The sequence below is a fragment of the Sphingopyxis sp. CCNWLW2 genome, assembly GCF_037095755.1.
GTDB lineage: Bacteria > Pseudomonadota > Alphaproteobacteria > Sphingomonadales > Sphingomonadaceae > Sphingopyxis.
This window is the reverse complement of the sequence record NZ_JBAWKJ010000001.1, coordinates 511,019-620,822: the sequence shown is the minus strand read 5'-3', so window position 1 is coordinate 620,822 and position 109,804 is coordinate 511,019. Positions and strand designations below refer to the sequence as shown.

The following is a 109,804-nucleotide window of genomic DNA, read 5'->3' as shown; positions in this document are numbered from 1 at the left end:
CGGTCCGACGGTGATCGTGGGGTTGCGCGAAAAGCCGAAGCCTTCCTTGGGCAAGAAGATCGCTGTATCCATCTTGTTGTTGTTATTCTCGTCGTGGACGACCGCGATCGCATAGGTGCCGGTCGCGGGGGCGCGGATGGCGAAATCGCCGGCATCGGCCGTCTTCACCGCCAGGCGCACCGACTCCTTGTCCTTGCTGCAATCGGGAAAGGCTTTGGGATTGGTGGTCAGGCAGACGAGGACCTGCCCCTTCGTGCTACGCAATCCGTTGACGCTGACATCAACTGTCGGCGACGGCGCGGCTGCGCCGGTCAGCAGCGCGGCTGAAATGGCCAAGGCCAAGATCCGTGCCGCATGCCTTGTCCCAGAAGCGGAAATAGAGCCCATAATTTCCCCGGTAAGCGGCGTGATGCTGCTGGTGATGCGTCGCGGTTATCAGCCATCGGCCCGCGGGTCCATGCACCAGCGCGCGCGGAAACATCTCCCACCCCATATGATTGCCCACGCCCATCACGGTCATAATCGCCAAGACCAATCCCAGAATTGCGACGTGGATCGGGATCAGGAAGACGAGCGCAGGGATGACGATCGCGCCGGTGATCGCCTCCAAGGGATGGAAACTCATCGCTGCCCACGCGGTCGGCGGGCGGCTGTCGTGATGGACCGAATGGGCGATTCTGAATAGCGCGGGACGGTGCATCCAACGATGCGTCCAGTAAAACCATGTGTCATGGATCAACAGGTAAGCGAGCAGGCTAAGCGGCAGATACCACAGCGGAAAGGCGGTGACGTCGGTGTAGATGCGCGTCCAGCCATGCGCCTGCCACCCCCATGCGACGACGCCCGCCGGAACCCCGTAAATCGCGGCGCTCAAAAGGCTCCATCCGACCTCGCGCCGCATCTGCGGTTCGAGCCCGCGATAGAGGCCCGGGTGCTTCCACCGCGTCGCGAGCGCAAAGCCGCCGCTGGTGATCAGATAGCGCACGCCGACGATCGCGGTCATCGCGAACGCGGACAAAAGGATCGGCCAGCCGGTCATCGCGCAAGGCTAGCCGCTCATCGCCGCGTTGCAATGGCTTTGCGCCCGCGCGTTCGCGTGGCTAAGGCAGGGTTATGGTGGGGCAGAGCAACGATAGATGCGACATCGCGATCGTCGGCGGCGGGCTCGCCGGCGGGCTCGCGGCGCTTGCGCTCGCGGCGAAGCGCCCCGACCTCGACATACGGCTGGTCGAGCCGGGGCCGATTGGCGGCAATCATATCTGGTCCTTTTTCGACAGCGACATCGCAAAGAAGGACCGCTGGCTCGTCGCGCCGCTCGTCCGTCATCACTGGCCGCGCTACGATGTACGCTTCCCGTCGCACGAGCGCCGGCTGCGCATGGGGTATAAGAGCATCACCGGCGAAGCGCTCGCCGATGCCGTCATGGCGGCGCTTCCTGCGGGGCATGTCATCGCCGACAAGGCCAAGCATGTCGCGCCCGACCATCTGCTTCTGGCGCGCGGCGGACGGCTGTCCGCAAAGCATGTCATCGACGCGCGCGGCGCGACCAAATTCGCGGGCCTCGAGTGCGGCTGGCAAAAGTTCGTCGGGCAGGCGCTGACGATGAAGGGCGGGCACGGCGTCGAGCACCCCGTCGTGATGGACGCGACCGCCCCGCAACTGGACGGCTATCGCTTCGTCTATCTGCTGCCCTTCGATGCCGAGACATTGTTCATCGAGGACACCTATTACAGCGACGACGCCGATCTCGATACCCCGGTGATACGCGAACGGATCGCGGCCTATGCGGCGGCGCGGGGCTGGGACGTCGCCGCGACGACGCGTGAGGAAAGCGGCGTGCTGCCCGTGGTGATCGCGGGCGATTTCGACCGGTTGTGGCCCGCCTCCGACCGCACCGCGCGGATCGGAGTGCGCGCGGGGATGTTCCATGCGACCACCGGCTATTCGCTTCCCGATGCCGTGCGCATCGCATCATCGCTGCCCGGAATCGTCGACCGCACCGACCTTCCCGCCATCCTCCGCGACCGCGCGGCGGCGTCATGGCGGCGTCAACGCTTTTACCGCATGCTCGGCGCGATGCTCTTTCGCGCGGCCGAGCCCGGCGCGCGCTACCGCATCTTCGAGCGTTTCTATCGCCTGTCGCCGGGGCTGATCGCGCGTTTCTATGCCGGGCGGTCGACGACGACGGACAAGCTGCGCATCCTGTCGGGCAAGCCCCCCGTGCCGATCGGCCGCGCGATTGCGGCGTTGTGGAAACGCGACTGGCGATGACGCGCCGCGCGATCGTCGTCGGCGCAGGGTTTGGCGGCCTCGCATTGGCGATCCGGCTGCAATCGGCGGGCGTCGAAACGACCGTCGTTGAGGCACGCGACAAGCCCGGCGGGCGGGCGTACCACTGGGTCCGCGATGGCTTCACCTTCGACGCGGGGCCGACTGTCATCACGGATCCGCCGTGTCTGGAGGAACTCTGGGCGCTGAGCGGGCAGAAGATGGCCGCCGACGTTGACCTTCTCCCTGTCATGCCCTTCTACCGCCTGAACTGGCCCGACGGGACCAACTTCGACTATTCGAACGACGAGGCCGCGCTCCGCGCCGAAATCGCCAAGCTCCACCCCGCCGATGTCGCCGGCTACGATCGCTTCCTCGAATATTCGAAGGGCGTGTACGAGCAGGGCTATGTCAAGCTCGGCGCGGTCGCCTTTCTCGACTTTGCCTCGATGATCAAGGCGGCGCCCGCGCTGATGAAATATCAGGCGTGGCGCAGCGTCTATTCGATCGTGTCGTCATACGTTCAGGACGAAAGGCTGCGGCAGGCGCTGTCGTTCCACACCCTGCTTGTCGGCGGTAACCCGATGACGACGAGTGCGATCTATGCGCTGATCCACACGATCGAGAAAGAAGGCGGCGTCTGGTTCGCGCGCGGCGGCACCAATGCGCTGGTGCGCGGCATGGTGCGGCTGTTCGAACGGCTCGGCGGGACGCTGCGGCTCGGCGATCCGGTAGCGAAGATCAAAACCGCGGGCGACCGCGTAACGGGCGTGACGACACAATGCGGGTGGCATGGCGACGCCGATATGGTCGCCTGCAACGGCGACCTGATGCACAGCTACAAGGCCCTGCTCGCGGGGCATCCGCGCGGGGCAAAGGTCGCAAGGAGCCTCGCGCGCAAACGCTGGTCGCCCTCGCTCTTCGTCGTCCATTTCGGCGTGAAGGGCGAATATCCCGATATCGCGCACCACAGCATCCTGTTCGGCCCGCGCTACCAGGGGTTGCTCGACGACATTTACGGCGGCGTGATTCCTCAGGATTTCTCGCTCTACCTCCACCACTCCAGCGTCACCGACCCCGGCATGGCGCCGCCGGGGCATTCGACCTTTTATGCGCTCGCCCCCGTCGCGCATCTGGGGAAGGCGAAGGCCGACTGGGACGGCGCATTCGGCGAGCGCTTCGCTGACGCGATCCTCGAAGAGGTCGAACGCCGCGTCGCCCCCGGCCTTCGCGCCAATCTCGTTACCCGCTTCCACTACACCCCCGCCGATTTCCATCGCGACCTGTCGGCGCATCTCGGCAGCGCGTTCAGTCTTGAGCCCCTACTGTGGCAAAGCGCCTGGTTCCGCGCCCACAACCGCGACGATGTCATTTCCAACCTTTACTTCGTCGGCGCGGGAACGCATCCGGGCGCAGGAATTCCCGGCGTCGTCGGCAGTGCCAAAGCGACCGCCAATCTGATGTTGGAAGATTTATGAAACGCCTTGCCGTCTATTGCGGGTCCGCGACCCCCGAAGATCCGATCTATATCGAAACCGCGCGCCACGTCGGGCGCACCTTGGCCGAGCGCGGCATCGGCGTCGTCTATGGCGGCGGGCGATTGGGACTAATGGGCGCGGTCGCCGATAGCGCGCTCGAGGCGGGCGGCGAAGTGATCGGGATCATCCCCGACGCGCTCGTCGGCGCCGAGGTCGCGCACCGCGGCTGCACCGAGCTCCACGTCGTTTCGGGCATGCACGAACGCAAGAAGATGTTCACCGACCTCTCCGACGGCTTCCTCACCATCCCCGGCGGGGTCGGCACGATGGACGAATTGTGGGAAGCGATCAGCTGGGCGCAGCTCGGCTATCATACTAAGCCCGTCGGGCTGCTCAACGCCGCGGGTTTCTACAACGACCTCATCGCGTTCAACCGCAACATGATCGAGGTCGGTTTCATCCGCCCCGCACACGCCGGGATTATGATCGTCGACGCGGGGCTCGACGATCTGCTCGAAAAAATGGCGGCCTATGTGCCGCACAAGACGATCTTCGCGATGAAGGCCGAAAATCTGTAATGAGCGAGGCGGGGGCCTATGATGCACATGCCCTCCACGGTTTCGCGCACGACAGCATCGCGCGCGGATCGAAAAGCTTCGCGCTGGCGAGCCAGCTCTTCGACCGCGAAACGCGCGAGCGCGTCTGGCTGCTCTATGCCTGGTGCCGCGCCGCCGACGATCTGACCGACGGCCAGGATCATGGCGGCGCGATGAAGCCCGATTATGACCCGGTGGCTGCGGTCGCGCATATCCGCGCGCAGACCGACAAGGCTTTTGCAGGCGAGCCCACGGGCGAGATGGCGTTCGACGCGCTCGGCTTCCTGCTGACCGAAGTCGCGATCCCGCGCTGGGTGATCGACGATATCATCGCGGGTTTCGAACTCGATGCAAAGGACTGGCGCCCGCGCAGCGAGGCCGACCTGCTGCGCTATTCCTATCATGTCGCGGGCGCGGTGGGGGTCGCGATGGCGCTGGTGATGGGTATCGACCCCGCCGACGAGACGACGCTCGACCGTGCCTCGGACCTCGGCATCGCATTCCAGCTCGCCAATATCGCGCGCGACGTCGCCGAGGATGCCGCAGCCGACCGCTGCTACCTGCCCGTCGAATGGATGGTCGAACTCGACATCCCGCCCGGCCAGCACATGCACCCCGCCTTTCGCGGGCGCCTGTCGGTGATGGCGAAATGGCTGTCCGAAATGGCCGAGGAATATGAGGCCTCGGCGCGCTGGGGGGCGCGCAAATTGCCCCCGCGCAGCCGCTGGGCAGTGCTCGCCGCCGCGGGCATCTATGGCGACATCGCGCGCGAGGTGCGGGCGCGCGGCGACCACGCGTGGGATCACCGCGCTGGAACCTCGCTCTTCGCGAAACTGGGCTGGGTCGCACGCGCGGGCTGGTCGGTGCTGCGCCGTCCACCGCAGCGGCGGATCAGCCGCGAGGGGCTGTGGACACGCGCGCGGCATGAGGCCAGCGAATGAGCTATCTCGAGTGGATCGCCGCGGCGTTCGTGCTGACCAATGTCGCGCTCGTCGCGTTGCGCAGCGTATGGAACTATCCCTTCGCGCTCGTCGCGGTGACGCTCTACGCCTTCGTCTTTTTCGAAGCGAAACTTTACAGCGACATGCTGCTGCAGGGCTTTTTCTTCGCGCTCAACCTCTATGGCTGGGCGGCCTGGATGCGCGCGCGCGACGATAGCGGGGTGCCGGTGCGCTGGATGACCGAGCGGGCGCGGCGGGGCTGGGCGCTCACGACGATCGCCGCGTGGGCCGGGTGGAGCTTTGCGATGGACCGCTACACCGACGCGGTCGCGCCGTGGATCGACGGTGCGATCGCGATCCTCAGCATCACCGCGCAATGGCTGCTCGCGCGGCGCCGGGTCGAAAGCTGGTTCCTCTGGATCCTCGTCGACCTGATCGCGGTGCCGCTCTTCGCGTCGCGCGGGCTCTATGCGACCAGCGCGGTCTATGTCGTGCTGCTCGGCCTGTCGATCGACGGCCTGCTCCAGTGGCGGCGCGCGGCGGCGGCGGGCAGGGCGGCGCCATGACGCGGCATATCTGCCTCCACGGCGCCGAAAGCACCGGCAAATCGACGCTCGCGCCGCGCCTCGCGCTCCAGCTCGGCGGGCTCGTCGTCCCCGAATATGGCCGCACCTATGCCGAGGCAAACGGCACCAATCTCGACGAGGTCGACCTGCTCGCGATCTTCGACGGGCATCGCGCGGCGACGCGCGCAGCGCTCGCGCAGCGGCCCATATGGCTGATTTCGGACACCGATCCGCTGATGACGCAGGCGTGGGCGATCATGCTGCTCGGCCGCCGCCTGCCCGAGATCGACCTTTGGGACGAGGTCGCCGACCTCTATCTCGTCCCCGCGATGGACCTTTCGTGGGAAGAGGACGGCACGCGCCTGTTCGGCAGCGAACTCGCGCGCGATCAGTTCATGGAGGTCGCGATCGGCGAACTCGACCGGCGGCGGCTCAAATGGGCGTGGGTCGATGGCGAAGGCGACGCGCGGTTGCAGAATGCGCTGGCGGCGATAGCGGCTGCGGGTTTGGCCTGATCGAAACGGTGTATGGCGGTTTTGGGGTGGGAAGCGGACGCCGCCCTTTTCCTTACGTCGTCATCCCCGCGAAAGCGGGGACCCAGCGCGTCCGTCGGCTGGCCCATCCCTGGGTTCCCGCTTTCGCGGGAATGACGAAGTAGAGAGAGTGCGGCAACATTCGGTCGAAAGCTGACGGCCCGACGCTACTGCGCATACGCATCCCGAAGTTCGCGTTTCAGCACCTTGCCGATCGGGCTGCGTGGCAACTCTTCCACGACCGTAATCGCGCTCAGCCGTTGCGTCTTGCCGACCTTGGCGTTGCAGTCGGCGCGCACGGCCTCGGCATCGGCGCCGGGTTTCAGCACGACGAACGCCACCGGCGTCTCGCCCCATTCCTCGCTTGGCATGCCGACCACCGCGGCCTCGACGACGCGCTCGTCGGCGATCAATATCGCCTCCAGATCGCTCGGGAAGATGTTGAAGCCGCCCGAGATGATCATGTCCTTGGCGCGGTCCATCAAGGTCAGGAAGCCGTCCTCGTCGATGCGGCCAATGTCGCCGTGGCGATAGAAGAGATTCCCCTCGGCATCGTACCAGTGCATCGCCTTGGTCGCGTCGGGACGGTTGTTATATCCCGTCATCATCGCGGGTGAACGGCCGACGACCTCGCCGACCGATCCTTGCGGCAGCTCGTTGCCGTCCTCGTCGATCACCTTTGCGATATGGCCCGGCGCGGGCTTGCCGACGGTGTGCAATTTGTCGGGGAATTGATGCGCCTCGAGGATGAACGCCGCGCCGCCCTCGGTCATGCCATAAATCTCGACGAGCCCGCCGGGCCAGCGCCGGAGCACATCGGCCTTCAGCGCCGCGGGGAAGGGCGCCGAAGTGCAATATTTGACGACGAAGCTGGAGAGGTCGAAGTCGCCGAAATCCTCGAGCGCCATGATCCGGCGGTACTGTACGGGGACCAGCATCGTGTTCGTCGCGCGCTCGCGCGCCGCGAGTTCGAGGAATCCGCGCGCGTCGAATTTCTTCATCATCACGACTTGTCCGCCCGATCCGACGGTCGGCATGAAGCTCGCCATCGTCGTGTTGGAATAGAGCGGGGTCGACAGGATCGTCACGGCATTGGGGCCGTAAGCGGGCGCACCGCGGATGATATGCTGCCAGCGCATCGCGTGGCTATGGATAATGCCCTTGGGCGTGCCCGTTGTCCCCGACGAATAGATGATGTTGAAGCCGTCCTCGGGCAGAATCTCGACCGGCGCGGGCCTGGCGCCCGCGAGCGACAGCCAGGCATCGAGCGGCGTTCCCGCGTCGCTGCCGTCCATCGCGATCAGGTCGCTCGCGGCGATGACATGCCCTTCCAGGCTCGTCTTCGCAGCATTATCGAGGAACAGGTGGCGCGCGCCGGTGTCGGCGATCATCGCCGCCATCTGCTCGCCCGTCGCGCTGTTGGTGACGAGCCCCGCGACCCCGCCGGCGCGCAGCGTGCCGAGGATCACCGCCATCTGCTCGACGCTGTTGAGGCCGGCGATCGCGGTGCGATCCCCTTTTTTGAATCCGTCCTGCTGTAACCGCGCGGCGATTCGGTCGGTCAATTGATCCAGTTCGGACCAGCTCAGCCGCCGCAGCGCGTCGGCAGCCGCTACGGCATCGGGACGCTCCGCGGCATGGGCACGGACAAGGTCGGGCAGGGTGGCGAAGTCGCCGTCAAGCATTTCGATACAGGTCATGGCCCATGGGTTAGCACAGCCGAAAGGCGGTGCAATGCCGGTGGGGCGGCGGGGCGACAAGATGTTGCGTCGACGACGGGGGATGCGGATGGCATCATCGGATATTGCCGGGCAAGGCGACCGGAAGTTGCTGGTCGCTATCTATCATCCCGTAGGTGCACGGGCCGATGTCCTCGGTGCGGCGATCGAGGCCGCGGGTTTGGCGGTGCAATTCCTGCCGCCGCATGTGAACGGGCTTCGCCCCTGGGTCGACAGCTGTTTCAGCCTGTTACTTATCAACCCCTTTCTCGACTGGCAGGAGCCGTCCGAGTTCGTCCGATTGGCTACGTCGATCGCCGGGCGCCGGCCGCTGATCGCCCTATCAGACCGCGACACCCTCGACGACCGGATGGTCGCGCTCGGCGCGGGGGCCGACGATGCCGTTGGCTGGACCGATAATCTCCCCGAAGTGCTCGCGCGGGTCGCCAGCCTGTTGCGCCGCAGCAGCATCGCCACCGGGCAGCTCGGCGAGGGCGAACTCAGCATCGACCTGATCGACCGGCGTGTCGAGCGTGCGGGCCGGCTCATCCGCCTGCCGCTCCGCGAATTCGACCTGCTCGCGAATCTTGCGCGCGTGCCAGACCGGCCGCTTTCGCGCGGCGCGCTGCTTCGCGCGGTGTGGCGGCTCGATTTCGATCCCGGCACCAACCGCGTCGAGGTGCATATGTCGCGGCTGCGCGCCAAGGTCGATCGGGGGTTCGACTGGCCGATGCTGCGCACGGTGAAGGGCATGGGCTACGCCTTGCGGTCGCGTCCGGATTAGGTCCGGCATCTCCCAATCTTGCGTCGCAATTTGCCGCTTCTGGATCGGGGTCCTGTCACCGGTCCCAGCTTGCTTGACCGAAAGTTTCAGGTTGCTACTGATCTTCGACATAAAGAAAGCAACGATTCCCGGAGATGATGCCCGATGCACCCCTCAGTCCACGCCAGCGCCAATCCCGACAAAGCCGCGATCATCGTCGCCGAGACGGGGGAAGCGATCAGCTATGGCGAACTCGACGCGGCCTCGAACCGCGCTGCGCAGCTCTTCCGCTCGCACGGGCTGGGGCATGAGGATGTCGTCGCTTTCATGCTCGACAACACGCCGCATTATTATGGGCTGACGTGGGGCGCGCAGCGCGCGGGGCTCCGCTATGTCTGCATCTCGTCGCGGCTGACGCAGGATGAGACCGACTATATCCTCGAAAATTCGGGCGCGCAGATTCTGATCGTGTCGGCTAGCCTTGCGAGCGCCGCGCAGCAGCTGACGACCGGCATCAAGCGCTTCGCGATGGGCGGAACGATCCCCGGCTATGAAAGCTGGGAGGATGCCGTCGCCGCGATGCCCGCGACGCCGGTGGCCGACGAGCGCGCCGGGGTCGACATGCTTTATTCGTCGGGCACCACCGGACGGCCCAAGGGGGTGCGCGTGCCGCTGCCCGAAGACCCCGCGATCGACGCGGCGAACAGCCTCGTCATGCTCGCCTCGGCGATATTCCAGATCAACGCCGACAGCATCTATCTCTCGCCCGCACCGCTTTATCACGCCGCGCCGCTGCGCTGGTCGATGACGATCCACCGCCTCGGCGGCACCGTCGTGCTGATGAAGAAATTCGATCCCGAGACGGCGCTGGCGCACATCGAAAAATATCGCGTGAACGCCAGCCAGTGGGTTCCGACACATTTCGTGCGCATGCTCAAGCTGCCGGACGACGTCCGCACGCGCTACGACACCTCGTCGCTCAAGGTCGCGATCCACGCCGCGGCGCCGTGCCCGGTGCCGGTGAAGCAGGCGATGATCGACTGGTGGGGGCCGGTCTTGTTCGAATATTATGCCGGGTCCGAAGGCAATGGCATGACCTTCATCTCCAGCGCCGACTGGCTGGCGCACAAGGGCAGCGTCGGCCGCCCGATCCTCGGCGCAATCCACATCATGGGCGAGGATAACGAAACCGAGCTTGGCGCAAACGAAGAAGGCGCGGTTTTCTTCGAAAGCGAAAATGTCTTCGAATATCATGGGGATAATGAAAAAACGGCGTCGAGCCGCAATTCGAAGGGCTGGTCGACCCTCGGCGATGTGGGCAAAGTTGATGAAGGTGGCTTCCTCTACCTCACCGATCGCAAGAGCTTTATGATCATCTCGGGCGGGGTGAACATCTATCCGCAGGAAATCGAGAACCATCTGGTCACCCACCCCAAGGTCGCCGACGTCGCGGTCGTCGGCGGCCCGCACGACGAAATGGGCGAGGAGGTGATCGCGGTCATCCAGCCCGCCGACATGGCCGACGCGACCGACGCCTTCCGGGCCGAGTTGCTGACCTATGCGCGCGAGAAATTGTCGGGCGTGAAAATCCCGCGCCGCATCGATTTCATGGAAGCGCTGCCGCGTCACGATACGGGCAAGCTCTACAAACGCCTGCTCCGCGACCAGTATTGGGAGAAAACGAAGGCGGAGGCTTGATTCGATGGCCGCGCGCGTCGAATTCTTCTTTGACCTGTCCTCGCCCTGGACCTGCCTTGCGTTCCATAATCTGCCGGGCGTGCTCGAACGCGCGGGGACCACGGCGGTCTATCGGCCGATCCTGGTCGGCGGGGTGTTAATGCGGTGAACCCCGCCGTCTATGCCGCGCGCGAGCAGGCCGACAACCGGCGGTTGCAGCATAGCTGGAAGGTGCTGCAGGACTGGGCGCGACTTGCGGGCGTCCCGATGAATTTCCCGTCGCAGTGGCACCCGGCGAAGAGCATCACCGCGATGCGGTTTTGCTGCGCCCTTGAGGAAGATCAGGCCGCGCTCGTCCGCTTCGCACGCGGCGCCTTCACGAGCTATTTCGACCGGCAGGAAAATCTCGACGACCCCGCCGTGCTCGCCGCGGTCGCCGATGCCGAAGGGCTGGATGGCGCCGCGCTGGCGGTCGCGGCGGGCAGCGATGCCGTCAAGGCCCGGCTGCGCGCGAATACCGATGAAGTCATCGCGCGCGGCGGCTATGGTTCGCCGACGATCTTCGTCGACGGCGACGACATGTATTTTGGAAACGACCAACTGCCGCTCGTCGAGGCAGCGCTTGCAAGGACTCTCCCATGAAGGACCGTATTTCGATCACCATGCTCGAAGGCGGGATCGCCGACGTCCGGCTGATCCGCGCCGACAAGATGAACGCACTCGACCCCGCGATGTGGGAGGCGCTCGCCGAAGCGATCGATCAGCTCAAGGCGACGACGGGCCTCCGCGTCGTCGTGCTGTCGGGCGAGGGACGGGCTTTCTGCGCCGGGCTCGACTTGTCGAGCCTCAGCAATGATCGCGATCCGGGCGCGAGCAGCGCTGGCGGCACCCTGTCCGACCGGACGAAGGGCATCGCGAACAACGCGCAATATGCCGCGTGGGGCTGGCGCGAGATTCCGGTGCCCGTGATTGCCGCGGTGCACGGTGTTGCCTTTGGCGCGGGCAGCCAGATCATGGCGGCGGCCGACATCCGCATCGTCCACCCCGACACGCGCGTCGCCATCATGGAAATGCGCTGGGGGCTTGTGCCCGATGTCGCCGGCATGGCGCTGTGGCGCACGCAGGTCGCCGACGATGTGCTGCGCGAGATGATCTACACCAACCGTGAATTCAACGGATCGGAGGCGAAGCTGCTCGGCTTTGCGACGCATGTGTCGGACGATCCGCTGGCGAAAGCGATGGAACTCGCCGAAGTGATCGCCGACAAGAATCCGCATGCGATCCGCGGCGCGAAGCGGCTCTGCAACATGCTCGCCGATGCGAGCGACGCTCAAATCCTGCAGGCCGAAAGCGACGAGCAGGTGAAGGTGATCCGCACGCCTAACCAGATGGAAGCGGTGATGGCGGGGATGCAGAAGCGGAAACCGAACTTCGCCGATTAAGCTGATGCCCGTTCTCCGTTCGTGTCGAGCGAAGTCGAGACACCAATCGGTGTCGCGCAAGGTCGATGGGCATCTCGACTTCGCTCGATGCGAACGGGTTCTCGGGGTTAGAGCAACGTCAGAAACCGTGCCGCATTGTCCCAGTCGCGTTTGTGGGTGGCGCGTGCTTTTTGCGCTTCGCTGTCCGCGCCCCAGCGGCGTTCCTGATAGAGTTCGTCGAGGCTGACCGCTTCCCACAAGGCGTCGGCGTCGAACGCATCTTCGAGCAAGGCGAGGCCCGCGACGAGCGATCCGCCGATCGTCACCAACGGCGTCAGCGCGGTGATCCGCCATGCGTCCTGCGCCAGCACTGCGTCCTGCAGCGTCGCAACCGTTGCTGCGGGTTGGTCGACCGGCAGCACGCCCTGCGTCAGGGTAAATTCAATGCCATAGCGTGCCTCGGCCCAGGCGAGCAGCGGGTTCCACGCCGCCGCCTGCTCGGCCTGCAGCGCGGCGTCGCGCGCGTCGCGATAGCAGAAGACGTCGCTCTGGGCATAAGCGGCGATCGGCGCGGCGAAGGCGGCGCGGTCGGGTGTCGCCAGGTCGATCGCGGCGTTGGTCAGGCCCGTCATCGGCATGGCGGCGGGATCGATCGTCTCGCCCACATCGCGCCATTCGGCGGCGATCGCTTCGGCGAGTGCGGCGCTTGCGACAGCCAGCGGCGCGCGCTGCGGCGTACGTACCGGCCGGCCATCGAGCGCGATGCCCCAGCCGCCGTCCTCGAGGGCGACGGCGACCTCTTTCCAGAAACGCTTCACGGGTTTTTGGGCGACCGCCAGCGGCGCGCGAGCAGCAGCGGCATAACGGCGAAATCGAATGCGCCGATCAGCACGATCGCGGCGCCGATCCAGCGGTCGGTCGGCTGGCCCGCCAGCGTGAAACCGCCGCTGATCAGGATGAAACCGATCATCGCAAAGGCGACGCCCATCAGGCGCATGATCGAGAGGGCAAAGAAACGTTTCTTGGCGAGGGCGTCGTCGGCTTGGGTCATGCGTCCGCCTTATCGCCGCCAAGGTGACGCATCAACTGCGCGAGCGCGCCATGACCGGTCGCCTCGACGCCTTCGATCACGCGCCCGCGCTCCTCGGCGGACTTGTTCTGCGACAGCTTGATCGTCGGGCGCCACGCGGCGATGCGCATTTCGAAACCGGTGATGGCGCCGGTCATCTTGCTGAACAGCGCCGGGTTCATCTTGCCCCGTGTCCAGGGCGGGTTGGCGCCAACACGCGCTTCATGCGCCGCAGACAGCGTGTCGAGCTGTGCGACCAGTTCGGCATCGTCGAGTTTGCGCGCCACGCCTTCCATCTCGATCGCGACATAATTCCACGTCGGCACCTGGTCGGCGTCGGCGTACCAGCTCGCGCTGACATAGGCGTCGGGGCCCTGCACGACGGCGAGCGCGTTCGCGCCGGCCAGGTGGCGGGTGAGCGCGTTGCCGCGCGCGAGGTGGAATTGCAGCGTCGCCCGATCGTCGCTCAGCACCACCGGCGCATGCGCGACGCGCGGCCCGTCGGGGGTGCTCGCAAAGATCGCGGCAAAGCCGATCTCGCGCACGAGCAATTCGGCGAGATCGTCCTGCCGCGGGCGGAAGGCGGAGTTCGGGTGCATCAGCTCGCTTTGGGCGGGCGCGCCGGATGCTTCCTGGCGCTCGGCTTCTTGCCCGCGGGTTTCCCGGGCGCCAGCTTGCCGGGCTTGCCCGGTTTCGCTTTCGTCTTGGGCTTCGGCTTGCCGACGAAATCGGTCGGCTTGCTCTCGGCCGTGCGGCCGCGCCGCTCGCCGCGCCGCGCCTTGCGGATCTGCTTGCTGTGCGCCTTGGCGGCCGCTTTCTCTGCTGCTTTCGTCGGCGGACCCTTGGCGACATCGTCGATCCCGACCTCGCCGAGCAGCAGGTCGAAGCCGAGCGCGTCTAGGCTCGCCGCGAAATGCTCGGGCACCTCGGCGCTGATGTCGATCGCGCCGCCGTCGGGGTGGTCGATGCGCAGGCGGCGGCTGTGGAGGTGCATCTTGCGGCTGATCGTCCCGGTCAGGAAGGCGCCCTTGCCGCCATATTTGCCGTCGCCGACGATCGGATGACCGATCGCCGCCATATGGACGCGCAGCTGGTGCGTGCGCCCGGTCAGCGGTTGCAGCTCGACCCACGCCGCGCTGTTGCCCGCGCGCTCGATGACACGATAGCGCGTCTTCGACGCGAGGCCGCTGTCGTGGACGTGCATCTTCTCGCCGCCCGATCCCGGCTGCTTGGCGAGCGGCAGGTCGATTTCGCCCTGCTGGATATCGGGCACGCCGACGACGATCGCCCAATAGGTCTTCTTCGCGCTGCGGTTCGAAAAGCTTTTGGCGAAATAGGCCGCGGCCTTCGGCGTCCGCGCGATGAGCAGCGCGCCCGACGTGTCCTTGTCGAGCCGGTGGACGAGCTTGGGCCGCGTCGGCCCATCGAATTTCAGCGCGTCGAGCAGCCCGTCGACATGCTGTTCGGTCTTGGTGCCGCCCTGCGTCGCGAGCCCCGGCAGCTTGTTGAGCACGATCGCGCTGGCATCGCGGTGGATGAGCATTCCCGTCGCGAGTTCGATATCGGCGTCGGTCAGCGGACGGCCCTTGCGTGCCGGGCGCGCGGCGGTTTCGACGGGCGGGGTCGGCATGACGAGTTTCTGCCCGGTCGCGATGCGGTCCGACACATCGGCCTTTTTGCCGTCGAGCGTCAGCTGTCCCGAGCGCGCCCAGCGCGCGAGCAGCGCGTGCGGCGTGCCCTCGCGGTGGCGCTTGAACCAGCGGTCGAGGCGGATGCCGTCGTCTTCCTCGGCGATGGTGGCGCCGTCGAGATTTGCCTTGGGCTCGCTCATGCCGGCACCTGCCGCACGATGAACAGGCCGAGCCCGCAGGCGGCGATCGCGCCGATTACCGACGCGAGGACATAGGCGGCTGCCTGCGCATTTTGGCCGCGTTCGAAAAGCATCCAATATTCCATGCTGAAAGAGGAAAAGGTGGTGAAGCCGCCGAGAATCCCGACGCCGACGAACAGCCGCGCGGTGTCGCCGCCGCCGCTGCGTACGAGCCAGCCGACGAGCAGGCCCATCAAGAGGCTGCCGACGATATTGATCGACAACGTCCCCCACGGGAAGGCCGGGCCGAACCGCGCGAGCATCGCCTGACCGACCAGATGGCGGGCGCCGGCGCCGATCGCGCCGCCGATCATAACGGGAAACAGGCTGTTCATGCGCTCGCCCTAGCCCGAAACGGGCGCGAGGCATAGCGGGCCATTTCTAGGCGTCGGGCTGGGCCGCCGGGGTGGTGGAGCGTTCGTGCGTCGCGCGCCAGCTTTCGGGGCGGACGAAGTCGCCTTGCCAGATTCCGCGCCGTTTGGCCTGCGCCTCAGCTTCTTCGACCATATAGGCGTCGCTGGTCGCCACCGCCCAGCCGAGCCGCGTCATTTCGGCACCGAGGTCGATGCCATCGGGGAAGGCGGCGGTGCGGCACGCGGCGAGGGTGCGGTCGTAACGATCCTTTGCCGCGACCTCGCAATGGAGCGGGCCGCGGCCCGCGAGCTTTTCGAGCGCGGCGCGTGCTTCGCGCCCGCACGGCCACCGCGTTGTGCCGCGCGCGCAGTCCTGCCGATATTCGACCGCGTCGATGCCGGTCAGGCGTATCGTCAGCGGCGCATCATCCTGGCGTACCGTCAGGCTGTCGCCGTCGATCACATGGACGAGCGGCACGGTCAGCGCGGGTGCCGGCAACCACACCCACGCCACAAAGGCGAGCCCGGCGAGCAGCAGCAACGCGAGCAGCGACCGGAAGCGCCGCCGCCAGCGCAGCCGCGCGAGCGAGGAGGAGCCTGAAACCATCGGATCCCGCCTGACTCGATGGCGGCGGCTTGGCAAGGGTGAATTAAGGATTGACGATGAGAACAAATCATGTCCAAAATGGACCAATTCCTCAACGGTCGACGCGCGCCGACTCTTGCCGATATCAAGCTTGGGTCCGGATTGGCGGCAAACGGGAGCGAACAAAAGGTGAATGCCGCCGAAATGACGGCATGCTTACGCCAGGATGGAGCGATGGGGGACAGGTAGCATGATGGGCCAAGTGACGCAGACGCTGGATACATCGGCAATCGCGCCAGGCGCTTTCGCTGCAGGACACGCCGGACCGCCCGAGACGATTGGCGGACCAATCCCCGACGGTGTTGCGTCGCCGCTGTTGTTCGTGGGGTCAGAAGCCGATTGGCCCGACACGGCTTCGCTCGCCGCAGTGCGCCTCGTCAGAACGCTCCCGCCGCCTCAGGCGGCGGATTACATCCAGGAAACAGCGACGCTGGACATTGTCTGGCTCGCCGCGGCGGAGACGATCGAAGCCGAAACGCTGGGCGACATATGCGCGGCGGCCGGCGAGCGGGGCTGCAGCATCATATGCGAAACTACACTGGTCGCGCTCGACCGGGTCGTGGCCGCCATTCCGGCGCCGCTCGACGTTCAGTTTCTGGTCGAACCCGATCCGACCGACCGGCTCATGGCCTTGGCGGCAGCACGGCGGATACGGCACGGCATCCTCCACGACATCGCGCGCGACGATGCGATGGAGCGGATCGACCGGCTGCAGGAAGAGGTCGCGCGCATTTCGCGCCTGCTCGGCGATCTTGCCGGGCAGCGGGGCGGTCTTCCCGGCACACCCATGGGCTTTGCATCGCGGGCCGAGGATCTGGCCGACTATGCGGGACAGGTCCGTGCGCCCGCGCGCGACTTTGCCGCGATGCCGCGCAGCTTTATTCCCGAAGATCGCACGCTCGACCGGCAGCGTGCCAAGGCCGTGCGGCGGATCCTGCGTCAGCGGCGGATGCGCGAGCAATATTTCCCCGCCGACCTGTTCGCCGATCCGGCATGGGACATGCTGCTCGACCTCTATGCCGCGCGGCTCGAACGCCAACCGGTGTCGGTGTCGAGCCTGTGCATTGCCGCCGCGGTCCCCGCGACGACCGCGCTGCGCTGGATCAAGACGATGACGGACGCCGGCCTGTTCCTGCGCGAAGACGACCCGCACGATGGCCGCCGCATCTTCATCGCGCTCGCCGAGGGCGCCTCTGACGCGCTCGGCCGTTATTTCGAGGCGCTCGACGAATAGGCGTGGCCCGCGCCGATCGGCCCGGGTAGGTTTCGGCCATGAAGGAAGCCGTCGAAGTGGTCGTGAACGACCGGATGCAGCAGGGTTATCGCTATTTGCGTACGGCCCCGGTCGGCAAGGCGTTCGATCCCAGGTTCGAACCCGAACTCACACCGGCCGAGATGCTGGAGCTCGGGGTGTTCTGCGGCAAATATATGACCGACTGCACCGCCGAATTCCCGGCGAGCTGGTTCAGGAAGGCGAAGCTTTCGCCCGAACATGCCGACTGCTCGCTCAACTATTTCGGCATAAGGGCGAGCGTTCCCCTGCGCGTATGGCTCCAGAAAGGGTGGATCCATCCCGACGACCCGCGCGGCTGGTTCCAATGGTATTGCCGCTATTATTCGGGGCGGCGGATGCCGGGCGAGGATCATCGCCAGATCGCGCGGTGGCGCGCGTTCCGGCGTCACGCCGCGCAAATACGCAAGCATTGCGAACCGGGCGATCCCTTTTGCCGGCCGAAACAGCGGCAGGCGCTGCTGCAATGGGCATATGACAGCCGGGATATCTAGCCCCAAAGCCGGGACCATTTCCCTTCATTGCGGGGCGCACTATGTAAGCGCCCACTTCAACGGAGTTTTCTGCCGATGCCGATTATGGCCGCCCGCGTTTATCATGACGGCAAGCTTGTCCGCGACATCGGCACGGATGAGGCGATTCCCGAAGATTGCGACAATGGCGATTTCTTTTGGCTTGGCCTGTACGAGCCGACGCCGGGCGAGCTCGAAGGGATTGCGAAACGCTTCGGCCTCCATCCGCTCGCGGTCGAGGATGCGCTGAAGGCGAACCAGCTGCCGAAGGTCGAGGCCTATGGCGACCAGCTGTTCGTCATCGCCCGCACAGCCAATCTCGACGCCGATACGATTCATCCGGGCGAAACCGCCTTTTTCCTTGGCCCCCATTTTTTCGTCAGCGTCCGTCATGGGTCGGCGCGCACGCATACCGACATCCGGGCGCGGCTCGAAACCTTGCCCGCCAAGCTGGCTCACGGTCCCGATTATGTTCTCTATGCCGTCCTCGATTTCATCGTCGATGGCTATTTTCCCGTCATCGACGCGATCGAGGACCGGATGCTGACGGTCGAGGAAAGCGTGATGGACACGCCGCTCGACGCCGCCGAGATCCGGCATCTCTATTCGCAGCGGCACGAGATCATCCGTTTCCAGCGCCTCGTCGGGATGATGAAGGAAGTCGCCGGCCGGCTCGCGACCGACGATGATCTTCCCAATATCGATCCTGCGGTGCGTCCATTCTACCGCGACATCTGGGACCATGTGCAGCGCGCCGAGTTCCGCCTGACCGGGCTGCGCGATATTGCCGCGTCGGTGATCGAAACCAACGGCATGCTCGAACAGCAGCGTCAGGGCGTCATCACGCGCCAGCTCGCCGCATGGGCCGCGATCCTGGCGGTGCCGACCGCGATTGCCGGCATCTATGGCATGAATTTCGAACATATGCCCGAACTCGGCTGGACCTTTGGTTATCCGATGGTCGTCGGCACGATCGCCGTGATCTGCGCGCTCCTGTTTTGGCGTTTCAAGAATATCGGCTGGCTCTGACGATCGCGAGGCATGGCTTGCCAGCGGTCGCCGCTTATGGCAGGGGCGCGCTTCCCGCTTATGGCGACATCTGGGGGCGCTTAGCTCAGTTGGTAGAGCATCTCGTTTACACCGAGAGGGTCGGCGGTTCGAGCCCGTCAGCGCCCACCAGTTTTGTGACAGTCCTCAACGAAATCGGTCTGGCGAAAGTCGGGCGGGGCGGGCCTTTCAATCCTTGCAGAATAGCACGTCGGGAAGCTTGAGCAGCTCGGCCAATGCGCGCTGGGCATGGTCGGCGGCTTCGCGCGCCGCAGTGTCGCCGTCGCCCAGGCGAAGGGCGCCATAAAGTCTTTGATGGTCATCCTGGCTGGCGAAAACGCCGGCGCGTTCGACGAGCAGCCGGAATTGCATATGATAAACCGACTGGTCGAGTTGTTCGAGGATGGCGACGAGGGTTCGGTTATCGGCGCGTTCGCGGATCAGATGATGAAAGCGTGCGTTGAGCTGTGTGAAGGCGGCCATGTCGCCCGCCGCCCGCGCCGCGTTCATCGCCGCGACTAGCGTATCAAGCGCATCGAGCGCGGCGGGATCGCGCGCAATCGCCGGTGCGGCGTGCTGCGCCGCCATCGCATCGAGCGCGGCACGAACATCATATATCTCGCGCAGCCGTGCCCGTGACAGCGGGCGGACGATAAAGCCGCGGTGCCGTTCCTGCGACAGAAATCCTTTCGCTTCGAGCCGTTGCAACGCTTCGCGGACGGTTGTTCGCGCGACATCGAAACGCGCGGCGATGTCTGCCTCGACCAGCCGCTGGCCGGGCGCGATCTGACCTTGGCGCATCAGGTCGAGGATGTCGTCGGCGACGGTTTCAACCGCCGACTTCGCTGCGAATCGCGAGATTTCCGTTGCTCCCATGCGCTCGCCATAAACCGTCGCGATCGTCCTGAGAATATCAGATTGACAGACAATTTAAACTGATAATATTCGGCAAGTGAAAGGATGCCGAAATGCCCTACACCGCGATTCCGCTGCCTGACCGCATGAGTTTCACCGATACGGATATGCGCGCACGCGCCGAAGAATTTTACGCCGAGATCAGCCGTCGGCACACGGTGCGCGATTTTGCGACAACCCCGGTGCCGCGCGACATCATCGAAACCTGTATTCGCGCTGCCGGGACGGCGCCCAGCGGCGCGAACCATCAGCCCTGGCATTTCGCGGTCGTTGGCGATCCTGAGCTCAAGACGCGGATTCGTGCAGCTGCCGAAGAGGAGGAGCGCGAATTTTACGCCGGACGCGCCAGCGCCGAATGGCTCGCGGCATTGGAGCCGATCGGCACCGATCCGAACAAGCCCTTTTTGGAAGATGCGCCGTGGCTGATCGCGATCTTTGGTCAGCGCAAGGGGCCGCACGAGGGCGCGCTGCGCAAAAATTATTATGTTCCCGAATCGGTGAACATCGCGGCGGGTTTCCTGATCGCGGCGCTTCATCATGCGGGGCTCGCGACGCTGACCCACACGCCCAATCCAATGGCGTTTCTCAACGATGCGCTCGGCCGCCCCGACTATGAAAAGCCCTATATCCTGCTCGTCGTCGGCCATCCTGCGGCCAATGCGACGGTGCCGCTTCACGCCAAGGAGAAGAAGGCGCTCGAGGATATTGCGAGCTTTCGATAGCGGCAGCGCGTGTCGCTGATTTCGACGCCCGCCGTCATCCGGCCTGTTCGATGGGCCGTGTCGGCGCTAAGCTTCTTCCCAGATCGGAAAGGCCATCCCATGAAAAATTTGCTCGTCGCGCTCGCATCGTTGCTCTTCGCATCGGCCACCCCTGCGGCTGCCGCGCAGAAGCATGGCGATGTCGTCATCCGCCATGTGACGATCGTCGATGTCGAGGCGGCGAAGGCGATCGCCGGGCAGGCGGTGGTGCTGAAGGGCGGCGATATCGTCGCGGTCGGCGCCGATGCGGTCATCGCGAAGGACTGGCACGCGGCGCGAACGGTCGAGGGCAAGGGGCGCTATCTGATCCCGGGCCTCTGGGACATGCACGTCCATTTCGGCGGCGGGCCTGAGTTGATCGAAGAGAATAAGGCGCTGCTGCCGCTCTATGTCGCGAACGGCATCACGACGATCCGCGACTGTTCGGGGGATTTGCCCGAGCAAGTGCTCGCCTGGCGCGGCGAGATTGCGGCGGGCAGCCTGTTCGGCCCGCGCCTCTTGACATCGGGCGCAAAGATCGAAGGAATCGCGCCGGTCTGGAAAGGGACGATCGAGGTCGGCAGCGAAGCCGATGTCGACGCCGCGCTCGATCGCCTCAAGACGCGCGACAAGGTCGATTTCGTCAAGATCACCGACAGCACGCTGAAACCCGAACTGTTCCTCTATGCGCTGACCAAGGCCAAGGCGCTTGGCTTGCGCACGTCGGGGCATATCCCGATGGCGTTGACGGTCGATCAGGCGGTCGACGCCGGGATCAGCTCGATCGAGCATCTCGACTATGCCTATAACGCCGGCGCGAAGGACGAGGCTGCGATCGCCGCCGATTTCGCCGCGAAGCGTATCGACCGTGCCGAAGCGAACCGCCGGCTCCGCGCGAGCTTCGACCGCGCCACCGCGATGGCCGCCTATCGCCGCTTCGCCGCGAAGGGCGTGTTCGTCACCCCGACGCTGAACGGCAGCCGTATCATCACCTATCTCGACCGCGACGATCACTCGAAGGACGAGGGCCTCGCCTATATCGGGCCGAAGCTGCGCAAGACCTATGACTGGCGGATTGAGCGCGCCGCAAAGGCCGATGCTGCGGCGATCGCGGCGCGCCATGCGCATATCGAAGCGGTGGGATCGATCCTGCCGATGCTCGCCGAAGCCGGCGTGCCGATCATCGCAGGGACCGACGCGGGTTTCCTCAACAGCTTCAACTATCCGGGTTTCGGGCTGCACGACGAGATCGAACTGTTCCAGCAGAAGGGATTGACCCCGGCGCAGGCGCTCGCGTCGGCGACGCGCGCAGGCCCGGCGTGGTTTGGGCAGCTCGATCGCTACGGCGCGGTCAAGCCCGGCATGGCCGCCGATCTGGTGTTGCTGACGAAGAATCCGCTCGAGGATATCGTCGCGACGCGCGCCATCGACACGGTGGTGATGCGTGGGACGGTTCAGGATCGGGCGGCGCTCGACAAGATGCTGGCCGATACGCGCGCGAAGGTTGCGGCGTGGAATGCCGGGGCGCCCAAGCCCTAAGGGGCGATGGCGCGTGCCGCTTGCCGCACGCGCCACACGCTCCAAAGGGTGAACAATCCCATCGCGGCCCAGATGACGTTGAGCACCGCCGACGGAATCGCGCCATTATAGCCCGAATTGACGATGAAGCCGCCCGCGCCGACGACGTTCATCCACTGATAGAGATAGCTGCGCCCCTCGAGTCTGCCGAGCGACAGCAGGATATAGGCGGCGAGGATGATTGCGGCGGCCGCCCAGCCGATGGCTTCGATAACGATGACTTCGGCGCTCATGTGCATCCTCTCCAAATGAAAACGCCCGCCCCGGTGAGGGGGCGGGCGCTTTTAGCATCAGGCGTCGGCCGCGTCAGGCGGCAAGCTTGCGCAGCACATAATGCAGGATGCCGCCGTTCATATAATATTCGACCTCGTTCGCCGTATCGATGCGGCAGAGCGTGTCGAAGCTGAAGGTCGAACCGTCGGCGCGCGTGACATTCACCGTGACCGTCTGGCGCGGCTTGAGGTCGGCGACGCCGGTGATGGTGAAGGTGTCGTCGCCGGTCAGGCCGAGCGTCTCGCGCGTGTCGCCGTCCTGGAACTGCAGCGGCAGCACGCCCATGCCGACGAGGTTCGAACGGTGGATGCGCTCGAAGCTTTCGACGATCACCGCGCGGACACCGAGCAGGTTGGTGCCCTTCGCCGCCCAGTCGCGCGACGAGCCGGTGCCATATTCCTTACCGGCGATGACGACGAGCGGCGTGCCGTCGGCCTTGTGGCGCATCGCGGCGTCATAGATCGGCATGACCTCCGCGCCGTAACGCGACATGCCGCCTTCGATGCCGGGGACCATTTCATTCTTGATGCGGATGTTGGCGAAGGTGCCGCGCATCATCACGTCGTGGTGGCCGCGGCGGGCGCCGTAGCTGTTGAAGTCGGCCTTGGCGACCTGATGTTCCATCAGCCACTTGCCGGCCGGGCTGTCCGCCTTGATCGAACCCGCGGGCGAGATGTGGTCGGTGGTGATCGAGTCGCCGAGGATCGCGAGCGGCTTGGCGTCGATGATATCCGACACGGGCGCCGGGGTCATCGTCATGCCCTCGAAGTACGGCGGGTTCGCGACATAGGTCGATCCGGCGCGCCACTGGTACGTATCCGAGCCTTCGACCTCGATCTTCTGCCAATGCTCGTCGCCCTTGTAGACATGGGCGTAGCGCGCCTCGAACATGTCGCGGTCCACCGCACCCGCCACCGCATCGGCGACTTCGAGATTGGTCGGCCAGATGTCGGCGAGGAACACGTCCTTGCCCTGCTGGTCCTGTCCGATCGGGGTGGTGGTGAAATCCTCGATCACCGTGCCCTTCAGCGCGTAAGCGACGACGAGCGGCGGCGAAGCGAGGAAGTTCGCGCGCACGTCGGGCGACACGCGGCCTTCGAAGTTGCGGTTGCCCGAAATCACGGCCGCGGCGACGAGGCCGTTCTCGTTGATCGCCTTCGAAATCGGTTCGGCGAGCGGGCCCGAGTTGCCGATGCAGGTGGTGCAGCCATAGCCGACGAGGTTGAAGCCGATATTGTCGAGATGCTTCTGCAGCCCGGCCTTTTCGAGATAGTCGGTGACGACCTGCGACCCCGGGGCGAGCGAGGTCTTGACCCACGGCTTGGGCTTCAGCCCCAGTGCGTCGGCTTTCTTCGCGACCAGACCCGCGGCGACGAGCACGCCGGGGTTCGAGGTGTTGGTGCAGCTGGTGATCGCGGCGATGGTGACGTCGCCGTCGCCGATGTCGAAATCCCTGCCCTCGACCGGCACGCGCGTCTGCGCCTTTTTATAGGTGTTGACCATGTCGGCGTTGAACACATCGTCGACGTCGGGGAGCGAGACGCGGTCCTGCGGACGCTTCGGCCCGGCGAGCGACGGGACGACGCTGCCAAGGTCGAGTTCGAGCGTGTCGGTGAAGATCGGGTCGGCGGCGCCCTCGACGATCCACAACCCCTGCGCCTTGGCATAGGCTTCGACCAGCGCGATATTCTCGTCGCTGCGGCCGGTCAGGCGCATGTAATCGAGCGTCTTGTCGTCGACGCCGAAGAAGCCGCACGTTGCGCCATATTCGGGCGCCATGTTCGCGAGCGTCGCGCGGTCGGCAAGGCTCAGCGACGCGAGGCCGGGGCCGAAATATTCGACGAAGCGGCCGACGACGCCCTTGGCGCGCAGCATCTGCGTCGCGGTGAGCACGAGGTCGGTCGCGGTGACGCCTTCCTTCAGCTTGCCGGTGAATTTGAAGCCGACGACTTCGGGGATGAGCATCGACACGGGCTGGCCGAGCATCGCGGCCTCGGCCTCGATCCCGCCGACGCCCCAGCCGAGCACGCCGAGCCCGTTGATCATCGTCGTGTGGCTGTCGGTGCCGACGCAGGTGTCGGGATAGGCGACGGTTTCACCCGCGCTATCCTCGCTCGACCACACCGCCTGCGCGATATGCTCGAGATTGACCTGGTGACAGATGCCGGTGCCCGGGGGCACCGCCTTGAAGTTCGACAGGCTCTTCGACCCCCATTTCAGGAAGTCGTAACGTTCGCCGTTGCGATAATATTCGATCTCGACATTCTGCTCGAACGCCTTCGGATGACCGAATTCGTCGACCATCACCGAATGGTCGATGACGAGGTGGACGGGGACGAGCGGGTTGATCTTCGTCGTGTCGCCGCCGAGCGTCGCGATCGCATCGCGCATCGCGGCGAGGTCGACGACGCAGGGAACACCGGTGAAATCCTGCAGCAGCACGCGCGCCGGGCGATACTGGATCTCGCGGTTCGAGTGCGGGTCCTTCTGCCAGTCGACCAGCGCCTGCACATCGTCCTTCGACACGGTGAAGCCGCCATCCTCGAAGCGCAGCAGGTTTTCGAGCAGCACCTTCATCGAGAAGGGCAGGCGCGAGACGTCGCCGAGCTGTGCCGCGGCCTTGTCGAGCGAATAATAGGCGTAATTCTTGCCGCCGACGCTCAGCGTCGAGCGGGTTCCAAGCGTGTCGTTGCCCGTGGTCGTCATAGGATTGCAGTCCCCATGTTGGCGCGGCGGGGGATGACTGTCCGGTGGCAAAGCGGGAGAGCGGGGCCAACGGGAGTCGCACGCGCGGGTTTATGTTGGCGCCGCCTTACGCCGAGGGTGGGGAAATGCAAGGGGGTGGGGGAGACCCCTATCGCGGCAGGACCACCTCGACGCGGCGATTCCGGGCGCGGCCGGCGGCGTCATCCTTTCCGTCGGCGGTTTGATTCGGCGCGATCGGCTCGGTTTCGCCCTTGCCCGACACACGGAACGTGCGCTGGCGCACCCCGACCTGGCCGGCGAACCAGTCGGCGACGGTCCGCGCCCGCTTTTCGGACAGACGCAGGTTATAGGCGTCGTCGCCCTTAGCGTCGCTATGGCCGATCACTTCGATGGCGCCCGTCGGCGCCTTGCGGATCAGTTCGGCCGCCTTGCGCAACTCGGCCTCGGCGCCGGGGGTCAGATCGGCCCTGTCGAATTCGAACAGCGCGTCGGCGGGCAGGTCGACGATTGTGGCGGTAGCGGTGACGCGAATGTTCAGCCCGCTGACGTCGCCTTTCAGGTCGCTGACCGTTCCCGCCATCGCGCTTCCCGGTCCGCCCCCGGTGGTGGGTTGTGCGTCGGCTGCGGCTGCGACGGGGGCGGATGTCGTCCCCGCTCCCATGGCCGCATCGTCGGCAGGGGCATTGCCGCCGCCGTCCGGTGAACAGGCGGCGAGGAGCGCGGCGCCGATCGACAGCGAGGCAAGCCGCATCATCGCGTGACCGGTATCCCATCGAACGGGCCGACTTTGGGCAGGTTGATCGACACGGTCGTGCTGGTTGCGGGCGGCGCGGGGAATTTGGCCCAGATCACGCCGGGCTTGATCTCGCAGTCGGTGTTCAGGCTGTTTCCGCTGACGTTCGACGCCATCCACTCGCCGGCATTGTCCTTGAGCACGCCCAGCCGCTGCGACGTCGCATCGTCGATCACGCTGATCTTTTGCACGTCGAACGATTCGCTGTTGATCTTTTCGTCGCTCGAGCAGCGCAGCGTCACGGTCAATATATCGCCGGTGACCGCAACTTTCATCAGGTCGACCTGTGATCCGTCGGGGCCCGGCTGGCTCTGGATCGCGACCTGTGCGGGCATGCGCGCGACGGGGGCTTCGTCCTGCGGCGCGGTGACCGCTTCGCGCGTGACGCCCGATTCGGGCGCGGTGGCCGTGTCCGGTGTCGACGGCGTCTCGCTGACGTCGCAGCCCGCGAGCGCGATTCCGGTTGCAGCGAGGAAAGTAACATGCAGAATATTCACCGATAAATCTCCGTCCCTATCTGGATAGGGGACCTACGTTTTACCAAGGCGAGGGTTCCCAGCGAGTGATACGTGCCCGGCGTTAGGGGCTAGCCATCGCGGCTGCCCGCTGTCAGGCTCGCGGTGCCACGGGCTGGAAATGGGGGTGCGGTGCATGCGAAGGATGATGATGGCGGCGATGGCGGCGATGGCGGCGGGGCTGGTCGCCGCGCCAGCGACGGCGCGCGAGACGGACAAGGTGCTCATGTCCGAGCACCCCCAGGGACGCGCATTTCAGGAAGCGGTAGGCTATGCCGATGCGGTGATCGCGGGCGATACCATTTATCTGTCGGGCGTAGTCGCGGGAATGGCAAAGGGCGAGACCGACCTCGCGGCCGGATATGATCGCGCCTTCAAGGGGATCGCCGCGACGCTGGCGCGCGCGGGGGCGAGTTGGGACGATGTCGTCGACATCACGACCTTTCACACCGACCTCGCCGCGCATATCGATGGATTTGCGGCGGTGAAGAACAATTATGTGAAGGCGCCCTTTCCGACGTGGACCGCGATCGGCGTGTCGCGGCTGTACGAGCCGACCGCGGTGGTCGAGATCAAGGTGGTGGCGGTGAAGCCCCGGAAATAGCGCGGCGGCTCAGCTTCCGCCCGCGGCGAGGCGTACCGGCTTGGGGGTGAAGGTGCGGACGCGGTTGCGCCCCGTGCGCTTCGCTTCGTAGAGCGCCTGGTCGGCTTCCTGCATCAGCGCCGAGAGCGTCGTGCCGGGGGCGCCGATCGCGAGGCCGATGCTGGCGGTCGGGCAGAGTTTTTCCGGGATGCGGTCGGCGCACGCGGCCTGCAGCCCGGTGCGGACCGCCTCGGCGAGCTGGCGCGCCGTCTCGATGCTCGCGCCGGGGACGAGCAGCGCGAATTCCTCGCCGCCGATGCGGCCCGCGATCATGTCGGCGGGGCCGATGGCGCGGACATGCGCGCCGAACGCGGCGATGATCGCGTCGCCGACCGCGTGGCCGTGATTGTCGTTGACGCGTTTGAAATGGTCGAGGTCGGCGATCATCAGCGCGACGGGGGCATGCTCGTCGATGCAGCGGCGGAGCGCCGCGCCCGCCTGCGCCTCGAATCCGCGACGGTTGAGCAGGCCCGACAGATTGTCGTCGTCGGCCTGGCGGCGGAGCTCGGCGATCTGGTCGATCGCGACCGCGACCATCAGGCTGATCGCCGCGACGATCGACACCATCGCCTGGCTGAACTGGACGGTGGTCCAGTAAACCGACTGCTGGAACCCGACATAATTGTCGAAGCCGCCGACGAGTGAGAGCAGCACGATGGGGCGGATGATGAGGTTGAGCGCCGAGATCGCCGCGACCCAGAACAGCACGCGTTCGATGAGATAGGGTTTTTCGATCGGCCAGAGCGACTTGACGATCATCGCGGCGATGAGGCCCGCGCCGATGCTGATCGACAGGATGCGCGCGGCGATGCTTGGCTGGACGAGCAGGAACCAGGTGAAGACGGAGATCGAGATCGCGGTCGTTACCGCCATTGCGCGCCAGGGGATCGGCAGGCCGTAGCGCTTGATGATCGCCGCGGCGAACAGGACACCGGTGGCGAGGAAGCCGAGGTTGGCGGGCAGACGCTGCAATTCCATCGGCAGCACCGGGCCGACGTCCTGGATTAGGAAGGCGATGGCGGAGGCGGTATAGGCGCCCGCGGCATAGGCGACATAGCGTTCGCGACGGTTCAGCCAGAGCAGGAAAAAGGCGATGGCGAACAGCAGGCCGATGCCCGGATTGAGCAGCGAAATGAAAAATTGTCCGTTCACACTACCGCTTTCTGCCCCCGCCCCCTGGGGTAGCAGTACATAGATAACGAGCCGTTACTTTTCGGGGAGTTAAGTCACGGTAACGCGCTTAGGCCCGGACGTTCAAGCCGTTCCGCGCACCACGAGATGGACGGGGATGCGAGTGCCGCTGCGCGTGCGTTCGTCATCCTCGAGCGCCATCGCGACGAGCGCCTCGCCCGCGGCGTCGAGGTCGGGTTCGAGCGTCGTGAGAGCCGGGTCGGCGAGGGTGCCGGCGCGGATGCCGTCGAAGCCGATCAGCGCGACATCCTCGGGTACGCGGCGGCCCGCGTCCTTGAGGCCCTGCAGCACGCCGAGCGCGAGCATGTCCGAGGCGGCGAAGATCGCATCGGTGTCGGGGTGCGCTTCGAGCAGCGCTTGCACCGCGGCGACACCCTGCGCGTGGCGGTCCGCGGCGGCGGGTGGTTCGGCCACGACCGCGGTCAGGCCGTGCGCGGCGAGCGCGGCCGAAAAGCCGTCGCGGCGCTCGTCGAACTGGCGCTGCGGCGACTGCTGCGGCCCGACGAAGGCGATGTGGCGGCGGCCGGTGGCGACGAAATGTTCGGCGGCGAGTTGCCCGCCGATGTCATTTTCGCTGCGCATCCAGTGGAAGGGGCTGCCCGGGCTGCCCCAGCAGACGAAGTCGAGCCCCGACGCCTGCGCATCAGCGAAATATTTCCACGCGTCGCGGTTGCTGGTCGTGCCGATGACGATCATCGCGTCGGCGAGCCCCGAGGCGACGAAGTCGGCGCGGAAATTGTCGGGATTTTCCTGGAACGAGACAAGCAGGTTGAAGCCGCGCGCCGAGGTCGCGGCGGCGATGCTGCCGAGTAGCGCGAAATAGAAGGGGTTGATCGCGCTGCGATCCTCGCCAGGGCGGCAAATGGTGACGAGCGCGATCGTTTCGCTGCTTTTCAGCCGTAGCGACGAGGCGTGGCGGTCGACGACATAGCCGAGTTCGCGCGCCGCGGCAGAGACGCGCGCGCGCGTTTCGGCGTTGACGCCGGGGCTGTTGCGGAGCGCACGCGAAACGGTCGATTGCGACACGCCGGCGCGCTCGGCGACGTCGAACGATGTGGGACGCAGCATCTTTCCGTTCACCTTGGCCTCTCTCTCCCCTTGCGCCGTCTCTCGCCGCGAGGGCGGGGCTTGTCAATCGGCGAGGCCGCTCAATGCAAGGAGAGCGAAGCTCGCGAGCCAATGTTCGCCCATATAGTCGCCGGTGACGTGCGGTAGCGCGGCGGAGAGATGGCGCTCGGCCGCGGCTTCGGCAACGGGCGTGACGGGGTGGGCCGGGCCGAGCGTGGCGGCGATCGCGCGCCAGCTCCACGCGCGGCTGAGATTGAGACCGTCAAGGTGCGCGATCTTGCCGTCGCTGCGGTCGGAGACGGTGGCGGGGGTGAACAGGGTGACGGGCTGTTGGTGCGCCGCGTGCGGCAGGAAGGCGTCGAACCAGCCGGGGAAATCGCCGCCGAGGACGGCAGCTATCAGATGCGCTTCGGTGAGCGCTGAGGAGAGGAATTCGTCGCCGCCGGGCTCCCATGCCTGACAGTCGCGGTCGCCGATGAACCAGTCGCGGGCGCGAATGTCGATGAGAGTGACGAGAGCTGGGTCGCGGGTTTCGGCCCAGTGGCGCGCGAGGAGGAGGGCGAAGGCGATGTTGAAATGGGTGCCGACGCGCAAGGGATAGGTGAGCTTGGGCAGAAAGGCGTGGAAGCGCGCCGCGAAGGCGGCGGCGAGTGGTTCGAGCGCGGCCGCCCACGGGGCGTCGTGGCACTCGGACTCGGCGTGGAGCGCGAGTAGCCAGCCCCAGCCATAGGGGCGCTCAAAGCCAGCCGACATCGGGCGGCCCAGGAAAGCGAGCTCGCCCGCGACCTTGTCCGGGACGAGCATCGCATCGGCGCGGGCGCGGATATCGGCGGCGATGGGCAGATCGGGGAAGCGGCGCGCGAGGCGGAGAATCTGCCACCAGCCGTGGACGCAGCTGTGCCAGTCGAAACTGCCGTGGAAGATCGGATGATGCTCGCGCGGGGGTTTTGCGTCCTCGGGGCCGTTCAGCACGAGGTCCATCTTGTACGGATATTCGCGGCCGAGGTGCGACAGGGTCGCGGTCGCGAAGCGGGTGGCGTGGTCGGGGGTGAGGTGCATGAACTTACCTTATCCGTTCGCATCGAGCGAAGTCGAGATGCCCATCGGTCACGCGCTCCCCGGGGGTGTCTAGACTTCGCTCGACACGAATGGAATTCGGGGTGGGCGCTAGAATGCGAAAAGCCAGATGAAGACGATGTTCACCGCGAGCAGGGGCAGCGCGGTGCCGATTTGCGCCTTGATCACGCCATAGGGGTTTTTGAGTTCGAGCAAGGCGGCGGGGACGAGGTTGAAGTTCGCCGCCATCGGGGTCATCAGCGTGCCGCAGAAGCCCGCGAGCATGCCGATCGCCGCCACGACTGCGGGGTCGCCTTCATATTGCATGATGAGCAAGGGCATGCCGATCGCGGCGAGCATCACCGGAAAGGCGGCGAAGGCGTTGCCCATCACCATCGTGAAAAACGCCATGCCGAGCCCGTAGGCGAGCACGGCGCCGAACAGGCTGCCATGCGGGATCGCGGCGCCGATGAGGTCGCCGACGATTTCGCCGACGCCCGCGAGCGCGAAGACTGCGCCGAGGCTGGCGAGCATCTGCGGCAGGATCGCGGCCCAGCCGACCGCGTCGAGCAAGCGGCGCCCCTGCTGTGCGGGCAGCAGAATCGGGGGCTTGAGGCGGGCCATGCCGACGGCGAGCGCGATCAGGACGCCGAGCGCGAGCGAGATGAGCGTCGCTTGCTTTGGGTCGGCGAGGCCGGGCACCCATTTGAAGAGGAAGGTGCCCGCGAGCGCGACTGCGGGGATGATCAGCGCGACGAGGAGCAGGAAAGGCCCGTAGCGCGCGGCGCGTGCGGCTTGCTCGTCAGCGGGCACCTCGCCGCCGGGGGCACGGCCGATCTGGCCGGTGCCCGCGATCGCGACGAGCGCGAGTACGAGCAGGCCATTGGCGAAGTCGCCGAGCCAGTCCCCGCCGAGCATCGAGAGCGCGAGCAGCCCCCAGAAGGCGGCATTGCCGAAACGCTTTGGGTTGCTGTGGTCGGCGACGCCGAGCGCGGCGAAGAGCGCGAAGGTGAGCCCCGCGAGGACATAGACGAAGCCGAGCGTGATCATGCGCTCGCCTCCGGTTTCATCATGCGTTTTGCGAGGCGGCGGAGGCGGAAGCCATGGATGATGAACGCCGCGATCGCGGTCGGGATCGCCCAGAGCGAGAAGTGCAGCGGTTCGATGACATAGCCATAGCCCTCGAGCAGCCCCTTCATCAGCAGGATCGAGCCGATCGCGAGGAAGATATCCTCGCCGAAGAAGAGGCCGACATTGTCGGTCGCGGCGGAGAAGGCCTTGATCTCCTCACGCTGGTCGTCGCTGAGCGCTGCATTCTGTGCCTCGGCGGCCGCCTCGGCCATCGGGGCGACGAGCGGGCGCACCGTCTGCGGGTGCCCCGCGACCGAGGTAAGGCCGACCGCCGCCATCGCCTGGCGGAGGAGCAGGTAGGAGGCGAGCAGGCGGCCGAGCGTTGCGCCCTTCATGCGGCCGATCAGGCTGCGCGCATGCTGTTGCAACCCATAGGCTTCGAGCAGGCCGATCACTGGAAGCACGATCCAGACGATCGAGACATAGCGCGTGTCGTTGAACGCCTTTCCGAAGGCCGCGATGATCGCGGCGATGTCGAGCCCCGCGGCGAGGCCGGTCGCGAGCGCCGAGGCCATGATGACGAGCAGCGGATTGAAGCGGAGCAGGAAGCCCGCGATGATGATCAGGATGCCGATCAGCACGAGCATGATTGATACCCCTTCATCCCGTCATCCCCGCGTGGGGTAGACCGCGCTGTCGCCAAATTATCTCTCCCCTGATTTCCCGTAGCCGCCGCCGCCGGGCGTTTCGATCACGAAGGCGTCGCCGGCGGCGAGGTCGGCGCTGCCGGTCGCGACGAGGGTTTCGGTGCGGCCATCGGCGCGTTCGACCCAGTTGCGGCCCGGTGCGGCGTCGGCGCCCCCCGCGAGACCCTTTGGCGCGATCTGGCGACGATTGGCGAGAATGTTCGCCGCCATCGGCTCGCGGAAACGGATGCGGCGGGTGGCGCCATCGCCGCCGTGCCAGCGGCCCGCACCGCCCGAGCCTTTGCGGATCGAAAATTCCTCGACGATGACGGGGAAGCGCGTTTCCATCACTTCGGGATCGGTCATGCGGCTGTTGGTCATATGCGTCTGAATGACGCTGGTGCCGTCGAAGCCCGGGCCCGCGCCCGAGCCGCCGGCGATCGTCTCATAATATTGGTGTGTTTCGTTTCCGAAGGTGAAATTGTTCATCGTGCCCTGTGCGGGCGCCATCGCGCCGAAGGCGGCGAACAGCGCGTCGGTGATGACCTGGCTCGTCTCGACATTGCCCGCGACGACCGCGGCGGGATAGGTCGGGGACAGCATCGAATTGTCGGGCACGATCAGCGTGACGGGGGCGAGGCAGCCCTCGTTCATCGGGATCGGGTCGTCGAGCATCGTTCGCAGGACATAGAGGACTGCGGCGCGGACGACGGGCATCGGCGCGTTGAAATTGTCGGGGAGGGTGGCGGACGAGCCGGTGAAGTCGATCGTGACGTGGCGCGCCGTCCGGTCGACTTTGACCGCGACGGCAACCTTGGCGCCATTGTCCATTGCGTAACGGAAGGCGCCGTCGTCGAGGCGCGCGATCAGCTGGCGGACGGCGGCCTCGGCCTGTCGCTGGCCGTGCGCCATATAGGCGGCGACGGTGGCGGTGCCGTGCGCGGCCGAGAGGTCGACGAGCGCGCTGGCGCCGCGCTGGCAGGCGGCGACCTGGGCTTTCAGGTCGGCGATGTTAAGTGCAGGGTTGCGCGCGGGCCAGGCGCTATCGACGAGGTGCGACGCGACGGCAGCGTCGAGGAAATGGCCGTCGTCGACGATGAGCATATTGTCGAAGAGAATGCCCTCGTCCTCGATGCTGCGGCTGTCGGGCGGCATCGAGCCGGGGGCGATGCCGCCGAGGTCGGCGTGGTGGCCGCGCGCGGCGACGAAGAAGCTTGGTTCGTTACCCTCCACGAACACCGGCATGATGACGGTGATGTCGGGCAGGTGCGTGCCGCCGTCATAGGGGGCGTTGAGGGCATAGGCGTCGCCGCGCCGGATGCCGCGGCCGTCGTGGGTACGCTGGCGCAGGATGGTGCGGACGCTCTCGCCCATCGAGCCGAGATGTACCGGCATGTGCGGGGCGTTCGCGACGAGTCGTCCCTCGCCGTCGAAGATCGCGCACGAGAAGTCGAGCCGCTCGCGGATGTTGATCGACGAGGCGCTGTGCTGGAGCGCGCCGCCCATTTCCTCGGCGATCGCCATGAACAGGCTGTTGAAGATTTCGAGGCGGATGGGGTCGGGGGTGGTCAGGTCGTCGCGCGAGACGATTTGCATTCCGGTCGCTCGCGTACGGGCGAGGAGCAATGTGCCTTCGCTTTGGACCTCGGCGCCCCAGCCGGGCTCGACGATCGTCGTCGAAAGCGCGTCGATGATGATCGCGGGACCAGCGATGGTGCGGCCGGGGGCGAGGGCGCTGCGTTGATGGAGCGGGACCCGATGCTCGCCGCCCGCGAGCCATGCGGTGACGATTTCGGGTTGGGGGCCGGTGATCGGCGCGGGCAAGGACAGTGCTGTAGAAGCATCGCCCGCCTCGGTCAGTTCGACGCGGATGCGGTCGACGACGAGGTTGGCGTGCGGGGCGTAACCGAAGCGCTGGCGGAAGGCGGCGGCGAAGGCCTCAGCGACCTCGGCAGGCGGGGCGAGCGGGAGTTCGATCGCGTTGTCGCTGTCGGCGAGGCGGACGAAGAGCAGGGTTTCGCGCGTTGTCGCGGCATCGGGGGCGAGATCGGTGCGGGCTTGATCCGACAGCTCGGTTTCGGTTGCTGTGAGGGCAGCGGCGCAATGCGCGTCGAGTTTGAGCGCCAGCGTGCGCTCGCGGATCGCCGATAGCCTGGCGAGGCCCATGCCAAAGGCCGAGAGCACCCCCGCGAGCGGGTGGAGCAATATCTCGTCGACCCCGAGCGCGTCGGCGACGAGGCAGACATGCTGGCCCGCGGCGCCGCCGAAGCCGACAAGGCTGTAGCCTTGCGTCACGTCGTGGCCGCGCGCGATGGTGATACGCTTGATCGCGTTTGCCATTTGCTGGACCGCGATCGCGAGCAGGCCCTCGGCGAGTGCTTTCGGGGCGATGTTGCCGACCTCGGCGGCCATGGCGGCGAACTTCTCCACCACAATATCGCGGTCGAGCGGCTGGTCGCCGTTCGGGCCGAAGAGCTTGGGGAAATGGTCGGGCTGGATTTTGCCGAGCAGGATGTTGCAGTCGGTCACCGTCAGCGGCCCGCCGCGACCATAGGCAGCGGGGCCGGGATTGGCGCCCGCGCTTTCGGGGCCGACGAGCAGGCGCGCGCCGTCCCAGTGGCAGATCGAGCCGCCACCGGCCGCGACGGTGTGGATACGCAGCATCGGCGCGCGGATGCGCGTGCCCGCGACGATCGTCTCATTATCGCGCTCGAGCCGGCCGGCATAATGGCTGACGTCGGTCGAGGTGCCGCCCATGTCGAAGCCGATGAGGCGGGTTTTGCCCAAGGGCGCGGCGCTGCCGACCATGCCGACGATCCCGCCCGCGGGGCCCGAGAGGATCGCATCGCGGCCATGAAAGGCGGATGCCGAGGCGAGGCCGCCCGAGCTTTTCATAAACTGCGGGTCGACGCCTTCGCCAAGCTGCGCGACGAATTGCCGGACATAATGGTGGAGCACGGGCGAGAGATAGGCGTCGGCGAGCGTCGTGTCGCCGCGCCCGATCAGCTTGATCAGCGCGCTGACGTCGTGGCTGGTTGAGATCTGGGTGAAGCCGAGCTCGCGGGCGATATCGGCGAGCCGCTGTTCGTGTGCCGGATAGCGGTAACCGTGCATCAGTACGATCGCGATGCTGGTCAGGCCATCGTCGCGCGCGGCTTGCAGCGCGGCGCGTGCCTGCTCCTCGTCGAGCGGGGTCAGCACATCGCCCTCGGGGCCGACGCGTTCGATGACTTCGGCGACCGCGGCATGGGGTGGCGGGATGCGGTCGAGCCGCCGCGCGAAAAGCTCGGGGCGGTCCTGATAGCCGATCGTCAGCGCGTCGCCGAAGCCCCGCGTGATCGCGAGCAGGGTCGGTTCGCCCTTGCGTTCGAGGAGCGCGTTGGTCGCGACCGTGCTGCCCATGCGGATCGCGAGCGGCGGGAGCGCGCCCGCGCCCGTCAGATCGCGGATCGCATTGACCGCGGCGTCGCCGGGGCGCGCGGGGTCTTCGCTGAGATATTTGGTGGTGACGACGGCGCCGTCGGGGCTGCGCGCGACGACGTCGGTGAAGGTGCCGCCGCGGTCGATCCAGATCTGCCAGGGGTCGTCAGTCGTTCGGGGCATTGTCCGGCCAGCGAATGACGATGGAGAGGCGGTTGTCAACCGCGGTGCGCTGCCAACTGCCCTTGAGCTGGCGTTCGATCAGGGTGCGGATGAACTGAGTGCCGAAGCTCTCGCAGTCGATGTGCGGGGTTTCGGCAAGGTTGCTTTCAACCCAGTCGAGCTGGATGTCGCCCCCGTCGCGGTGCCAGCTGACCGCGAGGTTGCCCATGCCCGCCAGCGCACCATATTTGATGCTGTTGGTGACGAATTCGTGGACCGCGAGCGAAAGCGCCTGTGCGCCCTCGTCGTCGAGGCGGACGTTGGGGCCCGTGATCGCGGCGAGCTGTTCGGGCGAGCGACCGGCAAGCTCAAGCTCGCGGTGGACGATTCGTCCCAGATCGACGCTGTCGACCGCACCGGTGACGAGCATCTGCTTGGCGTCCGAGAGCGCGCGCATGCGCCCATCGAACTTCGCTTCGAAGTCCTCGAGGCTTTCGGATTCGCGCAGCGTGATGCGCGCGAGCGCACCGATGCGCGCGAAGGCGTTTTTCATCCGGTGCGCCATCTCGCCGATCATCAATTCCCGGTCTTCGGCGTGGCGCGCCCTTTGCGCGGCGAGTGCCTGAAACGCGTTGATGCGGCGTCGCTGGACGCGGTGAAGCTGGGTCGCGAGCAGCGCAAGCGCGACGCCGAAGATGAAGATGCCGAGCGGGCGCCCCAACCGCTCGAGGATGCGGCCGTAGGAGATGTGCATCGTCCATTGCCGATCGGCGATACGCAGCACCTGTTCCTGCGCGTCCCAGCCCATCTTGCCGTGGCGGAAAACGACCGGTGCCGAGGGACCGGCGCCGGCGCGGATTTCGAGCCCGTCGATCTTGTCGAGCTGCGATCCGAGCACGGCCTTCATCATGTCGTTGATGCGAAAAGGAGCGTAGACGAACGCCTCGACCGGCCGGGTGCCGGGCGCCGTCGCCGCATTGCCCATCACCCCCGGGTCCGACCCGCGGGTGTAGACGGGGAGGTAGATGAGAAAGCCTCGCTGCTTGACCTTTGCCGCCCGTTCCTGCGCGAGATGGACGATGCCGCTCGCGGCAGGGCGCCCGGTCTGCCAGGCACGTCGCATCGCCGCGCGCCGCACCGGCTCGCTGTACATGTCGAAGCCCAGCGCGACATTGCGGCGCGGCGTATAGGGCTCGAGGAGGATGACGGGAAAGCCGACGGGCTGGTCGGTCTCGCCCCACACCTTGATATTCTCGCCGTAATTTTCGCGCAGCCGCGTCTCGATCGCGGCCGGCGTACCCGCGCGCATCGCGGCGGCGATGCCGATGCCCTCCATCCCCGGGGCATGGACCTGTGGCTGGAGCGCGCCCAGATAGGCGCGGATGCCGGGGCCGCTTGCGGCGGCGTCGGACTGGTAGAGCGCGCGCACGCCTTCGAGGATCGCGACATGGTCGCGCAGCCGCATGTTGAACTGCGCCGCGACGCGTTCGGCCTGATCGGCTTCTTCGGCCTGATTATAGAGGAAGCTGGCGCTGGCCGCGACGATGGTCGCAAGCAGGATAACCAGCCCGACGAAGCGGACCAGCAGCGCCAACAGCCGATCTGCCCAGGTTGAAGGGCGCATTATCTTGTCCTGCCTGATGGCTGCCGTAGCAGCGCCCCCCTCCATACTCAGATGTTTCATGCGGAAGGGCTGATAGCAAGTAAATTTCGTGCCGGTTCGGCCCCATCGCTGGCCGGTTGCAAGCGAAAACCCATTGCCTATGATGCCGCATATAGAATGGGAGAAGTGCGATGATCATTTACGGGTCGGTGGTGTCGCCGTTCGTGCGCAAATTGCTGGCATATCTTGGCGAAAAGGGGATAGATTTCGAGCTGCAGGGCGTCGGGATCGGCGATCCCGACCCGGGGTTTCGCGCCGCCTCGCCGCTCGGCAAGATGCCCGCGATGGACGATGACGGCTTCCTGCTCGCCGATTCGAGCGCGATCATCCAATATGTCGAGGCGAAATATCCCGAACCCGCACTGATCCCCGCCGATCCGCAGACGCGCGGCCGGGTGATCTGGTGGGAGGAGTTCGGCGATACGGTGTTTGCCGCATGCAGCGGCAAGATGTTTTTCAACCGGATCGTCGCGCCGAAATTCCTCGGACGCGAAGGCGATCTGGCCGCGGCGGTGCAGGCGGAAGGCGAGGAATTGCCCAAGCTGCTCGCCTATCTTGAAAGCGCGATCCCGGCGTCGGGGTTTCTCGTCGGCGACCGGCTGACGCTCGCCGACCTCGCGGTGGCATCACCGCTGATGAACCTGCGTCATTGCGGCGCATGCATCGATCCGGCGACGCATCCGAAGATCGCGGCGTGGAGCGAGGCGATCCTGTCGCGGCCGAGCATTGCGACGTGGATTGCGAAGGAGGAAAGGCTGATGGCGCGGGTGCTGGCAGCCTAAATTTCCCTGCTAGAATTCGACGATGATCCGGACCTTTTCGGCGCTGATGCCGGCGGCGAGCGCGATCTGTTCGCGGCTGCGGTCGATCAGATCCAGCAACGTCTCGGGTTCCCCGGGTGCTTCGTCGATCACCGGTGCCGCCTGATCTTCTTCGACCTCGGGCGCCGGGTCGATGGCGTCCGTCAGTTCGGGGGCCGGGCCGATGGCGCTCTTGAGTTCGACGGCGCTCAGCGTTGCGGGCGATACCGGACCTTCGAACTGGCATCCGAACAGCCGTCCGCTCGCCCAGATGACGACCGCGGTTATGTCGCCGGCGTGCGGAAGCTCGATCTCGATCCGGTCGCCGGCCGTCAGTTTGATGTCGCTTTCGAGCAGCAGACCCGTTCCGGAGATATTGTGGATCTGGACTTCGAGGCCCGTGCCGTCATGCCGCAAGCCCGAGGCGAGAAGGCTGAGTTTTCGGCGCGCGTCGAAACGTTTTTCGGCGCCGGGCGCCGATGGAAGAAAATGTCCGAAAATAGGCATAGGCGGTTGTTGGGGGGCGCTGGTTAAAAGAAGGTTAGCGAGTGCGCCGAAAGATGGCGCGCCGGCATGAAAATGCGCCGGCGCCTGGCCGCCTCGGCTTCGCCGCTCAGGCTATGGTCAATTCGACCGTTCGCGTGATCCCGATCGCGCCCAGAAACGCCGCATCATGGCTGACGACGAGCAGCGCGCCGTCATAGGCGGCGAGACCGGTTTCGACGGCGGTAAGCGAGTCGATGTCGAGATGGTTGCCGGGCTCGTCGAGGATCAGGAGCTGCGGCGGCTCTGGCGCGCCGAGGACGCAGGCGAGCCCCGCGCGGAGCATCTGCCCGCCGCTTAAGGTCCCGACGATACGGTCGGCGGCGTCGGCGCGGAAGCGGAAGCGGGCAAGCGCGGCGCGGCACTGGTTGTTCGTCGTCCCCGGATTGAGCGCGAGAAAATTGCCGGCGATCGACAGCGCAGGGTCGAGCAGGCTGACGCGCTGGTCGAAGAGCGCAAAGGGCACGCCGACGCGGACCTGTCCCGACCAGGGGGCAAGCGTGCCGGCGACGAGCGCGAGGAGCGTCGACTTGCCCGAGCCGTTGGGGCCGGTGATCGCGACGCGTTCGGGGCCGGTGAGGGTGAGCGACAGATTTTCGATGACCGGTAGATCGGGGGAGTAGCCCGCGCTCACCCCTTCGAGTTCGAGGACCGTGCGCGATGCTGGCAGACCGGTCGAAGGCAGCGCGACGGCGAGCGGATCGACAACCTCGATCTTGCCGCGCGCGGCTTCGCGTGCCTGTTCGGCTTCGGTGCGCTGGCGCTCGGCGAGGCGCCGGTTCGCGCCGCCGCTTTCCTCTGCGCGCCGTTTCAGCGTCCCGAGCAGGATGGCGGGCTCGTCGCCACGTGCGGCCTTGCGTCTGCCGCCCGCGTCGCGGCGTGCCTGCCGTTCGGCGGTGACTTGTGCCTGACGCCTCACGCGGCCGAGTTCCTTTTCGGCGCCCGCGAGTTCGGCCTCGACCGCCGCCTGCTCGATGTCCTTGCGCGCGCGATAGGCGCTCCAGCCGCCGCCATAGCGCGTGCCGCCGAGGCTGGTCAGTTCGACGATCGCGTCCATTTCCTCGAGCAATTCGCGGTCGTGGCTGACCACGATCGCGCCGCCGCGCCAGCCGGCTAGCAGGTCACGCACGGCTTCGCGACCCGCGCGGTCGAGATTGTTGGTGGGTTCGTCGAGGAGGAGGAAATCGGGCGCGGCGAACATTGCCCCGGCGAGCGCGGCGCGCGTGCGCTGGCCGCCCGATAGCTGTGCGAGCGGCGTGTCGGCGGGAAGCGGCAGGCCGACGCCCGCGAGCGCCTCGTCGATCCGCGCCTCGAGCGTCCAGTCGGCGTCGCCGATCTCCTCGACGCTGGCTTCGCCCACTTCGGCCTTGCGCAGCAGGGCGAGGCCGTCCCGTGCGCCGAACAGGTCGGCGATGCTTTCGTGCGATGCGACCTGCACCGTCTGGCGCAGCATCGCGATGCTGCCGTCGACCGCGATGCTGCCCGACGCGGGCGTGAGTTCGCCGGTCAGCAGGCGCAGGAGCGTCGATTTTCCGACGCCGTTGCGCCCGACGATGCCGGTGCGTTCGGGCTGGAAATTGAGGTTGAGGTCCGAAAGGACGGCGCGGCCGTCAGGCGTGGACCAGCTGAGATGGGAGATCGTAATCGAAGGCATGAACATGAACTTTCCTGGCGGCAAGGCGGGGCTGCGTTGCGGTCAGGTTGTGGTCCATGGCGGGAATCTCCGGTTGGTTGAGCCTCGAATGTAGGGGCTGTGGTTGCGGCATGCAACCGGGGTGGGCCAGGGGCTGGGCCAACGATGTTCTGAAAACGGCCGGTTGTAGCCGTTTCTTCTCCCCTCCCGCTTGCGGGAGGGGGCGTTCAGAGGCACGCGACTCTGAACGCTGGTGGGCCAGCAATTTTGCGATCAGCCTACCCCGCTGCGGCTAGCCAGCAAGCTGGCAAGCCTCGCTGCCCCTCCCGCAGGCGGGAGGGGAAATCAGCTCGCTACGTTAATGGCGGCACCCCACCCTGAAGCGGCCCCTTTTTCGCCCCCGTGTATTATCCGAATAAAACCCCTTGCCAAGCATGCGCTACAAATGTAGCACGCTACAAATGTAGCGCATGAGGTGAGTCGTATGTTGTCCAGCCTGCCCCCGCGAGAACGCGAAATCGTCGATATCCTCTATGAGCGCGGCGCGTCGACCGTGATCGAGATCGGCGAGGCGCTGGCCGACGAATTGTCGGGTTCGGCGATCCGCGCGATGCTGAAGCGGCTCGAGACGAAGGGCTTTGTCGCCCGCGAACAGTCCGAGCGCGGCTTCGTCTATGCGCCGAGCGTGTCGGACAAGACCGCGCGCAAGTCGGCGTTGTCGCAAGTCGTGCGTGTCTTTTTCAATGGATCGGCGACCAGCGCCGCCGCCGCCCTGCTCGGCATGCAAGACGAGATGAGCAATAGCGAACTCGACGAACTCGAACAGATGATCGCCAAAGCGCGCGAAGGGAGAGGGTGATGCTGACCACCGCCATGTTGCTGGGTCTGGCCTGGAAGTCCGTTGTCGTCGTGGCGCTGACGCTGGGGCTGTTGCGGCTGGCGCGGTCGCGCTCGGCCGGTGAGCGGTCGATGATCGCGCACGCCGGGCTGATGGCGCTGCTCGCGCTGCCTGCGGCGATCCTGTTGCTGCCCCAATGGGCGCCGCTTCCCGCGAGTTGGTCCTTCGAACCCGCCGCGCCGATCGTGCAAACGGCAACAACCGGGGGATCGGCGATCGATCCGGCACCCGCCGCGACGTCAGTTCCTGTCGTGGTCGAAGGTGCCGGATCGACACCGATCGTCTTTTCGTGGAGCGACCTTGCCCCCTTTCTCTATCTTGTCCCGCTCGCGCTGCTGTCTGGAGTGATGGCGCTTGCTGTCGTGCGGCTGTTCGCGATGCGCGGGCGCGCCGAAATATTGGTCGAGCGGTCGTGGCTGTCGGCGCTTGCCGAGGCGCAGCGGCGCATGGGGTTCAAGCATGGCACCGCGCTGCTGGTGAGCAACGAATTGCGCTCGCCGATCAGCTGGGGCGTGCTGCGCCCGACGATCGTGCTGAGCCCGAAAGCCGTCGCGGCATCGGGTGAGGCCGAGGCGATCATTGCGCACGAACTGGCGCATGTCGCACGGCTCGATTGGGCGAAGCTGCTTGGCGCGCGCGTTGCGTGCGCGGTCTTCTGGTTCAACCCGCTGGTGTGGGTATTGGCGCGCGAAAGCCACCAATTGCGCGAGGAAGCCGCCGACGATGCGGTGCTCATGGCCGATATTAACGGACCCGATTATGCGACTTTGCTGGTCGGCGCCGCACGACACGACAATCAGGGCGCGCTGCTCGCCGCCCATGGCGTCGCGCCGGGCAAGGACAGCCTGAAGCGCCGCATCACGCGCGTGCTCGACGGCAGCCTGAAGCGCGGCCCGGCGAGCGCGAGCTGGATCCTGATGAGCCTGGTGGTGCTGGCGGGCGTGACCGCGCCGCTGGCGGCTTTTTCGGCGACCGCGAAGCCCGCGGCGACGGCGGACGTCCACTCCGTCGTCGCCTCGACGACCAAGCAGACGACGAGCGTGACATCCGCGTCGGCTGTGGCCGCGCAGGCTGCCGCCGTCGAGGTGGCCGCCACGGCGACGTCGAAGCCGCTCTCCGCCGAACAGCTTGTCGGCATGCGCGCGGTCGGCGTGACCCCAGAATATGTCGAAAAGATGCGCGAGAGCGGTGGGTCGATGGACGCCGACGAGATCATCTCGGCAAAGGCGAGCGGGATCGATCCGGCCTATATCCGCCAGATGCGCGATGTCATTCCCGGCGCCGATTTCGACGAACTGGTCGGCGCGCGGCATGTCGGCGTCAACGCGGCCTTTGCCCGCGACATGAAATCGCATTTCCCAGACATCGGGGTCGACGATCTGATCGCGCTGAAGGCGATGGGGGTCGACTGCGACTTCGTCACCGACATGCAGAAGTCGGGCGTGAGGATGCGCGACGCCAACGACGCGATCGAACTGCGTGCGACGCGCGGGTTCCGGCCCATGGCGAAGCATCGTCCCGCGGCGATGCCGCGTCCGGTCGCGAAAGCGGTGCGCGGCGACAATGTTGCGGTCGTCGATATGGAACGCGGCGTGATCGAGGCGCGGCGCGGGGATGGCCGGAGCGCACGGATCGAATTCCCCGCAACCCCGGAACCGCCCGAGCCGCCCGTCCGCGACTGACGCCCGGACATTCGTCCGCAGCGACCGACGATTAATCGAAACCTGATTCAAAATTGCCGCTGCGGCGGCGAGCGATGACGCTCGCCCGGCGCACGGAGGGAGGAGTGCACCAAGTGAAAGCCCTGTTATTTGCCGGCGGCGCCGCGCTGCTGTCGATCCTCGCCTGTTCGGCGCCGACCGCCGCCGCCGATCCGCTCATCCTGAGCGACGTCAGTTGGGTCGCCGAGCCCGCGGGCGGAAAGAAGGGCGCGCCGCGGGTGCGCATCCGGCACAAACAGTCGAGCAGCGATCAGAGCTTCGACGGCTCGCGCCCCTATTTCGCCGCTGCGGAGGCTGCGCTGGGTCGGGAGACGCCGGGGCCGGTCCGCTTTACCGTGACGCACGACGCGGGGACGCTGGCATGCGCCGGCACGCTGACCCGCGCGTTCGAGGGGAAGGGCGAATGCCGCTTCACCTCCGACCCCGCGTTCGAGCGCGCGCTCGGCGAACGCGGGCTGGTGCCCGACCGGCGTTCGACCTTGCTTGCGATGCTGCTGGTCGATGCGACGATCGCACTGGCCGACGGGCTGACGCGCGAGGGCGTGCGGCCGAAGGATGCCGACGACCTGATCGCGGCGGCGGCGCTCGAGGTGCGGCCCGAATATATCCGCGACCTGAAGTCCGAGGCGCTGGTGCTGACCGATGTGGAGGATGCGATCGCGTGCAAGGCGCTCGGCGTCGACGGCGCCTATGTGCGCGGGCTCGCTGCGGCGGGATACCGGAAACTGAGCGCCGACGAGGTTGTCAGCATGAAGGCGATGGGCGTCACCGGCGAATATGCTCAGGCGATGAATCGCGCGGCGGGGGGAATTTCCAAGTGAACCGATGGACCAGCCTGCTGGCGGTTGCGGCCGCGCTCTCCACGCCCGTGCTGGCGCAGGAGACGGCGGCGCCGACCGGCGACACCCCGCCGCCCGCGCCGGCCGAGATCGCGCCGACCGCGACGAGCTCGGCGCGGCAGGTCTATACCCCCGCCGACTTCGCGCGCTACGCGCCGAAGAACGCCTATGACATGCTGATCCAGGTGCCCAGTTTCCAGATTCGCGACAATGAGAATTTGCGCGGGCTGGGGCAGGCGACGGGCAATGTGCTGTTCAACGGCGAGCGGCCGTCGAACAAGGCCGACGACATGTATACGCAGTTGTCGCGCATCCCCGCGGGTAATGTCGAGCGGATCGAGATCGTCGACGGCGCGACGCTCGATATTCCGGGCCTTTCGGGACAGGTCGCCAATATCGTCTACCGCGCCGACGCCTTTTCGGGTCAGTTTTCGTGGAAGCCCGAGTTTCGCGCGCATTATGCCGACCCGCTGTTCACCCGCGCCGACGTGTCGGTGCGCGGCCGCGCCGGCGCGGTCGAATATGAGGTCGCGCTGAACAACGACGATTCGGCGCGCAGCGCTGCGGGCGGGCCGACTTTGATCTATGACGGCGCGCGCAATATCACCGAACGGCGCAAGGATATCTGGAACACGCATTACGACACGCCGAAGCTGTCGGGGCGCGTCACCTGGGATCCCGCCGGCGACACGGTGGCCAATCTGGGCGGGCATTATCAGCGCAAATATGACCGCTATTATGAGGATGGTTTGCGTACCGGACCCGGCCTGCGCGACCGGGTGCGCACGGTGTACGAGAATGAAGACAGCTGGAATTACGAAGTCAGCGGCGATTACCAGTTCGGGCTGGGGCCGGGGAAGCTCAAGCTGATCGGACTCCGCCGGTTCAGTCACGAGCCGTACCGCCAGGAAATCGTCACGGCCCCTGTCGGAGGCACCGCGACCGGCGACCGCTTCATGCAGACGGGCGACATCGGCGAGACGATCGGGCGCGGCGAATATCAGTGGAAGATGTTCGGCGGCGACTGGCAGCTGTCCGGCGAAGCCGCGTTCAACAAGCTCGACAATGTCGCGTCGATCGCGGTGCTCGATCCCGTGGGGACGTGGGTCGACCAACCCTTTGAAGGCGGCACCGGCGGGGTTAGCGAGGATCGATATGAGGGATTGCTCAGCTTTGGCCGCAAGCTGACTGACAAGCTGAATTTCCAGGTCATCGCGGGCGCCGAACATTCGACGATTACCCAGACCGGCATGAACGGCCTCACGCGCAGCTTCTTTCGTCCCAAGGGCTCGATTTCGCTCGCGTGGACCCCGTCGCCCGATTTCGATATTTCGGTGAAGCTGCGGCGACGCGTGCTGCAGCTGAGTTTCTATGATTTCCTCGCGCGTGCCTTCCTGAACGACGGCAACCAGAATGAGAGCAACAACGACCTGCGGCCGCAGCAGGACTGGACCTATGAGGCCGAGATCAACAAGAAGTTCGGGGCGTGGGGTTCGACCAAGATCATCTTGATCTATCGCGATGTCGAGGATCGCGTCGACGTGATCCCGATCGGGACCAATGGCGAGGCGGTCGGCAATATCGCGAAGGCGAAAGCGGGCGCGATCGACTGGACGGCGACGATCAACCTCGATCCTGCAGGGATCAAGGGGATGAAGCTCGAACCTCGGATGTTGCTGCAGAAAAGTTCGCTGCGCGATCCCTTCACCGGCGAGAAAAGGCAGTGGAATGGCTTTACCGACACGGTGATCAGCCTGGGCCTGCGCCACGACATAGCCGGCAGCGACTGGGCGTGGGGCGGCGACGCCGAATATACGCATTCTCAGCCCAATTATCGCCGCACGCAAGTCGACAAGGTTTGGGAAGGGCCGGTTTGGGCGTCGGTTTTCGTCGAGCACAAGGATGTGCTGGGGCTGACCGTCCGGGCGTCGATCCGCAACATCGCCAATGCGCGGTCGAAGCGCGACCGGACGGCTTATACCGGGGTTCGCGGCGAAAGCCCGGTCAGCTTTATCGAGGAACGCGACCGGCTGATCGGTCCGATCTTCTCCTTTTCGGTGCGCGGAAAGTTCTGACCGGCTAAGGGAGTCCGATGGTGGCGCGCCGCATCAAAATCTATTTCGACGGCGGGTGTCGGCCCAATCCGGGGAAGATGGAAACCGCCGTCGTGACCGGAGGCGCCGCGATGGTCGTGCGCGACGCGGGGATCGGCAGCAGCATGGATGCCGAGTGGCTGGCGCTGATCGCGGCGCTGCGGCTGGCACAGGATCTGGGGCTGACCAATTTTGTCCTGCTCGGCGATGCGGTGGCGGTGGTGGAACAGGCGAATGATGTGGTGCGCGCGCGCGGCGACGCCGCCGCGCATCAAGCCACTTTCCGCGCGCTCATCGGTGACGGTCCGGCGCCGAACATACGCCATATCAAGCGGACGCAGAATCTGGCGGGGATCGCGCTGGCACGCGGGCGATAACGCACCGAAGGACTGTCCATCGGGATCACCAGTTGTTAAGCGGCGGGTGCCTATCCTTTGGTGGCCCAATGGAAGACCCGCGTGTTGAAGCCGACCCACCCCTTGCCTGTTCATCACAGTTGGCCGCTTTACGAGCGTGATCGCTTTTTCGAACTTGGGCAGCTTCATCACGGCGATACGCTCGATCCGATTCCCGACGTCGTCGATGTCGCGGCGCGGCTGTTGCCGGTGCGCGCGCCGATCGGTCAATGGGAATGCGACCTTTCCGACAACAACCGGCTGAGCTGGTCGGACGAGGTTTATGACATTTTCGGCATTCCGCGGGGGGCTGCCGTCACGCGCGACGAGGCAGTTGCGTTTTATGCCGAGGAGTCGCGGGCGGCGATGGAGAAGCTCCGCGCCTATGCGATTCTGCACCGGCGCGGCTTCACGCTCGATGTCGAAATCAGGCCCGCACAGGCGCCGCGGCGATGGATGCGGCTGATCGCGGCGCCGGTCTGTGTGGGCGACAGCATCGTCCGGCTGCAGGGCCTGAAATTCATCGTTCCGGGCTCGGGTGGTCCCGAATTTTGAACCGATCGTTCAATCGGGCCTGAGAAACCACCGTTCTGGCAGGATTGATCGCGGCTTTCGTTGACGCGGGTGCGCCTTCGCCGCAGTCGATATGGGACAGACGTTGCGGGCGCCGAAGGGCCGGCCGCGCCTGATTCTTCCACCCATTCCCGAAGGCATTTGCCCCGTCTTATGAAGTTTTTTAATCGGTTTGCGTCGGCCGCGCACGACATGGCCATTGACCTGGGTACAGTGAACACGGTGGTGTATGTGCGCGACAAAGGCATTGTCCTCAACGAGCCGTCGGTCGTTGCGCTGGAGACGCGCGACGGCATCCGGCGCGTCAAGGTCGTCGGAAATGAAGCCAAGCCGATGATGGGCAAAACCCCCGACAATATCCAGGCGATCCGGCCCTTGAGAGACGGTGTGATCGCCGACATCGACGTCGCCGAACAGATGCTGAAGCATTTCATGGACAAGGCGCAGGGCGGCGCCAGCCGGTTCATGCAGCGCAGCAACGTCGTGATCTGCGTGCCTTCCGGATCGACGATGGTCGAGCGCCGCGCGATCCGCGATGCCGCCACCAATGCCGGTGCGGTGTCGGTGCAGCTGATCGAGGAATCGCTTGCCGCGGCGATCGGCGCCGGGCTGCACGTTACCGAGCCACGCGGCGCTATGGTCGTCGATATCGGTGGCGGCACGACCGAAGTCGCGGTGCTGTCGCTGAGCGGCGTGGCGTATAGCACGTCGGTGCGCGTCGGCGGCGACAAGATGGACGAGATGATTTCGTCGTCGATCCGTCGTCGGCATAATCTGATGGTCGGCGAAATGACCGCCGAGCGCGTGAAGCTGACGATCGGCTGTGCGACGCCGCCGGTCGGCGACGGCATGATCATGGGCGTCAAGGGCCGCGACCTGGTGACCGGCCGCCCCGCCGAGGTGCAGGTGACTGAGGCCGAGATCGCCGAGGCGCTGACCGAGCCGGTCGGGCAGATCGTCAGCGCGGTGCGCGCGGCGCTGGAACAGACGCCGCCCGAACTTTCGGCCGACATCATCGACGAGGGTATCACGCTCACCGGCGGCGGCGCGCTGCTGCGCCGGATGGACGAGGCGATTGCGCGCGCGACGGGGCTGCCGGTGGTGGTTGCCGACGATGCGCTGATCTGCGTCGCGATGGGTGCCGGCCGTGCGTTCGAGGACCGTGCCTATCATGGCGTGCTGATCGCGGCCTGAGGCCGATCAGGCGTAGGCGTCGATCGCGGCAAGATGGCGCGCCTTGTCGGCGTCGCCGAGGAACGAGCCGGTGAAGCTGTTGCGCGCGAGCGTGATGAGGTCGTCCTTTGACAGGTCGAGCGCGTCGGCGACGGCCAAATAATTGGCGTTTACATAGCCGCCGAAATAGCTGGGGTCGTCGCTGTTCACCGTCGCGCGAAGCCCGGCGCCGAGCATCGCCCCTAGCGGATGGTCGGCGATGTCGCCCACGACGCAGAGCTTGAGGTTCGAGAGCGGGCAGACGGTGAGCGTCATGCCCTCGGCCGCGAGGCGCGCGACGAGCGCGGGGTCTTCGAGGCTGCGGTTGCCATGGTCGATGCGGTCGACTTTCAAAAGGTCGAGCGCCTCGTGGACATAGGCGGGCGGGCCTTCCTCGCCGGCGTGCGCGACGATCCTGAGGCCGAGGCCGCGGGCGCGCGCGAAGACGCGTTCGAACTTGGCGGGGGGATGGCCGACCTCGGAGGAATCGAGGCCGACACCGTCGATGCGATCGAGGTAAGACAGTGCCTCGTCGAGCGTCTTTTCGGCCTCGGCTTCGCTGAGGTGGCGGAGGAAGCACATGATGAGTTTTGAGGTCATGCCGTAGCTTGCGGCCGCATCTTCGAGTGCGCGGGTGATGCCCGCGATGACGGTTTCGAACGCGATACCGCGTGTCGTGTGGCCCTGCGGGTCGAAGAAAATTTCGACGTGGCGGACCGCGTCGGCGTGGGCGCGGGCAAGATAGGCGGCGGTCAGGTCATAAAAGTCCTGCTCGCTGTGGAGGACGCCCATCCCTTTATAATAGATGTCGAGGAAATCCTGGAGGTTCGAGAAGGCGTAGGCGGCGCGCACTTCGTCGACCGATGCGAAGGGGATCGCGATATGGTTGCGCTGCGCGAGGGTGAACATCAGTTCGGGTTCGAGCGAGCCTTCGATATGGAGATGGAGTTCGGCCTTGGGCAGGCCGGCGATGAAGGCGGCGCGCTCTTCCGCAGATGCGAAACCACTAGCCATCGGCCTTGTCCTCCTCGCGCAGGATGATTGCCGCCTCGGGCTTATGCTGGCGGATTTCGTCGACCGTCAACCCGTCAACCTCGTGCGGAAAGATCAGCCACTGGTCGGTTTCGTGGACGAAGAAGTCGGGGCGCAGGTCGGTGACGTTGCGCCCCGGCTTGTACCACACGGTCGCGATGCGGATGTCGCGCGGCATATTGTGGCGGCAACGCGCCTTCAGCTCAGCGATGAAGGCGCGGATGCTGCGCCCGCTGTCGAAGACATCGTCGATGATGAGCAGCCGGTCCTCGGGGTTCAGCGTGTCGATCAGGTAGCCGAGCGCGAAGACTTTGACGTGCGCATCCTGCTTGTCGATGCCGTGGTAGGAGGAGGTGCGGATCGCGATATGGTCGCAATGCTGGCCGTGATAGTCGAGCAGTTCCTGCACCGCGATCCCGACCGGCGCGCCCCCGCGCCAGATGCCGACGAGATGCGTCGGCTCGAAGCCGCTGTCGAGCACCTGCATGCCGAGCCGGAAGGAGTCGGCGAGCAGGTCGTTCGCGCTGATGAAGATTTTCTCGGCGGTCATGCGTGTGGATTAATCGCGCGCGAGGAGCGGGGCAAGGCGGGTATCGACCGATTGATGCCGAACTACTCCCTTCGTCATCCCCGCTTTCGCGGGGATGACGAAGTAAGGAACGGGCAGCTTTCGCTTTCCACCCCAAAACCGACGTTAGCGTCGCCGCATCACTTCTTCTTCGCCGCGATATAGCGCGTCACCTGTTCTTCGAGAATATCGAGCGGAAGGGCGCCTTCGCTCAGCACCGCTTCGTGGAAATCGCGGATGTTGAAGCGCGGGCCGAGTTCGCTTTCGGCGCGTTTGCGGAGTTCGGCGATCTTGAGCTGGCCGACCATGTAGCTCGTCGCCTGACCCGGCCAGTTGAAATAGCGGTCGACTTCGCGCGCGATGTCGGTGTCGGATACCGAACTGTTCGCCTTGAAGTAAGCGATCGCCTGTTCGCGCGTCCAGCGCTTTGAATGGATGCCGGTGTCGAGCACGAGGCGGATCGCGCGCCACACCTGGAGCGACAACATGCCGAAGCGGTCATAGGGGGTCTTGTACACGCCCATCTCGTTCGCGAGCCGCTCCGAATAGAGCCCCCAACCCTCCATATAGGCGCCATAGCCGCCGAATTTGCGGAATTTGGGAATGCCCGTGAGCTCCTGCTGCCGCGCGATCTGGAAATGGTGACCCGGCGCGCCTTCGTGCGCGGCGATGCCGGCGACCTGCACCTTCTGCGTCTGGTTCATGTCGACGAGGTTGACGTAATAGATGCCGGGGCGTTTCCCGTCGGCCGAGGGCGGGTTGTAGAAGGCGGTCGACGCAGTCCCCTCGCGCCATTTCTCGACCGCGCGCACTTCGAGCGCCGCCTTCGGAAGCACGCGAAAATAGCGCGGTGCGGCGGTCATCACCGATGCGATCACCGCGCGCGCGTCGGCGAGATAGGTTTCGCGGCCGGCCTCGGTGTTCGGATATTTGAACTGCGGATCGGTGCGGATGTGGTCGAAGAACTGTTCGAGCGTGCCGGTGAAGCCGACCTCGCGCTTGATCGCCTCCATCTCGCTGCGGATCGCCGCGACCTGGGCGAGCCCGAGGTCGTGGATCTGGTCGGCGGTGAGGCTGGTGGTGGTCGAGCTCTTCAGCCGGTCGGCGTAGTAGGCCGCGCCGTCGGGGAGGTTCCATGCGCCGAAATTGCCCTTCGATTTGGGCTCGATTTCGTCAATCGCGGCGATCAGCGTGGTGTAGCCCTGCTTGAATGGCCCGGTCAGCGCGGTGCTCGCGTCGGCGATCAGCTTTGCCTTGGTTGCCGCGGGGGCATCGAGTGCCTCAATCTTCTTGCGGAAATCGGCCATCAGCGTCGAATCGGCGCCGCCGTCGAAGGGCGCGCCCGCGATGACTTTCAGCGCGTCGGCGCGCGCGGGGGCGAAATTGACCTTGTTGGGGACGATTCCTGCGGCTGCCTGTTCGCGCATCGTCACCGCGACTTCGCGCATCACGCGGTCGGTGTCGCGGAGGCGAGCGATATAGGCTTCGGCGTCAGCGACGCTGTCGATCTTGTGATTGTTGATGAGCAGCACGGGGATTGCGCCGGCGGGGCTGCCGTTGGTCGAGACGGGGAAGCGCAGCTTGCGGAAGCGGAGCGATTCGCGGCCGCGTTCGACTTCATATTCGAACAATCGGTAGCTGACGCGCGCGCTTTCGCCGAGCTGGTCGGGCTTGAAGCGGGCGCGCATGTCCTTGAGCTGGCGCTCGGCGAGCTCCTGATCGCGGAGCGATGCGGCGTCGGTGTAATCGTCGAGCTTGCCGTAGTTCGTCTTGAGGCCGAGCTGGGTCTGCGATTCGGGGCTGAGGCCCAGCCGCTCTTCGAACGCCTGGTCGAGGAACTGGAGCAAGGCCTGGTCTTGCGCGCCGGCTTGCGGTGCCGCCTGTGCGAAGGCGGGCGCGGTCATCGGCGCGAGGGGCAGGACGGGGAGCAGCATCAGGGCAACGGCAAAGCGCATCGGGATCTCCTATGGAATGAGGGGCTTGTTGCGCAGCGCCGGGCCGGGCGCAATAATATTTCAGCGGCTGATTGTCGTTGTACTAGTGGGAGGCTGCTTAGGAGTACGAAGCGGTCATTTGCTGAGTGAAGATTTCTCCTGCCACTCACCATTCGGGAGGCGCACCCATTCAGCGTCTTGGCCTTCAAGGGCAATCACCGTCCCGGGGGCATGATCGATCATCTCAACAAGGTCGTCCGCGAACCAGAATCCCTCATCCAATTCATCGAAGTGAACGTTGACGGCGTAATCTTCAGATAGCGTGCCCACGACTGCGACGTCGGTAACGGATGGCGTAGTATGGCCAAATACTTGCCCTTCACGACCTGCCAAGCCAAGCCGTTCGGTTTCCTCGGTGCGTCTGATGCGAACGCGATCTGCAAAGCCCGTCATGCTCTCAAGCATAGCGCTATCATTGATGTCCGCAATCGGCCGATCACCACCGCCCGCCTATTTCCGCGACGCGGCGCTCCGGTCGCGAATCGCCTTGAATTCACTGCCGTCCTTCCAGCCCGGCCATTTGGCCGAGCGGGCGAGTTCGTCGCCGATCGTGTAAAAGACCGCGATATCCTGCACCGCGCCGTCCAAGTTCCAGCTTTCGTCCCACGCGTCGCAGGCCTGATGATAGCATTTGCCGGTATAGGCATCGACCCATGCCTGCCCCGCGGGCTTGCCGCCCTCCGCGAGGTCGGAGGCGCCCGCGATCCCCATCATCAGTAGGACGGGGACGCCGCGCTTGGCGAGGCTGAAATGGTCGGCGCGGTAGAAGAGACCCCGTTCGGGGAGGCTTTCGACGCTGACGGTGCGGCCCTGCGTCGCGGCGACGCGCGCGAGATCGTCTTCGAGCGTGCCCTGTCCCTTGCCGACGAGGACGACGTCCTTTGCTTTTCCGGCGGTCTGGAGGATGTCGAGGCCGAAGTTGGCGACGGTCTTTTCGGCGGGGAAGATCGGGTTTTGGGCATAGGCTTCGGAGCCGAGCAGCCCGCGCTCCTCGGCGGTCCAGAAGGCGAAGGCGATCGTGCGGTCGGGGGCGGGCGCCGCCTTGAACAGCCGCGCGATCTCGAACAGCCCCGCGACGCCAAGCGCGTCGTCGTTGGCGCCGGCGCGGTAGATGCGGCCCTGTTCGTCGGGCGGGCCCTCGCCATAGGCGTCCCAGTGCGCGCCGTACATGATCACCTCGTCGGGGCGCTTGGCGCCGGGGATTTTCGCGAGGACATTCTGGCTCTGCACGACTTCCTGCGTCACGGGGATCGCGGCGTTGAAGCTGGTGCCGAGGTCGATGGGTTTGAAATCCTTGCGGCGTGCTGCGGTGCGTAGCTTTGCCAGATCCTGTCCGGCGTTGGTGAACAGGGTCGACGCGGTTTCGCCCGAGATCCATCCCTGGAGCGCGAGGCTCGTCACCTTTTCGGGCGGCATGACGAGCCCGTAATTTTCACCGCCCGGTGCTTTGACGACGTTCCAGCCGTAGCCGACGCCGTCGGTGTCGTGGACGATCAGCGCGCCGATCGCGCCGCGGCGTGCGGCTTCCTCGAACTTGTAGGTCCAGCGGCCATAATAGGTCATCGTTCGGCCGCCGAACTTGCCGAAGCTGTCCTCGCCCTTCGCCGCGACGAAATCGGGGTCGTTGATCAGGAAGACAGCGACCTTGCCCTTGAGGTCCTGTCCCTTGAAGTCGTCCCAGCCGCGTTCGGGGGCGGTGACGCCATAACCGACGAAGACGAGCGGGGCGTTTTCGATGACCGCGCGGTCCTTGGGCTGGAGCGTCGAGACATAGATGTCGGTACCGAAAGTCAGCGGCATCGCGGTGCCCTTGCGGTCGAAGCCGAGCGTCGTTGGGGTGCCGAGCCGCGTGTGGAGCAAGGGCACGGGCTGGGTCCAGCCGCCGTCGGTGCCCGCGGGTTCGAGGCCGAGTGCCTGCAGCCGGCCGATCAGGTAACCGATCGTGCGCTCCTCGCCGATCGTGCCGGGCGCGCGGCCTTGAAACTGATCGGACGCGAGCGTGCGGACGGTCTGGGTGAGATTGGCGGCGTCGATCGCGGGGGCGTTTTGCGCCGCGGCGGGAATGGCGAGCAGGGGGAGGAACAGGGCGGCGGCGTGGCGCAGGGGCATGATGAATCGGTTCCGCTTTGGGGGAGGAGGTCGAACCCTAGCATGGTCATGCGCTTTGTGAACCGGTGCGGCGGTGATTGAGGCTGGCTAGAGTGCCACCAGCAGCGCGGCGAGCGTTGCGCCTGCGATCGCGAGCAGCACCGCGGCGCGGAGGCCATAGAGCCGCAGAAGGCGCGCCGTTCGCGGCTCCACGGGTGGCCAGTCGGCGATGCCGGCAGGCTCGGCTTCGGGCCACACATCGCCGATGCGGTTCGGAAAGCCGGGCCGCGACGACAGATCCGGCCCGCTGATCCCGCTGGCGAGCGCGAGCTTCTCGAAAGCGACCGCCATTCTGCCTTCCTTGACAATGCGGGCGGCGTGTCCCTGCCGCGGATCATCGGGCGAGACGGGGAGTGCGCCGACGAGGCGTTCGACCTCGGTATCGAGTGCGTGCAGGTCGTCGATCGCCTCCATCGCGCGCGACCGGTCGCCGCGTTCGAGCGCGAGTTGCAGCCGCGTCAGCGACAGAAAGCCGACGCGGCAGAACTGGAGCCCCAGCGCGTAGTCGTCCGCTGTTGCGGGCCGGCCCGTCGGATCGGGCTCGTGCCGGGTCGAAAGGGCGCTCATCATTCTTGCTCCTGTCCTCACTCGCCCCTGCAAGATCGACTAGCGAGAAGAAGCGCGGGCGCGTAAGCCCCGATCAGGCCCGCTGTGCCCCGGATGCGCCGGACGGTGGCTCGGCATGGGGCTTTCAGTTTGAAAACAAGAAACGGGGCGCGGGTTGGCGCGCGCGGTGGCATGGCCGGGTGCATGACGGACACCATGGAAACACACATCGATGCGCGTATCGAAACGCTGGACTGGGGCGCGATCGCGGCAGCGCTCGACCGCGATGGTTGGGCGGTGCTGCCTGGGTTGCTGAGCGATGCCGAGTGCGATGAGGTTGCGGCGCTCTATGCGCGGGAAGCGGGGTTCCGCAGCCATGTCCATATGGCGCGGCACGGGTTCGGGCGCGGCGAATATCGCTATTTCGCCTATCCGTTGCCGCCGCTGGTCGCGGCGCTGCGGAGTGGGCTGTATCCTTCGCTCGCGCCGATCGCCAACCGCTGGCACGAGCGGATGGGAATGGCGGTGCGCTTTCCCGCCGAGCACGCGGAATTTCTGGCGCGGTGCCATGATGCCGGGCAGCGGCGGCCGACGCCGTTGCTACTGCAATATGGCGCCGGTGACTATAATTGCCTGCACCAGGATTTGTACGGCGAGCATGTCTTTCCGTTGCAGGTCGCGGTGCTGCTGTCAGTGCCCGCCGACGACTTCAGCGGCGGCGAGTTCGTCTTGACCGAGCAAAGGCCGCGGATGCAGTCACGCGCCGCTGTCGTGTCGCTCACAAAGGGCGATGCGGTGGTGTTCGCGGTGAACGTCCGGCCTGTGCGCGGCGCGCGCGGCGACTATCGCGTCGCGATGCGCCACGGGGTCAGCGAAATCCGGTCGGGGCGGCGGCACACGCTCGGCGTCATTTTCCACGACGCGACGTAGGTGCCTGCCTATTTCGCCGCCGCATCGCCTGCCGGTCGCGTCCAGCCCTTCTTGTATTTTTCGAACCAGGCGAGGATTGCCGAGGCCTTGGCGGCCGATTGCGACGGGCGCGCGGCGATGCTGCCGTGGCTGGCGCCCGGAACCTTGATCAGCGCGCTGGGCACGCCGCGGAGGCGGAGCGCGGTGTAATATTGTTCGGATTCGCTGACCGGGGTGCGGTAATCCTCGGCCCCGACGACGACGAGCGTCGGGGTTTCGACATTGCCGACGAGCGAGAGCGGGGAGCGGGACCAGAAGAGCTCGGGCTTTTCCCACGGCTCGGCGCCGAGCCAATAGGGGCCGAAGAAGCCGGGGCCGTCGGCGGTGAGCGCCTGCGTCGTCCAGTTGATCACCGGCTTTTGCGTGACCGCGGCCTTGAAGCGGTTCGTCTTGCCGACGATCCAGCTGGTGAGCACACCGCCGCCCGAGCCGCCGGTGACGAAGAGCGCGTCGGGGTCGGCGACGCCAAGCTCGATCGCGCGGTCGACGATGCTGATGAGGTCGAAATAGTCATTGCCCGGATATTGCTTGTCGATCTCGTTCGCGAAGGCCGCGCCATAGCTGGTCGAACCGCGCGGGTTCGCCGAGAGCACGGCATAGCCGCCCGCGGCGTAGAGCTGGTTGTCGGTCGAGAAATGGCCGCCATAGGCCGCGAAGGGCCCGCCGTGGATTTCGAGGATCAGCGGCACGCGCTGGCCGTCGCGATAGCCGGGCGGGAGGGTCAGCCAGCCCTCGATCGTCTTGCCGTCGTGGCTCGACGCGACGGTGATCTTGCGCACCTCGCCGAGCGATTTCACTTCGCGCAAGCTCCGGTTGAGGTCGGTGAGGATGCGCGCCGTTCCGCCGCGATTGAGCTGGACCTCGGCGGGGCGGGTTGCGGTGCCGCCGGTGAAGGCGATCGCGCCGCCGTCCGACACGGTGAAGCTGCCGCCCGTATAGGGCCGGTCGAGCCCGCCGCCCGACAGGCCGGTCGCGGCGGTGCGCACCGCGCCATCGAGGCCGATGCGCGCGACCTTGGTCTCGCCGTGATCGTCGTACTGCGCATAGACGGACTTGCCATCGGCGCCCCACTGGATCGCATCGATGCCATAGTCCCAATTGCCCGTCAGGCTGCGCTTGCCCGACCCGTCGCGGTTCATGACGTAGAGCTGGGTGTTTTCGTAAGCGCGCAATTTGTCGTCGAAGCCGAGGTAGGCGATCTTGCCGCCGTCGGGCGAGACGAGCGGATTGGTGTCGGGGCCGTTGCGGTCGGTGAGCGCGGTGACCGTGCCGCTCGTCACGTCGAGCGCGTGGACTTCGCTCTCGACCGGGTCCTTCTCCCAATCGGGTTTGCGGTTCGCGCTGAAATAGAGGGTGCGGCCATCGCGCGACCAGCTCAAGGGGCCGCCGTCATGATAGGGGCCGAAGGTGAGCTGGCGCGGCGAGCCGCCGGTCGCGGGGACGACGAAAATCTTTTCGAAGCCGGGTTCGAGATAGCCTTCGCCGTCGGCGCGGTAAGCGAGAAGGTCGTGGACCTCGAGCGGCTCGGCCCATTTCGCGCCCTCGGGCTTGTTTTTCGGCGCCGCGCCGAACGACGGGCCGTCGTCCTTGACGAGCATCGTGTAGGCGATCGAGCGGCCGTCGGGCGACCAGGCGAGGCTCGACGGGCTGGTCGGGAGGCCGGTGAGGCGTACCGCCTCGCCGCCGTTCATCCAGCGCACCCAGAGCTGCGCGCTGCCGCCCTCGGTCGAGGCGAAGGCGAGGCGCTTGCCGTCGGGCGACCAGCGCGGCGAAAAGGCGCCGCCGCTGCGGCCTGCGACCGGGGTCTCCTCGCCGGTCGTCGTGTCGATCAGCCAGATCGAGCTGACCGCGCGGTCGGACATGATGTCGTTCGAACGGCGGACATAGGCGATGTGGCGGCCGTCGGGGCTGATCTGCGGATCGGAGGCGATCGAGAGGTCGAAGAGGTCGGCGCCGGTGAGGCGGCGTTCGGGGCTCTTGCGCGCGCTACCCGCGGCGGCGGCCGACATGGGGGCAGGCGTTTCTGCGGCGGGCGCGGGCGATGCGGCGGGCGCCGGTTCTTCCTGTGCAAAGGCCGGCTGCGAGGAAAGAGCGAGCAGGCTTGCACCGAGGATGGCCAGTTTGCGCATGAAGATTCACCCCTTTTTTCAGTGAGGGGGCACGTCTGTACGTTTCGCCGGGGCGGGTCAACCGCCCGGTGCCCCTCAGCTATCCCTGCCGTAAACATCGTCGCGGAAGGCGAGGCCGCGGTCGGTCGCGATGGCGGTGATGTAGGTGAGGTAGACGGGCACCTCGACGGGCAACGCGACCGCCTGTTCGGGGGTCTTCGACTTGGTGCTGATCGGGCGGTGGAGCAGCCACTGGCCGAGCGCGGCGGCATTTTCGAGGCGGATGCAGCCGTTCGAAAAATGGCGGTCGGGCTTTTTGAGCAGCGCGCGCTCGGGGGTGTCGTGGAGGTAGATGCCCTCGTCATTGGGGAAGAGGAATTTGACGCGGCCCATCGAATTGGCGCCACCGGGAAGTTCGCGGAGGCGCAGCACCTCGTCGCCCGCGGCGACCGCGGGCCAGTCGATTTCGGACGCGTCGAGCTTGCGCGGATTGGGACCCCAGTCGGAGAGCGCCTCCATGCGCAGCGAGGCGAGGCTGCGCCCGGCGAGGACCTTGGGGGCGATGCTTTCTTGGGCGAGATAGTCGGGGACGTTCCAATAGGGGTTGAGGATCGCCCATTGGAGCTTGCCCGCGAGCATCGGGGTCTGCGTTTCGGGCGCGCCGACGACGACCTTCATCGACCCCGCGCGCTTGCCCGCGTCATAATACCAGAGCTGGCCCGACGAGGCGTCGACGACGATATGATGGACGTACGGGCCGGGCAGGAGGCGCGCGCGGTCGAGGTTGAGCCGAAGGCGCGCCATCGCGTCCTTCGAGGTCCCCTGCGCCAAAGCGCGGCCCATCAGGGTGCGGAGGCGCACATAATGTTCGCTCATCCAACCCATATTTTTCATATAGGCGCCGAAATCCTTGGGGAAGGCGGCGGCGCGGAGCACCGTTTCGGGGTCGGCTTTTTTCGGGCGAAGCGACTTGTCGGCATAATCCATCTTTGCCCCGCCGGGGCTGCGCATGTCGCGGACATAGCGCGCGAAGGCGGCCGAGAGCGCGACTTCGGCGCGCGCAAGGTCCTGCGGGGCGCCGCCGCGGGCGCGGGCGATCAGCGCTTCGAGCTTTTCAAGGTCGTAGGATGAAGATTTGAGACCGTCGCGCGAGGCGGTCGAGAGATAGCCGAGCAGCGCCACCGCCTCGGGCCCGAGCTTGCCCGCGCGGAGCCAGAGCGGCTTGAAATTGCGTGCGGCGTAGAAGCGTTTGACGTCGCCGCCGGCTTCTTCGCGGATCGCGCCGGCGAGCGGGAGCGCCGCCCCCTGCGCTGCGGGCGCCGCGAGGACGGGCGGGGCGAGGGGCGTGCCGAGCGCCAGTCCGATCAGGAAAAGGGGGGCGCAGCGGCGCTGCATCCCCCGAAACAACGTAATCAGCCGCGTTCTCCCAGCCGCGACGGGGCGGGCGGCGGCGGGGGCGGCGGCGGCACATAGTTGGGGTGATAGATGCCGTCGGCGGTATAATAGCCGTCGATGATGCCGTCGCCGTCGCGGTCGGCGGCAACGCTTCCCGGAACCGCGCCCGGCGGCGGGGGCGGCGCCATCGCGACATCTTCCTTTTGCGAACAGGCGGAGAGCGCCAGTGCGCCGAGCGCACCGAGCATAATGGGTTGGAAACGCATGAGACCACTCCTTTTTGATGCCCATGGAAATCGCTTTCCATGCGCGCGTGCCCAACCCCGGAATTTCAGCCATGCGCCGCTTTGGGGGCGCGTCATCCGTCCCGCGATCAGGGGTGTTTTTTGAACGATGGCCCGCGCGATAAGTTCCCCGCAGCCCGCGAGACGGTGGACATAGCGCCGCGACCGTTTAGGCCCGTGGCAACGGAATCATCGACAAGGGTGCATGGACATGGATTTTTCGCGGTTGCAGGCTTCGAGCAAGATCGGCGACGACTGGGTCTATCCGCAGCCGCCATGCCTGAACTTCGGCTGGCTCGAAGTCGATCGCGACCCGGCGCACCGCATTTACTGGGAGGAATATGGCAATCCCGACGGTGAGCCGGTGATGTTCCTCCATGGCGGGCCCGGCGGCGCGTGCGCGCCGGTCATGGCGCGCTTCTTCGATCCCAAGCGCTACCGCGTCATCCTGTTTGATCAGCGCGGGTGCGGGAAGAGCGAGCCGACGGTGGCGTCGGCGGGGCCGGCAGTGGCGCTGGCCAAGAACACGACCGCCGACCTGATCGGCGATATCGAGAAATTGCGCGCGAAGCTGGAGATCGCCGGGCCGATGCATGTGTTCGGGGGGAGCTGGGGGAGCACGCTCGCGATGGCCTATGCGATTGCGCGTCCGGCACATGTCGCGAGCCTGATCCTGCGCGGCATCTTCCTCGGTTCGTCCGAGGATCTGCTGTATCTCTATCAGGGGAATGCCGCGACGTGGGAGGCCGATCCGTTCGGGCTGACCGAGCCCGGCGCCTATATGAAATATCCCGAAGAGTGGGCCGAGCTGCTGTCGGTACTGACTCCGCAAGAGCGCGGCGACGTGATGACGTCGTACAAGGCGATTTTCGACATGGTGCCGGCGAATGAGGCCGAGAAGGAACGGCAGTTGAAGGCCGCGCTGACCTGGTCGCTTTGGGAAGGCGTGATTTCGAACATGATCCCCGAGACCGCCGACACGGGCAAGTTTGGTGAGGCCGATTTCGCGCTGTGTTTTGCGCAGATCGAGGCGCATTATTTCGCGAACGCGCTGTTCATTCCGGCGGGGCATTTCTTCGACAATATTGCGACGCTCGCTTCGATCCCCGTGCATATCGTGCATGGTCGCTTCGACGAGGTGTGCCCGCTGACGCAGGCGTCGCGGCTGGTCGCCGCGCTCCGCGACGCGGGGTCGGAGCCCGTGACCTATGTCGTCACCAACGCGGGGCACAGCGCGATGGAGCGCGAGAATGCGCTGGCGCTGACCGCGATCATGGACGGGCTACCGCGCCTCGGCGCATAGGCGCGGCAGCCCGTCGATCGACGGGCCTAAAACTCTCCCGCCACGCCGACACGCAGCGCCGTGTTGCGGCCGCTCGCGTGCGAGACGCCGGCGGTGAAGGCGAGGGGCTCGCCGGTGTCGAAGCGGTGGGCGATCGATGCCCCGACGGCCTGTTCGCCGCGGAAGGTGGCGAGATTGAAGGTATAGCTCGTCTTGCCGGGCTCCGACGGCATGGGCGCCGCGGTCAGGGCGACGGCGGCGGCGGTGCCCCGCTGCGCTTCGCGGCGGTCGCGATCGGTGATGCTGTAAAGATCGCCGATCTGAGTGCCATAGGCCGTGCCCATCGCTTCGAGCATGGTCAGGCGGCTGTCCTGCGCCGCGTTGACCGCTTGCACGGCATGCAACTGGCTGCCGTTGATGGCGTCGCTACTCGTCGCGGTCACCGCCCCGGCGCTGACGTTGACCAGGCCGCGCGTTTGACCCGCCGATCCGAAAGAGACGGTGTTGGCGGCCGTGGCCGTCGAGCCGGACCCGATGGCCACGCTGCCGCTGGCGCCGCTTGCGACCTGGCTGCCCGACCCGATCGCCACGCTGTCGCTGGCGAATGCTGCTGCGCCAGCCTTGCCGCCGCTCGCGCCGCCGATCGCGGTGCTGCCGACGCCCGACGCCACGGCCCCCTGATTGGTGCCCGCGGCGCTTCCGATCGCGATGGCGGCTTCGCCGGTCGCCTGGGCGCCGTTTCCGCCCGCCGCGGAGCCTTCGCTAGCGCCCCTGCCCGGACTGCCCGAACCGACGGCTATCGCGCCAGCGGCGGACGATAGGGCCCCATTGCCGCCCGCTCCGCCTGTTTCCCCCGCGCCAGCGCGCGCGCCCATGGCGCCGGACCCGATGGCTGTCGAGCCCCAGCCGGTCGATATGGCCGCGTTTCCGCCCGCGCCGCCCTTGCCCCCCAGGTCGCCGCGTCCACCGATGCCGCCCGACCCGATGGTCGTCGAATTGTAGCCGGTTGTGGTTGGGCCGTTACCGCCCCTGCCGCCGATTCCGGCAGAGACGCCGAAGCCGCCATTGCCGCCGCCGCCGACCGTTATTTTGCCGTCCGTCTCCGGGGTGACGGTCGGGCGGTCACCGCCTTGGCCGCCAATGCCCACGGGGCCACCCGCCCCGGTGCCGGTGCCGATCCCGTTGGCGCCGGGGCCGCCGAGCTCGATATTTGCCGCAGCGGCATTGCCTGCGACCAGCAAGGCCAGCAGGGGTAAATAGCGCAATGCGTGCAAGGCCCGGCGTTCCCGCGCGGGTGCAGTCAGCGTGGAATAGTGGCGAAACATGTCGTTCGAATGGATCATGGTAAATTCCCCTCTAAGGTGATCGTCGATCACCTCATGGGTGTAGTGGCTTGTAATGACTTATCAAACGCGATGTGGCGCCAACCCTTCGTTCCTCCCGCATTTCCCAGTGAAAACCATATGGGTTATAATGTCCAAAATCGACATGTTGATATGGAATAAGTGTGACGTTATGTGGTTTGCAAACCCACATGAGGTTGCGTATGTCGAGCTAATGGGGGAAATCGAAAAATCGGCCAGTCGAATTAATCTTTGGACTGCGCTTATCGAACGGTTTGGGAAACTGGCTTACTCGCTTGGATGGGAAGTTACACCCGCCAAGCTGGTGAATGCGGTATGGCCAGTCACTCTTATGAGCGCGGCTATGATCTGGCAGCATGTACCGTGGTATGTGTTAATTCCTGTCGCAATTTTTTCGATCGGATCGCTGCTGAATTTGTACGTCGGACTAGCCCGAGCAAGAGCGGTCCAGGGCGTGAAAAAGGTATCTCTGACCGACGCCGCGGCAATGTGCGAGATCGCAGCGCGAAACTTTTATGATTACGTGGATGTTCGCGCGGAAGAGGTTGGATCATTTTCCCCTCATGCGTCGCCCTCTCTCCCTTGGCCGCTTGCCCGCGCCAAGGAAGAGGAGTTCATGCAACGAATGAAATCTCGTCTCGGAGGCGACGTTGGGGCCGCCGTTGCGGTCTTGAGCAGTTTGGGCATCTCGGTAAGTTCAGATTTTCGATCCCTCGCCTGGGCGGATGGGCTAGCTAGATTTTTTGGCGCACAAGCTCGGTTGCTTCGTGCAGGCCATCTCGAAGAAGCTCGAAAACTCGATATTCAAGACCTCTTCTACTGACCCCTTACTTGCGGCTGAGGGTATGTTCGAAGGGGTGCGCACTGAAACAAAGTCTATCTTCCCCTTTCGGGCGGACGCGGTAAAATAGGCGGTGCGGGCAATGCGGACGCCCGTTCAGACGGTGCGCCGTCCAAGTTCCGCTCCATAAGCCGCGCTTGCGGCAAGGAGCGTGCTTGCAATGACGACCGATATCTATTCGCCGCCGACCCTTTCATTGTTTCGGCTTTTCCTCCGTTTCCTCCGTTTCGGTTTCCTCGCCTTTGGCGGGCCCGTCGCCCAGATCGCGATGGTGAAACAGGCGCTGGTCGAGGAGGAGCGCTGGATTTCGCCGGTGCGGTTCAACCGGCTGCTCGCGGTGATGCAGATCCTGCCGGGACCCGAGGCGCATGAATTGTGCGTCCATCTGGGGATGGTCGCGCGCGGGCGGATCGGCGGATTGCTCGCGGGGCTCGGCTTCATGCTGCCCGGCTTTGTCCTGATGCTGGGTGCGGCGTGGCTCTACAAGGGCTGGATCGTCGATAATCCGGCGATGGCGCCGATCTTCCTCGGCGTGCAGGTCGTCGTGCTGGCGATCATCCTGCGCGCGGTGCAGCGGATCGGGGCGCATATCCTGGAGGACCGGCTGTTGTGGCTGCTCGCGGGCGCCGCGCTCGCCGCGACGCTGGCGGGGGTGCCGTTCTGGATTCCGCTGATCGCGGCGGGGCTGATCTATACATATGCGAAGCGCCCGACGGTGGCGGCGGCGATCTTCGTCGCGGCGGTCGTGCTCGCCGTCGTTGTGACGGGCGCCGCGCCCTCGGCGAAGACAAGCATCGCCGCGAGCGAGGCCGGGATCGTCGCGCTGTTCATCGCCGGGCTGAAAGGCGGGCTGCTCACCTTTGGCGGCGCCTATACCGCGATCCCCTATGTGCGCACCGACACCGTCGGGCGCGGCTGGATCAGCGACGCGAGCTTTCTCGACGGTGTCGCGTTCGCGGGGATGCTGCCCGCCCCGCTCGTCATCTTTGCGACCTTTGCGGGCTATGTCGCGGCGGGGCTGCCCGGCGCGGTCGCGATCACGGCGGGGATGTTCATGCCCGCCTTCGTCTTTTCGATGATTTTCTTCGAGCGGCTGGAGGCGGTGGTCGACAATCCGGCGCTCCACCGCGTGCTTGCCGGTGTGGCGGCGGCGGTTGTCGGGGTGATTGCGGCGACGCTGCTGCAACTGGGCTGGTCGACGGCGGGGCGCGCCGCGAACCTTGTACCCGCAGCTCTTCTCTTCGGCGCCGCCGTGCTGGTGGTCTGGCGCTGGAGGGGAAAGCTGACCGCCCCGGCGCTCGTGTTGGCGGGCGGCGTTGCGGGGTGGGCGCTGAACCTTTGACCGGGGGTGGCCGTTCTTTTCTCGGATAACCAAATAGGTTCTTTTCTATTGACATCGTCACGCTGATATGGCACAAGTGTCACATCATGAAGAATTGCGAGTCGGGCCGGCGCCCCTTCCGATGCGGAGGGGCGTCCGGCCCGATTGCTTTTGGAGATGGGCGATGGATCTGGTGGTGATGGGCGGAAAGGGTCGATTGCTGGTCAAGACGAAGCGGTCGCGCCGCGAGATTTCGCAGCGCAGCCGCGACGAGTTCATCCTGTCGCTGAGCGAGACCTGCAACGTGTCGCTGTCGGCCGAGCGCGCCGGTGTGGCATTGTCGACGGTATACAAGATGCGCCAGCGCGACGCGGCATTTGCCGCGGCGTGGCAGCGTGCGCTCGACGACGGATATCAGCGGCTGGAGATGGGGCTGGTGCAGGCCGCGCTGGCCGCGGTCGAAGGTCCCCGGCCAGCGGCGAGCGAGGCCGGGAATCGGCCGCTTGTGGAACCGATGACGATGGATCAGGCGCTCCGCCTGCTCGGACGGCATGAGGGCAGTGTGCGAAGCGGGCGGTTCAAGACCAATCGACCGGGCAAGGGGCGCATGCCGACCTCGGAAGAAACCGACGAAGAGGTTCTGAAGCGGGTTGCGATTCTGCGCCGCCAGCGCGGCTGGGACAAGCTGTAGCGATGGCGCAGGCGACACGGGACGTAGTCGGCGACATTCTGGAGCTGTTGGGGACGTTGACGCCCGGTCAGTTACGACGATTGATGCGCGACCTTCCGCTGAAATACAGGCGCGAATTGATCGAACGCTGGCAGGGTTGGGCGCAGGCGGGACAGTGCGAACCGCCGGGCGACTGGCGTATCTGGATGATCCGTGCCGGGCGCGGGTTCGGAAAGACGCGCGCGGGGGCCGAATGGATCAGCGAATGGGCGCGGATGCTGCCCGAGGCGCGGATCGCGCTGGTTGCGGCGAACGATGCCGACGGGCGGCGGGTGATGATCGAGGGGCCGAGCGGGCTGCTCGCGGTCGCGCGCAGCGACGAGGAGCCGCGCTGGCGCGAGGGGCTGCGCGAGCTGCATTTCAGCAGCGGTGCGGTGGCGACACTCTATTCGGCGGCGGCGGCGGAGAATCTGCGCGGCCCCGAGCATCATGTGGCCTGGTGCGACGAACTGGCGAAATGGACGCATGGCGAGGCGGCATGGGACAATCTGGTCATGGGGCTGCGGCTGGGCGATGCCCCGCGCGTGCTGATCACGACGACGCCGCGGCCGACATCGCTGATGCGGCGGATCATGGCGCTGCCGGGGTTCGAGGAAACGCGCGGCGGAACGAATGACAATGCCTATCTTCCGTCGAACTTCGTCGAGGCGATGGTTGCGAGTTACGGCGGGACGCGGCTGGGGCGGCAGGAGCTGGACGGCGAGATGCTGGAGGATGTCGAGGGGGCGCTGTGGACGCGCGCGCTGATCGAGCGGTGCCGGGTCGATGCCGATGCGATCGGCAAGCCGGCGCGCGTCGTGATCGGGGTCGATCCGCCCGCGACGGCGCATGGCGATGCGTGCGGGATCGTTGTGGCGGCGTTGCTGCGCGACGGGCGGCTGGCGGTGGTCGAGGATGCGAGCGTTGAGGCACCGCCGCCGCATGTCTGGGCGCAGGCGGTGGCGGGCGCGGCGGCGCGCTGGGGCGCCGACCGGGTCGTGGCGGAGAGCAATATGGGCGGCGAAATGGTGGCGAGCACTTTGGCGCAGGCCGACCTCGCGCTGCCGGTGGTGCCGGTGCATGCGAGCATCGGCAAGGCGCGGCGCGCGGAGCCGGTGGCGCTGGCGTACGAGCGCGGGCAGGTGGTGCATGCGGGGGCATTCGCGGCGCTGGAGGACCAGCTTTGCGGGTTGCAGACGGGTGGCGGCTATGCGGGGCCGGGGCGGTCTCCCGATCGGGCGGATGCCTGTGTTTGGGCGTTGGCGGCTTTGCTGGAGGGGCTGCGGAAAGGGCGGGCGCCGGGGGTGATGCGGGTTTGAGGAGAGCGCGGGATTTCGGGCGAAGGCGGTCGATCTGATCCGACGGCGAAATGCAACGGGGGGTGGTCGCCGGGATCACCCCCCGACATCGATTATTGGGTAGGGCAACCCCAGGGGTAGCTGCACGGCGTATTCGGAGTTCCGGGATAGGGGCGCGTTTCGTTGCCGAAGCGTCGATTGCATTCCTGCACGCACCAGCCCTCGCTGTTCGGGCGGGTCGCGACGCAGCCGACGATGCATTCATAGACCGGATCATTCTCCTGCGCTTGTGCCGGAGCGAAAACCGCTGGCATGGCCGCAAGGGCAGCTATGGTAAGAAGCTTTTGAATCAGCATTGACCATCTCCAAACAGGCGTTGCCCTTGGAATTTTTCCAAAGGAACGAAGGTCTTATGGTCGCCTCCGAATCGCGTCAACGCGATTGGGATCCATATCGGACGATCGTCCGCTGAAGTTGATGCCGATCGGCGCTACAGGCAAAAAGATGCTCCGGAACGACACTAAACGGGTTCGTCGTCGTCCGCTTCCGGAAGGCCCGTTGGTCATTGTCATACCATGAGCCGGCGTTCCGCCCCCCGACTCGCAAAAGCATAGCAGGAGATCATCATGAACTGGTTTGGCCGCAAGGCTGCGCAGCATCCTGCGCGGCCCGCTTTGTCGCGGGTGTATGGGACGTGGTCGGCGCCAGCGCCGTTGTCCTATGAGGCCCAGCTGCGCGAGGGGTATCTGGGCAATGCCATCGTCCAACGGGCGGTGCGGCTGGTGGCCGAGGCTGCCGGCTCGGCGCCTCTGGTGGCGAGCGATCCGGCGTTGTCGGCGCTCGTTGGGGCGACGTCGGGCGGGCAGGGGCTGGTCGAGACTTTGGCGTCGCAGTTGCTGCTGCATGGCAATGGTTATGTGCAGATATTGGCCGATGGCGCGGGGGCGCCGGCGGAGCTGTTTGCGCTGCGGCCCGAGCGGGTGACGGTCGAGGCCGACGCGCGCGGGTGGCCGGTTGCCTATCGTTACAAGGCGGGCGGGTCGGGGGTGGTGCTGCCCGCCGAGGATGGCGCGGGGCGCGTCGCGGTGGTGCATGTGAAGGCGCTGCATCCGCTGGACGATCATTATGGCGCGGGGTGCCTGGGCGCGGCTTCGGGGGCGATTGCCGCGCATAACGCGGCGGCGCGGTGGAATGCGGCGTTGCTGGAGAATGCGGCGCGGCCTTCGGGGGCGCTGGTGCATGATCCGGGCGACAAGGGGATGCCCTTGTCGGCCGAGCAGGTCGACCGGCTGCGCGAGGAGCTGGCCGAGAGTTTCGCGGGCGGGGCGAATGCGGGGCGGCCGTTGCTGCTCGAGGGCGGATTGCGGTGGCAGGCGTTGTCGCTGTCGCCGGCGGAGATGGATTTCCTGGCGCTCAAGGATTCGAGTGCGCGCGAGATTGCGATGGCGTTCGGGGTGCCGCCGATGCTGCTCGGGCTGCCCGGGGATGCGACCTATGCCAATTATCGCGAGGCCAATCGCGCGCTGTGGCGGCTGACGGTGCTGCCTTTGTGCGCGAAGATATTGGGGGCGATTTCGCAGGGATTGTCGGGCTGGTTCGAGGGCGCCGAGCTGCGCGTGGATTTGGACAAGGTGCCGGCGCTGGCCGAGGACCGGATGGCGCTGTGGCGCGAGGTGTCGGCGGCGGACTGGCTGACAGCGGATGAGAAGAAGGCGCTGCTGGGCGTCGCTTAACCCGGAGATTGCGACATGGATGAGGAAGAGGCGCTGGCGCGGCTGATCGCGCTGGCGGGGACGAGTGCGCCCGACGCGGCGTTGCTGCGTGCGGTGGTCGAGGAGGCGAGCGAGCTGGGGGCGCGGCGGGCGCTGGCGCGGCTGGGGCTGGCCGACGAGGCCGCGCGCGACGATGTGAGCGACTTGCGGCAGCTGCTCGGCGCGTGGCGCGATGCGAAGACGAGCGCGTGGAAGGCGGCGGTCGACTGGGCGGTGCGGTGCGGGCTGGCGTTGCTGGTCGTCGGGCTGGCGATGAAGCTGGGGCTGCCGGGGTTGCTGAAGTGAGGGCGGCGGGTGCCGCTGCCCACCCCCTAACCCCCTCCCGCTTGCGGGAGGGGGGACTACGGTTCGCCGGCTATGCTTCGGTGTTCGATCGGGTCGATCGCGGGGGCGATGTGGTGCGGGCGGGGGCTTTTGCGGCGAGTTTGCGCGAGCGGCGGGCGGTGCCGCTGCTTTGGCAGCATCGGCCGGGGGCGAGCATCGGGGTGATCGAGACTTTGGCCGAGGATGCGCGCGGGCTGCGCGTTGTCGCGCGGGTGACGCATCCGACGGCGGCGGCGCTGGTCGCGCGCGGGGCGCTGACGGGATTGTCCTTTGGGTATCGGGTGACGGCTTCGCGCGGGAATGGTCCGCGCGAGTTGCTGGCGCTCGACCTGGCCGAGGTGAGCTTGGTGGCGGCGCCGATGCAGCCGCTGGCGCGGGTGATTGCAGTAGATTCTTTGAAGGAGTGACGGGCATGGAAATGGAGTTCGAAATGAAGGCGGATGCGCTCGAGGGGGCGTTCGATGCGGTGCTGGCGGCCGAGGCGGTCGATGAGCTGAAGGCGTCGGTGGCGGCGCTGAAGGCGCAGGTCGATGCGCAGGCCGTGGCGGCGTCGCGATTGCCGCTCGACGGGGCGAAGGCGGCCGATCCGGCGCGTGACGCGTTCGTCGAGCGCTATTTGCGGCGCGGGATCGACGCGGGGGTCGAGATGAAGAGCCTGTCGGGCGCGTCGGGCGGCGAGGGCGGCTTTGCGGTGCCGCGCGAGATCGACGGGGCCATCGCCGCGACGCTGAAGACGCTGTCGCCGATCCGGTCGATCGCGACGGTCGTGCAGACGGGGACGAGCGGCTATCGCAAGCTGATCGCGACGGGATCGATGGGCGCGGGGTGGGTCGGCGAGACCGCGGCGCGGCCCGAGACGGCGACGCGCAGCTTTGCCGAAATCGCACCGCCGTCGGGCGAGCTTTACGCCAACCCGGCGGCGAGCCAGGCGATGCTCGACGATGCGATGTTCAACGTCGAGGACTGGCTGGCCGACCAGATCGCGCGCGAATTCGCGGTCGCCGAGGGCGTCGCGTTCGTGAACGGTAACGGGACGAACCGGCCGAAGGGTTTCCTGACCTATACGACGACGAACGAGCTCGACAGCGTGCGCGCGTTCGGGACGCTCCAGCATCTGGCGACGGGCACCGCGGGTGCGTTTCCGGCGTCGAACCCGCAGGACAAGCTGGTCGAGCTGGTCCATTCGCTAAAGGCGCCGTACCGGCAGGGCGCGAGCTGGGTGATGAATTCGGATACGCTGAGCCGCATCCGCAAGTTCAAGACCAGCGACGGGGCCTTCATCTGGCAGCCGGGGATGGTCGAGGGGCAGGCGGCGACCCTGCTCGGTTATCCGGTCGTCGAGGCCGAGGATATGCCCGATGTCGGCGCGAACAGCCTGTCGATCGCGTTCGGCAATTTCCGCGCCGGTTATCTGGTCGCCGACCGCGGCGAGACGCGCATCCTGCGCGATCCGTTCAGCAACAAGCCCTTCGTGCATTTCTATGCAACCAAGCGGGTCGGCGGCGCGATCATCGATTCGCAGGCGATCAAGCTGATGAAATTCGCCGCCAGCTAAGCACTGGCGCGCGATGGGCGCCCGGCCACGCTCCCCCCTTTCGGGCGGGCCGGGCGCCAATTTTCTCCCCTATCGATATTGGAAAGGATGGCCTCGCCATGCCGACCCTCTTTTTCGCCGATCTGGTGCGCGAGCTGTGCCAGGATGGCGGGACCGGGCCACTGATGCCGACCGGCGCGGTGCCCGGCCATCGCCGTTTTTCGGGGATCGTTCCGGTGGGCGATCCCTTTCATTATGCCATCGCCGGCATCGCCCAGCCGGCGCAGTGGGAGGTCGGCGTCGGCCGGATCGACGACGCGGGCCGGTTGCAGCGCGACAGCGTCGCGGCCTCGTCGAACGCGGGCGACCAAGTCGATTTCGCGCCGGGGCTGAAGACGATCGCATTGACCGTCGGCGCCGAATGGTTCGCCGCGCAGGATGCAGCGGGCGACGGACTGGCCGACGCATTGGCGGCAAAGCAGCCGTTGTCGACGACGCATGCGGCGGTAACGACGGGCGCGGCGGATGATCAGCTTACCGTGCGGCGCGGTGCGGGGTGGGTGAATATGCCGCTGTCGGCGCTCGCCTTTCGGGCCGGTGATGGGCGGTACACGCTCGATGGTCCGCTCGGCGTGCAGAACGGCACCGCCGCCGCGCCTGCGATCAGTTTTGCGGCGGACCCCGACACGGGTCTTTTCCGGGCGGCGGCGGACGCGATCGGCATCGCGACCGAGGGCGTCGAGCGGCTTCGGCTGTCGCCGTCGGGGCATGTGGGTATCGGGACGACTGCGCCGGCGGTGCGCTTGCATGTCGAGGCCAGCGGTGCGGGCGATGTCGCGCGCTTTGGCGCCCTGAGCGGGCAATCGCTTTATCTTTACGCCGACGCCGCGTTCACGGGCCTGTTCAACGTCGCGGGTGCGGGCGCCAGTCGCGACGGGATGCGGATCGGCAGCGATTTCGTGACGCTGGATACAAATGCCACCGAAAGGGTGCGGGTCGACGGCGCGGGGAATGTCGGGATCGGCACGGCCTCTCCCGGCAACAGCGGCGGTTTCAACCGCCAGCTTCAGATCCAGGGCGACTATCCGTGTCTGACGCTGGGCGGGAATGTGGCCGCGCGCAGCTATAGCCTGGGGATCAACGGCGGCGGCGAATTCGCGATCTGGGACAATCAGGCCGCGGCCGCTTCGATGCAGATCGCCGCGGGGACGGGCGCGGTAACGCTGCGGGGCAGCGTGCTGCAACTTGGCGCGCTGACAGGGCCGCAAGTCGTGCCGACACGGATCAGCCTCGATACCTCCTATGCGAATTCTCCGGCGCCCACCAACCAGCAGCTGAAGCTGAACCTCGTGCCCGTCGGCGCCACCGAAGGCTATGGCTGGACGGTCGATAACCTTGGCCGCCTTTGGCACTATGCCGGGAACAGCGTTGGGCCGACCGGCGGTCATATCTTTGCGACCGGCAATGCGGCGCGCTGGCAATTGGTCACGGCGGGCCATTTCCAGCCGGTGTCGGACAATGTTCATTCGCTTGGCGGGGCCGGCAACCGGACCACGGTCGTCTATGCGGCCACCGGTACGATCAACACGTCGGATGCACGCGAAAAAACCTGGCGCGGCGCCGCCAATGCGGCCGAGTTGCGCGCGGGCAGGCGGATCGTCGCCGAACTCGGCTTTTATCAGTGGAACGATGCGATCGCCGCGAAGAGCGCGGCCGATGCGCGTTATCATTTCGGCGTCCAGGCGCAGCGCGTGTGGGAGATCATGGCCGACGAAAGCCTGATCGACCCGATCGATGCCGCGGGACGGCCCGGCGCAACACCCTATGCCTTTCTGTGCTGGGATGCATGGGCGGAGGGCGACGAAGCGGGCGACCGTTTCGGCATCCGCCCCGACCAGCTGGCGCTGTTCCTGATCGCGGCGCAGGAGGCGCGGCTTGCCGCGCTGGAGGCGGCGGCGTGATCGGCGGGTCGGCGTTGTCGTCGCGGGCGGTCGGGGACACGGCGCCGCGCGATCTGGCGAGCGAATGGGGCGGGCCCGAGCCATCGGCGCCGCGCGGCACGGTGCCGATCGCGCGCGAACCCGGCCGCCGCGTGACGCCGCGTAAACCATAGGATCGAGAGAGAGGAGCAGCCATGGCGATGGTGGTGAAGGATCCCGATGCGCGGATCGATTATGAGTTCGACTGGGCGGCCGCCTATCCCGACGGGCAGGCGGTGGTGGCGAGCAGTTGGACGGTCGCGCCGGCCGGGGGCGAGGGGATCGAAGTGGCCGCCGCGGCGCATGACCTGACCCGGACGACTGCCACGCTGGCGGGCGGCGTCGCCGGTCATGTCTATCGCGTCACCAACCGGGTGACGCTGAGCGACGGGCAGATCGACGAGCGATCGATGACCGTGCGGGTGGAGGAACGGTGATGGCGGAAAGTCCGGTGCCGGGCGATGCCCCGGTGAGCCTGAACGAAGCGCGCGGCTGGTTGCGGCTGGGGGCGACGATCGACGATGCCGTGGTCGCGGGCCTTATCCGCGCGGCGACCAATATCTGCGAGGCCTTTATCGGGCAGTGGCTGGTCATCCGCGCGGCCGAGGAGATTTTGCCGTTGAAAAACGGGGTGGTCCAACCCGGAGCGCGGCCCGTTGTCGCGATCGATGGCGTGACCTTGCTGTTGCCCGGTGGCGAGGAGGCGGTGCTGGGCGGCGGCGATTACCGAACGACGATCGGCCGCGACGGTACCGCGCGGGTGACACTGGACGACCCGCGCGGCGCGGCGCGGGTGCGCATCGCCTATCGCGCGGGGATCGCCGAAGGGGCGAACGGGATTCCCGAAGCGATCCGGCAGGGCATCGTCCGCATGACGCAGCATCTGCACGATGCGCGTGACGGGGCACGCGACGGCGCGGGCGCGGCTCCGCCGGCGGCGATCGCGGCGCTGTGGCAGCCGTGGCGGCGGCTGACGCTGGGGGGCGGGCAATGACGAGCGCGGAAGCGGCGTTGCGCGCGCGGGCGATCGAGCTGCTGGCGCGCGACGACGCGCTGGCGGCGATGGTGCACGGGATATTCGACGGCACGCCGCCGCGGGCGAGCGCGCCCTATGTGGCGGTCGGTATCGCAGACGGCGCCGACTGGGGGACCAAGGACCGGGCGGGACGCGAAATCCGCCTGACGCTGACATTGGTCGGCGTGGGCAGCGCGATCGACGACAAGGCCGCGGCGCGCGTCGAGGCGGTCGTCACGGCCTTGCGGGGCCCGGCCGGCGCCTGGTCGGTGGTCGGCGCACGGACGATCCGCACGCGCTTTGCCTTTGCGCGCGACGGCGGCTGGCGCCACGAAATCCTGGTGCGGTGTCGCTGCCTCGCGGCGTGATGCTTACTCGCCCGGCATTGTGTTCGTCGACTTATAGTCCTTGAACTTGTCGGTGAAATTGGCGTGGTAATCGTCGATCTGCATATCGGCGTCTTCGCCCGCGACCTTTTCGGAATCGCCGCCCGATTTGCCCAGCGCGATCACCGCCTTGCGGAACGCGTCGCGTTCGGTCGCGCAGTTCGATTTCACCTGCATTTCATATTCGGCCTCTTCCATCTTGGCCTCGAGCGCCTTCTTCATGTCGGTGCGCAGGCATTTGGTGAAAGCGGCGCGCGTCGTGTCGACCGTCGCCGAGGGCGACTGCACCATGAGGGCCAAAACTATTGTCGTGATCAGCATCCTGCGACTCCCCGTTAGCAGTGTTTTTCCCTGAGGAGATTAGACGATGGCGATTGAAAATGGGAGCGATTTTCTGCTCAAGATCGGCGACGGTGAGGCTCCGCCGACCTATCGCACCGTCGCGGGCCTGCGCACGACGCAGATGTCGGTGAACGGCGAGGCGGTGAATGTCACGACGAAGGATTCGGGCGGCTGGCGCGAGCTGCTGTCGGGCGCCGGGGTGCGATCGGTTTCGGTGAGCGCGGCGGGCATTTTTACGGGGTCCGACGCCGAGGTGCGGCTGCGCGGTCATGCGCTTTCGGGCGTCATCGACGATTATGAATTGAGCTTTGAAAGCGGCGAACGGATGCGTGGGCGCTTCCTGGTCACGCGGCTCGACTATGCCGGCGATTATAATGGCGAGCGCAATTACACGCTGAACCTGGAATCGAGCGGCGCGGTGGTGAGCCTGTGAGCGCCGCCAACGCGCTGCGCGGCGAGGCGGAGTTGCGCGTCGGCGAGCGGGTGCTTGTGCTGCGGCCGAGCTTTGCGGCGCTGGTCGCGGCGGAGGCCGAGCTGGGGCCGCTGTTCGCGCTCGTCGAGCGCGCCGCCGATGCGCGGTTGGGGCTGGGCGAGCTGGCCTCGCTGTTCTGGCATTGCGTGCAGGATCGGCCCGAAACGCTGACGCGCGAGGCGGTCGGCGAGGCGGTCATCGCGCAGGGGTTGGCGTCGGTGACCCCGGCGCTGCGCGTGCTGCTGGGGCAGATTTTGCAGGGACGATGAGGTGGCGAACGATCGGCTGGGGCCCGCGGCGATCAAGCTTGCGGGCGTGATGGCGCGTGTCGCGGGATGGCGGCCCGGCGAGTTCTGGGCGGCGACGCCGGCCGATGTGCGCGCGGTGCTGGCGGGCTGGGTCGAGGATGACGCGGAGGCGTGCTTCGACGGCGCGACGCTGGGGGCGATGATGGAGAGGTTTCCCGATGGGTGACGAGATCGACGAGATGGTGGTCGCGGTGCGCGCCGACACCGGCGCGTTTAGGCGCGATATTGCGGCGCTGCGCGCCGAGCTGGGCGGGCCGCTGGTTGCGGAGGCCGATCAGGCGGGGCGCGCGATCGAGCGGGCGCTGTCGCGCGCGATCGTCAGCGGCAAGATGGGGTTCGAAGATCTGAAGCGCCTCGCGCTGTCGGTGATGGCGGACATCGCGCGTGCGGCGATTTCGAACGGGATCGGCGCGGCGATGGGCGGCGGGTCGGGGGGCGGCGGGAGCGGCAATCTGCTTTCGCTCGGCACCTCGATCGCGATGGCGCTGTTCGGGGCACCGGGGCGGGCGACCGGCGGGCCGGTGAGCGCGGGGCGCGCCTATCGCGTCGGCGAGCGCGGGCCCGAACTGTTCGTGCCGACCGCGGGCGGGCGGATCGAGGCGGCGGGCGCCGGTGGGGTGCGCAATATCGCGATCACGGTGAATGTGCGGGGCGAGGCGGGGAGCGAACCGCAGCGGCTGGCGCAGACGGGGCGGCAACTGGCGCGCGCGGTGCGGCGCGCCGTCGCAGCGGGGGACGATTGATGGGCTGGGCGCTGGTGGCGGCGGCCGAGCCGCATCATCGGAAGGGCTGGCTCAAGCGGTTCGATCCGCGATATTGGACGGTCGATTTTGCGCGGCCGATGATGGCGAGCGTGACGAGCGATACGCCGGGGGCGCTGCGTGTCGAGGCGGTGTTTTACCGGAAGCACGATCTGGCGGGGCTGATCTGGGAAAGCGAAGATCGCTGGGATCATCCTTTGCTCGCTTATGAGACGCGCCGGGATTTCCGGCACACGCAGCTCAAATTCCGGTGGCGGTCGGGCGGGGTGAAGCCGCTCGACGCGCTGCACGGGCCGACCTTGACAATCGAGGGACGCGATGCGGGCGGCGCCCCGCGCGCCTGGTATGTGCGGCTCTGGAACTATGCCGAGGGAACGGCCGAGGATGCCGTCGTCAGCCTCGATTTCGATGCGCTTGACGGTGGCTTCCTGCTGCCGGGCGAGGCCGATCCGGTGTGGGCGGGCGATATCGACCGGATGTTTATTTCGCTGGTGCCGCCGACCTATGATGGCGGCGACGGCGTGCTGGGCGCGCCGGTCGCGGGCTGGGCCGAGATGAGCGACATCGCCTGCTCGGGGTCGGGATCGGTGCTGGCGATCGGCGATGTCGTGATGCCCGAGCAGGGGATCGGAATCGCGAGCGGTTATGACGACAGCTATCATCTGACCCCGGCGCGGCTGGTGCGGCAGATGGTGCAACTCGGTTATCGCGGCGACGTCGTCCATTATGTCGGGATGAGCCATTATATGCGGCTTGAGGCGGCGGGCGGCGGCTTTGCTGCGAGCCTGGCGGGCGGGGTGCTCAATGCGCCGTGCGCGGCGTGGCATGTGGGCTTTGCGGCGGTGTGCCGGAACGCGGGGCTGGGAGTGATCTGGTCGCTCTCCTACGAATTGTTCGACGCCTATTGCCGGGACGACTGGAAACAGCGCGACGCGAGCGGGGCGCCGGCGCTGACCGGGTGGGTGCCGCCGTCGACGTTGCTGTCGCCCGCGAACGCGGCGGCGATGGGGTATCTGCAGATGGTCGCGCGGGCGTTTGTCGCGATTGGCGCGGCCGCTGGCTTGCCGCTGAAATTCCAGGTTGGCGAGCCGTGGTGGTGGATCGCGAGCGGCGGGCGGATTTGCGCCTATGATGCGGCGGCGGCGACGGTTTTGGGGGCGGCGAGCGTTCCGATTGCCGATGTGCGCGGGCCGCTGGGTGAGCCGCAGTTGGCGATGCTCGATGCGCTGGGGGTGTTGCTGGCGGGGTCGACCGCGGCTTTGGTTGCGGCGGCGCGCGACGAGGCGGGAGCGGCGGGGCTGGTCAGTCACTTGCTGGTTTACCTGCCGACGGTGCTCGACCCGGCGGCGCCGGCGGTGCGGCGCGCCAATGTGCCGCTGGGGTGGGCGGCGCCAGCCTTCGATGTGCTGCAGCTCGAGGATTATGACTGGGTGACCGGCGGGCGCGGCGCGGAGACGGCGGGCGCGCGGGCGGCGATGGTGCTGCGGCTCGGCTATCCGATTGGCGAACAGCATTATTTTTCGGGCTTCGTGCTCGCGGCCGAGGATCGCGCGCAGTGGGCGGCGATCGCCGATGCAGCCGATGGCGCGCGGCGCGCGGGGGTCGCGCGAACCTTTATCTGGGCGCTGCCGCAGGTCGCGCGCGACGGCTTTGTGACATTCGACGGGGAGGATGAGGTGCAGGCTTTCGATGCGGTGGATTTCCCGCTCGCGATCGGGCGCGAGGCGATGGTCGCGACCGAATTTTCGACGCAGATCGTGAGCTCGCCGTCGGGGCACGAGCAGCGGGCAACCGAATGGGCCGAGGCGCGAATGCGCTATGACGCGGGGCCTGGAATCCGGTCGGAGGCCGATGTGCGGACGCTGACCGACTTTTTTCGCGCACGGCGCGGGGCGGCGCGGGCGTTCCGCTTTCGCGATCCTTTCGATAGCAGCTCGGCGGCGGATGGCGGGTTGCCGGCGGCGGTCGATCAGATGCTTGGCGTCGGCGATGGTGCGCGGCGGCAGTTTGCGTTGGTGAAGCGCTATGGCGCTGGCGATGCCGAGCAGGTGCGCCGGGTACGGCTGCCGGTGGAGGGCAGTGTGCGCGTGTCGGTCGACGGGCTGGAGACGGCGGCATTTCTGGTGACCGATGAAGGCGAGGTGCTGCTCGATGTGGCGCCCGCGGTCGGGGTCGCGGTGCGCGCGGGGTTTCTGTTCGACGTACCGGTGCGCTTTGCCGACGACCGGCTGGAGGTGAGCCGAGCGACCTTCCTTGCGGGCGAGATGGCGAGCGTGCCGCTGGTCGAGGTGCGTGCGCCATGGTGATGCTGGCTGCGCCCGATTGGCTGCGCGAAGAGCTGGTGACGCTGGCGTGGTGCTGGCGGCTGGCGCGGCGCGACGGGGTTGTCGTCGGGCTGACTTCGCACGACCGCGACCTGATGGTCGGCGGGATATTGTACCGCGCGGTGCCGGGAATGAAGCCTTCTGCGATGGAGATGAACGACAGCCTCGACGTGGCGACGATGGACCTCGAGGGTGCGGTTACCAGCGACGCGATCGCGGCGCGCGACCTCGACGCCGGACGCTGGGACGGCGCGGAGCTCGAGCTGTTCGTCACCGACTGGAGCATGGCCGCCGCCCTGCCGGTCACGGTCGCGCGCGGATCGCTGGGGGCGATCGAGCGGCGCGGGGCGGCCTTTGCAGCGGAGTTGCAGGGTGTGACGCGGGTGCTCGACCGGCCGGTGTGCCCGGCAGCCTCGCCGTCGTGCCGGGCGATGCTGGGCGACCGGGCGTGCCGCGTCGATCTGGGGCCGCTGACGCATGACAGGCAGGTCGTTGCCGTCGACGGGCGCATGGCGACGCTCGATGCCGCCGCGCCCGGGATGGCGTTCGGCGAATTGCTGTGGATGGAGGGCGCCAATTGTGGGTTGGCGAGTCCGGTGATCGCGGTCGAGGCGGCGGTGTTGCATTTGGCCGAAGCGCCGGCCTTCGCGGTCGCAGGGCCGGTGCGCGTGCGGCTTACCGAAGGATGCGACAAGCAGCTTGCGACCTGCCGCGATCGGTTTGCCAACGCCGTCAATTTTCGTGGTGAGGCGCATCTGCCGGGCAATGACCTGCTGACGCGTTACCCTGGTGGATGAGCTGGGAGCGCGCGCCTTTGCGGCGGCGCGGGCGATGGTGGGGGTGCGGTTCCGGCGGCAGGGGTGCGATCCCGCCACAGGGCTCGATTGTGTGGGGCTGGTGTGGGCCGCCTATGCAGCGGCCGGCAAGTGGCTGGTGCGGCCGAGCTGCTACCCGCTGCGCGGTTGGTCGCGGACGCAGGTCGAGGCCGGATTGTTCGCCGCAGGATTCGCGCCTGTTTGCACCAATATGCGCGACGGCGATGTCGCGCTGGTCGCGCTCGATGCCGGGCAGTTCCATCTCGGCATAATGGGGGCCGGCCGGATGATTCACGCGCACGCGGGGCTGCGGCGGGTGGTGGAGACGCCGATCGATGACGGATTGCGGGATGCGGTGTGGTGGCGGTTGCTGTCCCGCCCGCCCCGCTGCGACTAGCCGGCGAGCCGGCAAGTCTCGCTGCCCCTCCCGCTTGCGGGAGGGGAGACAATTTCGGGAGCATATTGATGGCAACATTGGTGCTGACGGTGGTCGGCGGGATTGTCGGGGGCCCGGTGGGGGCCGCGATCGGTGCCGCGGTGGGCCAGCAGATCGACGCGCAGATTTTCAAACCGAAGGGGCGCGAAGGGCCGCGTCTCGCCGACCTGAAGATCCAGGCGTCGACCTATGGCCAGCAAATTCCCCAGCTGTTCGGGACGATGCGCGTCGCGGGCAGCGTGATCTGGGCCACCGACCTGATCGAACGGCGAAACAAGCGCGGCGGGGGCAAGGGACGGCCGTCGACGACCGAATATAGCTATTCGGTGTCGCTGGCGGTCGCGCTGTCGTCGCGGCCGATCCGCAGGATTGGGCGGATATGGGCCGACGGAAATCTGCTGCGCGGGTCGAGCGGGACGTTTCAAGAGCGGTGCGTCTTTCGCTGGCACGACGGCAGCGAGGATCAGGCGGTTGATCCGCTGATCGCATCGGCGCTGGGCATTGCGTCGGCGAGTGCGTTTCGCGGGTGCGCTTATGCGGTGTTCGAAGAGCTTGAGCTCGGCGCGTTCGGCAATCGGATTCCGTCGCTGACATTCGAGGTCGAAGCCGATGCCGGGGGTATCGACGCAGGGATGGTCGGCAACAGCCTGTTCGGCGAAACCGCGCGCTGCGGCGGCGAATGGCCCTTTGCGGGCTATGCGGCATCGGGCGACCGGCTACGCGACGCGCTCGCGCCGCTGTTCGAAGCAGACGGCGTGCGGCTGTTGAGCGGGCCGGGCGGATGGCGGATGGCGCCCACGGGCGCTGCCGGCGAGCCGCTGGCGCTGGCCGATTTCCGCGAGGCTGGGCGGGGCGAAGCACCCGGCGACCGGGCCGAGCATCGCCGCGCCCCGCTGTCATCGCTGCCCGGGTCGATCCGGCTGCGGCATTATGAGCCCGAACGCGATTATCAGCTCGGCCAGCAGACGAGCCGGGTCGCAGGCGGGGGCGTCCGCGAGGAACGGATTGATTTGCCTGCGGTGTTGCCGGCGACGTCGGCGCGCGCGCTGGCGCAGCGGCTTGCCGTCGCCGCGGCCGACGGGCGCGAAACTTTGGTGTGGCGGGCCGATCTTGCGGCGCTGGCACTCACCGTCGGGCATGTCATTGCACTAGCCGACGGGAGCCGCTGGCGGCTGGCGGGGCGGACGGTTCGCGGGAGCGACATCTTGCTGGAGCTCAGGCGCCACGCGCCGCTTCCCGCGGCCGATCTTCCCGCAGAACCGGGAGTTCCGGTCGGTGCGCCCGATTGGCCCGACGCTGTTGGGTTGGTCCGCCTGTTCGACCTTCCCAATATCGGCATTCCGGCGGCGTCGGCGCCGCGGCTATTGGTCGCCGGTGCCGGGAGCAACGATGGCTGGCGCGGTGCCGACTGTTGGCTTGTCGCTTCGGCGGGCGCCGAGCCGATTCCGGTCGGCACGGTGCGTCCGGCCGCGGCGCTGGGCCAGCTCACCCTGCCGCTGGCTGCGGGAAGCGATTGCCTGTTCGACCTGTTGAACAGCGTCGAGGTCCAACTGGTCAATCCGGCGATGACATTGGAATCGGTCGGCGACGCCGCGTTGCTGGGCGGGGCGAACCGGGCGATGGTCGATGGCGAATTGCTGCAATTCGGGGTCGCCGATGTCGTCGGACTCGGGCGCTGGCGCCTGTCGCGGTTACTGCGCGGGCGGGCCGGGACCGAGCGTGAGATGGTCCATTTAGCGGGGGCGTCCTTCGTCCTGCTCCACGATCCGGCGCTGTTGACCCTGCCCGAGGCGCTCGCCGGATTGGCGGAGAGCGGCGCCGCGACCCTCGAATGGGCACCGCGGGGCGGGACGACGCTGGCCGAGGTTGGTTTGCCGGCCGCCGGCCGGGCGCTGCGGCCGCTGGCGCCGGTGCACGGGCAGGTCCGCGCCGATGAAGCGGGCGGCGTGACGATCGGCTGGGTCCGGCGCAGCCGCGCCGACACGGGGTGGCGCGACCATGTCGATCTGCCGCTGGGTGAAAGTCACGAGGTCTGGCGCATTGCGCTGTCGCCGCCCGTTCCGGGAATCGGGCCATGGGAAAGCACAGTCCCGACGCTGAATATCGGTGCCCCCGAACTGGCGACGCTGCCACCGGGCTGCGCGATCGAGATTCGGCAGGCGGGGGATTTCGCGCTGTCGCCACCTCTGTCTTTGCCATTGACATAAAAGGATAATGCCATGACCGATCTGCCGACCACACCGCGCTTCGCGTTACCGTTACTTGGCGTAGCGCAGGCGCAGAAAGAGGTAACGCACAACGAAGCTTTGACGCTGCTCGACGCGTTGGTTCATTCCGCCGTCGAGGCCGGACCGCTCGCCACGCCGCCCGCGGACCCGGGAGAGGGACAATGCTGGATCGTCGGTGCGGCGCCGACGGCCGCCTGGGCGGGGCAGGCAAATGCGATCGCAATCCGGACCGGGGGCGGGTGGCGATTTGCGCCGCCGCGTGAGGGGATGCGGGCGACGCGGCTGACCGACGGTGCGCAGCTTCGCTTCGCGGGCGGCGCATGGGCCGCGCCGGCGACGGTGGCGGCGCCTTCGGGCGGGTCGATAATCGATTCCGAAGCGCGTAACGCGATCTCCACACTGATTCTTCACCTCGCCGCGCAGGGTCTTCTGATCTCAGGCTGATTTTCGGTTCTTTGACATCAGAAGTGCGACTTTTTGGCAACAGATTGACGATTTGTTCACTTGCACGGAACCAAAGCGGCGAGTAGGACGTCTGCCGAGACGTATATCTCAATTGAAAGGGGAATTATTATGAGGAAGCTTGCCGTCGCTCTGGCGTTGGCCTCCACCACCCTGGCGTCGCCTGTTCTGGCGCGCGACAACTCTTGGTATGTTGGCGTGGGTGCTGGCGCAATGCTCGTCGAGGACCTGGATCTCGACATCGGTACGTTCAAGGATGCCGCTACGCTCGATCATCGCGCTGGCTATGACGTCGAAGGCACCGTCGGTTATGACTTCGGCGGTTTCCGCGCGGAAGTCGAAGTCGGTTTCCGTGAAGCCGACATCAAATCGGGCCGCTTCACGGCTCCGGGTATCCCGCAGACGGCCAATGGCACCGGACCGCTCGCGACCGGCTCGCGTGACCTTGCTGGCGATACGAACGCGCTGAGCTTCATGGTCAACGGCCTGCTCGACTTCGGTGACGACGACGGCCTTCAGGGCTTTGTCGGCGGTGGTGCCGGTGTTGCGCGCGTTTCGGTCGAGCCGGTCTATGCCGGTAACTTCCTCGACGATTCGGACACGGGCTTCGCCTGGCAGGCGATCGCGGGCATCCGCGCTCCGCTCAGCGACAATATCGACGTTGGCTTGAAGTATCGCTTCTTCAATGCCGATGCCGACCTGGTCGACCAGCTCGGTCGCGACGTTTCGACGCGCTTCCGTTCGCACTCGATCCTCGGCACGCTGACGTTCAACTTCGGTGGCGCACCGGAGCCGGTGGTGGCACCGCCCCCGCCGCCCCCGCCGCCCCCGCCGCCCCCGCCGCCTCCGCCGCCGCCGCCGGTCGTGGAATGCGCACCGGGACCGTATATCGTGTACTTCGACTGGGATAAGTCGGACATCACGCCGGAAGCGGCTTCGACGCTCGACAACGCGATCAGCGCCTACAACCGTGGTTGCACGGGTACGCAGGTCATGCTCGCCGGTCACGCTGACCGTTCGGGTTCGGCCAAGTACAACGTCGGCCTGTCGGAACGTCGCAACACCGCGGTTCGCAGCTATCTCACCGCTCGCGGTATCTCGGATGGCTCGATCAGCGCGCAGGGCTTCGGCGAAAGCCGCCCGGCCGTTGCAACCGCCGATGGCGTCCGCAACGACCAGAACCGTCGCGTGGAAATCACTTACGGTCCGAACTCGGGCATGTAAGACCGGTTTCCATCCCCGATGGGGACGGAACGAAAAAGAAGGGCGGTGCCGAAAGGTGCCGCCCTTTCTTTATGCGCGCTTGGTGCGGCAGTAATCGTCCGTTGCTCACTTTGCCGTTTCTGCTTGCTTGCTTTGTATTATGATATACCATCACGTCTAGGGCGCGAGACGGTCTTGGGCCCTCGATGAGGGGGCGGCGCCCGTCGAACGCGGTGCGTTCTCCCGAGTGGGAGAGAGACGATGCGCACACGAAGCAGGTTCCATCGCAGCATTTTTCGCGCCGACCCCAATGGCGATCCCGACATCAACACCACGCCGCTGATCGACGTGATGCTGGTGATGCTCGTGATGTTCATCATCACCATTCCGCCTCCGACGCACAGCGTCGACGTCATGTTGCCCAGTGATCCCGGAGGCATTGCCGTCAAAGAGGAAAATCGCGTCACGATCGATACCGTCGACGTGATCCGCTGGAACGATGAGGCCGTCGATCTGGCCCAATTAGGCCTGTTGGTAAAACAGGCGGCCGAGCGTCCTGAACCTGCCGCGATCCTGCTCGAGCCCGATGCGCGGGCGCGCTATCTGCGCGTCGATGAGGCAATCGGGGCGATCCGGCGCAATGGCGGGTCGAAGCTCGGCTTTCCGGGGATCCAGAATTACGCCAGTCTGATTTGAGCTTGGCGGGTTCCCGCTGCCTCAGGCGGCGGGAGCCGTTCCGGGCCGGAGATAGCGCATCATGTAGCTGACATAATCGGCCTTGCCGAGCGGGACTCCCATGTGGCGCAGCACCGCATAGGCCGCGGTGCGATGGAAGGCGAATTGCGGCTGCGCCCAGTCGCGGACATAGTCGAAGGCGCGCATGTCGAAGATCATGCCGTTGGGCAGCGGGAAGCTGACCGCGCGATCGAGGTCGGTGCCGAGCGCGGCGGGATCGACCGCATCGAGGACCGCGAGCGTCGCGGCGATCTGTTCCTGCATTCCCGCAAAATCGATCGCGTCCTCGGCGAATTCGGGGACATCGGCGTCGGCGAGGCGGACGAGCGGCTGGAGCGCCTGAACGCATGTGAAGCGAACCTGCGCGGCGAGCGGGAACATATCGGGCGCGAGGCGCGCTACCGCGAACTGCAATTCGCCGATGCCGTTTTCCTCACCCCATGCGAGCGCCCGCGACAGCTCTCCCGAGAGGGCCCTCAGGCCATTTTGCCAAGCGGGGACGGTCAGGTCGTAGAGCATCGTCATTTCCTTCGATCGAACTTGGGTCAGGCCGCGGCGAGATTGTCCTGGAACTGGAGCCGCGCGAGGCGCGCGTAGAGGCCGTCGGCGGCGACGAGTTCATCGTGCCTGCCCTCTTCGACGATGCGGCCGTCGTCCATCACGACGATGCGGTCGGCGGCACGCACGGTCGCGAGGCGGTGCGCGATGACGATCGTCGTGCGGTCGTGCATCAGCGCCTCAAGCGCGTCCTGCACGAGTTTCTCGGACTCGGCGTCGAGCGCCGAGGTCGCTTCGTCGAGCAGCAGCAGCGGGGCACGGCGGAGCAGCGCGCGCGCAATCGCGACGCGCTGGCGCTGGCCGCCCGACAGCCGCGCGCCACCTTCGCCCATGAACGTGTCGAGGCCCTGCGGCAGTTTGCGCAGGAATTCCTCGGCATTGGCGGCGCGTGCTGCCTCCCAGAGTTCTTCGTCGGTCGCGGCCCAATTGCCGTAGCGCAGATTGTCGCGCGCGGAGGCGGCGAAGATCACCGTTTCCTGCGGCACCATCGCGATGCGCGCTCGGATGTCGGCGGGGTCGGCTTCGGTGAGCGGAACGCCGTCGAGCAGGATCTGTCCGCGCTGCGGGTCATAGAAGCGTTCGGCGAGCTGGAAGAGCGTGGACTTGCCGGCGCCCGAGGGACCAACGATCGCCACCGTTTCGCGTGGACGGATCGCAAGGCTGAAATCGTGGAGCGCCGGCGCATCGGGGCGGGTCGGATAGTGGAATTCGACATTGGCGAATTCGAGCGTGCCGAGGGGAGGTTCTGGGAAACGGCGCGGGTTTGCGGGCGGCGCGATGCTCGCGTCGGCGTTCAGAAGCTCGCTGAGCCGCTCGGCGGCGCCGGCAGCGCGGAGGAGGTCGCCGTAAACTTCGGTCAATGCGCCGAACGCGCCCGCAACGAGCCCGCCGGTGAGGACGAAGGCGGCGATGGTGCCGCCGGTGATCGTGCCCTGCGCGACACCTTCGGCGCCGTACCAGAGCAGCGTGGTGATCGCGCCGAACAAGAGGCCGATCACGGTTGCGGTTATGATCGCGCGGAGGCGAATGCGGCGCTTGGCGGTCGCGAAATTGGCTTCGACCGCGACCGAGAAACGGTCGGCCTCGCGCGCTTCCTGTCCGAACGCCTGGACGATCTTCATCGCGCCCATCTGTTCGGCGGTCGTCGCGCCGATATCGGCAACACGGTCCTGGCTGGTCCGCGAGACTTTCTGGAGCCGGCGGCCGAGGAGGACGATCGGCAGGATGATGAGGGGGATGCCGAGCAATATGCCCGCGGTCAGTTTGGGCGAGAGGCTGAAGAGATAGATGATGCCGCCGATGCCCATCACGGTGTTGCGGAGCGCGACCGAGACGGTGGTGCCGACGACCTGCTCGATGATCGCGGTATCCGACGTCATGCGCGAGGCGATTTCGGACGGGCGGTTTTCCTCGAAGAAGCCGGGCGCGAGGCGCAGCAGGTTCTGCTGCACCGCCTGGCGGATATCGGCGACGGTGCGTTCGCCGAGCCAGCTGACGAAATAGAAACGCAGCGCGGTCGCGACGGCAAGCGCGATGCAGATAGCGTAGAAGAGGCGGAAATGCGGGGCGACGTCGCCGCCGCCGGCGATGAAACCGCTGTCGATCATCGCCTTGAATTGGTAGGGAATGGCGAGCGTCGCGAGCGCGGCAATCCCCAGTGCGATCCCGGCAATCACCAGTTGCAGCGGATAGCGGCTGGCATAGTGCCATACCATGCGCAGGCTGCCGAGCTTGCGGCGGGGCGTTTCGGATTTGTCGGATGTGGTCGCCATGGACGACGGCCCTAGCAGCCCCGCCGATGCCGCTCAACGCCGCAGAATGACACATGGCTTCAAGCGCTTTGAAGCGGGGCGATATTGTCCGCCGAAAAGGGAGCACGGCGACCCGCGCCGCGCTCCCGATCGTCAACGCCCGATCGTCACCGGTTGTCGAGCTGTGCGCGCACCGCGCGAAGACCCGCCTGCGTGATGCGATATGGCGCGCCGTTCAGCGAACCGATGAAACCGCGCCGCCGCAGGCGGTTGAACAAGGGCAGGCCGGTATTGGCGAGGACGTGGCCATCGCGGGTGAAGCACAAAGCTTCGACGATATGGCCGTTTTCGCCGCGCCGATGGCGGATCATGCCGCCCTGCGCCAGCACATGGAGCATGCGCTGCTCCGCTTTCGAAATATTCATGGGATTATCCGGGATTATCAAGCAACAAAGGCGCGCGGACCCGTTGGTCCGCACGCTGCGCACATCCCGATTACGCCGGGATGTTAGCGGTCGCCCGCAATCTCAGACATAGTCACTCCATCGGCACATCATGCGCCGTTCCCCGCAGATTATTCGACTTCGGTACGCCTCGCAATGATTTTGATGCATTGCACAATGAGGATGAGCCCCTAGACTGCTAACCAATGAGCAGGTGCCGAAGAGCGCCGCCGGGGTCACGCAAGGAAGAATCGAATATGCTGTATCACGCTTTTGACATGCAGAAGAACTGGCTCGCAGGCGCGAGTGCGCTGGCGACCGCGGGTGCGCAGGTGATGCAGCATCCGGCAAATCCGCTCGGCTATTTCAGCGGCAGCCCGATGTTCGCCTCGGCGCTCGAGGTATTCGCGCATGCATCGGCGCCGCGCGGCAAGCCGGGGTTCGAGCTGTACGAGACGATCGTCGAGGGCGAAACGGTGCGCGTGACCGAGGTCGTCGAGGCGCGCAAGCCTTTCGGCCAGCTCAAGCATTTCAAGCATAAGGGGTCGAAAGATGCGCCCAAGCTGCTGATCGTCGCGCCGATGTCGGGCCATTATGCGACGCTGCTGCGCGGCACGGTCGAACGCATGCTGCCCGGCCATGACCTGTGGATCACCGACTGGCGCGACGCGCGCAACGTGCCGCTCGAAGCCGGCAAGTTCGACCTCGACGATTATGTCGATTATCTGATCTCGTGGCTCGAGCATATTGGCCCCGGCGCGCATGTGCTGGCGGTGTGCCAGCCTTCGGTGCCGAGCCTCGCCGCCGCGGCGATCATGGCAGCGAACAAGCATAAGTGCCGGCCGAAGACGCTGACGATGATGGGCGGCCCGATCGACACGCGCAAGGCGCCGACCGCGGTCAACGACCATGCGATGACGCGCCCGCACGCCTGGTTCCAGGAAAATGTCATCGCGACCGTGCCGGCCTATTATCCGGGCGCCGGGCGCCGCGTCTATCCGGGCTTCCTGCAGCTTGCCGGCTTCATGTCGATGAACCTTGGCAATCACATGATGAGCCATTGGGAGATGTTCAAACATCTGGTCGACGGCGACGGCGAGAGCGCCGACAAGACCAAGGAATTCTACGACGAATATCGCGCGGTGTGCGACATGACCGCCGAATTCTACCTCCAGACGGTCGACGTCGTGTTCCAGCGCCATTTGCTGCCGAAGGGCGAGATGACACACCGCGGCCAGCCGGTCGATGTCGGCGCGATCGAGGATATCGCGATCCTCGCGATCGAGGGCGAGCGCGACGATATTTCGGGGATCGGCCAGACCAAGGCGGCGCTGACGATCGCCAAGGCGCTGCCCGCCGAGAAGAAGAAATATCTGATGGCGAAGAGCGTCGGCCATTATGGCATTTTCAACGGCCGCAAATGGCGCGAGGAAATCGCGCCGGTGGTCGAGAAATGGATCCGCGCGCACGGCGGCTGAGGCGGATAGCGGTTCCTCATCGAATAGTCATCTGCGGGTTGACTGGTCGGTCACGAAGGTATAGCTGGCCGCCTATGAACAACCGCTCGATCTTTTTTTATTATTATCTCGTCATTTGACGGGGTGATTTCGCGCGCCCCGGTTCTGGGGCGAATGAGCAGGTTTCAAGAAACTAGCTACCTTCCATCGCCTCGAAACGCAGACGCGTGTTCGTGATGGGAGGGTAAAGCCGGTAGTTCCGGCAGCCGGACTGTAAATCCGGCCCTTTGTAAGGGAGTGGAGCGTAACCACACCCTCCCACCAGAAATCAATTTTTCCCGAACGCCACCATTCGTCGCCAATGGTTATTCGCTCCCGCCAGCGCGTGCCGCATTTAATGCCAGGGCGACGTCCGTACGCTCCAATAGACAATGTAGAGCAGCCCCGCCCAGAGCAGCAGGATGAACGCCATCCCCGCGCGGCTCGACGGACGTTCGCTCGCGGTTTCGGCGGCGGCGTGGAGTTCGGTCCAGAGCGGGTCAGGAATCAGGCGGCGCACGACCCACAGGCCGAGCGGGACGATCAGCAAATCGTCGAGCCAGCCCAAGACAGGAATGAAATCGGGAATGAGGTCGATCGGCGACAGCGCATAGGCCGCGACCGCGATCGCCAGCAGCCGCGCGAGCCACGGTACGCGCGGGTCGCGCGCGGCGAGCCAGGCGGCGTGCGCCTCGACCGCGAGGCGGTGGCCGAGATCGCCGATACGTTCCGAAAGGGATTTGCCGGTCATCATTATCTACACTAGCCTTCCCGCATGGCTATCCAACTGAAAAGCGCGCGTGTTGAACGCTGGCCGGTCGCGGGCGCGTTTGTGATCAGCCGCGGCGCCAAGACGCATGTCGATGTCGTCGTCGCCGAAATCGAGGGTGGGGGTGCGCTCGGGCGCGGCGAGGGTACGCCGATCTATTATCTGGGTGAGGATGCGGCGGGGTGCCGCGATCAGATTTTGCGCGTCGCGCCGCATGTCGCCGAACTGGACGCCGCGAGCGCGCGTGCGGCGGTGCAGGAATTGATGGCGGCCGGCGCGGCACGCAATGCGCTCGATTGCGCGCTGTGGGACCTCGAAGCGCGCCAACGCGGCCTCCGCCTTTGGCAGCTTGCGGGGTGCGACGGCGCGCCGACGTCGCGTGTGACGGCCTTCACCATCTCGCTCGGCGCTCCCGGCGCGATGGCGGAGCAGGCGGCCACCGCCGAGGCCGACGGCTATCGCTTGTTGAAGCTCAAGCTCACCGGCGAAGGCGACCGCCTGCGCGTCGCCGCGGTGCGCAAGGGCGCGCCCGAGGCGCGGCTGATCGTCGACGCGAATGAAAGCTGGCGCGATCTCGACATTTTGAGCGAGGCCGAGGCGCTGGCTGACTTGGGGGTCGAAATGATCGAACAGCCAGTTCCCGTGGGTGCCGACGCGCTGCTCGATCCGGTCTATGCGCCCATTCCCTTCGTTGCTGACGAAAGCTGTCAAACCGCGGCCGATGTCGCGCGGATCGGGGCCTTTTACGACGGGGTGAATATCAAGCTCGACAAGGCGGGCGGATTGACCGAGGCGCTGCGGATCGCCGATGCCGCCGATGCGGCGGGGCTTTCGATCATGGTCGGGTGCATGCTGTCGACCAGCCTTGCGATCGCGCCGGCGTTTGTACTCGCGCAGCGTGCGCGCTGGGTCGATCTTGACGGCCCGGCATTGTTGGAGCGCGACCGCGAGGGCGGGTTCGAATTTCGTGAGGGGCGGATCGGGCCGCCGGTGGGCTGAACAAACCCGCTCGCATCGAGCGTAGTCGAGATGCCCATCGGCTGGGCGTTACCATGACAGGTGTCTCGACTTCGTTCGACACGAACGGGGGAGCAGGCGTTACAGCGCTACCTGCGCGTGCTGGCCCAGCTCGCCTTCCTTCATCGTCATGCCCGTTGCGAGTTTCAACAGGCCCTTGATGCTCGGGTCGGCGGTCCAGATTTCGGCATTGTCGAGGTCGAAGCGCAAGAGGACGAGCTTGGGGTCGTCCTTGCCGCCTTCGTACCAGGCCGCGATGCTGTTGTTCCACAATTTGTCGAGCACCGTGCGATCGCTTTCGCGAACGAGCGTGCCCGAGATGCAGGCGAACAGGTCATGCCCCTTCGCCGAAAATTGCGCCATCGCGGGGCCGCCGCCCGACAGGCGGTTGTCGGTCGCGGTGAAGAACCAGAAGGCGCTGTTCGCATCCTTGTCGAGCTGGGCGTTCATCGGGATATGATGTTCGCGCTCACCGGTCGCGCCGACCATGACGTAGGGGCTGTCGGCCAGCGCCTTCCAGAATTGTTTCTTGATGTCGTCGCTCATCGGAACGTCTCCTTTCGTCCCTCGATGACCGATCAACGCGGCAGGGCTCGCGATGTTGCCCCATTCAGCGCGGCCGCGGCTCCGCATAGCTGACCACCTCATATTCGATGCCGTCGGGATCAAAGAAATAGAAGCGGCGGCCGGGTTCATAGTCACCGTGGTTGAACGGGGTCAGCCCGACAGCCTTCACGCGCATTTCGATCGTGTCGAGATCGTCGACCTGCACCCCGACATGGTTGAGCGGCGCGCCCTTGGGATATTGCGCATCGGCGTGCTCGCCGTCGGGGCCGGTGTAGAGCGCGATATAGGCGGCGTCGCTGCCGAGGTGGATCGTGCGCCCGCCACCCTGCGCAGGGCCGCGCCAGCGTTCGTGCCAGCCGAAGATCGCCGAGAGGATTCCGGCGGTGCGGTCGGGATCGCTGACCGTCAGATTCACATGCTCGATGAAGGGGTGCGTCACCTGTTTTCTCCTGATTCGCGTTGACGCGCGGCTTATGAAAGCTCAAGTCAGGTTGAGATCAAGCGGAAAAGCGGAGCGCGGACAATGCATCGGACCGACCTGATCGCGATCGGCGAACTCGCGGCGCGCACCGGCGTCGCGGTGTCGGCGATCCGCTTTTACGAAGCGAAGGGACTGGTCGAGGCGCTGCGCACCGGCGGCGGCCAGCGGCGGTTCCTGCGCGCCGACATCCGCCGCGTGTCGTTCATCCTGATCGCGCAGCAATTAGGGCTGAGCCTCGAGGAGATTGCTGCCGAGCTGGCGCAGCTTCCCGCCGGACGGACGCCGAACGGTGCCGACTGGACGCGGATCAGCACCGGCCTCAGTGCGCGGATCGATGCGCAGATTGCGGCGCTTCAGCGCACGCGCGAACTGCTTGGCAATTGCATCGGTTGCGGATGCCTCTCGCTCAAGAAGTGCGGCCTCTATAACCGCGAGGACAAGGCCGCGCAGCGCGGGGCGGGCCCCCGCTATGTGCTGGGCGACCGGTCGGGGGAGATTGCCGAGGTCGGCTGACGGCCGACGGTATTGGGGTGGGGAGCTGCCCTTTGTGCACCCCGGCGAAAGCCGGGGCCCAGTGCGGAAAAGCGCAAGGTTAGTGTTGGAATTCTGGGCCCCGGCTTTCGCCGGGGTTCACATGTTCATCGGCAGAAACCGGTCGAAACCGGTCAAACCGCAGCCAGCCGCTCGATCTCGGGCGCGCCGGCGAGGCAGGGGCCGAGCTTGGCGCCGAGAGTGCGGAAATGGTCCGAGGCGCGGTGCGCTTCGACCGCGGCATCGCTGTCATAGCATTCGAGTACCTTGTACACGCCCGCCTCGCTGGTGCGAAACAGCTTGTAATAGCTGTTGCCGGGCTCGTCCGCGTGCACCGCGGCGGCGAGTTCGGCGAACACGCCTTCGAAAGCCTCTTCCTTGCCGGGCTGCACGCGCAGCGTGGCGATCACACCGATGGCACTCATCGTCTCTCTCCCTTGTGATTCAGGCTTTGAGGTCGGGGTCGACGGTCCAGCCGTCCTCGACCTGAATGCCGAAGCTGTTCAAAATCATCGAAACCTGCGTGTATTGGCCGACGGTCATGACGAGGTCCATGCGCCCCTTGTCGCCGAGCGGCGCGAGCGCGGCCCAGGTCGCGTCGGTCACGAAATGATTGCCGGTGAGCTCATTGGTCGCGCGGAGCATCGCTCGATCTAGATCGGACCAGCCCGCGGCATTGGGCCCTGTCTTTATACGCGCAATCTCGTCTTCGGTCAGCCCGCAATCGAGCCCGATACGCTTGTGCTGTGTCCACTCATAACCCGAGCGGCAGTTGTAGCCGGTGCGCAGGATGACGAGTTCGCGGTCGCGAGGCGAAAGCGCATTGCGCTTCGACAGGATATAATTGCCCCAGCCGAGGAAGGCGGTGAGCGCCTTGGGCGCATGGGCGAGGGTGCGGAAGATGTTGAGGATCTTGCCGCCGCCGACCTTGCCTCCATCGGAGGCAAGGAAGGGTTCGAGCGCGGTGCGCTGGTCGGCATCGAGCCGGTCGAGGTCGACCGGCTCGATACGCGGAGCACTCAGGCGCAAATCAGAAGACCTCGAACAGGCCCGCTGCGCCCTGGCCGCCACCGATGCACATGGTGACGACGGCGTATTTCACGCCGCGGCGCTTGCCTTCGATCAATGCGTGGCCGACGCAGCGCGCGCCGGTCATGCCGAACGGGTGGCCGATCGAGATCGAGCCGCCGTTGACGTTGAGCAGCTCGTTAGGGATACCGAGCGTGTCGCGGCAATAGAGGACCTGCACGGCAAAGGCTTCGTTGAGCTCCCAGAGGCCGATATCGTCCATCTTGAGCTCGAAGCGTTCGAGCAGCTTGGGGATCGCGAAGACCGGGCCGATGCCCATTTCGTCGGGTTCGGTGCCCGCAACCGCCATGCCGACATAGCGGCCGAGCGGCTGGAGGCCCTTCTTTTCGGCGACCTTGGCTTCCATCAGCACCGCGGCCGATGCGCCGTCGGCGAGCTGGCTGGCATTGCCCGCGGTGATCGAAAAGCCTTCGCCCATCACCGGCTTCAGGCTCGACAGCCCTTCGAGCGTCGTGTCGGGACGGTTGCACTCGTCCTTGTCGGCGACGACGTCCTGGAAGCTGACTTCCTTCGTTTCCTTGTTCACCACCGCCATGGTCGCGTTGCAGGCGACGATTTCGTCGTCATATTTGCCCGCGGCCTGCGCGGCGGCCGTGCGCTGCTGCGACTGGAACGAATATTCGTCCTGCGCTTCGCGGCTGATGTTGTAGCGCTTCGCGACGACCTCTGCCGTGCCGATCATCGGCATATAGGTGTCCTTGTGCATCGCGATCAGCTCGGCGTCGGTCTCGATGAACACCTTGCCGCTGCCGCTGACCTTCGAGATCGACTCGATCCCGCCGGCGACCGCGATGTCCTGGCGGTCGACGATGATCTGCTTCGCGGCGGTCGCGATCGTCATCAGGCCCGACGAGCATTGGCGGTCGATCGACATGCCGGGGACGGTGACGGGCAGGCCCGAGCGCAGTGCGATGAGGCGCGCAACGTTCATCGTCTGCGACCCCTGCTGCATCGCGGCGCCGAACAGCACGTCGTCGACTTCGCCGCCTTCGATGCCGGCACGCTCGACCGCCGCGCGGACCGCATGGGCGCCGAGCGTCGGGGCGAGGGTGTTGTTGAACGAGCCGCGCGCCGCTTTGGTCAGCGGGGTGCGGGCGGTGGAAACGATGACGGCGTCACGCATATTGATGTTCCTCTTCGAAGAGTTTGGCAGATTCTTTGCCGGGGAGGGCGCTCAAACGAAAAACTGGCTGATCCACTCGGCGATCAGGGCGGGCTTTTCCTCGCCCTCGATCTCGACGGTGACTTCATTGGTCTGCTGCCACTGGCCCGGGCGCTTTTCCTCGAGCTCGAGCAGCTTCACATGGCTGCGCACGCGCTTGCCCGAGCGGACGGGCGACAGGAAGCGGACCTTGTTGCAGCCGTAATTGACGCCCATCTTGATGCCGCCGACCTTGGGGCCGTCGGTGCTCGCGCCGAGGAGCGGCATCAGCGACAGGGTGAGGAAGCCGTGCGCGATCGTGCCGCCGAACGGCGTCAGCTTCGCCTTTTCCTCGTCGATATGGATGAACTGATGGTCGCCCGTCGCGTCGGCGAACTTGTTGATCATCTCCTGATCGACGAGCACCCAGTCCGACGTGCCGAGATGCTCACCGACCTTGGTCTGCAGTTCCTGCGGCGTGATGGTGGCCATATTCATCCCCTCAAATTGCTGGTTCGGGGCGCGTTCTAGGCATCTCTTGCCGCGTTGCACAAGAGCCAAGCCCCGCAGCCGCGGCGCCGTAGCGTCAGCCGGGCTTCGCTGCCTTTGCCGCCGCCGCCTTTGGCTTTGGAGACTCGGAATAGGGCATGATCATGGTCCCGTCGGGCGCCGCGGTAAAGGTCGTCTGCGTCGGATAGGCGAACTCGTAGCCGCTCTTGGCCATCGCGTCGAAAACGCGGATGGCGATATCGGTGCGCGCCGCGGCGACGACATCATAATCATCGCTGAAGACATCGAAGATCAGTTCGAAATCGAGGCTCGACGGGCCGAAGGTCAAAAAGCTCGAGCGGATGAATTCCTGGCCGCCGGCAACGACCTGCTCCTCGAGCAACGCCGGCAGGTCGCGGAGCATAGCGGGGGTCGTCTGATAGATGACACCGATCTTGAACGTGATCCGGCGGCGGTGGAGATGCGCGAAGTTGGTGATCTCCTTGCTCAGCAAATTGGTGTTCGAGATCACGAGCAACTCGCCGTTGAGCGAACGGAGGCGCGTGCTTTTCAGCCCGATGCGTTCGACCGTCGCGGTGCTCATGTCATATTTGATCGTCTCGCCGACGCGGAACGGGCGGTCGAAGATGATCGAGAGCGAAGCGAAGAGGTCGGAGAAGATGCCCTGCGCGGCAAGGCCGATCGCGATGCCGCCGATGCCGAGGCCGGCGATGAGGCCGGTGACGTTCACGCCCATATTGTCGAGGATGACGATCGCCGCGATCGCGAACAAGGCGATACTGATCAGCAGGCGGATAATGCCCATCGCGTTGCTGAGCGTTTCGTTATTGCCCTCGGCGGCGCGGCGCTGGATCAGCCCGAGCACGATCTCGCGCGCCCAGATCGCGACCTGCAGCACCACCGCGACGGTAAAGACGAACTGGACCATATGCATGATCACGGCGGGCGGCTGCGCATAGCTCGCGACCATGCGGATCGCGATGATCGCGAGCACGGACGACTTGGTCTTGTGGATCACGCGCCCGGCGATGTGGGTCAGCGAGAGGTCGCCTTCGGCCGACTGCGCGTGCTTGAGCGCGAAGCGGCGGGCCATCGACAGCAGGAAATAGATGAGCAGGCCGACGCCGATCGCGATGCCGATCTGCAGCCAGTGACTTTCCACCCACGCGAGGCTCATGTCCCAATAGCGCTGCAGGTCGGCGAGCGGATCGGTCGCGGCCGCCTTTGCGGGCGCAGCTTTCGGGGCGGCGGTGGTCGCGGCGGCAAGGATGGAGAAATTCACGTCGGGTCCTCTTGAATGGGATCAGGCGGATTGGAGCAGCACCGCGGCCGCGGGCGCCTGCTCCAGATAGGTCAAAAATCCGCGTTCGTAACGCGAAAGATAACGCGTCGCACGCGGCAGGTTGCCGACCGCCGCGGCAAAGTCTTCGCGCGCCTGCGCCGCGGCGAGCATTGCCGGGTGGACATAGGCCTTGCGCGCAATCGCGGGGGTGTTGCCGAGGCGGTCCGCGACATGTTCGAGCATCGCCTTCAAGGTCGGTGGTTCGGGCGCGTCGTAGAGGAAGGCGAAGGCCTCGACGCTCGCCGACCAGGTGCGGAAATGCTTGGCGCTGAATTCATCGCCCATCGCTTCGCGGATATAAGCGTTCACATCGTCGGACGCGACGGCGCAGAGGGCACCCTCATCCTCATATTGAAAGAGATTCTGGCCGGGCAGGTCTTGGAGCCGGCGCACCAGCGTGGTGAGGCTGCGGTCGCTGATTGTCACCTCGCGTTTCGCACCGCCCTTGGCGATATATTTGAGGCGGAGCGTCTTGCCCGAGAGTTTGGCGTGGCGCTGGCGAAGCGTCGTCGCGCCGAAGCTCTTGTTCGCCGCGACATATTGTTCGTTCCCGACACGCAGCGCGGCGAGGTCGAGCAGGCGCACGACCGCCGCGACGACGCGTTCGGGGCCGAGCGTCCGGCGGTTCAGGTCATCGACGAGGCGCGCGCGCAGCAGCGGGAGCGCATGGCCGAAGGCGGCGCAGCGGTCATATTTGTCGGCCTCGCGCGCCATCCGGAAATCAGGATGATAGCGATATTGCTTGCGCCCACGCGCATCATAGCCGGTCGCGAGGATATGGCCGTTTGACGCGGGGCAGAACCACGCATCCTCATAGGCGGGGGGCAGCGCGATCGCGTTGAGGCGGTCGATCTCATCGCGGTCGCGGATGATCTTTCCCCTGGCGTCGCGATAACGCCAGCCGACGCCCGAGCGGGTGCGGCTGATGCCGGGCAGGCTGTCGTCGACATGGACAAGGCGCGGGGCGGACATGGGTCCATAGCGCCTCGTCGCGGTCGATGGTTCCCCCGCGATGCGGCGCCGGCGGGTCAGGTCTCGCTACGGCCTGCGGCGAAGATGGTGCGCGGGGTGGCGAGCAGGCGATCGCCGGCGCGCTGGGCGATCCGCCGCCCCGGCACCTCGAGCGCGATATGGAGACAATGCGACACGGCCAGCGTCAACAGGATGAAGGCCAGGATCTTGGCCGGATGGACCAGCGCCGGGTCGTCGACGAAGAAAAGCTTGAAGAGGATCCACAGGAAGAAATGCGACAGATAAACGGCATAGCTGATGTCCCCCAGCCATTGCGCGATCCGGCCCGACAAGAGTGGCCGCGGCGCCGTCGAGGCCTGCAGCGCAAGGATGACCACTGCGGCCATGATCAGCGGCACGGCCGCCGGCTGGGACCCCGCCACTCCGAAGAGGAGCGCCGCGGCGCCAATGAGGCCGAGTGCGGTGCCATAGATGATCGCCGTGCCGCGGGGCGCTTCGCGCTGCGCCGTCCACCATTGGCAAAGAAGGATGCCGATGCCGAATTCGACGAGGCAGCGCAGCAGCCCGGTCGCGGGAATATCGTCGCCGATGCTCGCGCGGCCGGTTGCCGCGAACCACCATCCGAGACCGGCCGCCATTGCGATGACCAGCAAAGGGAAGCTCCACGCGCCGCTCGGCAGCCGCGTCAGCCAGCCGCCAGCGATCGCCAGCAGCAGATAGGCCGCCCATTCGGTCGAGATCGACCAGGCCGGATCATTCCATGTCAGCCCGTTGCCGAACCCCCAATTCTGGACCAGCAGATAGTGCGCCGGCAGTTCGGCAAAGCTGTAATGCGCTCCGGGGTCGCGCCCGCTGACGAGCAGCGCCACCGCGAACAGCAGCATCGCCGACAGGACCGCGAGGTGGAGCGGGAAGATGCGGGCGAACCGGCGGACGATGAAGCCCGGCGCGGCGCGAATTCCCTGATCGCGGAACTCGGCGCCATAGGTCCACCACAGCACGAACCCCGACAGCACGAAGAAGAGGTCGACCGCGAGATAGCCCTCGGCCAGCACCGCAATCACCCGCTCGGGCAGGAAGCCCCCCATCGCGCCGCGGATATGGTAGAGCAGCACCATCAGTGCCGCGAAGCCGCGGAGCCCGGTGAGGGTCGGCAGCATCTGCCGCGGGATGGCGGCGGCGCTCACGCGGCCACCATCGAGTGCGGGGTCAATGGTCGCCACCCCGCTTCCCTCTCACGCCGGCGGCAATAGGTCGTCAGCCCGATCTCGAGCGCCAGCATCATGTATATGAAGGGCTGGAAGGCGATGGCGACGAACAGCGACCCGACCAGATAGACGATGTGGCCATGCTGCAGCGCGGTCGCCAGGGGCGCGATCCATTGCTCTTCGCCGCGCCGCGTTTTCAGGTAGCGCCGCCGGATTCGCTCCATCTGCACCAGCCCCGCAAAATGGAGGAGCAGCCACATGGCGGTTCCGGGATAGCCTTGCTCGCCCAGCATCTCGAAATAGCTGGAGTGATAGGCGCGCGATTCTTCCTCATACACACTCGCCGTCTCGTCGGGGCGGCTCGCTTCCTTTTCGACGCGGACGCGATTTTGAAGAAAGGCGTTGAAGCCGCCGCCCATCGGATTGTCCTTCGCATAGTCCCAGGTCCACGCCCACACCGCGACGCGCGTCGAGGCCGACTGGTCCGACTTGTAGCCGCGGATCGTTTCCATGCGGTCGGTGTAGCTTTGCGGCAGGAACGGGATAGCGGCGGCCGCGAGCAGCCCGGCGCCGGCGATGTAGAGAAGGCGGTGCTTGACCGCGCGCAGCGACAGCAGCGCGAGCACGAACAGGCAAATCAGCCCGGTGCGCGCCTGGGTGCCGACAGGCAGCAAGGCACAGGCGAAGACCAGCGCGAAGCAGAAGGCCGACACCATCCAGTCGGGCGGAAAGATCGTCCCGTGACGGCGATACCACAGGATCAGCGGGATGATCGATATGGCGACGCACGACATGGTGCTGCCCTCGTAAAGCCCGTAATTTTCGCTCAGCAGCAACCGAAGCGTGCCATAACCCCCGCCACCCGCGGCGGTCTTGATGCCGCCCGCGATCGCGATCGCCGCCGCCGAGAGCAGCAGCATCAGCGCCAGCGCCTCGATCCGCAGCTTCGTTCGCAGTGTCAGCGGAAGGAAGATCGCCCAGATTAGCGCCTTCCACACCCAGCTCCACTTGTCCGCCGCCTCGACTGGAAAATCGGCGTAGATGGTCGTCATCCAGCAATAGATGAGCAGCATCACGAGCAAGGTCTGCCGTCCCGACCAGCGGGTATCCTTCTTGTCGTCGGCCACGAGCCAGCCGGCGATCGCGAGCCCGAAGACGATCAGCGAAACCGGGATCGAGTTGATCAGGAAATAGCTGAGGCGCTGCGGCGCGACGATGTCGATATAACAAAAGCACAGCACGAACAGGAACGACTTCCTGAAGCCGATCCCGATGAAGGCAAAGAGGAAAGCGACGAACGCGAGGTCACGCATCGGGGCGGGCATCCGCTTCGGCGCGTTCGGCATCGCGGCGTTGCTGCCATAGCAGGCGCGGGCTGATCTCGCGATCGAGGTCGTCGCGATGGAGCAGGCGCCAGAGCGCGATCGCCATCAGGACGTGCGTCAAGCCAAGGGAAAAATTGTCGACCATATAAGGCGTTGCCTAGGCTATTGGGGTTGACGCCGCGTTAAGCCTTGTCTGTCAAAGCCCTGCACGATGACCCGAATTTTGCACGTCCTCGATCATAGCCTGCCCGCGCACAGCGGCTACACCTTTCGCACGCGCGCGCTGATGAAGGCGCAGGTCGCAAAGGGGTGGGAGGTCGCGGGGGTGACGGGTGTGCGGCATCCCGAGCCGGGTCCGGATGGCGAGACCGTCGACGGGCTGATTTTCTATCGCACCCCGCCGATCGCGCCCGCGCGCGCGCCGATCCGCGAATGGCGCGAGATCGGGGCGCTGGCGAAGCGCGTCGAGGCGCTGGCGAGGGATTGGAAGCCCGATGTGCTGCATGCGCATTCGCCGGTGCTCGACGGGCTCGCCGCGCTGCGCGTCGGCAAAAAGCTCGGCATCCCGGTCATCTATGAAATTCGCGCCTTTTGGGAGGATGCGTCGGTCGGCAATGGCACTGGGCGTGAGGGCAGTTTGCGTTACTGGCTGACGAGGCAGCTCGAAACGCATGCGGTGAAATCGGCCGATGCGGTCGCGGTGATCTGCGAAGGATTGCGCGGCGATCTGATCGCGCGAGGGATCGACGCGGACAAAATCACCGTGTCGCCGAACGGCGTCGACCTCGAACTGTTCGGCGATCCGACCCCGCGCGACGATGCGCTTGCCGATACGCTCGGCCTTGCCGTCGACGACGCGGTGATTGGCTATATCGGCAGCTTTTACGACTATGAGGGGATCGACGATCTGATCGCGGCGATGCCCGCACTGGTCGCCGCGCAGCCCAAGGCGCGTCTGCTTCTTGTCGGTGGCGGCCCGATGGAGGCGGCGTTGAAAGCACAGGCGGCGGCATCGCCTGCCGCGACGCATATCCATTTTGTCGGCCGTGTCCCGCATCAGGAGGTCGAGCGTTATTATTCGCTGATCGATATCCTCGCCTATCCGCGCAAGAAAATGCGGCTGACCGATCTCGTCACGCCGCTGAAACCGCTCGAGGCGATGGCGCAGGGCAAGCTCGTCGCGGCGTCCGATGTCGGCGGGCACCGCGAGCTGATCGAGGATGGCGCCACGGGCACCCTGTTCGCGCCCGACGACCCCGCCGCGATTGCCGATGCGCTCGCCAAGTTGCTGGAAAATCGCGAGATGTGGCCCGAGCGACGGCGGACAGCACGTATTTTTGTGGAAAGCCATCGTAACTGGTCATCAAACATTTTACGTTACGAGCCGGTTTACCAGCGATTGCTGCGCGGCGCCTGAGCGCTGCGATTCTAAGTGACGACAAATGGCCCGCCGGGCCGATGGATTTGAAACGATATGGAAGAAACCAGCGAGAATCGGACCAAGGCGACGGCGACCGCGCTGCTGCGCGCGCTCCAGCCCGCGATTCCGGCGGTGATCGGCGCCGCAGCGCTGACCTTCCTGTTCGCCGCGGTCATGCCCTTTTCGTGGGTCGCGGGGATCAGCTGGAACCTCTATCTCGACCGCCTCTCCGACCTTTTCGTGCAGCCGATCGGCAATGGCGGACGGATGGCGCTCGCGTTCGGCATGTCGGCGTTCGCCGCATTGATCGCGGGCCTCGTCGCGTTGCTGATTGCCAAGCCCGAAGCGGCGGGGCTGTCTTCGCTGCGCGATCGTTTTCGCCGCGTCCGTTACGAAGAGAGCGATGACGAACCGGTACTGACGCGCCGCCGCGTCGACCTGCACCCCGACGATCCGCCGCGCCCGCCGATCCGCGCGGGACGCGATCTGCCCGCGGGCGGGCTCGACGGCAGTGCTATTGTCGAACCTACTGCGCCCGACCTGTGGTTGGGTGAAGCCGAAGCTGACGAAGTCGATGAACTCGTGCTCGCCGATCTGGCCCCCGAAGAGGAATTCGACGGCGACGCGCCCTGGCTGCAACCCGCCGAGATGACTTCGCCGCCGCCGATGCCCGATCCCGCCGACAAATCGCTCGACGCAATGGTCGCGCGGTTCGAAGCGGGGCTGGCGCGCCGCCGGCAAGCCGCCCCCGTTTCGACCACCGCGATCCCGGTGCCCGAAGCTGTGTCGCCCGAAGGCGAACCCGAAGTCGACTTCGCGCTCGAAGCCGCGCTCAGCACCTTGCAGCGGATGACGCGCCAGTCGGTCGGCTAGTCCTCGACCGTCAATATTTCGATCCGCAGCGTCTGCGGCTCGGTCCCGCATTCCACCACGACATCGGCGACGATATGTCCGGGGAGCGTCCATTCGGTCGCGTTCAGTCGCTCGTGCAGCGCGCTGCGGACCGCCTCGCTATCTCCGGCCGCGAGCACACAGGGAAACAGGTGGCGCGCGCCGACAAAGCTCGCGCTCGCCCAGGGACGAAAGGTCGACGCGCCCGGCGCCAGCCCCTGCGGCAATTCGCGGACGAGCAGATGGCGGAGCCGCCGATGCGGGCAACCGGTACGCGGCGGCAAGGCGGGCGACCAGCGCATCATGCCCGTGCTCCCTGCTCGACGCGGCGGAAGGCGCGGGTTCGCCGGTCGCCTTGCGGTGCGACCTGGCCCGCGCGCCGCTCGGCGCGCCATTTGTTCATAAAATGCTCCACGCGGCATATCATGTCGAGCCCCGGTTCGCGTCCCCCGCGCAAATCGGCGACGAGGCGCGGGTCGTGCGCGGCGGCGCGGCCGAATACGCTCGGCGGCATCGCCGATTCCCTCAGGAATGCCTCGATCCGTTGCAGCAGGCTGCGCTCCATATTTTCCTCCCTGATCGCGCTGAAACCGGGCGACTCACCCGATAGGATATTTCCTATTTGATGCTCATTTTCCTACTTGTCTAGGAAAAATCCGTTTGCTAGAGACGAAATAGGAAGGACCAGCCCCCAGCGACCCTATGGCCGATTTCGATCAGGATCCGCGCACCGCGCTCGACCGCCTCCTGGCTGAAAGGGGGATCGACTATGCGCGCATCTCGCAGGTGATCGGACGCAACCCCGCCTATATCCAGCAATATATCAAGCGCGGTTCGCCGCGGCGGCTGGCCGAGCAGGATCGCGCGCGGATCGCCGCCTATCTCGGCGTGTCCGAAGCGATGCTGGGCGGGCCGGTGCAGCGCGTTGCGACCCCGGCGCGGGTGCGCGGGCCCGGAATGATATTGGTGCCGAAACTTGCGATCGGCGCATCGGCAGGCGCGGGCGCCAGCGTCGATGGCGAAGCGGTCGAGGGCGAGGTCGCGTTCGACCCCAAATGGTTGCGAGATCTGGGTGCCGATCCGCGCGCGCTCAGCATCATTCGCGTCGAGGGCGATTCGATGGCGCCGACGCTCGACGATGGCGACGATATATTGGTCGACGGCGGCGACGCCGCAGCGCGGCTGCGCGACGGCATTTACGTGCTGCGTATGGACGACGTGCTGATGGTGAAGCGCGTCGCGCGCGCGCCGGGGCAGGGGCGGATTTCGGTGATCAGCGACAATCCGCACTATCGCAGCTGGGACGATCTGCCGATGGCATCGGTGCAACTGGTCGGCCGCGTCGTGTGGACGGGCCGGCGGGTGCGGTAAATCCGCTTAACGCGGCGCCGCCATCAAGGCTTCGATTTCATGTTCCAGAACTTCGGCGCGCTGGCATTGGTCGGCCTTGCCGTCGCGGCACTTTTCGGCCGCCTTGTCGCGCTGGCGCGACAGCTTGCCCATCTGCTCCTCGCGCTTGCGCATTTCACGGCCGCGGTTGCGATCCGATTCGTCCTGGCTGGTCGTCGACCAGTCGGCGACCTGACCGACGGCTTTCACCGGCGCGGTGACGACCGTCTTGACCGCGCTGAAACAGCCGGCGAGCAGGGGCGCGGCCATGACCGCCAGGATTAAAACGCGCATTTTCTTCTCCTCGCCGATGACGCCCCATCGCATAACCGCCGCGATCTGAACAGGATATTGCGACGGATCGGCGCTGCGCGCGGCCGGTGTGTCACATCACTGAAATAAATGGTTAAATTGCTGTTTACCAAGCGGCTCTAGGTCGGAGCGCGAACAAGGTCGCAGACTGAAGAGAGAGTGATGAACGCCATGGGATATGCCTTTACGCCATCGACGGGCCACGCGTCCGCGATCGGCGCCGACGCGCATATGTCGCAGGTCATCGACCTGTTTCGCGGCAATCCGCAGCTCCGCGCGCTCGCGGTGGTCGATGGCGACGACCGGCCGGTGGGCATCATTCGCGAACAGCGGGTGCGCGAATTGCTCTTTTGTCCCTTCTGGTTTTCGCTGATGCAGAATCCGACGATCGGCGGCTCGATCGCCTCGATGATCGAACCTTGCCCGACCGCCGATGTCGCACGATCGACGACCGATTTGCTGCGCATCGTGGCGCAGTCACCGGGGCAGCAGGAACTGATCCTCGTCCGCGCGGGGCGGTTCGTCGAAACGCTCGACAGCGGCCAGCTCGCCAAGCTCGCGATGCTGCGCGAAGTCGAATTGGCAGAGGAGCGTGCGGCGCGCACGACGCACATCGACGATGCCGGGCGGCGGTTCCAGCAGGACATCACCGCGCTTACGGGGGCGCTGTCCGAAATGGCGCGCAAGGTCGAGGCGGTCGCCGGCACATTGTCCGAACGCGCGCAGCAAACGGGCCGCGATGCGGTCACCGTCGCGGGCGCGACGGCGCAGACGCTTGCCGGGCTGCAGGACCTCGGCGATCGCGGCCACGCACTCGCCGCGACGATGGCGAAGATCGTCGACGACGGATCGCGCGCCCGCACCGTTCGCGGCGACGCGCATCGCAAGATCAAGCAGGCCAGCGAGCGATCTGTCGCATTGAAGGCGGCGAGTCAGTCGATCGAGCAGATGCTCGCATTGATCATCGACATGGCGAGCCGTACCAACATGCTCGCGCTCAACGCGGGGATCGAGGCCGCGCGCGCCGGCGATGCCGGCCGCGGCTTTGCCGTGGTCGCGTCGGAGGTGAAGACGCTGGCCAGCCAGACGCGCTCCGCGGCGGGCGACATCACCCAATATGTCGACCGGATCCGCGATATCGTCGAACAGGTCGCGGCCGGATTTGAAGAGGTCGAGAAGGCGATTGACGCCAACAACGGTTTTTCCGACGCGATCGACCGCGCGGTCGACGGGCAGAGCGCGACGACGTTGACGATCGCGAGCTATGTCGAACAGGCGGTCTTCGCTGGCCGCGAAATCGACGCGCGTGTCCGCGAGATCGGGCATGGCGCGACCGCCGTCGGCGATGGTGCGCAGGCGCTGGGCAAATTGTCCGCCGGGCTGACCGAAGCGGCGCTGTCGCTCCATCAACGTGCGCGCCACTTCGTCGAAGCGGTCGCGGCCGCCTGATTCGTCTCGATTCGACAAGGGCTTGCCCGTTCGCGCAGCGCTGATAGGATGCGGTTCGCGCCGGGGGCGTCAGAGGCCGTCGGCGGGGAGGAGGGTCATCATGACGAATATCCAAAAGGGACTAGCCGAATTTATCGGCACGTTCTGGCTTGTCTTCGGCGGTTGCGGCAGTGCGGTCCTGGCCGCGGCATTTCCCGACGTCGGGATCGGACTGCTCGGCGTCTCGCTTGCTTTCGGTCTGACGGTTGTCACCATGGCCTATGCGATCGGCCATATTTCGGGCTGTCACCTCAATCCCGCAGTCACCGTGGGGCTGTGGGCGGGCGGGCGTTTCGACGCGCGCGATATTCCGCTCTATGTCATCGCGCAGGTCCTCGGCGCGATCGTCGCCGCGTTCCTGCTCTTTTACGTCGCCAGCGGTAATCCGGCCTATGATCTCGCCACGAACGGCCTTGCGGCCAATGGCTTCGATGCGGGCTCGCCGGGGCATTATGACATATGGTCGGGCTTCATCATCGAGATCGTCCTGACCGCTTTCTTCCTGTGGATCATCATGGGAGCGACCGACGGCCGCGCGCCCGCGGGCTTCGCGCCGATCGCGATCGGCCTTGCGTTGACCTTGATCCACCTCATCTCGATCCCGGTGACCAACACCTCGGTCAACCCGGCGCGCAGCACCGGTCCCGCGCTGGTGGTCGGCGGCATCGCGCTGCAGCAATTGTGGCTGTTCTGGATCGCGCCGCTGATCGGCGGGGCGATTGGCGGCCTGCTCTACAAGACGCTCGGGGCCGACAGCTTCCCGAAACCGAATATCGAAGGCGAATAACCGCCGGGCCGGCGGGGGCGAAAGCCTCCGCCGTTCCTATTTCAGCAGGTCGACCGCAAAGGCGCGCACTTCGTCGGCGATGTCGGGGCGCCCCAGCGCAACCGCCAGATTGGCCTGGATATAGCCGGCCTTCGATCCGCAGTCATAGCGCGCACCGTCGAAGGTGACGGCGTGGAAGGGCTGGTTGCCGATCATCGTCGCCATCGCGTCGGTCAGCTGGATTTCGCCGCCGGCACCCTTTTCCTGGCGTTCGAGCACGCGCATCACTTCGGGCTGCAGGATATAGCGGCCCGAAATGATCAGGTTCGACGGCGCTTCGGCCACCGGCGGCTTTTCGACCAGGCCGGTCACTTCGGTCAGCGCCCCGTCGCGCGCGCCGGGCGCGATGACACCATAGGAGGACACTTGTTCGTGCGGCACTTCGAGCACCGAGATCAGGTTTCCGCCGACCTTTTGATACGCATCGACCATCTGTTTCATGCAGCCGGGCGACCCGTGCATGAATTCGTCGGGGAGGAAGATCGCGAAGGGTTCGTCGCCGACGATATCGCGGGCGCACCAGATCGCGTGCCCCAGGCCCAGCGGCTCCTGTTGCCGGACATAGGCGCAGGCGCCGGGCCCGAGCCGCGTCGGTTCGAGCACCGTCAGGTCCTTGCCGCGTTCGGACATCGTCTTTTCGAGTTCGAAGGCGACGTCGAAATGATCCTCGATCGCGCTTTTGCCGCGGCCGGTGACGAAGATCATCTGCTCGATCCCCGCCTCGCGCGCCTCGTCGACCGCATATTGGATCAGCGGCCGGTCGACGACGGGCAGCATTTCCTTGGGGATCGCCTTGGTCGCGGGGAGGAAGCGGGTGCCGAGGCCGGCAACGGGGAAGACGGCTTTGCGGATCGGTTTCATATGCCAGGGCTTAACCGCGAACTTTGCTTAAGAAAAGAGTCCGGGGAGCGCCGATCGCCGCGTCACTGCGGCGTGACGATCACGACCACGCGCCGGTTGTCCTGCCGCCCCTCCGCTGTCGTGTTGCTCGACAGGGGCAGCGTCTCGCCGCGGCCGACGACCTGGTCCGCGGTAAAGCGCATGCCGCCCGCCTGCATCGGCGCCGCGACGGCCTCCGCGCGCGCCTGCGACAGCGTCAGATTATAGGCCGGGGCGCCGGTCGAATCGGTATGACCTTCGATCCGCGCGGTCGCGATGCCCACCGAAACGAGCTTCGCGGCGATATCGCTGATCCGCTGTTGCTGGTCGGGCGACACGCTGCTTTCGTTCGACGCGAAAAGCAGCCGTTCGGGCATGCTCAGCATCCACCCGGGACCGTTCTCAACGAAGCCTTGCGACTGGAGAACGGCGATTTGTTCGGGGGTGAAGCCGGTCGTCGGCGGTACGCTTTGGCACGCCGCGAGCAATGCGGCGAAGCCGATGAGGAAAAAGGTCCGGATCGATCGGGGGAAATCAAGGGTCACGGCATCACTCCGCTGGTTGTCATCGGGAACGGTTGGTCAGTTTGTCGGCATACATGGCGGCGTCGGCCGCGGTGAGCAGCGCGGTGGCGTTGGTGCCATCGTCGGGGAAGACCGCGACGCCGACGCTGACCGCCGCGCGGTAGGTTGCGCCGCCCGGCAGCGCGATGGGTTGCGACACGCAGGCGCGGATCTGGTTCGCCAGATCGCCGGGGGCGGCGTCGGTGCCCAGCGGGTCGACGATGACGATAAATTCGTCCCCGCCGATCCGCGCGGCGAAATCGCCTTTGCGAAGCGTTTCCTTGATGCAGGCCGACAGCGCGACGAGCACGGTGTCGCCCGCGGCATGGCCGAAATTGTCATTCGCCGCCTTGAAATTGTCGGCGTCGATGAACAGCAGGGCAAAGCGGTCGCCGCGACCCTCGGCTGTCCGGATGCGCTCCGCCAGCTGCTCGTCGAAGGCGGCGCGGTTCGGCATCGCGGTCAGCGTATCGTGTGACGCACGGTGCGCGAGCATCGCGCGCTCGGTTTCCATATGCCCCTGCCAGCCCTGCAGTTCGTCGAGCAGCGCATTGATATCGCCGCCCAGCCGGTCGAGCTCGGCAATGCCGAGCGGCTTGACCCGTTTGTCGAACCGGCGGTGCAGGCGCACGTCATGCGCGACGGTTGCAATCTCGTTCAATGGCTTGACCAGCTCATATTCGAAACGCCGCGCGAGAAAGATGGTGCCGAACGCCGTGATGAGCAGGCAGCCGAAGCCGGCGAGCAGGCCGAGGCGGACATAATCGACCAATGTCGAACTGTCGCCCCACACCTCGATCGTGCCGATCGCCGATCCGTTGCGCTGGACGGCGACAGCAAAGGGGCGAGGGAAGAAGATGCGTGTCAGGATCGGCGCCGGGTCGGCGCTGGGCGAGGTCCATTCGGTGACCGGGCGGCCGACGTCGTTGAGTACGCGCAAGCGCGCGATACCGGGAATGCGCGTCAAGGGCTCCAGCCCTTCGCGGACCGCCTGCGGATCGTTGAACACCAGCGCGGGTTCGACGCCATAGGCGCCGAGCTGCGCCGCGAGTTCCATATTGCGATCGGCATAGCCGCGCAGCGCGGTGACCCCGGCGAGCAGGATGGTCAGGCCCGAAAGCGCGACCGCGAACAGCGTGATGCCGAAATGAAAGCGCGACAGCAGTTTTTGCAGCGTCGTGCGTGCGCCGATGCGTTCGACCGGGGGCGTGGGGGTCTGTCCGGTCATGCCGCGCCGCCTTTGCCGCCACCGATGCGCAGCACGCGCGGATCGATGCGCAGCGGGCCGCGCCCGATCGCGTCGATATTGACCGAAAAGCTGATGCTCGCCGCCTTGTTACTGAGGCAGAACATCGCGCCATAGATGCAGGCGGCGTCATCGTCGGTGATGGTCAGGACCGGGCGCCCGCGCACCCAGGCGATGAGTTGCCGGCGATCGGCGACGGGCATCCGGCCGAGGAACAGGATGTCGCATTCGGGGGTGACGGTGGCGGTGGTCGCCCGGCGGACCGCTACCGAACCGGGGCCCGGAACATCGGGGGCCATGCGATCGGTCAGCCGCGGCGTGCCGACGATGCACATCGTCCGGGCGGCGGCGGCCGAGCCATCGGGCCAGCTTGCATAGCTGACGATGCCGCCGACCATCCGGTTGACGGCGCGGGCCATCCCGCCCGAGCCGTCTTCGACAACGGTCTGTCCTGCGGCTTGAACCGACATCTGCGGCGTCGTCACCAACGCGCCGATCAGAAACAGTGATGCCAGCACCTGGCCGCGCCCCCAACTGCGTTTCAGGGGCATCCTGCCCCAGCGAAGGCGCGTCCGCTAGACAAAACAATTGGAAAGTCAATGAAAAGTGACGTCATGCGGCCATATTGCAACAGCCGCCGCGTCGATTCACGCTCGTCTATTCGGCGCGCAAACGATCACTGAATCCCTTGCGAAGTTTAGCCAGCTTCGGCGGGATGACCGCCATGCAATAGGGATTGCGCTGGCCTTCGCCGTCCCAATAGGACTGGTGGTAATCCTCGGCCGGATACCATTGGGACGCACTCTCGATCGTGGTGACGATGGGTGCGGGCCAATCGGCGGCGGCACGGGTGATTCCGGCGCGCGCGGCGTCGCCCTGCGCCGCATCGAGCGGGAAGAGGGCGCTGCGATACTGGGTGCCGATGTCGTTGCCCTGGCGATTGAGCGTCGTCGGATCGTGCGTCGCAAAATGGACGTCGAGCAGGTCGTCGTAGGAAATGACGGCGGGGTCGAATGTAATGCGGATTGCTTCGGCATGGCCGGTGTCGCCGCCGCAAACCTGCTTATAGGTCGGATTCTCGATGGTCCCGCCGATATAGCCGCTCTCGACGCCCTCGACTCCGCTGAGCGACTGGAACACGGCTTCGGTGCACCAGAAGCAGCCCCCGGCGAAAATGGCAGTCTCACGGGTCATGGGTGTCGATCCTTTTCGGGAAGAGGTGATTGTTCCCGAAATAGGATGCGCGCGCGCCTATTCCAAGGGCGGTGGGGCGTCGATCAGCGGCGGGCGCAGCGGCTGGCCCGCCTTGCGCAGCGAAGCGATCGCCGATGCTTCGGCTTCGAGCGCCGCGACGCGGTCGCGCCAGTTCGGGTGGGTGCTGGCCTGGAACATCGGCCGCCCCTTTCGCTGACCGAAGCGCGACCAGAAACGCGCTGCCGCGGCGGGATCATAGCCCGCGCCGGCGAGCAGCCACACCGACAGCCGATCGGCTTCGACCTCGGTCTGTTTGAACAGGCGGGCGTTGCGGCCGAATTGCTTGCCGAGCCCGCGATCGACCCCCGCCGCATCGAGTCGCGCGCGGTGGCGCAATATATTATGCGCCAGCTCGTGCGCGATCGCGGCCGCGAGCTCCTCGTCATCGGCGGCGAAATCGGCAAGCCCCTGATTGACGAGGACCATCCGTCCGTCGGCGACGGCGGCGGGCCTTTCATTGGCCTCGACGCGAAAGTCGCTGACACATCCGGGCACGGGGGTCAGTGGAACGGTCCGCCCGTCGGTAACGCCCAGCCAAATCGCGGCGTTGGTCGGCAGGGCGGCCAGCCTTTGTTCGAGCGCGGTGATGCGTGCGAAGGGATGGTCGCCGATGCCATTCGCGACCGGCGCCATATCGACCCAGGCGACACCGTCGCCCACATGCAAACCTGCCCGAGCAGCGGGAGAGCCCGGCGCGACCGCCGCGACAAAGGCTGCATCCCGTTCGACCGCCCGATAAGCTGCAAGCGCCGCAGGCCGCTGCGCCTTGTCATAGAGGCGCGGGTCGCCCCATATCCACCCGAACTGCGGCTGGCGCAGCGGGCACCAGGCGGCGTTGGCGGTTGTCAGCCGAAAGCCGATGGCGGCGACGCGCGCCTCGGTCGACGCCAATGCGGCATAGGGCGATGGTTCGGCGGGCGCCGCCGCCAGCACGGGCGCTGCCATCGACGCCAGCAGGGCGGCAAGGATCATCGGGGCGCGGTGCGGCATCGGCTCCCCCTATCAAGTCGCACCTGTCGGGGCCATGAATTTCCCCCTTATGTCCGGACCCCGACCTCTTGCCTATCGCCCGGCAAGCGCCGATAGGGCGGGCCATGACGCACGCCTCTGTCTTGCCGGCGCCTGCCGCCCGCCAACCCCGCCCCGCGGCGCTCGCGCGCTGGCTCTGGGCGGTCGCACTGCTGGTGATCATCGTGGTCGGGGTCGGCGGTATCACCCGCCTCACCGAATCGGGGCTTTCGATCACTGAATGGCGCCCCGTTTCGGGCGTGCTGCCGCCGCTGAGCGAGGCGGGATGGATCGCGGAATTCGAGAAGTACAAGCAGATCCCCGAATATAAGGAGATCAACCTCGGCATGACGCTGGCGGGGTTCAAGGCGATCTTTTTCTGGGAGTGGCTGCACCGTATCCTCGGCCGCCTTGTCGGCATGGCGCTGGTCGTGCCC

119 protein-coding genes and 1 tRNA gene (2 of these 120 cut by a window edge) are annotated in these 109,804 nt (G+C 66.3%); 61 read left to right on the top strand and 59 right to left on the bottom strand.

Annotated elements, in window-relative coordinates:
• Both V8J55_RS02865 and V8J55_RS02860 read right to left on the bottom strand, forming a co-directional pair.
• Positions 1-336, bottom strand: partial view of a DUF2141 domain-containing protein gene (locus V8J55_RS02865; RefSeq protein ID WP_336444303.1) — the 5' portion only. Its footprint begins 75 nt before the window's first position; the window shows 336 of its 411 coding nt (coding positions 1-336); the start codon lies at positions 334-336; its stop codon lies off the left edge, out of view.
• The gene (locus V8J55_RS02860; protein ID WP_336444302.1) at positions 281-1,039 is read right to left on the bottom strand and encodes a sterol desaturase family protein; all 759 of its coding nucleotides are present in this window, start codon (positions 1,037-1,039) and stop codon (positions 281-283) included. Before V8J55_RS02860 ends, V8J55_RS02865 begins: the two co-directional genes overlap by 56 nt.
• 74 nt (positions 1,040-1,113) lie before the next feature.
• Here V8J55_RS02860 and crtY point away from each other — a divergent pair, with 74 nt between their 5' ends.
• The 6 genes from crtY to V8J55_RS02830 are packed head-to-tail and all read left to right on the top strand — an operon-like array spanning position 1,114 to position 6,364.
• The gene (crtY, locus tag V8J55_RS02855; RefSeq protein WP_336444301.1) at positions 1,114-2,271 is read left to right on the top strand and encodes a lycopene beta-cyclase CrtY; all 1,158 of its coding nucleotides are present in this window, start codon (positions 1,114-1,116) and stop codon (positions 2,269-2,271) included.
• A complete protein-coding gene (locus V8J55_RS02850) occupies positions 2,268-3,746 on the top strand; it encodes a phytoene desaturase (RefSeq protein WP_336444300.1) in 1,479 nt (492 codons plus the stop codon). The genes crtY and V8J55_RS02850 overlap by 4 nt, the downstream gene beginning before the upstream one ends.
• Positions 3,743-4,324 carry a TIGR00730 family Rossman fold protein gene (locus tag V8J55_RS02845; protein ID WP_137888974.1) on the top strand — a complete coding sequence of 194 codons (582 nt, stop codon included), beginning with the start codon at positions 3,743-3,745 and terminating at the stop codon, positions 4,322-4,324. Before V8J55_RS02850 ends, V8J55_RS02845 begins: the two co-directional genes overlap by 4 nt.
• Positions 4,324-5,283, top strand: coding sequence for a phytoene/squalene synthase family protein (locus V8J55_RS02840; protein ID WP_336444299.1), 960 nt, complete (start codon positions 4,324-4,326; stop codon positions 5,281-5,283). Before V8J55_RS02845 ends, V8J55_RS02840 begins: the two co-directional genes overlap by 1 nt.
• A complete protein-coding gene (gene pnuC, locus V8J55_RS02835) occupies positions 5,280-5,849 on the top strand; it encodes a nicotinamide riboside transporter PnuC (RefSeq protein ID WP_336444298.1) in 570 nt (189 codons plus the stop codon). The genes V8J55_RS02840 and pnuC overlap by 4 nt, the downstream gene beginning before the upstream one ends.
• Positions 5,846-6,364, top strand: coding sequence for an AAA family ATPase (locus V8J55_RS02830; protein ID WP_336444297.1), 519 nt, complete (start codon positions 5,846-5,848; stop codon positions 6,362-6,364). The genes pnuC and V8J55_RS02830 overlap by 4 nt, the downstream gene beginning before the upstream one ends.
• A gap of 185 nt (positions 6,365-6,549) precedes the next feature.
• On the opposite strand, the gene V8J55_RS02825 is transcribed toward V8J55_RS02830, so the two are convergent.
• On the bottom strand, positions 6,550-8,082 hold the full coding sequence (locus V8J55_RS02825) for a class I adenylate-forming enzyme family protein (protein ID WP_336444296.1): 1,533 nt from the start codon (positions 8,080-8,082) through the stop codon (positions 6,550-6,552).
• An 88-nt stretch (positions 8,083-8,170) separates the two neighbouring features.
• On the opposite strand from V8J55_RS02825, the gene V8J55_RS02820 reads away from it, so the two are divergent.
• From V8J55_RS02820 to V8J55_RS02800, 5 genes are all read left to right on the top strand, one after another.
• Positions 8,171-8,884, top strand: coding sequence for a response regulator transcription factor (locus V8J55_RS02820; protein WP_336444294.1), 714 nt, complete (start codon positions 8,171-8,173; stop codon positions 8,882-8,884).
• Positions 8,885-9,028: 144 nt separating this feature from the next.
• A complete protein-coding gene (locus V8J55_RS02815; RefSeq protein ID WP_336444293.1) occupies positions 9,029-10,561 on the top strand; it encodes an acyl-CoA synthetase in 1,533 nt (510 codons plus the stop codon).
• A 4-nt stretch (positions 10,562-10,565) separates the two neighbouring features.
• The gene (locus V8J55_RS02810; RefSeq protein ID WP_336444292.1) at positions 10,566-10,709 is read left to right on the top strand and encodes a hypothetical protein; all 144 of its coding nucleotides are present in this window, start codon (positions 10,566-10,568) and stop codon (positions 10,707-10,709) included.
• Positions 10,706-11,182 (top strand): DsbA family protein, encoded by a 477-nt coding sequence (locus V8J55_RS02805; protein WP_336444291.1) that lies wholly within the window; start codon positions 10,706-10,708, stop codon positions 11,180-11,182. The genes V8J55_RS02810 and V8J55_RS02805 overlap by 4 nt, the downstream gene beginning before the upstream one ends.
• Positions 11,179-11,982 carry a crotonase/enoyl-CoA hydratase family protein gene (locus V8J55_RS02800; RefSeq protein WP_336444290.1) on the top strand — a complete coding sequence of 268 codons (804 nt, stop codon included), beginning with the start codon at positions 11,179-11,181 and terminating at the stop codon, positions 11,980-11,982. Before V8J55_RS02805 ends, V8J55_RS02800 begins: the two co-directional genes overlap by 4 nt.
• 107 nt (positions 11,983-12,089) lie before the next feature.
• On the opposite strand, the gene V8J55_RS02795 is transcribed toward V8J55_RS02800, so the two are convergent.
• Genes V8J55_RS02795 through V8J55_RS02770 form a run of 6 tightly spaced genes read right to left on the bottom strand, consistent with a single transcriptional unit; the run spans position 12,090 to position 15,860 of the window.
• On the bottom strand, positions 12,090-12,779 hold the full coding sequence (locus V8J55_RS02795) for an ATP12 family chaperone protein (RefSeq protein WP_336444289.1): 690 nt from the start codon (positions 12,777-12,779) through the stop codon (positions 12,090-12,092).
• Entirely contained in the window at positions 12,776-13,012 is a 237-nt protein-coding gene (locus V8J55_RS02790) for a hypothetical protein (RefSeq protein WP_336444288.1), read from the bottom strand. Before V8J55_RS02790 ends, V8J55_RS02795 begins: the two co-directional genes overlap by 4 nt.
• Entirely contained in the window at positions 13,009-13,629 is a 621-nt protein-coding gene (locus V8J55_RS02785) for an FMN-binding negative transcriptional regulator (RefSeq protein ID WP_336444287.1), read from the bottom strand. The genes V8J55_RS02790 and V8J55_RS02785 overlap by 4 nt, the downstream gene beginning before the upstream one ends.
• On the bottom strand, positions 13,629-14,861 hold the full coding sequence (locus V8J55_RS02780; protein WP_336444286.1) for an RluA family pseudouridine synthase: 1,233 nt from the start codon (positions 14,859-14,861) through the stop codon (positions 13,629-13,631). The genes V8J55_RS02785 and V8J55_RS02780 overlap by 1 nt, the downstream gene beginning before the upstream one ends.
• Positions 14,858-15,235, bottom strand: a complete 378-nt coding sequence (gene crcB, locus V8J55_RS02775) for a fluoride efflux transporter CrcB (RefSeq protein ID WP_336444285.1) — start codon at positions 15,233-15,235, stop codon at positions 14,858-14,860. Before crcB ends, V8J55_RS02780 begins: the two co-directional genes overlap by 4 nt.
• Positions 15,236-15,281: 46 nt before the next feature.
• Positions 15,282-15,860 (bottom strand): thermonuclease family protein, encoded by a 579-nt coding sequence (locus tag V8J55_RS02770; RefSeq protein ID WP_336444284.1) that lies wholly within the window; start codon positions 15,858-15,860, stop codon positions 15,282-15,284.
• 241 nt (positions 15,861-16,101) lie between these two features.
• Here V8J55_RS02770 and V8J55_RS02765 point away from each other — a divergent pair, with 241 nt between their 5' ends.
• The 4 genes from V8J55_RS02765 to V8J55_RS02750 all read left to right on the top strand — a co-directional run bounded on the left by V8J55_RS02765 (position 16,102) and on the right by V8J55_RS02750 (position 18,881).
• The gene (locus tag V8J55_RS02765) at positions 16,102-17,133 is read left to right on the top strand and encodes a MarR family transcriptional regulator (RefSeq protein ID WP_336444283.1); all 1,032 of its coding nucleotides are present in this window, start codon (positions 16,102-16,104) and stop codon (positions 17,131-17,133) included.
• 38 nt (positions 17,134-17,171) lie between these two features.
• On the top strand, positions 17,172-17,684 hold the full coding sequence (locus tag V8J55_RS02760; RefSeq protein WP_336444282.1) for a hypothetical protein: 513 nt from the start codon (positions 17,172-17,174) through the stop codon (positions 17,682-17,684).
• A gap of 75 nt (positions 17,685-17,759) precedes the next feature.
• Entirely contained in the window at positions 17,760-18,731 is a 972-nt protein-coding gene (locus V8J55_RS02755) for a magnesium and cobalt transport protein CorA (protein WP_336444281.1), read from the top strand.
• Between the two features lie 74 nt (positions 18,732-18,805).
• Positions 18,806-18,881: transfer RNA gene (locus V8J55_RS02750), tRNA-Val, on the top strand.
• 57 nt (positions 18,882-18,938) lie between these two features.
• Here the strand turns inward: V8J55_RS02750 and V8J55_RS02745 are convergent.
• Complete coding sequence (locus V8J55_RS02745; protein WP_336444280.1) at positions 18,939-19,625, bottom strand: GntR family transcriptional regulator; 687 nt, start codon at positions 19,623-19,625, stop codon at positions 18,939-18,941.
• A 92-nt stretch (positions 19,626-19,717) separates the two neighbouring features.
• Between V8J55_RS02745 and V8J55_RS02740 the strand changes: the two genes are divergently transcribed.
• Together V8J55_RS02740 and V8J55_RS02735 are read left to right on the top strand one after the other, a co-directional pair.
• Positions 19,718-20,386, top strand: coding sequence for a nitroreductase family protein (locus tag V8J55_RS02740; protein ID WP_336444279.1), 669 nt, complete (start codon positions 19,718-19,720; stop codon positions 20,384-20,386).
• Positions 20,387-20,485: 99 nt separating this feature from the next.
• Positions 20,486-21,943, top strand: a complete 1,458-nt coding sequence (locus V8J55_RS02735) for an amidohydrolase family protein (RefSeq protein WP_336444278.1) — start codon at positions 20,486-20,488, stop codon at positions 21,941-21,943.
• On the opposite strand, the gene V8J55_RS02730 is transcribed toward V8J55_RS02735, so the two are convergent.
• The 4 genes from V8J55_RS02730 to V8J55_RS02715 form a co-directional block, all read right to left on the bottom strand.
• The gene (locus V8J55_RS02730) at positions 21,940-22,215 is read right to left on the bottom strand and encodes a CBU_0592 family membrane protein (protein WP_336444277.1); all 276 of its coding nucleotides are present in this window, start codon (positions 22,213-22,215) and stop codon (positions 21,940-21,942) included. The genes V8J55_RS02735 and V8J55_RS02730 overlap by 4 nt on opposite strands.
• A 73-nt stretch (positions 22,216-22,288) precedes the next feature.
• Positions 22,289-24,961, bottom strand: a complete 2,673-nt coding sequence (acnA, locus tag V8J55_RS02725; RefSeq protein ID WP_336444276.1) for an aconitate hydratase AcnA — start codon at positions 24,959-24,961, stop codon at positions 22,289-22,291.
• A 148-nt stretch (positions 24,962-25,109) separates the two neighbouring features.
• On the bottom strand, positions 25,110-25,715 hold the full coding sequence (locus V8J55_RS02720; protein WP_336444275.1) for an OmpA family protein: 606 nt from the start codon (positions 25,713-25,715) through the stop codon (positions 25,110-25,112).
• The gene (locus V8J55_RS02715) at positions 25,712-26,251 is read right to left on the bottom strand and encodes a hypothetical protein (RefSeq protein WP_336444274.1); all 540 of its coding nucleotides are present in this window, start codon (positions 26,249-26,251) and stop codon (positions 25,712-25,714) included. The genes V8J55_RS02720 and V8J55_RS02715 overlap by 4 nt, the downstream gene beginning before the upstream one ends.
• 154 nt (positions 26,252-26,405) lie before the next feature.
• On the opposite strand from V8J55_RS02715, the gene V8J55_RS02710 reads away from it, so the two are divergent.
• On the top strand, positions 26,406-26,873 hold the full coding sequence (locus V8J55_RS02710) for a RidA family protein (protein WP_336444273.1): 468 nt from the start codon (positions 26,406-26,408) through the stop codon (positions 26,871-26,873).
• Positions 26,874-26,882: 9 nt separating this feature from the next.
• On the opposite strand, the gene V8J55_RS02705 is transcribed toward V8J55_RS02710, so the two are convergent.
• The 7 genes from V8J55_RS02705 to V8J55_RS02675 form a co-directional block, all read right to left on the bottom strand.
• Positions 26,883-28,064 (bottom strand): GGDEF domain-containing protein, encoded by a 1,182-nt coding sequence (locus V8J55_RS02705; protein ID WP_336444272.1) that lies wholly within the window; start codon positions 28,062-28,064, stop codon positions 26,883-26,885.
• Between the two features lie 102 nt (positions 28,065-28,166).
• On the bottom strand, positions 28,167-29,171 hold the full coding sequence (locus V8J55_RS02700; protein ID WP_336444271.1) for a LacI family DNA-binding transcriptional regulator: 1,005 nt from the start codon (positions 29,169-29,171) through the stop codon (positions 28,167-28,169).
• A gap of 63 nt (positions 29,172-29,234) precedes the next feature.
• Positions 29,235-30,230, bottom strand: a complete 996-nt coding sequence (locus V8J55_RS02695; protein ID WP_336444270.1) for a DUF2891 domain-containing protein — start codon at positions 30,228-30,230, stop codon at positions 29,235-29,237.
• Positions 30,231-30,338: 108 nt separating this feature from the next.
• Entirely contained in the window at positions 30,339-31,277 is a 939-nt protein-coding gene (locus V8J55_RS02690; RefSeq protein ID WP_336444269.1) for a DUF979 domain-containing protein, read from the bottom strand.
• Positions 31,274-31,945 carry a DUF969 domain-containing protein gene (locus tag V8J55_RS02685; RefSeq protein WP_336444267.1) on the bottom strand — a complete coding sequence of 224 codons (672 nt, stop codon included), beginning with the start codon at positions 31,943-31,945 and terminating at the stop codon, positions 31,274-31,276. Before V8J55_RS02685 ends, V8J55_RS02690 begins: the two co-directional genes overlap by 4 nt.
• Before the next feature lie 57 nt (positions 31,946-32,002).
• The gene (locus tag V8J55_RS02680) at positions 32,003-35,587 is read right to left on the bottom strand and encodes a hydantoinase B/oxoprolinase family protein (RefSeq protein ID WP_336444266.1); all 3,585 of its coding nucleotides are present in this window, start codon (positions 35,585-35,587) and stop codon (positions 32,003-32,005) included.
• The gene (locus tag V8J55_RS02675; RefSeq protein ID WP_336444265.1) at positions 35,571-37,190 is read right to left on the bottom strand and encodes a CHASE domain-containing protein; all 1,620 of its coding nucleotides are present in this window, start codon (positions 37,188-37,190) and stop codon (positions 35,571-35,573) included. Before V8J55_RS02675 ends, V8J55_RS02680 begins: the two co-directional genes overlap by 17 nt.
• A 170-nt stretch (positions 37,191-37,360) precedes the next feature.
• Between V8J55_RS02675 and V8J55_RS02670 the strand changes: the two genes are divergently transcribed.
• Positions 37,361-38,011, top strand: a complete 651-nt coding sequence (locus V8J55_RS02670) for a glutathione S-transferase family protein (protein WP_336444264.1) — start codon at positions 37,361-37,363, stop codon at positions 38,009-38,011.
• Between the two features lie 9 nt (positions 38,012-38,020).
• On the opposite strand, the gene V8J55_RS02665 is transcribed toward V8J55_RS02670, so the two are convergent.
• Both V8J55_RS02665 and V8J55_RS02660 read right to left on the bottom strand, forming a co-directional pair.
• A complete protein-coding gene (locus V8J55_RS02665; protein ID WP_336444263.1) occupies positions 38,021-38,536 on the bottom strand; it encodes a PilZ domain-containing protein in 516 nt (171 codons plus the stop codon).
• A 106-nt stretch (positions 38,537-38,642) separates the two neighbouring features.
• Positions 38,643-40,232: an ABC-F family ATP-binding cassette domain-containing protein gene (locus V8J55_RS02660; RefSeq protein ID WP_443030782.1), complete on the bottom strand. Its 1,590-nt coding sequence runs from the start codon at positions 40,230-40,232 to the stop codon at positions 38,643-38,645.
• Positions 40,233-40,689: 457 nt separating this feature from the next.
• Between V8J55_RS02660 and V8J55_RS02655 the strand changes: the two genes are divergently transcribed.
• The 7 genes from V8J55_RS02655 (at position 40,690) to V8J55_RS02625 (ending at position 47,918) form a co-directional block, all read left to right on the top strand.
• Entirely contained in the window at positions 40,690-41,064 is a 375-nt protein-coding gene (locus tag V8J55_RS02655) for a BlaI/MecI/CopY family transcriptional regulator (protein WP_336445695.1), read from the top strand.
• Positions 41,064-42,785 carry a M56 family metallopeptidase gene (locus V8J55_RS02650; RefSeq protein ID WP_336444262.1) on the top strand — a complete coding sequence of 574 codons (1,722 nt, stop codon included), beginning with the start codon at positions 41,064-41,066 and terminating at the stop codon, positions 42,783-42,785. The genes V8J55_RS02655 and V8J55_RS02650 overlap by 1 nt, the downstream gene beginning before the upstream one ends.
• 113 nt (positions 42,786-42,898) lie before the next feature.
• On the top strand, positions 42,899-43,645 hold the full coding sequence (locus V8J55_RS02645; RefSeq protein WP_336444261.1) for a hypothetical protein: 747 nt from the start codon (positions 42,899-42,901) through the stop codon (positions 43,643-43,645).
• Positions 43,642-45,738 carry a TonB-dependent receptor plug domain-containing protein gene (locus V8J55_RS02640; RefSeq protein ID WP_336444260.1) on the top strand — a complete coding sequence of 699 codons (2,097 nt, stop codon included), beginning with the start codon at positions 43,642-43,644 and terminating at the stop codon, positions 45,736-45,738. Before V8J55_RS02645 ends, V8J55_RS02640 begins: the two co-directional genes overlap by 4 nt.
• A gap of 17 nt (positions 45,739-45,755) precedes the next feature.
• Positions 45,756-46,133: a reverse transcriptase-like protein gene (locus V8J55_RS02635; RefSeq protein ID WP_037516681.1), complete on the top strand. Its 378-nt coding sequence runs from the start codon at positions 45,756-45,758 to the stop codon at positions 46,131-46,133.
• An 81-nt stretch (positions 46,134-46,214) separates the two neighbouring features.
• Entirely contained in the window at positions 46,215-46,706 is a 492-nt protein-coding gene (locus V8J55_RS02630) for a hypothetical protein (protein ID WP_336444259.1), read from the top strand.
• 171 nt (positions 46,707-46,877) lie between these two features.
• Positions 46,878-47,918 (top strand): rod shape-determining protein, encoded by a 1,041-nt coding sequence (locus V8J55_RS02625; protein WP_336444258.1) that lies wholly within the window; start codon positions 46,878-46,880, stop codon positions 47,916-47,918.
• A gap of 6 nt (positions 47,919-47,924) precedes the next feature.
• Here the strand turns inward: V8J55_RS02625 and V8J55_RS02620 are convergent, their stop codons facing one another.
• The 6 genes from V8J55_RS02620 to V8J55_RS02595 all read right to left on the bottom strand — a co-directional run bounded on the left by V8J55_RS02620 (position 47,925) and on the right by V8J55_RS02595 (position 54,245).
• On the bottom strand, positions 47,925-48,950 hold the full coding sequence (locus tag V8J55_RS02620) for an adenosine deaminase (RefSeq protein WP_336444257.1): 1,026 nt from the start codon (positions 48,948-48,950) through the stop codon (positions 47,925-47,927).
• A complete protein-coding gene (locus V8J55_RS02615; protein ID WP_336444256.1) occupies positions 48,943-49,518 on the bottom strand; it encodes a phosphoribosyltransferase in 576 nt (191 codons plus the stop codon). The genes V8J55_RS02620 and V8J55_RS02615 overlap by 8 nt, the downstream gene beginning before the upstream one ends.
• Positions 49,519-49,676: 158 nt before the next feature.
• Positions 49,677-51,491 (bottom strand): DUF885 domain-containing protein, encoded by a 1,815-nt coding sequence (locus tag V8J55_RS02610; protein WP_336444255.1) that lies wholly within the window; start codon positions 51,489-51,491, stop codon positions 49,677-49,679.
• A 114-nt stretch (positions 51,492-51,605) separates the two neighbouring features.
• On the bottom strand, positions 51,606-51,935 hold the full coding sequence (locus V8J55_RS02605; protein WP_336444254.1) for a hypothetical protein: 330 nt from the start codon (positions 51,933-51,935) through the stop codon (positions 51,606-51,608).
• Positions 51,936-51,980: 45 nt separating this feature from the next.
• Complete coding sequence (locus tag V8J55_RS02600) at positions 51,981-53,639, bottom strand: M28 family metallopeptidase (RefSeq protein WP_336444253.1); 1,659 nt, start codon at positions 53,637-53,639, stop codon at positions 51,981-51,983.
• Positions 53,640-53,726: 87 nt separating this feature from the next.
• Positions 53,727-54,245, bottom strand: a complete 519-nt coding sequence (locus V8J55_RS02595) for a hypothetical protein (RefSeq protein ID WP_336444252.1) — start codon at positions 54,243-54,245, stop codon at positions 53,727-53,729.
• A 195-nt stretch (positions 54,246-54,440) separates the two neighbouring features.
• Here V8J55_RS02595 and V8J55_RS02590 point away from each other — a divergent pair, with 195 nt between their 5' ends.
• Positions 54,441-55,154 carry a 2OG-Fe(II) oxygenase gene (locus V8J55_RS02590; protein ID WP_336445694.1) on the top strand — a complete coding sequence of 238 codons (714 nt, stop codon included), beginning with the start codon at positions 54,441-54,443 and terminating at the stop codon, positions 55,152-55,154.
• Between the two features lie 8 nt (positions 55,155-55,162).
• Here V8J55_RS02590 and V8J55_RS02585 read toward each other — a convergent pair whose 3' ends face one another.
• The 3 genes from V8J55_RS02585 to V8J55_RS02575 form a co-directional block, all read right to left on the bottom strand.
• Complete coding sequence (locus V8J55_RS02585) at positions 55,163-57,322, bottom strand: S9 family peptidase (RefSeq protein ID WP_336444251.1); 2,160 nt, start codon at positions 57,320-57,322, stop codon at positions 55,163-55,165.
• Positions 57,323-57,397: 75 nt separating this feature from the next.
• Positions 57,398-58,696, bottom strand: a complete 1,299-nt coding sequence (locus V8J55_RS02580) for a L,D-transpeptidase family protein (protein ID WP_336444250.1) — start codon at positions 58,694-58,696, stop codon at positions 57,398-57,400.
• Positions 58,697-58,713: 17 nt separating this feature from the next.
• Entirely contained in the window at positions 58,714-58,962 is a 249-nt protein-coding gene (locus V8J55_RS02575; RefSeq protein ID WP_336444249.1) for a hypothetical protein, read from the bottom strand.
• Between the two features lie 229 nt (positions 58,963-59,191).
• Between V8J55_RS02575 and pip the strand changes: the two genes are divergently transcribed.
• Positions 59,192-60,283, top strand: coding sequence for a prolyl aminopeptidase (pip, locus tag V8J55_RS02570; RefSeq protein WP_336444248.1), 1,092 nt, complete (start codon positions 59,192-59,194; stop codon positions 60,281-60,283).
• A gap of 26 nt (positions 60,284-60,309) precedes the next feature.
• Here the strand turns inward: pip and V8J55_RS02565 are convergent, their stop codons facing one another.
• Entirely contained in the window at positions 60,310-61,605 is a 1,296-nt protein-coding gene (locus V8J55_RS02565) for a hypothetical protein (protein ID WP_336444247.1), read from the bottom strand.
• Positions 61,606-61,735: 130 nt separating this feature from the next.
• Between V8J55_RS02565 and V8J55_RS02560 the strand changes: the two genes are divergently transcribed.
• The 4 genes from V8J55_RS02560 to V8J55_RS02545 all read left to right on the top strand — a co-directional run bounded on the left by V8J55_RS02560 (position 61,736) and on the right by V8J55_RS02545 (position 65,816).
• On the top strand, positions 61,736-62,449 hold the full coding sequence (locus V8J55_RS02560; protein ID WP_336444246.1) for a hypothetical protein: 714 nt from the start codon (positions 61,736-61,738) through the stop codon (positions 62,447-62,449).
• A 178-nt stretch (positions 62,450-62,627) separates the two neighbouring features.
• Entirely contained in the window at positions 62,628-63,809 is a 1,182-nt protein-coding gene (gene chrA / locus V8J55_RS02555; protein WP_336444245.1) for a chromate efflux transporter, read from the top strand.
• 163 nt (positions 63,810-63,972) lie between these two features.
• Positions 63,973-64,479 carry a hypothetical protein gene (locus tag V8J55_RS02550; protein WP_336444244.1) on the top strand — a complete coding sequence of 169 codons (507 nt, stop codon included), beginning with the start codon at positions 63,973-63,975 and terminating at the stop codon, positions 64,477-64,479.
• A gap of 83 nt (positions 64,480-64,562) precedes the next feature.
• The gene (locus V8J55_RS02545; protein ID WP_336444243.1) at positions 64,563-65,816 is read left to right on the top strand and encodes a DNA-packaging protein; all 1,254 of its coding nucleotides are present in this window, start codon (positions 64,563-64,565) and stop codon (positions 65,814-65,816) included.
• 92 nt (positions 65,817-65,908) lie between these two features.
• On the opposite strand, the gene V8J55_RS02540 is transcribed toward V8J55_RS02545, so the two are convergent.
• Positions 65,909-66,151 (bottom strand): hypothetical protein, encoded by a 243-nt coding sequence (locus V8J55_RS02540; RefSeq protein WP_336444242.1) that lies wholly within the window; start codon positions 66,149-66,151, stop codon positions 65,909-65,911.
• Between the two features lie 270 nt (positions 66,152-66,421).
• Between V8J55_RS02540 and V8J55_RS02535 the strand changes: the two genes are divergently transcribed.
• The 9 genes from V8J55_RS02535 (at position 66,422) to gp17 (ending at position 72,787) form a co-directional block, all read left to right on the top strand.
• Positions 66,422-67,528: a phage portal protein gene (locus V8J55_RS02535; RefSeq protein WP_336444241.1), complete on the top strand. Its 1,107-nt coding sequence runs from the start codon at positions 66,422-66,424 to the stop codon at positions 67,526-67,528.
• 15 nt (positions 67,529-67,543) lie between these two features.
• Positions 67,544-67,852: a DUF6127 family protein gene (locus V8J55_RS02530; RefSeq protein WP_037513339.1), complete on the top strand. Its 309-nt coding sequence runs from the start codon at positions 67,544-67,546 to the stop codon at positions 67,850-67,852.
• Between the two features lie 41 nt (positions 67,853-67,893).
• Positions 67,894-68,298, top strand: coding sequence for an HK97 family phage prohead protease (locus V8J55_RS02525; RefSeq protein WP_336444240.1), 405 nt, complete (start codon positions 67,894-67,896; stop codon positions 68,296-68,298).
• A gap of 5 nt (positions 68,299-68,303) precedes the next feature.
• A complete protein-coding gene (locus V8J55_RS02520) occupies positions 68,304-69,446 on the top strand; it encodes a phage major capsid protein (RefSeq protein WP_336444239.1) in 1,143 nt (380 codons plus the stop codon).
• Positions 69,447-69,544: 98 nt separating this feature from the next.
• Positions 69,545-71,386 (top strand): tail fiber domain-containing protein, encoded by a 1,842-nt coding sequence (locus tag V8J55_RS02515; protein WP_336444238.1) that lies wholly within the window; start codon positions 69,545-69,547, stop codon positions 71,384-71,386.
• Complete coding sequence (locus tag V8J55_RS02510) at positions 71,383-71,538, top strand: hypothetical protein (protein ID WP_336444237.1); 156 nt, start codon at positions 71,383-71,385, stop codon at positions 71,536-71,538. The genes V8J55_RS02515 and V8J55_RS02510 overlap by 4 nt, the downstream gene beginning before the upstream one ends.
• Positions 71,539-71,559: 21 nt before the next feature.
• The gene (locus V8J55_RS02505) at positions 71,560-71,841 is read left to right on the top strand and encodes a phage fiber-tail adaptor protein (RefSeq protein WP_336444236.1); all 282 of its coding nucleotides are present in this window, start codon (positions 71,560-71,562) and stop codon (positions 71,839-71,841) included.
• Positions 71,841-72,398, top strand: a complete 558-nt coding sequence (locus V8J55_RS02500) for a head-tail connector protein (protein ID WP_336444235.1) — start codon at positions 71,841-71,843, stop codon at positions 72,396-72,398. The genes V8J55_RS02505 and V8J55_RS02500 overlap by 1 nt, the downstream gene beginning before the upstream one ends.
• Positions 72,395-72,787, top strand: a complete 393-nt coding sequence (gene gp17 / locus V8J55_RS02495) for a tail completion protein gp17 (protein WP_336444234.1) — start codon at positions 72,395-72,397, stop codon at positions 72,785-72,787. Before V8J55_RS02500 ends, gp17 begins: the two co-directional genes overlap by 4 nt.
• A 3-nt stretch (positions 72,788-72,790) precedes the next feature.
• Here gp17 and V8J55_RS02490 read toward each other — a convergent pair whose 3' ends face one another.
• The gene (locus V8J55_RS02490) at positions 72,791-73,126 is read right to left on the bottom strand and encodes a hypothetical protein (RefSeq protein ID WP_037513350.1); all 336 of its coding nucleotides are present in this window, start codon (positions 73,124-73,126) and stop codon (positions 72,791-72,793) included.
• A 46-nt stretch (positions 73,127-73,172) separates the two neighbouring features.
• Here V8J55_RS02490 and V8J55_RS02485 point away from each other — a divergent pair, with 46 nt between their 5' ends.
• The 11 genes from V8J55_RS02485 (at position 73,173) to V8J55_RS02435 (ending at position 82,852) form a co-directional block, all read left to right on the top strand.
• Positions 73,173-73,580 (top strand): phage major tail protein, TP901-1 family, encoded by a 408-nt coding sequence (locus V8J55_RS02485; RefSeq protein WP_310251299.1) that lies wholly within the window; start codon positions 73,173-73,175, stop codon positions 73,578-73,580.
• On the top strand, positions 73,577-73,888 hold the full coding sequence (locus tag V8J55_RS02480) for a gene transfer agent family protein (RefSeq protein WP_336444233.1): 312 nt from the start codon (positions 73,577-73,579) through the stop codon (positions 73,886-73,888). The genes V8J55_RS02485 and V8J55_RS02480 overlap by 4 nt, the downstream gene beginning before the upstream one ends.
• Before the next feature lies 1 nt (position 73,889).
• Positions 73,890-74,093: a phage tail assembly chaperone gene (locus tag V8J55_RS02475; RefSeq protein ID WP_336444232.1), complete on the top strand. Its 204-nt coding sequence runs from the start codon at positions 73,890-73,892 to the stop codon at positions 74,091-74,093.
• Positions 74,086-74,670 (top strand): tail tape measure protein, encoded by a 585-nt coding sequence (locus tag V8J55_RS02470; RefSeq protein ID WP_336444231.1) that lies wholly within the window; start codon positions 74,086-74,088, stop codon positions 74,668-74,670. Before V8J55_RS02475 ends, V8J55_RS02470 begins: the two co-directional genes overlap by 8 nt.
• Entirely contained in the window at positions 74,670-76,994 is a 2,325-nt protein-coding gene (locus V8J55_RS02465; protein WP_336444230.1) for a DUF2460 domain-containing protein, read from the top strand. The genes V8J55_RS02470 and V8J55_RS02465 overlap by 1 nt, the downstream gene beginning before the upstream one ends.
• Positions 76,988-77,809 carry a DUF2163 domain-containing protein gene (locus V8J55_RS02460; RefSeq protein WP_336444229.1) on the top strand — a complete coding sequence of 274 codons (822 nt, stop codon included), beginning with the start codon at positions 76,988-76,990 and terminating at the stop codon, positions 77,807-77,809. Before V8J55_RS02465 ends, V8J55_RS02460 begins: the two co-directional genes overlap by 7 nt.
• The gene (locus tag V8J55_RS02455) at positions 77,802-78,224 is read left to right on the top strand and encodes an NlpC/P60 family protein (protein ID WP_336444228.1); all 423 of its coding nucleotides are present in this window, start codon (positions 77,802-77,804) and stop codon (positions 78,222-78,224) included. Before V8J55_RS02460 ends, V8J55_RS02455 begins: the two co-directional genes overlap by 8 nt.
• 68 nt (positions 78,225-78,292) lie before the next feature.
• Entirely contained in the window at positions 78,293-80,470 is a 2,178-nt protein-coding gene (locus tag V8J55_RS02450; RefSeq protein WP_336444227.1) for a phage tail protein, read from the top strand.
• A gap of 12 nt (positions 80,471-80,482) precedes the next feature.
• Entirely contained in the window at positions 80,483-80,935 is a 453-nt protein-coding gene (locus tag V8J55_RS02445; RefSeq protein WP_336444226.1) for a DUF2793 domain-containing protein, read from the top strand.
• A gap of 129 nt (positions 80,936-81,064) precedes the next feature.
• A complete protein-coding gene (locus V8J55_RS02440; RefSeq protein ID WP_336444225.1) occupies positions 81,065-82,177 on the top strand; it encodes an OmpA family protein in 1,113 nt (370 codons plus the stop codon).
• Positions 82,178-82,417: 240 nt separating this feature from the next.
• Positions 82,418-82,852 carry an ExbD/TolR family protein gene (locus tag V8J55_RS02435; protein ID WP_336444224.1) on the top strand — a complete coding sequence of 145 codons (435 nt, stop codon included), beginning with the start codon at positions 82,418-82,420 and terminating at the stop codon, positions 82,850-82,852.
• A 21-nt stretch (positions 82,853-82,873) separates the two neighbouring features.
• Here the strand turns inward: V8J55_RS02435 and V8J55_RS02430 are convergent, their stop codons facing one another.
• From V8J55_RS02430 to V8J55_RS02420, 3 genes are all read right to left on the bottom strand, one after another.
• A complete protein-coding gene (locus V8J55_RS02430) occupies positions 82,874-83,410 on the bottom strand; it encodes a DUF1993 domain-containing protein (RefSeq protein WP_336444223.1) in 537 nt (178 codons plus the stop codon).
• Positions 83,411-83,436: 26 nt separating this feature from the next.
• Positions 83,437-85,221, bottom strand: coding sequence for an ABC transporter transmembrane domain-containing protein (locus V8J55_RS02425; protein WP_336444222.1), 1,785 nt, complete (start codon positions 85,219-85,221; stop codon positions 83,437-83,439).
• A gap of 146 nt (positions 85,222-85,367) precedes the next feature.
• Complete coding sequence (locus V8J55_RS02420; protein WP_336444221.1) at positions 85,368-85,625, bottom strand: YjhX family toxin; 258 nt, start codon at positions 85,623-85,625, stop codon at positions 85,368-85,370.
• Between the two features lie 275 nt (positions 85,626-85,900).
• Between V8J55_RS02420 and V8J55_RS02415 the strand changes: the two genes are divergently transcribed.
• Positions 85,901-87,121, top strand: a complete 1,221-nt coding sequence (locus V8J55_RS02415) for a polyhydroxyalkanoate depolymerase (protein WP_336444220.1) — start codon at positions 85,901-85,903, stop codon at positions 87,119-87,121.
• Between the two features lie 373 nt (positions 87,122-87,494).
• Here V8J55_RS02415 and V8J55_RS02410 read toward each other — a convergent pair whose 3' ends face one another.
• Positions 87,495-87,890: a YkvA family protein gene (locus V8J55_RS02410; RefSeq protein ID WP_336444219.1), complete on the bottom strand. Its 396-nt coding sequence runs from the start codon at positions 87,888-87,890 to the stop codon at positions 87,495-87,497.
• A gap of 24 nt (positions 87,891-87,914) precedes the next feature.
• Between V8J55_RS02410 and V8J55_RS02405 the strand changes: the two genes are divergently transcribed.
• Positions 87,915-88,907 (top strand): dipeptide epimerase, encoded by a 993-nt coding sequence (locus V8J55_RS02405; protein WP_336444218.1) that lies wholly within the window; start codon positions 87,915-87,917, stop codon positions 88,905-88,907.
• Positions 88,908-89,006: 99 nt separating this feature from the next.
• Here V8J55_RS02405 and V8J55_RS02400 read toward each other — a convergent pair whose 3' ends face one another.
• Positions 89,007-89,471 (bottom strand): pyridoxamine 5'-phosphate oxidase family protein, encoded by a 465-nt coding sequence (locus V8J55_RS02400; protein WP_336444217.1) that lies wholly within the window; start codon positions 89,469-89,471, stop codon positions 89,007-89,009.
• A 64-nt stretch (positions 89,472-89,535) separates the two neighbouring features.
• Positions 89,536-89,931, bottom strand: a complete 396-nt coding sequence (locus V8J55_RS02395) for a VOC family protein (protein WP_336444216.1) — start codon at positions 89,929-89,931, stop codon at positions 89,536-89,538.
• Between the two features lie 84 nt (positions 89,932-90,015).
• Here V8J55_RS02395 and soxR point away from each other — a divergent pair, with 84 nt between their 5' ends.
• Positions 90,016-90,486 carry a redox-sensitive transcriptional activator SoxR gene (gene soxR, locus V8J55_RS02390; protein WP_336444214.1) on the top strand — a complete coding sequence of 157 codons (471 nt, stop codon included), beginning with the start codon at positions 90,016-90,018 and terminating at the stop codon, positions 90,484-90,486.
• Between the two features lie 152 nt (positions 90,487-90,638).
• Here soxR and V8J55_RS02385 read toward each other — a convergent pair whose 3' ends face one another.
• From V8J55_RS02385 to V8J55_RS02345, 9 genes are all read right to left on the bottom strand, one after another.
• A complete protein-coding gene (locus tag V8J55_RS02385) occupies positions 90,639-90,929 on the bottom strand; it encodes a putative quinol monooxygenase (protein ID WP_336444213.1) in 291 nt (96 codons plus the stop codon).
• Between the two features lie 19 nt (positions 90,930-90,948).
• On the bottom strand, positions 90,949-91,533 hold the full coding sequence (locus tag V8J55_RS02380) for a carboxymuconolactone decarboxylase family protein (RefSeq protein ID WP_336444212.1): 585 nt from the start codon (positions 91,531-91,533) through the stop codon (positions 90,949-90,951).
• A gap of 1 nt (position 91,534) precedes the next feature.
• Positions 91,535-92,716: an acetyl-CoA C-acyltransferase gene (locus tag V8J55_RS02375; RefSeq protein WP_336444211.1), complete on the bottom strand. Its 1,182-nt coding sequence runs from the start codon at positions 92,714-92,716 to the stop codon at positions 91,535-91,537.
• 51 nt (positions 92,717-92,767) lie between these two features.
• Positions 92,768-93,226 (bottom strand): MaoC family dehydratase, encoded by a 459-nt coding sequence (locus tag V8J55_RS02370; protein ID WP_336444210.1) that lies wholly within the window; start codon positions 93,224-93,226, stop codon positions 92,768-92,770.
• Positions 93,227-93,320: 94 nt separating this feature from the next.
• Positions 93,321-94,421, bottom strand: a complete 1,101-nt coding sequence (locus V8J55_RS02365; protein ID WP_443030809.1) for a mechanosensitive ion channel family protein — start codon at positions 94,419-94,421, stop codon at positions 93,321-93,323.
• A 126-nt stretch (positions 94,422-94,547) separates the two neighbouring features.
• Positions 94,548-95,558 carry a DNA topoisomerase IB gene (locus tag V8J55_RS02360; RefSeq protein ID WP_336444208.1) on the bottom strand — a complete coding sequence of 337 codons (1,011 nt, stop codon included), beginning with the start codon at positions 95,556-95,558 and terminating at the stop codon, positions 94,548-94,550.
• Positions 95,559-95,614: 56 nt separating this feature from the next.
• Positions 95,615-96,781 carry an acyltransferase family protein gene (locus V8J55_RS02355; protein WP_336444207.1) on the bottom strand — a complete coding sequence of 389 codons (1,167 nt, stop codon included), beginning with the start codon at positions 96,779-96,781 and terminating at the stop codon, positions 95,615-95,617.
• A complete protein-coding gene (locus V8J55_RS02350; protein WP_336444206.1) occupies positions 96,742-98,079 on the bottom strand; it encodes a putative O-glycosylation ligase, exosortase A system-associated in 1,338 nt (445 codons plus the stop codon). Before V8J55_RS02350 ends, V8J55_RS02355 begins: the two co-directional genes overlap by 40 nt.
• Positions 98,072-98,236 carry a hypothetical protein gene (locus tag V8J55_RS02345; protein ID WP_336444205.1) on the bottom strand — a complete coding sequence of 55 codons (165 nt, stop codon included), beginning with the start codon at positions 98,234-98,236 and terminating at the stop codon, positions 98,072-98,074. Before V8J55_RS02345 ends, V8J55_RS02350 begins: the two co-directional genes overlap by 8 nt.
• Before the next feature lie 66 nt (positions 98,237-98,302).
• Between V8J55_RS02345 and V8J55_RS02340 the strand changes: the two genes are divergently transcribed.
• Positions 98,303-99,508: a TIGR04063 family PEP-CTERM/XrtA system glycosyltransferase gene (locus tag V8J55_RS02340; RefSeq protein WP_336444204.1), complete on the top strand. Its 1,206-nt coding sequence runs from the start codon at positions 98,303-98,305 to the stop codon at positions 99,506-99,508.
• 57 nt (positions 99,509-99,565) lie between these two features.
• Entirely contained in the window at positions 99,566-100,384 is an 819-nt protein-coding gene (locus V8J55_RS02335; RefSeq protein WP_336444203.1) for a hypothetical protein, read from the top strand.
• On the opposite strand, the gene V8J55_RS02330 is transcribed toward V8J55_RS02335, so the two are convergent.
• A complete protein-coding gene (locus V8J55_RS02330) occupies positions 100,381-100,707 on the bottom strand; it encodes a hypothetical protein (protein ID WP_336444202.1) in 327 nt (108 codons plus the stop codon). The two genes, V8J55_RS02335 and V8J55_RS02330, sit on opposite strands and share 4 nt — an antisense overlap.
• Positions 100,704-100,967, bottom strand: a complete 264-nt coding sequence (locus V8J55_RS02325) for a hypothetical protein (RefSeq protein ID WP_336444201.1) — start codon at positions 100,965-100,967, stop codon at positions 100,704-100,706. Before V8J55_RS02325 ends, V8J55_RS02330 begins: the two co-directional genes overlap by 4 nt.
• 137 nt (positions 100,968-101,104) lie before the next feature.
• Here V8J55_RS02325 and V8J55_RS02320 point away from each other — a divergent pair, with 137 nt between their 5' ends.
• Positions 101,105-101,773, top strand: a complete 669-nt coding sequence (locus tag V8J55_RS02320) for a S24 family peptidase (RefSeq protein WP_037517850.1) — start codon at positions 101,105-101,107, stop codon at positions 101,771-101,773.
• 6 nt (positions 101,774-101,779) lie between these two features.
• Here the strand turns inward: V8J55_RS02320 and V8J55_RS02315 are convergent, their stop codons facing one another.
• Positions 101,780-102,085: a hypothetical protein gene (locus V8J55_RS02315; RefSeq protein ID WP_058537039.1), complete on the bottom strand. Its 306-nt coding sequence runs from the start codon at positions 102,083-102,085 to the stop codon at positions 101,780-101,782.
• A 180-nt stretch (positions 102,086-102,265) separates the two neighbouring features.
• Here V8J55_RS02315 and V8J55_RS02310 point away from each other — a divergent pair, with 180 nt between their 5' ends.
• Positions 102,266-103,552: a methyl-accepting chemotaxis protein gene (locus V8J55_RS02310; RefSeq protein WP_336444200.1), complete on the top strand. Its 1,287-nt coding sequence runs from the start codon at positions 102,266-102,268 to the stop codon at positions 103,550-103,552.
• A gap of 100 nt (positions 103,553-103,652) precedes the next feature.
• The gene (gene aqpZ, locus V8J55_RS02305; RefSeq protein ID WP_056372337.1) at positions 103,653-104,378 is read left to right on the top strand and encodes an aquaporin Z; all 726 of its coding nucleotides are present in this window, start codon (positions 103,653-103,655) and stop codon (positions 104,376-104,378) included.
• 36 nt (positions 104,379-104,414) lie between these two features.
• On the opposite strand, the gene galU is transcribed toward aqpZ, so the two are convergent.
• The 6 genes from galU to V8J55_RS02275 all read right to left on the bottom strand — a co-directional run bounded on the left by galU (position 104,415) and on the right by V8J55_RS02275 (position 109,349).
• Positions 104,415-105,278 carry a UTP--glucose-1-phosphate uridylyltransferase GalU gene (gene galU, locus V8J55_RS02300; protein ID WP_336444199.1) on the bottom strand — a complete coding sequence of 288 codons (864 nt, stop codon included), beginning with the start codon at positions 105,276-105,278 and terminating at the stop codon, positions 104,415-104,417.
• A 62-nt stretch (positions 105,279-105,340) separates the two neighbouring features.
• Positions 105,341-105,841, bottom strand: a complete 501-nt coding sequence (locus tag V8J55_RS02295; RefSeq protein ID WP_336444198.1) for an OmpA family protein — start codon at positions 105,839-105,841, stop codon at positions 105,341-105,343.
• Positions 105,842-105,860: 19 nt separating this feature from the next.
• Entirely contained in the window at positions 105,861-107,087 is a 1,227-nt protein-coding gene (locus tag V8J55_RS02290) for a diguanylate cyclase (RefSeq protein ID WP_336444197.1), read from the bottom strand.
• Positions 107,084-107,656, bottom strand: coding sequence for a YfiR family protein (locus V8J55_RS02285; RefSeq protein WP_336444196.1), 573 nt, complete (start codon positions 107,654-107,656; stop codon positions 107,084-107,086). The genes V8J55_RS02290 and V8J55_RS02285 overlap by 4 nt, the downstream gene beginning before the upstream one ends.
• 106 nt (positions 107,657-107,762) lie before the next feature.
• On the bottom strand, positions 107,763-108,299 hold the full coding sequence (msrA, locus tag V8J55_RS02280; RefSeq protein WP_336444195.1) for a peptide-methionine (S)-S-oxide reductase MsrA: 537 nt from the start codon (positions 108,297-108,299) through the stop codon (positions 107,763-107,765).
• Positions 108,300-108,356: 57 nt separating this feature from the next.
• Positions 108,357-109,349 carry a M48 family metallopeptidase gene (locus V8J55_RS02275; RefSeq protein WP_336444194.1) on the bottom strand — a complete coding sequence of 331 codons (993 nt, stop codon included), beginning with the start codon at positions 109,347-109,349 and terminating at the stop codon, positions 108,357-108,359.
• A 104-nt stretch (positions 109,350-109,453) separates the two neighbouring features.
• Here V8J55_RS02275 and V8J55_RS02270 point away from each other — a divergent pair, with 104 nt between their 5' ends.
• Positions 109,454-109,804 carry the beginning of a COX15/CtaA family protein gene (locus tag V8J55_RS02270; RefSeq protein ID WP_336444193.1) on the top strand. Its footprint extends 699 nt past the window's final position, so only the first 351 of its 1,050 coding nucleotides appear in the window; its start codon is at positions 109,454-109,456; its stop codon lies off the right edge, out of view.

Coding starts and splice junctions, on each gene's coding strand:
- V8J55_RS02595 (WP_336444252.1), bottom strand. CDS start 54,245: ATGAGCGCCCTTTCGACCCGGCACGAGCCCGATCCGACGGGCCGGCCC.
- V8J55_RS02845 (WP_137888974.1), top strand. CDS start 3,743: ATGAAACGCCTTGCCGTCTATTGCGGGTCCGCGACCCCCGAAGATCCG.
- V8J55_RS02545 (WP_336444243.1), top strand. CDS start 64,563: ATGCGCGACCTTCCGCTGAAATACAGGCGCGAATTGATCGAACGCTGG.
- V8J55_RS02435 (WP_336444224.1), top strand. CDS start 82,418: ATGCGCACACGAAGCAGGTTCCATCGCAGCATTTTTCGCGCCGACCCC.
- V8J55_RS02575 (WP_336444249.1), bottom strand. CDS start 58,962: ATGCGTTTCCAACCCATTATGCTCGGTGCGCTCGGCGCACTGGCGCTC.
- V8J55_RS02350 (WP_336444206.1), bottom strand. CDS start 98,079: ATGCGTGACCTCGCGTTCGTCGCTTTCCTCTTTGCCTTCATCGGGATC.
- V8J55_RS02840 (WP_336444299.1), top strand. CDS start 4,324: ATGAGCGAGGCGGGGGCCTATGATGCACATGCCCTCCACGGTTTCGCG.
- V8J55_RS02330 (WP_336444202.1), bottom strand. CDS start 100,707: ATGATGCGCTGGTCGCCCGCCTTGCCGCCGCGTACCGGTTGCCCGCAT.
- V8J55_RS02430 (WP_336444223.1), bottom strand. CDS start 83,410: ATGCTCTACGACCTGACCGTCCCCGCTTGGCAAAATGGCCTGAGGGCC.
- V8J55_RS02360 (WP_336444208.1), bottom strand. CDS start 95,558: ATGTCCGCCCCGCGCCTTGTCCATGTCGACGACAGCCTGCCCGGCATC.
- V8J55_RS02635 (WP_037516681.1), top strand. CDS start 45,756: ATGGTGGCGCGCCGCATCAAAATCTATTTCGACGGCGGGTGTCGGCCC.
- V8J55_RS02425 (WP_336444222.1), bottom strand. CDS start 85,221: ATGGCGACCACATCCGACAAATCCGAAACGCCCCGCCGCAAGCTCGGC.
- V8J55_RS02460 (WP_336444229.1), top strand. CDS start 76,988: ATGGTGATGCTGGCTGCGCCCGATTGGCTGCGCGAAGAGCTGGTGACG.
- V8J55_RS02310 (WP_336444200.1), top strand. CDS start 102,266: ATGAACGCCATGGGATATGCCTTTACGCCATCGACGGGCCACGCGTCC.
- V8J55_RS02335 (WP_336444203.1), top strand. CDS start 99,566: ATGGAAGAAACCAGCGAGAATCGGACCAAGGCGACGGCGACCGCGCTG.
- V8J55_RS02400 (WP_336444217.1), bottom strand. CDS start 89,471: ATGAGCGACGACATCAAGAAACAATTCTGGAAGGCGCTGGCCGACAGC.
- V8J55_RS02600 (WP_336444253.1), bottom strand. CDS start 53,639: ATGCCCCTGCGCCACGCCGCCGCCCTGTTCCTCCCCCTGCTCGCCATT.
- V8J55_RS02820 (WP_336444294.1), top strand. CDS start 8,171: ATGGCATCATCGGATATTGCCGGGCAAGGCGACCGGAAGTTGCTGGTC.
- V8J55_RS02610 (WP_336444255.1), bottom strand. CDS start 51,491: ATGCGCTTTGCCGTTGCCCTGATGCTGCTCCCCGTCCTGCCCCTCGCG.
- chrA (WP_336444245.1), top strand. CDS start 62,628: ATGACGACCGATATCTATTCGCCGCCGACCCTTTCATTGTTTCGGCTT.
- galU (WP_336444199.1), bottom strand. CDS start 105,278: ATGAAACCGATCCGCAAAGCCGTCTTCCCCGTTGCCGGCCTCGGCACC.
- V8J55_RS02325 (WP_336444201.1), bottom strand. CDS start 100,967: ATGGAGCGCAGCCTGCTGCAACGGATCGAGGCATTCCTGAGGGAATCG.
- V8J55_RS02365 (WP_443030809.1), bottom strand. CDS start 94,421: ATGAGCCTCGCGTGGGTGGAAAGTCACTGGCTGCAGATCGGCATCGCG.
- V8J55_RS02275 (WP_336444194.1), bottom strand. CDS start 109,349: ATGCCGCACCGCGCCCCGATGATCCTTGCCGCCCTGCTGGCGTCGATG.
- soxR (WP_336444214.1), top strand. CDS start 90,016: ATGCATCGGACCGACCTGATCGCGATCGGCGAACTCGCGGCGCGCACC.
- V8J55_RS02340 (WP_336444204.1), top strand. CDS start 98,303: ATGACCCGAATTTTGCACGTCCTCGATCATAGCCTGCCCGCGCACAGC.
- V8J55_RS02755 (WP_336444281.1), top strand. CDS start 17,760: ATGCCGATTATGGCCGCCCGCGTTTATCATGACGGCAAGCTTGTCCGC.
- gp17 (WP_336444234.1), top strand. CDS start 72,395: ATGACGAGCGCGGAAGCGGCGTTGCGCGCGCGGGCGATCGAGCTGCTG.
- pip (WP_336444248.1), top strand. CDS start 59,192: ATGGATTTTTCGCGGTTGCAGGCTTCGAGCAAGATCGGCGACGACTGG.
- V8J55_RS02830 (WP_336444297.1), top strand. CDS start 5,846: ATGACGCGGCATATCTGCCTCCACGGCGCCGAAAGCACCGGCAAATCG.
- V8J55_RS02615 (WP_336444256.1), bottom strand. CDS start 49,518: ATGACCGCCGAGAAAATCTTCATCAGCGCGAACGACCTGCTCGCCGAC.
- V8J55_RS02405 (WP_336444218.1), top strand. CDS start 87,915: ATGGCTATCCAACTGAAAAGCGCGCGTGTTGAACGCTGGCCGGTCGCG.
- V8J55_RS02800 (WP_336444290.1), top strand. CDS start 11,179: ATGAAGGACCGTATTTCGATCACCATGCTCGAAGGCGGGATCGCCGAC.
- V8J55_RS02410 (WP_336444219.1), bottom strand. CDS start 87,890: ATGACCGGCAAATCCCTTTCGGAACGTATCGGCGATCTCGGCCACCGC.
- crtY (WP_336444301.1), top strand. CDS start 1,114: ATGGTGGGGCAGAGCAACGATAGATGCGACATCGCGATCGTCGGCGGC.
- V8J55_RS02320 (WP_037517850.1), top strand. CDS start 101,105: ATGGCCGATTTCGATCAGGATCCGCGCACCGCGCTCGACCGCCTCCTG.
- V8J55_RS02675 (WP_336444265.1), bottom strand. CDS start 37,190: ATGCGCCCTTCAACCTGGGCAGATCGGCTGTTGGCGCTGCTGGTCCGC.
- V8J55_RS02655 (WP_336445695.1), top strand. CDS start 40,690: ATGTTGTCCAGCCTGCCCCCGCGAGAACGCGAAATCGTCGATATCCTC.
- V8J55_RS02515 (WP_336444238.1), top strand. CDS start 69,545: ATGCCGACCCTCTTTTTCGCCGATCTGGTGCGCGAGCTGTGCCAGGAT.
- V8J55_RS02440 (WP_336444225.1), top strand. CDS start 81,065: ATGAGGAAGCTTGCCGTCGCTCTGGCGTTGGCCTCCACCACCCTGGCG.
- V8J55_RS02685 (WP_336444267.1), bottom strand. CDS start 31,945: ATGCTCGTGCTGATCGGCATCCTGATCATCATCGCGGGCTTCCTGCTC.
- V8J55_RS02485 (WP_310251299.1), top strand. CDS start 73,173: ATGGCGATTGAAAATGGGAGCGATTTTCTGCTCAAGATCGGCGACGGT.
- aqpZ (WP_056372337.1), top strand. CDS start 103,653: ATGACGAATATCCAAAAGGGACTAGCCGAATTTATCGGCACGTTCTGG.
- V8J55_RS02520 (WP_336444239.1), top strand. CDS start 68,304: ATGGAAATGGAGTTCGAAATGAAGGCGGATGCGCTCGAGGGGGCGTTC.
- V8J55_RS02445 (WP_336444226.1), top strand. CDS start 80,483: ATGACCGATCTGCCGACCACACCGCGCTTCGCGTTACCGTTACTTGGC.
- V8J55_RS02470 (WP_336444231.1), top strand. CDS start 74,086: ATGGGTGACGAGATCGACGAGATGGTGGTCGCGGTGCGCGCCGACACC.
- V8J55_RS02590 (WP_336445694.1), top strand. CDS start 54,441: ATGGAAACACACATCGATGCGCGTATCGAAACGCTGGACTGGGGCGCG.
- acnA (WP_336444276.1), bottom strand. CDS start 24,961: ATGACGACCACGGGCAACGACACGCTTGGAACCCGCTCGACGCTGAGC.
- V8J55_RS02450 (WP_336444227.1), top strand. CDS start 78,293: ATGGCAACATTGGTGCTGACGGTGGTCGGCGGGATTGTCGGGGGCCCG.
- V8J55_RS02535 (WP_336444241.1), top strand. CDS start 66,422: ATGAACTGGTTTGGCCGCAAGGCTGCGCAGCATCCTGCGCGGCCCGCT.
- V8J55_RS02720 (WP_336444275.1), bottom strand. CDS start 25,715: ATGATGCGGCTTGCCTCGCTGTCGATCGGCGCCGCGCTCCTCGCCGCC.
- V8J55_RS02465 (WP_336444230.1), top strand. CDS start 74,670: ATGGGCTGGGCGCTGGTGGCGGCGGCCGAGCCGCATCATCGGAAGGGC.
- V8J55_RS02385 (WP_336444213.1), bottom strand. CDS start 90,929: ATGAGTGCCATCGGTGTGATCGCCACGCTGCGCGTGCAGCCCGGCAAG.
- V8J55_RS02730 (WP_336444277.1), bottom strand. CDS start 22,215: ATGAGCGCCGAAGTCATCGTTATCGAAGCCATCGGCTGGGCGGCCGCC.
- V8J55_RS02745 (WP_336444280.1), bottom strand. CDS start 19,625: ATGGGAGCAACGGAAATCTCGCGATTCGCAGCGAAGTCGGCGGTTGAA.
- V8J55_RS02500 (WP_336444235.1), top strand. CDS start 71,841: ATGGCGGAAAGTCCGGTGCCGGGCGATGCCCCGGTGAGCCTGAACGAA.
- V8J55_RS02560 (WP_336444246.1), top strand. CDS start 61,736: ATGTCCAAAATCGACATGTTGATATGGAATAAGTGTGACGTTATGTGG.
- V8J55_RS02625 (WP_336444258.1), top strand. CDS start 46,878: ATGAAGTTTTTTAATCGGTTTGCGTCGGCCGCGCACGACATGGCCATT.
- V8J55_RS02690 (WP_336444269.1), bottom strand. CDS start 31,277: ATGATCACGCTCGGCTTCGTCTATGTCCTCGCGGGGCTCACCTTCGCG.
- V8J55_RS02370 (WP_336444210.1), bottom strand. CDS start 93,226: ATGGCCACCATCACGCCGCAGGAACTGCAGACCAAGGTCGGTGAGCAT.
- V8J55_RS02760 (WP_336444282.1), top strand. CDS start 17,172: ATGAAGGAAGCCGTCGAAGTGGTCGTGAACGACCGGATGCAGCAGGGT.
- V8J55_RS02650 (WP_336444262.1), top strand. CDS start 41,064: ATGCTGACCACCGCCATGTTGCTGGGTCTGGCCTGGAAGTCCGTTGTC.
- V8J55_RS02815 (WP_336444293.1), top strand. CDS start 9,029: ATGCACCCCTCAGTCCACGCCAGCGCCAATCCCGACAAAGCCGCGATC.
- V8J55_RS02580 (WP_336444250.1), bottom strand. CDS start 58,696: ATGCAGCGCCGCTGCGCCCCCCTTTTCCTGATCGGACTGGCGCTCGGC.
- V8J55_RS02710 (WP_336444273.1), top strand. CDS start 26,406: ATGCGAAGGATGATGATGGCGGCGATGGCGGCGATGGCGGCGGGGCTG.
- V8J55_RS02540 (WP_336444242.1), bottom strand. CDS start 66,151: ATGCTGATTCAAAAGCTTCTTACCATAGCTGCCCTTGCGGCCATGCCA.
- V8J55_RS02290 (WP_336444197.1), bottom strand. CDS start 107,087: ATGACCGGACAGACCCCCACGCCCCCGGTCGAACGCATCGGCGCACGC.
- V8J55_RS02375 (WP_336444211.1), bottom strand. CDS start 92,716: ATGCGTGACGCCGTCATCGTTTCCACCGCCCGCACCCCGCTGACCAAA.
- V8J55_RS02565 (WP_336444247.1), bottom strand. CDS start 61,605: ATGATCCATTCGAACGACATGTTTCGCCACTATTCCACGCTGACTGCA.
- V8J55_RS02550 (WP_336444244.1), top strand. CDS start 63,973: ATGGATCTGGTGGTGATGGGCGGAAAGGGTCGATTGCTGGTCAAGACG.
- V8J55_RS02660 (WP_443030782.1), bottom strand. CDS start 40,232: ATGTTCATGCCTTCGATTACGATCTCCCATCTCAGCTGGTCCACGCCT.
- V8J55_RS02770 (WP_336444284.1), bottom strand. CDS start 15,860: ATGGTTTCAGGCTCCTCCTCGCTCGCGCGGCTGCGCTGGCGGCGGCGC.
- V8J55_RS02695 (WP_336444270.1), bottom strand. CDS start 30,230: ATGCACCTCACCCCCGACCACGCCACCCGCTTCGCGACCGCGACCCTG.
- V8J55_RS02420 (WP_336444221.1), bottom strand. CDS start 85,625: ATGAATATTTCGAAAGCGGAGCAGCGCATGCTCCATGTGCTGGCGCAG.
- pnuC (WP_336444298.1), top strand. CDS start 5,280: ATGAGCTATCTCGAGTGGATCGCCGCGGCGTTCGTGCTGACCAATGTC.
- V8J55_RS02810 (WP_336444292.1), top strand. CDS start 10,566: ATGGCCGCGCGCGTCGAATTCTTCTTTGACCTGTCCTCGCCCTGGACC.
- V8J55_RS02785 (WP_336444287.1), bottom strand. CDS start 13,629: ATGCACCCGAACTCCGCCTTCCGCCCGCGGCAGGACGATCTCGCCGAA.
- V8J55_RS02780 (WP_336444286.1), bottom strand. CDS start 14,861: ATGAGCGAGCCCAAGGCAAATCTCGACGGCGCCACCATCGCCGAGGAA.
- V8J55_RS02620 (WP_336444257.1), bottom strand. CDS start 48,950: ATGGCTAGTGGTTTCGCATCTGCGGAAGAGCGCGCCGCCTTCATCGCC.
- V8J55_RS02665 (WP_336444263.1), bottom strand. CDS start 38,536: ATGCCTATTTTCGGACATTTTCTTCCATCGGCGCCCGGCGCCGAAAAA.
- msrA (WP_336444195.1), bottom strand. CDS start 108,299: ATGACCCGTGAGACTGCCATTTTCGCCGGGGGCTGCTTCTGGTGCACC.
- V8J55_RS02825 (WP_336444296.1), bottom strand. CDS start 8,082: ATGACCTGTATCGAAATGCTTGACGGCGACTTCGCCACCCTGCCCGAC.
- V8J55_RS02285 (WP_336444196.1), bottom strand. CDS start 107,656: ATGCCCCTGAAACGCAGTTGGGGGCGCGGCCAGGTGCTGGCATCACTG.
- V8J55_RS02740 (WP_336444279.1), top strand. CDS start 19,718: ATGCCCTACACCGCGATTCCGCTGCCTGACCGCATGAGTTTCACCGAT.
- V8J55_RS02735 (WP_336444278.1), top strand. CDS start 20,486: ATGAAAAATTTGCTCGTCGCGCTCGCATCGTTGCTCTTCGCATCGGCC.
- V8J55_RS02605 (WP_336444254.1), bottom strand. CDS start 51,935: ATGCTTGAGAGCATGACGGGCTTTGCAGATCGCGTTCGCATCAGACGC.
- V8J55_RS02670 (WP_336444264.1), top strand. CDS start 37,361: ATGATCATTTACGGGTCGGTGGTGTCGCCGTTCGTGCGCAAATTGCTG.
- V8J55_RS02345 (WP_336444205.1), bottom strand. CDS start 98,236: ATGGTCGACAATTTTTCCCTTGGCTTGACGCACGTCCTGATGGCGATC.
- V8J55_RS02700 (WP_336444271.1), bottom strand. CDS start 29,171: ATGCTGCGTCCCACATCGTTCGACGTCGCCGAGCGCGCCGGCGTGTCG.
- V8J55_RS02680 (WP_336444266.1), bottom strand. CDS start 35,587: ATGCCCCGAACGACTGACGACCCCTGGCAGATCTGGATCGACCGCGGC.
- V8J55_RS02530 (WP_037513339.1), top strand. CDS start 67,544: ATGGATGAGGAAGAGGCGCTGGCGCGGCTGATCGCGCTGGCGGGGACG.
- V8J55_RS02585 (WP_336444251.1), bottom strand. CDS start 57,322: ATGCGCAAACTGGCCATCCTCGGTGCAAGCCTGCTCGCTCTTTCCTCG.
- V8J55_RS02415 (WP_336444220.1), top strand. CDS start 85,901: ATGCTGTATCACGCTTTTGACATGCAGAAGAACTGGCTCGCAGGCGCG.
- crcB (WP_336444285.1), bottom strand. CDS start 15,235: ATGAACAGCCTGTTTCCCGTTATGATCGGCGGCGCGATCGGCGCCGGC.
- V8J55_RS02315 (WP_058537039.1), bottom strand. CDS start 102,085: ATGCGCGTTTTAATCCTGGCGGTCATGGCCGCGCCCCTGCTCGCCGGC.
- V8J55_RS02850 (WP_336444300.1), top strand. CDS start 2,268: ATGACGCGCCGCGCGATCGTCGTCGGCGCAGGGTTTGGCGGCCTCGCA.
- V8J55_RS02490 (WP_037513350.1), bottom strand. CDS start 73,126: ATGCTGATCACGACAATAGTTTTGGCCCTCATGGTGCAGTCGCCCTCG.
- V8J55_RS02860 (WP_336444302.1), bottom strand. CDS start 1,039: ATGACCGGCTGGCCGATCCTTTTGTCCGCGTTCGCGATGACCGCGATC.
- V8J55_RS02505 (WP_336444236.1), top strand. CDS start 71,560: ATGGCGATGGTGGTGAAGGATCCCGATGCGCGGATCGATTATGAGTTC.
- V8J55_RS02790 (WP_336444288.1), bottom strand. CDS start 13,012: ATGACCCAAGCCGACGACGCCCTCGCCAAGAAACGTTTCTTTGCCCTC.